The sequence below is a fragment of the Shewanella mangrovi genome (assembly GCF_000753795.1).
Lineage (GTDB): Bacteria > Pseudomonadota > Gammaproteobacteria > Enterobacterales > Shewanellaceae > Shewanella > Shewanella mangrovi.
Genome location: NZ_JPEO01000004.1, coordinates 115,344 through 230,686 on the forward strand (window position 1 = coordinate 115,344; position 115,343 = coordinate 230,686).

Annotated in this window: 104 protein-coding genes (2 of these 104 cut by a window edge); 81 read left to right on the forward strand and 23 right to left on the reverse strand. The window is 50.3% G+C overall.

Features of this window, described 5'->3' with window-relative positions:
- From HR45_RS07955 to HR45_RS08060, 22 genes are all read left to right on the forward strand, one after another.
- Positions 1 to 585 carry the final stretch of a GspE/PulE family protein gene (locus HR45_RS07955; RefSeq protein ID WP_037441681.1) on the forward strand. 1,164 nt of this gene lie to the left of the window's left edge, so the window shows 585 of its 1,749 coding nt (coding positions 1,165–1,749); its start codon lies off the left edge, out of view; it ends in the stop codon at positions 583 to 585.
- Positions 586 to 587: 2 nt separating this feature from the next.
- Positions 588 to 1,808, forward strand: coding sequence for a type II secretion system F family protein (locus tag HR45_RS07960; RefSeq protein WP_037441683.1), 1,221 nt, complete (start codon positions 588 to 590; stop codon positions 1,806 to 1,808).
- The gene (locus HR45_RS07965; protein ID WP_037441685.1) at positions 1,808 to 2,299 is read left to right on the forward strand and encodes a hypothetical protein; all 492 of its coding nucleotides are present in this window, start codon (positions 1,808 to 1,810) and stop codon (positions 2,297 to 2,299) included. Before HR45_RS07960 ends, HR45_RS07965 begins: the two co-directional genes overlap by 1 nt.
- Before the next feature lie 62 nt (positions 2,300 to 2,361).
- Positions 2,362 to 2,964: a pilus assembly FimT family protein gene (locus HR45_RS07970; RefSeq protein ID WP_037441687.1), complete on the forward strand. Its 603-nt coding sequence runs from the start codon at positions 2,362 to 2,364 to the stop codon at positions 2,962 to 2,964.
- Positions 2,965 to 3,001: 37 nt separating this feature from the next.
- Positions 3,002 to 3,505 carry a prepilin-type N-terminal cleavage/methylation domain-containing protein gene (locus HR45_RS07975; RefSeq protein ID WP_037441689.1) on the forward strand — a complete coding sequence of 168 codons (504 nt, stop codon included), beginning with the start codon at positions 3,002 to 3,004 and terminating at the stop codon, positions 3,503 to 3,505.
- Positions 3,506 to 3,547: 42 nt separating this feature from the next.
- Entirely contained in the window at positions 3,548 to 4,012 is a 465-nt protein-coding gene (locus tag HR45_RS07980) for a pilus assembly FimT family protein (RefSeq protein ID WP_037441691.1), read from the forward strand.
- Positions 4,002 to 4,493 carry a type IV pilus modification PilV family protein gene (locus HR45_RS07985; RefSeq protein ID WP_052074598.1) on the forward strand — a complete coding sequence of 164 codons (492 nt, stop codon included), beginning with the start codon at positions 4,002 to 4,004 and terminating at the stop codon, positions 4,491 to 4,493. Before HR45_RS07980 ends, HR45_RS07985 begins: the two co-directional genes overlap by 11 nt.
- Complete coding sequence (locus HR45_RS07990; protein ID WP_037441697.1) at positions 4,493 to 5,275, forward strand: PilW family protein; 783 nt, start codon at positions 4,493 to 4,495, stop codon at positions 5,273 to 5,275. Before HR45_RS07985 ends, HR45_RS07990 begins: the two co-directional genes overlap by 1 nt.
- Entirely contained in the window at positions 5,265 to 5,729 is a 465-nt protein-coding gene (locus tag HR45_RS07995; RefSeq protein ID WP_037441698.1) for a pilus assembly PilX family protein, read from the forward strand. Before HR45_RS07990 ends, HR45_RS07995 begins: the two co-directional genes overlap by 11 nt.
- Positions 5,722 to 9,108: a DUF6701 domain-containing protein gene (locus HR45_RS19025; protein ID WP_052074599.1), complete on the forward strand. Its 3,387-nt coding sequence runs from the start codon at positions 5,722 to 5,724 to the stop codon at positions 9,106 to 9,108. The genes HR45_RS07995 and HR45_RS19025 overlap by 8 nt, the downstream gene beginning before the upstream one ends.
- Positions 9,109 to 9,319: 211 nt before the next feature.
- The gene (locus HR45_RS08005) at positions 9,320 to 10,369 is read left to right on the forward strand and encodes a rod shape-determining protein (RefSeq protein WP_037441700.1); all 1,050 of its coding nucleotides are present in this window, start codon (positions 9,320 to 9,322) and stop codon (positions 10,367 to 10,369) included.
- Between the two features lie 48 nt (positions 10,370 to 10,417).
- The gene (mreC, locus tag HR45_RS08010) at positions 10,418 to 11,302 is read left to right on the forward strand and encodes a rod shape-determining protein MreC (RefSeq protein ID WP_037441702.1); all 885 of its coding nucleotides are present in this window, start codon (positions 10,418 to 10,420) and stop codon (positions 11,300 to 11,302) included.
- Positions 11,299 to 11,787, forward strand: coding sequence for a rod shape-determining protein MreD (gene mreD / locus HR45_RS08015; protein WP_037441705.1), 489 nt, complete (start codon positions 11,299 to 11,301; stop codon positions 11,785 to 11,787). The genes mreC and mreD overlap by 4 nt, the downstream gene beginning before the upstream one ends.
- A 1-nt stretch (position 11,788) precedes the next feature.
- The gene (locus HR45_RS08020) at positions 11,789 to 12,370 is read left to right on the forward strand and encodes a Maf family protein (protein WP_037441708.1); all 582 of its coding nucleotides are present in this window, start codon (positions 11,789 to 11,791) and stop codon (positions 12,368 to 12,370) included.
- Positions 12,371 to 12,460: 90 nt separating this feature from the next.
- A complete protein-coding gene (rng, locus tag HR45_RS08025) occupies positions 12,461 to 13,972 on the forward strand; it encodes a ribonuclease G (protein ID WP_037441710.1) in 1,512 nt (503 codons plus the stop codon).
- Positions 13,972 to 18,132 (forward strand): YhdP family protein, encoded by a 4,161-nt coding sequence (locus HR45_RS08030; RefSeq protein WP_037441712.1) that lies wholly within the window; start codon positions 13,972 to 13,974, stop codon positions 18,130 to 18,132. Before rng ends, HR45_RS08030 begins: the two co-directional genes overlap by 1 nt.
- A complete protein-coding gene (locus HR45_RS08035; RefSeq protein WP_037441715.1) occupies positions 18,086 to 18,931 on the forward strand; it encodes a carbon-nitrogen hydrolase family protein in 846 nt (281 codons plus the stop codon). The genes HR45_RS08030 and HR45_RS08035 overlap by 47 nt, the downstream gene beginning before the upstream one ends.
- Positions 18,932 to 18,969: 38 nt before the next feature.
- Positions 18,970 to 20,418 carry a metalloprotease TldD gene (tldD, locus tag HR45_RS08040; RefSeq protein ID WP_037441718.1) on the forward strand — a complete coding sequence of 483 codons (1,449 nt, stop codon included), beginning with the start codon at positions 18,970 to 18,972 and terminating at the stop codon, positions 20,416 to 20,418.
- Positions 20,419 to 20,515: 97 nt separating this feature from the next.
- Positions 20,516 to 21,913 (forward strand): TolC family protein, encoded by a 1,398-nt coding sequence (locus HR45_RS08045; protein WP_037441720.1) that lies wholly within the window; start codon positions 20,516 to 20,518, stop codon positions 21,911 to 21,913.
- Positions 21,903 to 22,880 carry an HlyD family secretion protein gene (locus HR45_RS08050; protein ID WP_037441722.1) on the forward strand — a complete coding sequence of 326 codons (978 nt, stop codon included), beginning with the start codon at positions 21,903 to 21,905 and terminating at the stop codon, positions 22,878 to 22,880. Before HR45_RS08045 ends, HR45_RS08050 begins: the two co-directional genes overlap by 11 nt.
- Positions 22,880 to 24,031: an ABC transporter permease gene (locus HR45_RS08055; protein WP_037441725.1), complete on the forward strand. Its 1,152-nt coding sequence runs from the start codon at positions 22,880 to 22,882 to the stop codon at positions 24,029 to 24,031. The genes HR45_RS08050 and HR45_RS08055 overlap by 1 nt, the downstream gene beginning before the upstream one ends.
- Entirely contained in the window at positions 24,028 to 25,170 is a 1,143-nt protein-coding gene (locus HR45_RS08060; protein WP_037441727.1) for an ABC transporter permease, read from the forward strand. The genes HR45_RS08055 and HR45_RS08060 overlap by 4 nt, the downstream gene beginning before the upstream one ends.
- A gap of 53 nt (positions 25,171 to 25,223) precedes the next feature.
- Here the strand turns inward: HR45_RS08060 and yjgA are convergent, their stop codons facing one another.
- Positions 25,224 to 25,763, reverse strand: a complete 540-nt coding sequence (gene yjgA / locus HR45_RS08065) for a ribosome biogenesis factor YjgA (RefSeq protein ID WP_037441729.1) — start codon at positions 25,761 to 25,763, stop codon at positions 25,224 to 25,226.
- Between the two features lie 159 nt (positions 25,764 to 25,922).
- Between yjgA and pmbA the strand changes: the two genes are divergently transcribed.
- Positions 25,923 to 27,266, forward strand: coding sequence for a metalloprotease PmbA (pmbA, locus tag HR45_RS08070; RefSeq protein WP_037441730.1), 1,344 nt, complete (start codon positions 25,923 to 25,925; stop codon positions 27,264 to 27,266).
- Between the two features lie 52 nt (positions 27,267 to 27,318).
- On the opposite strand, the gene HR45_RS08075 is transcribed toward pmbA, so the two are convergent.
- Positions 27,319 to 27,957 (reverse strand): hypothetical protein, encoded by a 639-nt coding sequence (locus HR45_RS08075; protein WP_037441731.1) that lies wholly within the window; start codon positions 27,955 to 27,957, stop codon positions 27,319 to 27,321.
- A gap of 234 nt (positions 27,958 to 28,191) precedes the next feature.
- On the opposite strand from HR45_RS08075, the gene HR45_RS08080 reads away from it, so the two are divergent.
- The gene (locus HR45_RS08080; protein ID WP_037441734.1) at positions 28,192 to 28,419 is read left to right on the forward strand and encodes a ribosome alternative rescue factor ArfA; all 228 of its coding nucleotides are present in this window, start codon (positions 28,192 to 28,194) and stop codon (positions 28,417 to 28,419) included.
- 42 nt (positions 28,420 to 28,461) lie between these two features.
- Here the strand turns inward: HR45_RS08080 and rimO are convergent, their stop codons facing one another.
- Positions 28,462 to 29,904 (reverse strand): 30S ribosomal protein S12 methylthiotransferase RimO, encoded by a 1,443-nt coding sequence (gene rimO, locus HR45_RS08085; protein ID WP_037441736.1) that lies wholly within the window; start codon positions 29,902 to 29,904, stop codon positions 28,462 to 28,464.
- 205 nt (positions 29,905 to 30,109) lie between these two features.
- Between rimO and HR45_RS08090 the strand changes: the two genes are divergently transcribed.
- Entirely contained in the window at positions 30,110 to 30,811 is a 702-nt protein-coding gene (locus tag HR45_RS08090; RefSeq protein ID WP_037441738.1) for an oxidative stress defense protein, read from the forward strand.
- Here HR45_RS08090 and HR45_RS08095 read toward each other — a convergent pair whose 3' ends face one another.
- Both HR45_RS08095 and HR45_RS08100 read right to left on the reverse strand, forming a co-directional pair.
- The gene (locus HR45_RS08095; RefSeq protein ID WP_037441741.1) at positions 30,812 to 31,333 is read right to left on the reverse strand and encodes a GNAT family N-acetyltransferase; all 522 of its coding nucleotides are present in this window, start codon (positions 31,331 to 31,333) and stop codon (positions 30,812 to 30,814) included. It abuts the gene before it with no gap.
- Between the two features lie 52 nt (positions 31,334 to 31,385).
- Positions 31,386 to 32,876: a GGDEF domain-containing protein gene (locus tag HR45_RS08100; protein WP_156104038.1), complete on the reverse strand. Its 1,491-nt coding sequence runs from the start codon at positions 32,874 to 32,876 to the stop codon at positions 31,386 to 31,388.
- Positions 32,877 to 33,117: 241 nt separating this feature from the next.
- On the opposite strand from HR45_RS08100, the gene HR45_RS08105 reads away from it, so the two are divergent.
- On the forward strand, positions 33,118 to 33,633 hold the full coding sequence (locus tag HR45_RS08105; RefSeq protein ID WP_037441743.1) for a GNAT family N-acetyltransferase: 516 nt from the start codon (positions 33,118 to 33,120) through the stop codon (positions 33,631 to 33,633).
- Between the two features lie 48 nt (positions 33,634 to 33,681).
- On the opposite strand, the gene HR45_RS08110 is transcribed toward HR45_RS08105, so the two are convergent.
- A complete protein-coding gene (locus HR45_RS08110; RefSeq protein ID WP_187327375.1) occupies positions 33,682 to 35,841 on the reverse strand; it encodes a methyl-accepting chemotaxis protein in 2,160 nt (719 codons plus the stop codon).
- A gap of 339 nt (positions 35,842 to 36,180) precedes the next feature.
- Here HR45_RS08110 and HR45_RS08115 point away from each other — a divergent pair, with 339 nt between their 5' ends.
- Positions 36,181 to 36,807 carry a nicotinamidase gene (locus tag HR45_RS08115; RefSeq protein ID WP_037441745.1) on the forward strand — a complete coding sequence of 209 codons (627 nt, stop codon included), beginning with the start codon at positions 36,181 to 36,183 and terminating at the stop codon, positions 36,805 to 36,807.
- A gap of 11 nt (positions 36,808 to 36,818) precedes the next feature.
- A complete protein-coding gene (gene pncB, locus HR45_RS08120) occupies positions 36,819 to 38,084 on the forward strand; it encodes a nicotinate phosphoribosyltransferase (RefSeq protein ID WP_052074601.1) in 1,266 nt (421 codons plus the stop codon).
- Between the two features lie 62 nt (positions 38,085 to 38,146).
- Here pncB and fre read toward each other — a convergent pair whose 3' ends face one another.
- A complete protein-coding gene (gene fre, locus HR45_RS08125; RefSeq protein ID WP_037441747.1) occupies positions 38,147 to 38,845 on the reverse strand; it encodes an NAD(P)H-flavin reductase in 699 nt (232 codons plus the stop codon).
- 56 nt (positions 38,846 to 38,901) lie between these two features.
- Positions 38,902 to 40,383, reverse strand: a complete 1,482-nt coding sequence (gene ubiD / locus HR45_RS08130; protein WP_037441750.1) for a 4-hydroxy-3-polyprenylbenzoate decarboxylase — start codon at positions 40,381 to 40,383, stop codon at positions 38,902 to 38,904.
- Positions 40,384 to 40,563: 180 nt separating this feature from the next.
- Between ubiD and HR45_RS08135 the strand changes: the two genes are divergently transcribed.
- Positions 40,564 to 41,121, forward strand: a complete 558-nt coding sequence (locus HR45_RS08135; protein WP_037441752.1) for a hypothetical protein — start codon at positions 40,564 to 40,566, stop codon at positions 41,119 to 41,121.
- 36 nt (positions 41,122 to 41,157) lie between these two features.
- On the opposite strand, the gene aroQ is transcribed toward HR45_RS08135, so the two are convergent.
- On the reverse strand, positions 41,158 to 41,604 hold the full coding sequence (aroQ, locus tag HR45_RS08140; RefSeq protein WP_037441969.1) for a type II 3-dehydroquinate dehydratase: 447 nt from the start codon (positions 41,602 to 41,604) through the stop codon (positions 41,158 to 41,160).
- A 68-nt stretch (positions 41,605 to 41,672) separates the two neighbouring features.
- Positions 41,673 to 42,089: an alternative ribosome rescue aminoacyl-tRNA hydrolase ArfB gene (gene arfB, locus HR45_RS08145; RefSeq protein WP_037441971.1), complete on the reverse strand. Its 417-nt coding sequence runs from the start codon at positions 42,087 to 42,089 to the stop codon at positions 41,673 to 41,675.
- A 126-nt stretch (positions 42,090 to 42,215) separates the two neighbouring features.
- On the opposite strand from arfB, the gene HR45_RS08150 reads away from it, so the two are divergent.
- The 11 genes from HR45_RS08150 to HR45_RS08200 all read left to right on the forward strand — a co-directional run bounded on the left by HR45_RS08150 (position 42,216) and on the right by HR45_RS08200 (position 54,172).
- Positions 42,216 to 42,584, forward strand: coding sequence for a SpoIIAA family protein (locus HR45_RS08150; protein ID WP_037441754.1), 369 nt, complete (start codon positions 42,216 to 42,218; stop codon positions 42,582 to 42,584).
- A 32-nt stretch (positions 42,585 to 42,616) separates the two neighbouring features.
- Positions 42,617 to 42,787, forward strand: a complete 171-nt coding sequence (locus HR45_RS19240; RefSeq protein WP_037441757.1) for a DUF3012 domain-containing protein — start codon at positions 42,617 to 42,619, stop codon at positions 42,785 to 42,787.
- A gap of 10 nt (positions 42,788 to 42,797) precedes the next feature.
- Positions 42,798 to 43,211: a hypothetical protein gene (locus tag HR45_RS08160; protein WP_037441759.1), complete on the forward strand. Its 414-nt coding sequence runs from the start codon at positions 42,798 to 42,800 to the stop codon at positions 43,209 to 43,211.
- Between the two features lie 189 nt (positions 43,212 to 43,400).
- Positions 43,401 to 44,573, forward strand: coding sequence for an efflux RND transporter periplasmic adaptor subunit (locus tag HR45_RS08165; protein WP_052074602.1), 1,173 nt, complete (start codon positions 43,401 to 43,403; stop codon positions 44,571 to 44,573).
- A gap of 9 nt (positions 44,574 to 44,582) precedes the next feature.
- The gene (locus HR45_RS08170; RefSeq protein ID WP_037441761.1) at positions 44,583 to 47,702 is read left to right on the forward strand and encodes an efflux RND transporter permease subunit; all 3,120 of its coding nucleotides are present in this window, start codon (positions 44,583 to 44,585) and stop codon (positions 47,700 to 47,702) included.
- Positions 47,703 to 47,801: 99 nt separating this feature from the next.
- Positions 47,802 to 48,536: a nicotinamide riboside transporter PnuC gene (pnuC, locus tag HR45_RS08175; protein ID WP_037441764.1), complete on the forward strand. Its 735-nt coding sequence runs from the start codon at positions 47,802 to 47,804 to the stop codon at positions 48,534 to 48,536.
- Positions 48,536 to 49,270 (forward strand): nucleoside phosphorylase, encoded by a 735-nt coding sequence (locus HR45_RS08180; protein WP_037441766.1) that lies wholly within the window; start codon positions 48,536 to 48,538, stop codon positions 49,268 to 49,270. The genes pnuC and HR45_RS08180 overlap by 1 nt, the downstream gene beginning before the upstream one ends.
- Before the next feature lie 587 nt (positions 49,271 to 49,857).
- On the forward strand, positions 49,858 to 50,982 hold the full coding sequence (locus tag HR45_RS08185; protein WP_037441768.1) for an NAD(P)-dependent alcohol dehydrogenase: 1,125 nt from the start codon (positions 49,858 to 49,860) through the stop codon (positions 50,980 to 50,982).
- A gap of 205 nt (positions 50,983 to 51,187) precedes the next feature.
- Positions 51,188 to 51,697: a NifB/NifX family molybdenum-iron cluster-binding protein gene (locus HR45_RS19030; RefSeq protein ID WP_052074603.1), complete on the forward strand. Its 510-nt coding sequence runs from the start codon at positions 51,188 to 51,190 to the stop codon at positions 51,695 to 51,697.
- Positions 51,698 to 51,929: 232 nt separating this feature from the next.
- Positions 51,930 to 53,633: an FAD-dependent oxidoreductase gene (locus tag HR45_RS08195; RefSeq protein ID WP_037441771.1), complete on the forward strand. Its 1,704-nt coding sequence runs from the start codon at positions 51,930 to 51,932 to the stop codon at positions 53,631 to 53,633.
- A gap of 62 nt (positions 53,634 to 53,695) precedes the next feature.
- Positions 53,696 to 54,172, forward strand: coding sequence for a PaaI family thioesterase (locus HR45_RS08200; RefSeq protein ID WP_052074604.1), 477 nt, complete (start codon positions 53,696 to 53,698; stop codon positions 54,170 to 54,172).
- Here HR45_RS08200 and HR45_RS08205 read toward each other — a convergent pair.
- Positions 54,169 to 54,975, reverse strand: a complete 807-nt coding sequence (locus tag HR45_RS08205; protein ID WP_037441773.1) for a class I SAM-dependent methyltransferase — start codon at positions 54,973 to 54,975, stop codon at positions 54,169 to 54,171. The genes HR45_RS08200 and HR45_RS08205 overlap by 4 nt on opposite strands.
- A 394-nt stretch (positions 54,976 to 55,369) precedes the next feature.
- Between HR45_RS08205 and HR45_RS19035 the strand changes: the two genes are divergently transcribed.
- The 3 genes from HR45_RS19035 to HR45_RS08220 all read left to right on the forward strand — a co-directional run bounded on the left by HR45_RS19035 (position 55,370) and on the right by HR45_RS08220 (position 61,221).
- A complete protein-coding gene (locus HR45_RS19035) occupies positions 55,370 to 58,468 on the forward strand; it encodes a putative bifunctional diguanylate cyclase/phosphodiesterase (protein WP_162180647.1) in 3,099 nt (1,032 codons plus the stop codon).
- Between the two features lie 133 nt (positions 58,469 to 58,601).
- Complete coding sequence (locus HR45_RS08215) at positions 58,602 to 58,967, forward strand: response regulator (protein ID WP_037441775.1); 366 nt, start codon at positions 58,602 to 58,604, stop codon at positions 58,965 to 58,967.
- Between the two features lie 157 nt (positions 58,968 to 59,124).
- Positions 59,125 to 61,221: a TonB-dependent siderophore receptor gene (locus HR45_RS08220; protein WP_037441778.1), complete on the forward strand. Its 2,097-nt coding sequence runs from the start codon at positions 59,125 to 59,127 to the stop codon at positions 61,219 to 61,221.
- A 98-nt stretch (positions 61,222 to 61,319) separates the two neighbouring features.
- On the opposite strand, the gene HR45_RS08225 is transcribed toward HR45_RS08220, so the two are convergent.
- The 3 genes from HR45_RS08225 to HR45_RS08235 form a co-directional block, all read right to left on the reverse strand.
- A complete protein-coding gene (locus HR45_RS08225; RefSeq protein WP_037441780.1) occupies positions 61,320 to 62,093 on the reverse strand; it encodes a hypothetical protein in 774 nt (257 codons plus the stop codon).
- An 84-nt stretch (positions 62,094 to 62,177) separates the two neighbouring features.
- Positions 62,178 to 63,800, reverse strand: a complete 1,623-nt coding sequence (locus HR45_RS08230) for an alkaline phosphatase (RefSeq protein ID WP_037441982.1) — start codon at positions 63,798 to 63,800, stop codon at positions 62,178 to 62,180.
- A gap of 19 nt (positions 63,801 to 63,819) precedes the next feature.
- Complete coding sequence (locus HR45_RS08235) at positions 63,820 to 65,343, reverse strand: alkaline phosphatase (protein ID WP_037441783.1); 1,524 nt, start codon at positions 65,341 to 65,343, stop codon at positions 63,820 to 63,822.
- Between the two features lie 487 nt (positions 65,344 to 65,830).
- Here HR45_RS08235 and HR45_RS08240 point away from each other — a divergent pair, with 487 nt between their 5' ends.
- Both HR45_RS08240 and poxB read left to right on the forward strand, forming a co-directional pair.
- Positions 65,831 to 66,484, forward strand: coding sequence for a YitT family protein (locus HR45_RS08240; RefSeq protein ID WP_241461081.1), 654 nt, complete (start codon positions 65,831 to 65,833; stop codon positions 66,482 to 66,484).
- A gap of 262 nt (positions 66,485 to 66,746) precedes the next feature.
- On the forward strand, positions 66,747 to 68,471 hold the full coding sequence (gene poxB, locus HR45_RS08245) for a ubiquinone-dependent pyruvate dehydrogenase (RefSeq protein WP_037441784.1): 1,725 nt from the start codon (positions 66,747 to 66,749) through the stop codon (positions 68,469 to 68,471).
- Between the two features lie 53 nt (positions 68,472 to 68,524).
- On the opposite strand, the gene HR45_RS08250 is transcribed toward poxB, so the two are convergent.
- Positions 68,525 to 69,124 (reverse strand): NAD(P)H-dependent oxidoreductase, encoded by a 600-nt coding sequence (locus tag HR45_RS08250; RefSeq protein WP_037441786.1) that lies wholly within the window; start codon positions 69,122 to 69,124, stop codon positions 68,525 to 68,527.
- A gap of 291 nt (positions 69,125 to 69,415) precedes the next feature.
- On the opposite strand from HR45_RS08250, the gene HR45_RS08255 reads away from it, so the two are divergent.
- Positions 69,416 to 69,667 carry a DUF2999 family protein gene (locus HR45_RS08255; RefSeq protein WP_037441985.1) on the forward strand — a complete coding sequence of 84 codons (252 nt, stop codon included), beginning with the start codon at positions 69,416 to 69,418 and terminating at the stop codon, positions 69,665 to 69,667.
- 156 nt (positions 69,668 to 69,823) lie between these two features.
- Complete coding sequence (locus HR45_RS08260) at positions 69,824 to 70,042, forward strand: hypothetical protein (RefSeq protein WP_037441787.1); 219 nt, start codon at positions 69,824 to 69,826, stop codon at positions 70,040 to 70,042.
- Between the two features lie 65 nt (positions 70,043 to 70,107).
- Here the strand turns inward: HR45_RS08260 and HR45_RS08265 are convergent, their stop codons facing one another.
- Complete coding sequence (locus tag HR45_RS08265; RefSeq protein WP_037441987.1) at positions 70,108 to 70,704, reverse strand: class I SAM-dependent methyltransferase; 597 nt, start codon at positions 70,702 to 70,704, stop codon at positions 70,108 to 70,110.
- 203 nt (positions 70,705 to 70,907) lie between these two features.
- Between HR45_RS08265 and HR45_RS08270 the strand changes: the two genes are divergently transcribed.
- From HR45_RS08270 to fdxB, 15 genes are all read left to right on the forward strand, one after another.
- Positions 70,908 to 71,216: a hypothetical protein gene (locus HR45_RS08270; protein WP_037441789.1), complete on the forward strand. Its 309-nt coding sequence runs from the start codon at positions 70,908 to 70,910 to the stop codon at positions 71,214 to 71,216.
- 550 nt (positions 71,217 to 71,766) lie between these two features.
- Positions 71,767 to 72,939, forward strand: coding sequence for a hypothetical protein (locus tag HR45_RS08275; RefSeq protein ID WP_037441792.1), 1,173 nt, complete (start codon positions 71,767 to 71,769; stop codon positions 72,937 to 72,939).
- Complete coding sequence (locus tag HR45_RS08280; RefSeq protein WP_037441793.1) at positions 72,926 to 73,288, forward strand: STAS-like domain-containing protein; 363 nt, start codon at positions 72,926 to 72,928, stop codon at positions 73,286 to 73,288. Before HR45_RS08275 ends, HR45_RS08280 begins: the two co-directional genes overlap by 14 nt.
- Complete coding sequence (locus HR45_RS08285) at positions 73,281 to 73,787, forward strand: hypothetical protein (RefSeq protein ID WP_037441795.1); 507 nt, start codon at positions 73,281 to 73,283, stop codon at positions 73,785 to 73,787. Before HR45_RS08280 ends, HR45_RS08285 begins: the two co-directional genes overlap by 8 nt.
- Positions 73,788 to 73,953: 166 nt before the next feature.
- The gene (locus HR45_RS08290) at positions 73,954 to 74,427 is read left to right on the forward strand and encodes a GNAT family N-acetyltransferase (protein ID WP_037441797.1); all 474 of its coding nucleotides are present in this window, start codon (positions 73,954 to 73,956) and stop codon (positions 74,425 to 74,427) included.
- Positions 74,428 to 75,048: 621 nt separating this feature from the next.
- Positions 75,049 to 75,924 carry a nitrogenase iron protein gene (nifH, locus tag HR45_RS08295; protein WP_037441799.1) on the forward strand — a complete coding sequence of 292 codons (876 nt, stop codon included), beginning with the start codon at positions 75,049 to 75,051 and terminating at the stop codon, positions 75,922 to 75,924.
- A gap of 48 nt (positions 75,925 to 75,972) precedes the next feature.
- Positions 75,973 to 77,439 carry a nitrogenase molybdenum-iron protein alpha chain gene (gene nifD, locus HR45_RS08300; protein WP_037441801.1) on the forward strand — a complete coding sequence of 489 codons (1,467 nt, stop codon included), beginning with the start codon at positions 75,973 to 75,975 and terminating at the stop codon, positions 77,437 to 77,439.
- 74 nt (positions 77,440 to 77,513) lie between these two features.
- Positions 77,514 to 79,085 (forward strand): nitrogenase molybdenum-iron protein subunit beta, encoded by a 1,572-nt coding sequence (nifK, locus tag HR45_RS08305; protein ID WP_037441804.1) that lies wholly within the window; start codon positions 77,514 to 77,516, stop codon positions 79,083 to 79,085.
- A gap of 69 nt (positions 79,086 to 79,154) precedes the next feature.
- A complete protein-coding gene (nifT, locus tag HR45_RS08310) occupies positions 79,155 to 79,376 on the forward strand; it encodes a putative nitrogen fixation protein NifT (RefSeq protein ID WP_037441806.1) in 222 nt (73 codons plus the stop codon).
- Positions 79,377 to 79,388: 12 nt separating this feature from the next.
- On the forward strand, positions 79,389 to 80,078 hold the full coding sequence (locus tag HR45_RS08315) for a NifB/NifX family molybdenum-iron cluster-binding protein (RefSeq protein ID WP_052074606.1): 690 nt from the start codon (positions 79,389 to 79,391) through the stop codon (positions 80,076 to 80,078).
- A gap of 1 nt (position 80,079) precedes the next feature.
- Entirely contained in the window at positions 80,080 to 80,355 is a 276-nt protein-coding gene (locus HR45_RS08320) for a DUF6129 family protein (RefSeq protein ID WP_037441809.1), read from the forward strand.
- A gap of 228 nt (positions 80,356 to 80,583) precedes the next feature.
- Positions 80,584 to 82,038 (forward strand): nitrogenase iron-molybdenum cofactor biosynthesis protein NifE, encoded by a 1,455-nt coding sequence (gene nifE, locus HR45_RS08325; RefSeq protein WP_037441811.1) that lies wholly within the window; start codon positions 80,584 to 80,586, stop codon positions 82,036 to 82,038.
- Between the two features lie 10 nt (positions 82,039 to 82,048).
- Positions 82,049 to 83,428 (forward strand): nitrogenase iron-molybdenum cofactor biosynthesis protein NifN, encoded by a 1,380-nt coding sequence (nifN, locus tag HR45_RS08330; protein WP_037441814.1) that lies wholly within the window; start codon positions 82,049 to 82,051, stop codon positions 83,426 to 83,428.
- On the forward strand, positions 83,425 to 83,916 hold the full coding sequence (locus HR45_RS08335) for a NifB/NifX family molybdenum-iron cluster-binding protein (protein ID WP_037441816.1): 492 nt from the start codon (positions 83,425 to 83,427) through the stop codon (positions 83,914 to 83,916). The genes nifN and HR45_RS08335 overlap by 4 nt, the downstream gene beginning before the upstream one ends.
- A 78-nt stretch (positions 83,917 to 83,994) precedes the next feature.
- Positions 83,995 to 84,279 (forward strand): ferredoxin III, nif-specific, encoded by a 285-nt coding sequence (fdxB, locus tag HR45_RS08340; RefSeq protein WP_037441818.1) that lies wholly within the window; start codon positions 83,995 to 83,997, stop codon positions 84,277 to 84,279.
- A 417-nt stretch (positions 84,280 to 84,696) separates the two neighbouring features.
- On the opposite strand, the gene HR45_RS08345 is transcribed toward fdxB, so the two are convergent.
- From HR45_RS08345 to HR45_RS08355, 3 genes are all read right to left on the reverse strand, one after another.
- Positions 84,697 to 84,942, reverse strand: a complete 246-nt coding sequence (locus HR45_RS08345) for a DUF6868 family protein (protein ID WP_037441820.1) — start codon at positions 84,940 to 84,942, stop codon at positions 84,697 to 84,699.
- 431 nt (positions 84,943 to 85,373) lie between these two features.
- Positions 85,374 to 86,897 carry a carboxylesterase/lipase family protein gene (locus tag HR45_RS08350; protein ID WP_052074607.1) on the reverse strand — a complete coding sequence of 508 codons (1,524 nt, stop codon included), beginning with the start codon at positions 86,895 to 86,897 and terminating at the stop codon, positions 85,374 to 85,376.
- A 216-nt stretch (positions 86,898 to 87,113) separates the two neighbouring features.
- Complete coding sequence (locus HR45_RS08355; protein ID WP_037441825.1) at positions 87,114 to 89,540, reverse strand: glycoside hydrolase family 3 C-terminal domain-containing protein; 2,427 nt, start codon at positions 89,538 to 89,540, stop codon at positions 87,114 to 87,116.
- Between the two features lie 701 nt (positions 89,541 to 90,241).
- On the opposite strand from HR45_RS08355, the gene HR45_RS08360 reads away from it, so the two are divergent.
- The 19 genes from HR45_RS08360 (at position 90,242) to HR45_RS08445 (ending at position 111,656) form a co-directional block, all read left to right on the forward strand.
- Positions 90,242 to 90,652, forward strand: coding sequence for a hypothetical protein (locus HR45_RS08360; RefSeq protein ID WP_037441826.1), 411 nt, complete (start codon positions 90,242 to 90,244; stop codon positions 90,650 to 90,652).
- A 485-nt stretch (positions 90,653 to 91,137) separates the two neighbouring features.
- A complete protein-coding gene (locus HR45_RS19535) occupies positions 91,138 to 91,296 on the forward strand; it encodes a hypothetical protein (protein WP_187327376.1) in 159 nt (52 codons plus the stop codon).
- The gene (locus HR45_RS08365) at positions 91,286 to 91,885 is read left to right on the forward strand and encodes a Fic/DOC family protein (protein WP_037441829.1); all 600 of its coding nucleotides are present in this window, start codon (positions 91,286 to 91,288) and stop codon (positions 91,883 to 91,885) included. The genes HR45_RS19535 and HR45_RS08365 overlap by 11 nt, the downstream gene beginning before the upstream one ends.
- A gap of 191 nt (positions 91,886 to 92,076) precedes the next feature.
- Positions 92,077 to 92,514 (forward strand): hypothetical protein, encoded by a 438-nt coding sequence (locus HR45_RS08370; protein ID WP_037441831.1) that lies wholly within the window; start codon positions 92,077 to 92,079, stop codon positions 92,512 to 92,514.
- A 498-nt stretch (positions 92,515 to 93,012) separates the two neighbouring features.
- Positions 93,013 to 93,984 (forward strand): Fe-S cluster assembly protein NifU, encoded by a 972-nt coding sequence (nifU, locus tag HR45_RS08375; RefSeq protein ID WP_037441834.1) that lies wholly within the window; start codon positions 93,013 to 93,015, stop codon positions 93,982 to 93,984.
- Positions 93,974 to 95,212, forward strand: a complete 1,239-nt coding sequence (gene nifS, locus HR45_RS08380; RefSeq protein WP_037441835.1) for a cysteine desulfurase NifS — start codon at positions 93,974 to 93,976, stop codon at positions 95,210 to 95,212. Before nifU ends, nifS begins: the two co-directional genes overlap by 11 nt.
- Positions 95,213 to 95,251: 39 nt before the next feature.
- The gene (gene nifV, locus HR45_RS08385; RefSeq protein WP_052074609.1) at positions 95,252 to 96,430 is read left to right on the forward strand and encodes a homocitrate synthase; all 1,179 of its coding nucleotides are present in this window, start codon (positions 95,252 to 95,254) and stop codon (positions 96,428 to 96,430) included.
- A complete protein-coding gene (locus tag HR45_RS08390; RefSeq protein ID WP_037441837.1) occupies positions 96,417 to 96,692 on the forward strand; it encodes a nitrogenase-stabilizing/protective protein NifW in 276 nt (91 codons plus the stop codon). The genes nifV and HR45_RS08390 overlap by 14 nt, the downstream gene beginning before the upstream one ends.
- 18 nt (positions 96,693 to 96,710) lie before the next feature.
- Positions 96,711 to 97,217: a nitrogen fixation protein NifZ gene (locus HR45_RS08395; RefSeq protein ID WP_052074610.1), complete on the forward strand. Its 507-nt coding sequence runs from the start codon at positions 96,711 to 96,713 to the stop codon at positions 97,215 to 97,217.
- Positions 97,190 to 98,020, forward strand: coding sequence for a peptidylprolyl isomerase (locus HR45_RS08400; protein WP_037441841.1), 831 nt, complete (start codon positions 97,190 to 97,192; stop codon positions 98,018 to 98,020). Before HR45_RS08395 ends, HR45_RS08400 begins: the two co-directional genes overlap by 28 nt.
- 102 nt (positions 98,021 to 98,122) lie before the next feature.
- Positions 98,123 to 98,443: a hypothetical protein gene (locus HR45_RS08405; protein WP_037441843.1), complete on the forward strand. Its 321-nt coding sequence runs from the start codon at positions 98,123 to 98,125 to the stop codon at positions 98,441 to 98,443.
- Between the two features lie 178 nt (positions 98,444 to 98,621).
- A complete protein-coding gene (locus HR45_RS08410) occupies positions 98,622 to 99,569 on the forward strand; it encodes a ketopantoate reductase family protein (protein ID WP_037441845.1) in 948 nt (315 codons plus the stop codon).
- A gap of 158 nt (positions 99,570 to 99,727) precedes the next feature.
- Positions 99,728 to 101,719, forward strand: coding sequence for an alpha/beta hydrolase family protein (locus HR45_RS08415; protein ID WP_037441848.1), 1,992 nt, complete (start codon positions 99,728 to 99,730; stop codon positions 101,717 to 101,719).
- Positions 101,720 to 102,008: 289 nt separating this feature from the next.
- Positions 102,009 to 103,166 (forward strand): hypothetical protein, encoded by a 1,158-nt coding sequence (locus HR45_RS08420; protein WP_037441850.1) that lies wholly within the window; start codon positions 102,009 to 102,011, stop codon positions 103,164 to 103,166.
- On the forward strand, positions 103,166 to 103,603 hold the full coding sequence (locus HR45_RS08425; RefSeq protein WP_037441853.1) for a type 2 periplasmic-binding domain-containing protein: 438 nt from the start codon (positions 103,166 to 103,168) through the stop codon (positions 103,601 to 103,603). Before HR45_RS08420 ends, HR45_RS08425 begins: the two co-directional genes overlap by 1 nt.
- The gene (locus HR45_RS08430) at positions 103,560 to 105,167 is read left to right on the forward strand and encodes a GGDEF domain-containing protein (RefSeq protein ID WP_081933427.1); all 1,608 of its coding nucleotides are present in this window, start codon (positions 103,560 to 103,562) and stop codon (positions 105,165 to 105,167) included. The genes HR45_RS08425 and HR45_RS08430 overlap by 44 nt, the downstream gene beginning before the upstream one ends.
- A gap of 227 nt (positions 105,168 to 105,394) precedes the next feature.
- Entirely contained in the window at positions 105,395 to 105,712 is a 318-nt protein-coding gene (gene ppnP, locus HR45_RS08435; protein WP_037441859.1) for a pyrimidine/purine nucleoside phosphorylase, read from the forward strand.
- Between the two features lie 492 nt (positions 105,713 to 106,204).
- Positions 106,205 to 110,710, forward strand: coding sequence for a hybrid sensor histidine kinase/response regulator (locus HR45_RS08440; RefSeq protein ID WP_037441861.1), 4,506 nt, complete (start codon positions 106,205 to 106,207; stop codon positions 110,708 to 110,710).
- Positions 110,700 to 111,656, forward strand: coding sequence for a diguanylate cyclase domain-containing protein (locus tag HR45_RS08445; protein WP_052074611.1), 957 nt, complete (start codon positions 110,700 to 110,702; stop codon positions 111,654 to 111,656). Before HR45_RS08440 ends, HR45_RS08445 begins: the two co-directional genes overlap by 11 nt.
- 31 nt (positions 111,657 to 111,687) lie before the next feature.
- Here the strand turns inward: HR45_RS08445 and HR45_RS08450 are convergent, their stop codons facing one another.
- From HR45_RS08450 to nifA, 4 genes are all read right to left on the reverse strand, one after another.
- The gene (locus tag HR45_RS08450) at positions 111,688 to 112,248 is read right to left on the reverse strand and encodes a nitrogen fixation protein NifQ (RefSeq protein WP_037441863.1); all 561 of its coding nucleotides are present in this window, start codon (positions 112,246 to 112,248) and stop codon (positions 111,688 to 111,690) included.
- The gene (locus HR45_RS08455; protein ID WP_037441867.1) at positions 112,248 to 112,508 is read right to left on the reverse strand and encodes a 4Fe-4S dicluster domain-containing protein; all 261 of its coding nucleotides are present in this window, start codon (positions 112,506 to 112,508) and stop codon (positions 112,248 to 112,250) included. The genes HR45_RS08450 and HR45_RS08455 overlap by 1 nt, the downstream gene beginning before the upstream one ends.
- Complete coding sequence (gene nifB, locus HR45_RS08460; protein ID WP_037441997.1) at positions 112,489 to 113,841, reverse strand: nitrogenase cofactor biosynthesis protein NifB; 1,353 nt, start codon at positions 113,839 to 113,841, stop codon at positions 112,489 to 112,491. The genes HR45_RS08455 and nifB overlap by 20 nt, the downstream gene beginning before the upstream one ends.
- Positions 113,842 to 114,000: 159 nt before the next feature.
- Positions 114,001 to 115,343: the 3' portion of a nif-specific transcriptional activator NifA gene (nifA, locus tag HR45_RS08465; protein WP_037441871.1), read on the reverse strand. The gene runs 238 nt beyond the window's last position; 1,343 of the gene's 1,581 nt are visible here — the last part of the coding sequence; its start codon lies off the right edge, out of view; the stop codon is at positions 114,001 to 114,003.

The window sequence follows — 115,343 nt, forward strand, 5'->3', positions numbered from 1 at the left end:
GTAATTATGGTGGGGGAGATGCGTGACCGGGAAACGGTAGAAATCGGGCTGCGGGGCGCATTGACTGGTCACCTTGTGCTATCAACATTACACACCAATGATGCCATTACCAGTGCGCTGCGTTTGATTGACATGGGCGCCGCCAGCTATCTGGTTGCCAGTGCATTGCGCGTGATTATTTCGCAGCGACTTATCCGTCGCGTGTGTGAGCATTGCGCCGAAGAATACCACCCAAATACGCAAGAGTTAGCCTGGTTATCGAGCGTCGCCAATATGAATTTTGCGCAGGCGCAGCTGCGTAAAGGCAGTGGCTGTCAAAGTTGTTCCGGCACAGGGTATCGTGGTCGTGTCGGCGTATTTGAAATCCTTGAACTGGATGAGCCGATGATCGATGCCATGCGTGCTGGTGATCCCGAGCGCTTTGCGCACGTTGCCAAGCAGTCGTCGCTGTTTAAGCCGTTATTACAATCGGCGCTTGAGTATTTGCATAGTGGTGTCACCACATTAGAAGAAGTCGCAAATCTGGTAGAAGATGTGTCCGATGCGCAAATTCCGATGACGGAATTGCTCAGTGATGGAGCCTAATTATGCCCATCTACGAATATCGCGGACGTAACTCAGCTGGACAAGCCGTAAATGGTCAGGTGGAAGCCACCAATGCCAATGCGGCCGCTGATCAGCTGATGTCGCGCGCGGTCATTCCGCTGGAGCTGCGTGAAGCGAAAGTCAGGCAAAAAGTTGACCTCGCCGTGCTGTTTCGGCGACGGCTCAGCTTGGATGAGTTGCAGATCTTCACACGGCAGATGTATTCGCTTACTCGCAGTGGCATTCCTATTTTGCGCGCCATTTCTGGCTTGGCCGAGTCATCACACTCTAAGCGTTTACAAAATGCACTACATCAGGTGGCTGAGCAGTTGACCTCAGGTTTCTCTTTGTCGTCTGCAATGAATCAACATCCTGATATTTTTGATCCGCTGTTTATCTCAATGGTACACGTTGGGGAAAACACCGGCCGTCTTGAAGACACCTTTTTGCAACTGTCGCAATATATCGAGCGCGAACAGGAAACGCGGCGGCGGATTAAGGCGGCGGTGCGCTACCCCATTTTTGTGCTGATGGCGGTTGCGATTGCGTTAGTGGTGCTGAATATCTTTGTCATCCCCAAGTTTGCCGACATGTTCAGTCGTTTTCATGCCGAGTTGCCGTGGGCGACTAAGCTGCTTATCGGCACTTCCAGTCTGTTTGTGCATTACTGGCCGCTGATGATAGTGGCACTTATCGCTGGCTTTTTCGGGTTACGTTACTGGGTCAATACCGACAAAGGGGAACGGCAGTGGGACAAAATGAAGCTGCAGATCCCTGTGGTGGGATCCATTATCGAGCGTTCTACACTAGCCCGATACTGCCGCAGCTTTGCCATGATGCTGGGCGCAGGAGTACCGATGACCAGCGCGCTGAGCTTGGTTGCTGATGCGGTCGATAATAGCTATATGCATGATCGCATTGTGAATATGCGTCATGGTATCGAGGCGGGTGAGTCAATGCTGCGGGTATCGCGCAATAGTGGCCTGTTTACCCCCTTGGTACTGCAGATGGTGGCAGTTGGTGAAGAAACCGGACAGATTGAACAACTGCTCAACGATGCGGCGGATTTTTATGAAGGGGAAGTCGACTTTGACTTGAAGAACCTCACCGCCAAACTTGAGCCGATTTTGATCGCGATTGTGGCTGTTATTGTGTTGATCTTGGCATTGGGGATCTACCTACCTATGTGGGACATGCTCAATGTGGTCAAGGGCGGCCACTAATGCAACCGCAGGAGCAGCAAGACCTCAAGTCCATCAGTCTGTTCCGGCAGCTTATTGCGCTGGTGGTGTTTTTGATTTTGCTGGCAACCATTGCCGAGCGTTATTTTGGTGGTATCAATACTGTCTCTGCTAATAGTCTCGCGCTGGAACATAATCGATTATTAAATGTGCTGGCGATGGTGCGCTCGCAATGGCAAAGTTTAGGTAAGCCTCAGAGAATGACGGCAGATTGGTTATTGTTTGAAAATGGACAAGCAACTAACACCTTGGTGATGGATCGCGGCGGTTGGCCGACCATTGACACCTTTGATGCTCAGGGATGTGAGCAGCTTTGGTTTGAATTGTTGGGCGTAACAGCGCAGCAAGCCGATGTTGCCACTGAGTTTGATGGACAGCAGCAAATTTGCCATTTTCGCACCGAGAGTGGTCAGAGTATTAGTTACCAAATTAGCAGCGGACAAGTTGCCTATTCCGGTGATGTCGCAAATTAAGTTATTACATTAGATTTTAAATGGTTAACTGCTAGAATCGAATCAGTTCAAAGGAGAGCAGTATGCAACGTAAAGTACAGGGTTTTTCGCTTATTGAGCTGGTGATCGTCATCATGATCTTGGGGTTGTTAGCCGCGACCGCCATTCCGCGTTTTCTCAACGTGGCCGATGATGCCGAAAATGCCAGTGTGGAAGGCGTCGCGGGTGGTTTATCTACAGCGGTGAGCTTTGTGCGTTCTCAATGGGAAGTGGATGGTCGCCGTAATACCTCGGTGATTTTAGACGGTACGCAGATTTCGCTCGATACCCGATTTGGTTTTCCAACCGGGCTGACCAATACCTCTGCTTCTTCTATGACAGATGCGACTTGTCAGCAAGTATTTGAAAATGTGTTACAAAGCGCACCAAAGAATGTAATTTATACTGCAGACGCACGTGACCAGCGTTACACTGTTCGCGTGTTAGATGGTGCCGGTGGCAATGTCACAACACTGGCAGGCACGGCAGTGAGCGGTATTGATTTATGTGTATACCATCAGGTTGCCTCGTTAGCCTTAGATCAGAACTCTGGCATTGCGACGCCAGCACCAACGCTGACCACAACAGACGCTAATGGCATTGTGTATAACCCGGCGACTGGTCAGGTTTTGAGTTTTACCAACTAAGAATGTTTTGTTAAAAAACGCTTGAAGGAAAAGTGATATGCAAAAACAACAAGGTTTTACCCTAATTGAGTTAGTCGTCGTTATCATTATTTTGGGGATCCTTGCCGTCGTCGCAGCACCAAAATTTATCAACCTGCAAAGTGACGCCAGATACTCTACATTACAGGGCTTACAAGCATCACTTCAAGGTGCAAACTCTCTGGTATATTCAAAGGCAGCTATAGCTGGTAGTGATAAACAATCATCAGCAACCACTGTAAATTTAGATGCCAGTACCGCAGTATCTACTGTCTATGGTTATTTAGATGCGACTGAAGCCAATTTTGCAAAAGCATTAGAGATTTCTGCTCAGACTACTGACACTGATGTAACCACTGGCAATGCATCTTCTACTGGTGACTGGCTAATATATTCTGATGACTCCACTGTTAAGTTTTGGCAAAACGGTGCTCCTGCAGCATGTGCTTTGACGTATACACCAGCCACTTCTAGTTCGCTGCCACAGTATGCTTTGCCTGCTAATGGCTCCAACGATTGTTAATCAGAGGAGTGAGCTAATTTTCTGTATCGGACTGAACAATTTATGGGAATTCGAGTACGGAAGCATATCTTAGCGTTCACCCTCATCGAACTGGTCGTCACCATTATGCTGCTGGCGATCCTTTCGGTCGTAGTATTGCCCCGTTTTTTCGGGGCTTCTTCTTATAGTGCATTCGCACTTAGGCAAGAGATCATTGCTGAATTGCGGCGTGATCAGATGCTGGCTTTTAATAATCCTGACCGTTGTTTTCGGCTGCATGTGGATGCTGCTGGTTATCAGCTATCCCATCTGCAAGCCGACTGCAGCAGTGAGATCTTCGCAGAAGCTCGACAAAACTTTCCTAACAGTGCCAAGCTGACGCTGATGGATGGTCAAGACTCATTCACCCTTGGTTTTGATAGCGCAGGCCGCCCGACCATAGCCTGTGCCGGAGCTTGTTTGCTGACGGTCGCGGATGAAGCGTTACCGATAGCGATTGAGTCGCAGGGGTATATCCATGAAGGCTAATAAGGGATTTACCTTAATCGAGCTGATTGTCGGCATGATAGTGTTCAGCATCGCGGTCGTGCTGTTGAGCAGTGTTCTCCTACCTCAAAGTGACCATGCGGCAAATACTCTGCAACGAGTGCGCGCCACGGAATTAGCGCAGAGTGTGTTGAATGAAATATGGGGTAAAGGCTTTGATGACAATACACCAATTAACGGTGTGCCTGCCTGTGGTTCGCCCGCAGGCGTTGCCTGCGGCAGTAACATAGGACCCGATAGCGGCGAGTCGCGTAACGACTTCGATGACGTCGATGATTATGACGGGCTTAATCAAGACTCTTTGATGCTCAACAGCACAGTAACCTACGCAAGTAATTATCCTAATTATCAGTTTCTTGTCAGTGTGAGTTATATCGATGCCAATCATAAATTGATTGCCGTGGTAGTAACGACTCCCGCGGGAGAGCCCATCGCCTTCAATGCGGTCAGGAGTAACTACTGATGCGGCGTAGTCGTGGTTTTACCTTAGTGGAACTGGTTACAGTGATGATGTTGCTGGGGATTCTAGCGATTGGCGTCAGCAGTTTTTTGATCTTTGGTACGCGTATCTTCGTTGATTCTTCGGCGGTCGACCGCATTATCGGTAGTAGTCGATATGCCATGGAGCGTATGACTCGAGAGCTACGTAGCTCTGTGCCTGCCAGTTTGCGCCTGCGGGATGATACTCATGTGCAGTGCTTAGAGTTTGTACCGATTGAGACGAGCGGTCGTTATCTCGATATGCCATTTGATACGCCCGCACTGAGCGGCCGCGTATTTTCGCCCACAACAGCATTACAGCCCGGTTGGCAGTTATTTGTCTATCCGTTGGTAAGTGATGATATCTACAACGCTAGTCACAATAAGCGTCAACAGATCGCTAGCGTCAGTGTCAGTGGTGACACGACTCGGGTGAATTTTGTCGCCAGTGTTCGCTTTAGTGAAACTTCTCCCGCCGAGCGTTTTTATGCCGCATCATCACCTGTGAGTTATTGCTTTTTCGCCAGCGGCCAAATTTATCGCTATCAGGATTATGGCTATACGCAAAACCAAACATTACCACCCGCTAGTACGCCAGTATTAATGGCGGAAAATTTGAATAATGATTTCAGTCAGCAGTTGCCTGTCACGATTGCACCCGCCAGTTTGACTAATAATGCCATTGTGCAGTTGTCTCCCAGTTTTGAGGTGGCGGGTGAATCTTTTACTTATCAGCACCAGGTGCAGGTGTTTAATGTCCCTTAAACGTCATAAGCGAATGTTGTCTCGTCAGTCACAACGTGGCAGTGCGTTGATGATTGCGCTATTCATTATTGTGGTGATGGCGCTGTTGGCTGCGAGCCTAATGCGTATCGGTGCGGACGCTGATGAAGGGGTGAATATTGAAGTCTGGAGTCTACGTGCTTTTAGTGCCGCCAATAGTGGCGCTGATGCTGCATTGTCGCAGCTCTTTCCGCTGGGTGGCGGTTCGGTGAGCTGTAGCAATGTCGCCAGCAGTTGGACTCCGCCCGATGTGGTTGGGTTTCACGGTTGTGGCAATATTGCGCTGAGTTGCCAAGAGTTACGAGATGGCACTGATGTCATGTACCGTATTACGAGCAATGCCACGTGTCAGACGGGGGATTGCGAAACTGGCAGCAATGATAATCGCCAATGTCTGAGAGTTAACCGCAGTGTGGAGGTTGAAGCCCGTGAATAAATATTGGTTGCTGCTTTGGCTATGCCTGTCTTTTTCCGCATCAGCGTTTGAGCAGATCAGCGACGCACAACTCTTTCCTGCGGTTGTGCAGGGGCATCATGGCGTTGGCAGTGTTTGTAGCAGCAATTCAGCGTTAACTATTTATACCGGGCAGATTATTGGTACGGGTGGCGAAGCATTAAATTTCTGTAGCAGTAATAACCAAAACAGTATGGAGAGTGACACCTGTGATGACGGTTTAGGGAATACCGAAAAATGCAGCGTCAGCGGCAGTGATGTTCAGGGCTTAGACCTCAATAGTGTCCAAAATCAGTTTCAGGCAACGAGTGGTGGTGCTTCAATCAACTGGGGTGAATGCAATGCTGACAGAGTGCTTGGGCAACATGGTGAGACAGATTTTGGTAGCGTCGTGCTCGATGGTGATGCTTGTCACGCTTCATTTTCTACAGACAATAGCACCTTTCATTTTGCTAGTTTGTTACTTAACGGTCGGGCTGAAATCACCTTCCATAGCGGTGACTATTGGATTGATAGCTTAACCCTGAACGATGGCACTCCGGTGGTACACATTGATGGCAATGTGCGTTTGTTCGTCAACAACTTTAAAGTGAACGACGCTGCGCAGCTTAATCCAGAGCGCAGCGGTAAGTTAACCGTTATCGCGTATAACACCATTACGGTGGCGGGAAATAACGCCGAGCTGAACGGCAATTTCTACGCTGAAAACAGTATGACGATCCACGGTTTTAATATCGTGAATGGCCATATCACGGCCCGCACATTGGATATCAGTCTCAATGGCATCGTTAATGGTGCGGCGCTCCCAAACTGCCGTGATATTTTTACCTATCCGCCGACTGATCAACACGCGCCTGATCGTTTTGTGCCGCCGCTCAATCTGGAGCCAAGTCGAGGCGATCTTAGTTGTTCTAATGGTTCTCCCTGTAGCTTTGGGCCGGGTGACTACAACTTCACTAACGGTACTATTACTGAGCATGGTCAGGGCGCTAATGCTCTGACAACCTCAGGCAAGACCACAAGGTTATATTTCGACTCACTGACGATTGATAAGGCGGCGCTTAACCTGCAGCAGGGCTCTAACAGTGGTGATGCTGCTAATCTATTGATCTATGTGAGAAATCAATTGGTGCTAAATGGCCGGGTTGATATGAATGGCATTCTTTATCTTGCCAAAGATGCCACCATAACCGGCAGCTTCAAACTCTATGGTGCGATTGCGGGGGGGCAGATTCTGTCTTTTGCCGACGCGCCAAGAGAGGGGGATACCAATGGCGGGAGTATTCATATCGATTTATCCGTCGTCGATGAAGCCGACTTTGGCGGCATGTGTTCCAATACCACGGTAGCGACCGATACTATCGATCACTTTCAGTTGGATTTTTCCGCGAATCCCAATGTGTGTGCACCCGCAAGTATCACGGTATTGGCCTGTGAAAATAGTGATTGCACGAGTCTGTACAGTGGCAATATCAGCGTCACGATGAGTCCTGCAACTGTCTCAAATGGCCAATGGCTTGGTGGCAATACCCTGCAGTTTTCACAAGGTACTGCCACTATTGCGCTACAGAAAAATGATGCGCTGCCTATTACCATCGGTATCGAGGATTCCACGCCAATCGCAACCAATGGCTATGTCTGTAATGATGCCAATAATTCCAACTGTACGTTAAGTTTTTCCGAAGCTGGCTTTATCTTTGATGTACCGGACAAAGTCGCCGGACGCGCGGCCGAAGTGCTGATTAAAGCCGTTAAAAAAGATGAGCAAACTCAGCAATGTGTTAGTGCATTTGCCTCGGTCAGCAAACCGATAAAACTATGGTCGTCGGTGGTATCTCGTCCAATGATAGAGGGGTACGTTCCGCCTGCGGTGCAGGTCAATGCCTTGTCAATTTCTGATGATGCGGCCGCGCCGTCATTGCAAACGCTCAGCTTTGATGCATCAGGGCAGGCCAGCGTGCAGCTTGACTACCATGATGCTGGTAAGTTAACGCTCAATGCGCAATATACAGGTAGTGGAGATGATGCAGGCTTGGTCGTCGCCGGTAGTGATAGCTTCGTGAGTTTCCCCGCGGGGTTATGTGTGGCGGCGGTGGATAGTGACGCTCAATGTCCCAGCGCTGATGCCAGCTGCTCTGGCTATCGTGCCGCAGGTGATGTGTTTGCGGTCAATATCAGGGCTAAACAGTGGCGCGATGATGGCAATATATGTGCAGCCGCTGATACGCCGTCATTTGCGATGGCAGATGTGGCGATGTCGCAGCAGTTAATTGCTCCCGCAGCTGGTCAGCCCGGTGAGCTTGCCAGCCATGATTATGACCAATTGGCCTCGGTCAGTGGCACTACCATTAATCAATCGATCTCTGAAGTTGGCGTATTTGCGTTAGCTGCCAGCAGTCAGCAAGCTTATCTTGGCAGCAGCGCTTTTACACTAGCACCGTTTTATTCCGATCCCATTGGCCGTTTTTACCCGGCAAGTTTTATCGCTGATGGTATAAGTGTGCCGCCGAGCTGTGATGGTTTCAGTTACATGACTCAGCCGCTGTCGCTGAGCATGACCTTAAAAGCGTTGAACCGCGCAGGCCAGTTAACGCAAAACTATACTGGCACTTTCGCTAATGGCAGCGCGCAATTATTAGCCGAGAATAATAACAACGGTATTGACCTTTCGTCGCGCCTAAGTGCCGTGAGCGGAAGTTGGCTCAATGGGCAAATGCAGTTTACCCAAGTGCCATTTAGTTTTGCTCGTGCGGCCGCACCACTCGCCGACGGGCCATTTAGCGCTTTAGCACTGGGGGTTGAGGTTACGGACCCCGATAGTGTGCCTATGTCCTTAGCGAATATGTTGGTCACATCTGCCAATGACTGTGCTGCTGACAGCAATTGCAGCGCTCAACAACTCACCACGCTCGATATTCGTCTGGGGCGTGCCTTATTGGCGAATACCTATGGCCCGGAAAACCATCCGGTATTGATGGCGGGAAGTGCTCAATACTGGAATGGTAGCCAGTGGCAATCAAACCCCGATGATAGCTGCTCTGTGGTCAGTCCCGCGATGTTGTCGCAAACGACGAATGCCACATTGGGATATCTGTTTGAACCGGCACTGGCAAGTGGACAAGCAATATCCCGAACTGGTGCCCCTGCCGCCTTATCTAATGGCGATTATAGTGTGCGCTGGCTGTCATCTGGCACCTATCGTGGCAAAGTGACAGCGCCTGTGGGCGTGCCGGAATGGTTGCAATGGTATTGGGGTTTTGACGGTGCGGGTAATACTGTGTTGTTGGACCCCCGTGCGAGTGCTTACTTCGGCCGTTACCGCGGTAACGACCGTGTGATCAATTGGCGTGAGCAGCATTAGCCTTGTGCTGGAAGACTAAAAAATCATCATTATTGGCTTAGTTTCGGCGCCAATTGAATGACATGCGCCAGAACTTAATTAATCGTCCGAAAAAAATGCCACTCGTCAGCGTTTGTTAGGCTTATCAGTCTTGTAGAACTGGGGTGGCATTGATAAAGTTAGCTAATTTCCAAATTCTCTTCTCCGACTCCACAGAATACAGGCTAGTTAAATGTTGAAAAAGCTGCGTGGCATTTTTTCCAATGATCTTTCGATCGACTTAGGTACCGCCAACACCTTAATTTATGTCAGAAATGAAGGCATTGTGCTCAATGAACCTTCTGTTGTTGCCATTCGTGTGGACCGTAACAACGGCGCGCAGCGATCGATCGCTGCTGTCGGTATGGAAGCAAAACAGATGTTGGGGCGTACGCCTGGCAACATTCAAGCGATTCGTCCAATGAAAGATGGCGTGATTGCAGACTTCCACGTTACTGAAAAAATGCTGCAGTACTTTATTAAACAAGTACATAACAACAGTTTCTTACGTCCTAGCCCTCGCGTGTTGGTGTGTGTACCTGTGGGTGCTACGCAAGTTGAACGCCGCGCAATTAAAGAATCAGCGATGGGCGCCGGCGCGCGAGAAGTGTATTTGATTGAAGAACCAATGGCGGCCGCAATCGGCGCTGGTTTGCCTGTGTCTGAAGCGACTGGCTCTATGGTCGTGGATATCGGTGGTGGTACGACTGAAGTTGCCATTATCTCGTTGAACGGTGTGGTTTACTCTTCATCTGTGCGTATCGGTGGTGACAAGTTTGATGAAGCCATCATCAACTATGTACGCCGTAACTACGGCAGCCTGATTGGTGAAGCAACGGCAGAACGCATCAAGCACACTATTGGCACCGCTTATCCTGGCGATGAAGTGCTGGAGATTGAAGTGCGCGGTCGCAACTTGGCGGAAGGTGTACCAAGAAGCTTTACCCTGAACAGCAATGAGATCCTCGAAGCCTTGCAAGAGCCATTGTCTGGTATTGTCAGTGCGGTGATGGCGGCATTGGAGCAGTCACCTCCAGAATTGGCGTCTGATATCTCTGAGCGCGGTATGGTGCTCACTGGCGGTGGCGCATTACTGCGTGACCTTGATCGTCTGCTGATGCAAGAAACTGGTATTCCAGTGATGCTGGCAGAAGATCCGCTAACCTGTGTGGCCCGTGGCGGCGGCAAAGCGTTAGAAATGATCGACATGCACGGTGGCGATCTGTTCTCTGAAGAGAACTAATCTCGGGATTAACTCGATATGGCGGTGTAATGCCGCCTTATTTATTCTATGCAGCCTATTTTTGCCCGCGGTGTTTCCGTTCAATTTCGTCTGACACTGGCAGTTCTTCTGTCGGTGGCATTGTTATTTGCGAATAAAAAATTAGAGCCAGTGCGTGAGTCATTGGCGTCGCTGTTAAGCCCTGTGCAATATTTGGCGACCGCGCCCGGTGAATTGTTTGACTGGGGTGCCGAAAATCTCGCTTCACTCAGTATGCTGAAAAAGCAAAATCAGGAGTTGTTGCGCCAGCAACTGATGATGAGTGAACGTCTGCAACGCTTTGAACATCTGCGTCAGGAAAACGAACGCTTGCGAGCTTTGCTGGGGTCTCCCTTGCATATGGACGCACGCAAAATGGTGGCGGAAGTCATTGAAGTTGCAAGCGATCCTTTCCATCAATATGTGGTGATCAATCACGGCAGTAACAACGGTGTGTTCGTCGGCCAGCCTGTAGTCGATGCACAAGGGGTTGTTGGGCAAGTGGTGGAAGTCAATGCGTTGACCTCGCGAGTATTGCTGATTTCCGATCCTAAGCAAGGCATTCCAGTGCGGATTACGCGTAATGACGTGCGGGTGATTGCGAACGGCAATGGTGAACTCGACCAACTCGACTTGCGTTATGTGGCCAAGAGTACGGATATCAAAGTCGGCGATTTATTGGTGACGTCTGGATTAGGCAACCGTTTTCCTGAAGGATATCCGGTAGCACGAGTAATCAATATCAATCGTGATGACGGCCAAAATTATCTGAAAGTGACCGCGCAGCCAATGGCCGCGCTAGATCGTATTCGCTATCTGTTGTTGATTTGGCCTGAGCAGCAAGCGAGCGAAAAGGCTGCTGTGACTGAAGACGCGACTAAGGTTAATGACAAGCAAGAGGAGCCCAAGTCATGACGATGGATCATGCACACGGACGCCTCATCGTCTGGTTTTCATTGCTGGTAGGCTTGCTGTTTGAGTTGATGCCGGTGCCTGATATTGTGCTGCCGTTTCGGCCGGATTGGTTGCTGCTGATCTTAATCTATTGGTCGATGGCACTGCCGCATCGCTACAACATTCTGACTGCGTTTGTGATGGGGACGCTGCTCGATGTGTTGTTGGGGGCGCATCTCGGTATTCGTTCGCTGGCATATTCGTTAGCTATCTATCTGATAGTGCTTAATTTCCAGCGGTTAAGAACCTATTCGTTTTTACAGCAAACGGTGCTGGTCGGCATTGTGCTGTGTATTTATCACCTGATTGTGTTCTGGCTGCAATTTTTGTTAGAGCACGCAACCTTTTCTGCTGAACTGTTGTGGCCGACCGTGTCCAGCATGATTTTGTGGCGTTGGGTGTTCTGGGTTTTGCGACGTATTCGGCGTCGTTACAAGGTACGTTAATATGAAATTAGTGCTGGCGTCGGCGTCGCCACGTCGTCGTGAATTATTGGCACAGTTGGGATTAGCCGTCGCTGATTTCTCTTTTGCAGTGTTAGCGACAGATATTGATGAGTCAGCGCGCCAAGGTGAAGCCGCGACCGATTTCGTGAGTCGCTTAGCGTTGGAAAAAGCGCAGGCAGGGCTGGCGTTGTGTGGTGATACACAAGCGGTCGTGCTTGGCTCCGATACCATAGTAGTGGCTGGTGATACGGTACTTGGTAAACCACAGGATGCTACTGATGCGTTCGCGATGCTGCGCCGACTGAGTGGTGCCAGCCATCGTGTCATGACCGCCGTTGCCTTAGTCTCTGCGACTAAAACGGTGTCGACTCTGGTGACAACCCAAGTTACCTTCACCGCAATGAGCGATGCGCAGATCCACGCTTATATCGCCAGTGGTGAGCCGATGGATAAAGCTGGAGCTTACGGTATTCAGGGATTGGGTGGCAGTTTTGTTGAGCGTATTGATGGCAGCTACTCTGCAGTCGTGGGCTTGCCGTTGGTGGAAACTCGGAGTTTGCTGCAGCAAATGCAGTTGATTTAAATATTAATTTGGCATAAATCCACATTTTCGGCAGATTTCAACGCTAGCAACCGATAGAATCAAACGATCAGCATTCAGCAGGGGTACATTGTGAGTTCCAGTGGTTTCTTCAATAGCAAGACAGCGCCGCGTAAGGCCGGCTCTGAGCTGTTGATCAACGTGACTCCCACAGAAGCTAGAGTTGCTTTGATCGAACATGGTGTGTTGCAAGAGGTGCATATTGAACGCCGCATGAAACGCGGCATCGTCGGCAACATCTACAAAGGTAAAATCAGCCGTGTGCTGCCTGGCATGCAGGCGGCGTTTGTCGACATCGGCCTAGAAAAAGCCGCCTTTCTGCACGCTTCTGATATTTTTCCTCATACCGAATGTGTTGCCGATATTGAGAAAGGCAACTTCGTCGTGCGTGACATTGCCGAGCTAGTGCGCCAAGGGCAAGACATTATGGTGCAAGTGGTGAAAGATCCGCTCGGCACCAAAGGTGCGCGTCTCACCACCGATATTACTCTACCATCGCGTTATTTAGTTTTTATGCCGGGCTCCAGTCATATTGGGGTATCGCAGCGGATTGAGTCGGAAGAGGAGCGGGTTCGCCTCAAAGACATTACCGTGCCGTTTGTCGATGAAGATGGTGGCTTTATTATTCGTACCGCTGCCGAAGGCGCCGGTGAAGAGGAACTCAGACAAGATGCGGCATTCTTGCGCCGCGTATGGGCTAAAGTCAGCGAACGGCGAAAACGCCCGGGCACTATGTTGCTGTATCAAGATTTAGCCTTGCCAGTGCGGGTCGTGCGTGACTTTGTTGGTTTGGAGCTGGATAGCATTCAGGTCGACGCCAGCAGCACTGTCGAAGAATTGCAGTTGTTTGCGCAAGAGTTTATGCCGGATGTGGCTGGTAAGATTGAGCATTATGCCGGGCCGTCCCCTCTGTTTGATCTTTATGATGTTGAAAACGAAATTCAGCGTGCTTTAGAGCGTAAGGTTGAGTTGAAGTCGGGTGGCTATCTGATCATCGATCAGACCGAAGCCATGACCACGGTCGATATCAACACCGGTGGCTTTGTCGGCCATCGTAATCTTGAAGAAACCATCTTTAACACCAATATGGAAGCGACGCTGGCGATTGCACGACAGCTACGTTTGCGTAATCTCGGTGGCATTATCATTATCGACTTTATCGACATGACCAACGAGGAACATAAAGAGCGGGTGTTGAACAGTCTCGCCAATGCCTTGTCCAAAGATAGAGTCAAAACCAATATTTCCGGCTTTAGCGGCTTAGGGCTAGTAGAGATGACCCGCAAGCGTACGCGCGAAAGTTTGGAGCATGTATTGTGTGGCGAGTGTCCTGCTTGTCGCGGTGCAGGCTCAATGAAGACGGTGGAAACCGTCTCCTATGAAGTCTTCCGTGAGATTATTCGCCTCGATCGTACTTATAAAGCCGATGAGTTTTTAATTTATTGCGCGCCAGCGGTGTATGAAACCCTTGCAGCCGATGAGGCCCACTCGCTGGCGGAACTAGAAGTCTATATCGGTAAACGAGTTCGCTTGCAGTGTGAACCCATGTATGTACAAAGCAAATTTGATGTGGTGATGGTTTAGTGAAGCTACGTCTTTGTCCTTATAAGATTGGTCGTATTTGTTGGCAAGTTTTAGCACTGATATTGGTGTTATTCGCGCTGATGGTCAGTCTTATTCGCGGCTTACTGCCACAACTTGATGAACTGCGCCTTGAGCAGTACGTTGAACAGCAGTATGGCGTTAAAGTGCAACTCGGGCAGCTGTCAGCTAAGTGGCAAGCTTACGGGCCATCGGTGAGTGTGGCCTCGGTTGAGTTACCGCAGCAGGATGAGCTACCACTGACGTTGTCGGTGCAGAATGTTCAGATCAAACTCGATTTCTGGCAAACCCTGCTGACGCTAAAACCTCAAGTGGAAAACGTCAATTTCGGCCATGTTTTTCTCTCGCTAGATCTCGATAAACTCGCAGCGCCTGCCAGTAGCAACGACAGCAAACAAGCTAGCACGAGCAATATGGACTGGCTTTATGCCTTACTGCTGGAGCAACTGGAACAATATGCGATTGACGATGCGACGGTGCAGTTGTTGTCGACGTCACATCAGTATCAACCTATCCACTTACGTCAATTACGCTGGCTGAATCATGGCACGCGCCATCGTGCCAGTGGTGCCTTGTATCTTGATGATACACCTGCGGGCGGTGAGCATCTTAGTCTGAACGTGGATCTATCCGGTGATGGTTATGACCCCGACAGCATCAATGGTCAGCTCTATCTGGCGGCTAACCAATTAAACCTCGGCGCTTGGGCATCGGATCGCAGTAAGGCACGTAATGAGCCGTTGTCGGTTCCGGTGCAGGGCGTGGTCAATCTGCAAGCATGGTTTGACGTGAATCATCGTGCTGTGGGCAGCGGTTTAATCAGGTTAGGGCATTCAGCGTTAGACTGGCAGCAGGATAACGAGCAACAGAGTTTTGTCATTAATGGTGGCGATTTCCTCTGGCAAACTACGGCTGATGGATGGCAACTCAGCAGTCAACGACTAGCGTTTAGCAGTAATCAGCAGCCGTGGCAGGATTTTACCGTGCAAGCGCAGCAGCGTGGCACACAATTTTTTGGTCATATTGGCAAGATAGAGCTAATGGCATTGCGGCCTCTGATCCCATTAATCCCCGGTGTCAGCCCTGCCACAACCCAGCAGTTACTGGCGTTAAATGCCAAGGGCGAGATTGCAGAGGTCAACCTCTATCAAGGCCCAGATAATAAGTTTCAACTCAATGCACCAATAAAGGCCGCCAGTTGGCAAGCTTCCGGCGCAATTCCTGGCAGTGGCACTATCGACGCAACGCTGTCGCTGCATGGTGATTTCTTAAGTGCTCGTTTGCCTAAACAGCAATATCAGCTCGACTTTGCTAAACAGTTTAGTGCGCCGTTGCGGTTTGAGAGTGACGCCATTACTGGAGGCTTTGATGTGGCAGGTCAGCGCCTGATTGTGCCTGAGTTACAGCTGCACAATGATGATTTAAGTCTCGCGGCCAGCGCCGCATTGGACTTCAGCGACGATACGACGCTGAGTTTATCGGCAGCGCTGCAGCTACATGATTTAGCCCATGCGCATCGCTATTTTCCGCTACAGGCGATGGGGGAAAGTCTTAGCGATTATCTCACCAGTGCGATTAAAGCAGGCCATAGCGACGATGCCGCCGTTGTGTGGCGTGGTGCGTTAACAGATTTTCCATATAACGAACATCAAGGGATATTCCAAGCCGGCTTTACCCTGCAGCAGGGCACCTACGCGTTTCAACCAGATTGGCCAGCCGCGGATAAATTGCAACTTGATGCACTATTTGAAAATGCCGCGATGCGGTTGCATGTTCAGCAAGGGATGTTGCGTCAGGTCGATATCAGTGGAGCGGATATCGTAATTCCGAGCATGGAGGCGCATAGCGAACTGCATGTCGATGCTAAGTTGCACGCCTTCGGTCCAGCCGTGACTGACGTGATGAACTTGTCACCGCTTACCAGTGTCAGTTCTACACTCAACATAGTGCAGATCCGTGATGCCATCGATGGCGAATTACATCTCAATATTCCGCTTTATGTTGGCGGCGTTGCCGACGTCAAAGCCAAGGTGGCACTTAATAATACGCCGGTTTATCTCAGCAAGCCAGGCGTGCTGCTCGATAAACTTAACGGTGAAGTGAGCATTGATAACGAATTAATCTCCACTGAAAAGCTCAGTGGACTGATGTACCAACAGCCTATTCAGCTGAGTTTTGATACTGGTAGGGTAAATGAGCACTTTGGTGTGAATGTGAAGCTGAATAGTCAGTGGGATCTCAACCGTTTGCCGGCGGAGCTTAATAATCCGCTGACATCTTTTTATGCGGGTAAGATGTCGTGGAAAGGGAATTTACGGCTGATTTTTGATGAATCAGGTTTTCGCGTGCAAGCGAATGCTGATGCCGATCTCACCGACAGCAGTTTGCTTATGCCTGCGCCGTTTAATAAAGCGGTTGGGCAACCGCTCACCGCTACGGCCGAGTTGTTAGGCGATGATAAACAGGCCTCACTTGATATTCGAATGGCTAATCTGGCGGAATTCTGGGGCAGCTTTGATGTCGATGCCGACAATCTTAAAAGTTACGATGTCATGCTCGGGCGCCCGTTCCGCAGTGGCGATAAGCTGACCAAGCAAGACGGTAAACTTTGGCTGGCATTAGGCGATACCCAGTTTGATGCGTGGCAGCCAGTGATAGAAGCGTTTGTGAATGACACGCAATCTGCGACCCAAGCGGCGACTGTACCCACCAGTGTTACAGCGGTTAGCGAACCGGCGGCGCCTGCTACGAAAGTGCGTGGCTTCTTCCCGCCACTGAAAGGGATCGGCGGTAGCGTCCAGCAGTTATCGATGCTGGGACATCAGTTCACTAATGTAAATCTCGATGCGCATGACACAGAGCAGTCATGGATGTTTAACATTGATGCGCCGGAGTTCGCTGGCAACGTGGATATTTTCCCGGACTGGTGGAACCAAGGCTTAAAAGTCGTTGCGAATCATCTTTATCTTATTCCTTTGGCGCCAACGACTACCACCACTGACAGCAGCGCGACTCAGCCATCGCAACTGCCGCCGCTGGCAGTGGATATTAATGATTTCAGCTATCAAGGCCGGGCCTTAGGGCACTTGGCATTGCAGGGCGCGCCGTCTGACAATGGTTACCATATTCAAACTTTTTCGCTGAGTTCTCCGCAGGGGGAATTGCAGGGGCAGGGTGACTGGTTAACGAAAGATGGTGAAAACCTGACCAAAGTGAACTTTACGGTGGACTCGGCGAACTTTGAGCAGCTTGCCGCGATCTTTGATGCGAATCCCGGTGTAAAAGATTCCTCGTTAAAACTCAACGCGAATCTGGACTGGCACGGTAGCCCCACAGCCTTTAACTTGCCAAGTTTAAATGGTGATGTGCGTTTTGATCTCGGCAAAGGGCACATGGAACAGCTTAGCGACAAGGGCGCGCGTATTTTCTCGCTGTTTAGTTTGGATTCTTTGCTGCGTAAGTTGTCGCTCGACTTCTCCGATGTATTTGGTAAAGGGCTGTATTTCAATACCTTTGGTGGTGATTTACATCTGGATAACGGCATGCTCAAAACCACCAACACCGAAATGGATGCGGTGGCCGGTAATATGAAAGTACGCGGCTACACAGACCTCGTCAGTCAGAGCCTTAACTATGATATTCGTTTTGCCCCCAAACTAGCCTCCAGTGTGCCGACTGTAGTGCTGCTCAGTACCAGTGCCTGGACGATGGGGATTGGCGCCTTTGCCTTGACCAAAGTATTGGAGCCTGTGATTGAGGTGATCTCTGAAATCCGTTTCCGTCTGACTGGCACTATGGAGAATCCTAAGCTTGAAGAGCTGGAGCGTAAGAGCAAAGAAATTGAGATTCCAAAGAGCATTTTGCCGGAAGATAAACGTGGCGATGGTAAAGATGCAGAAGGTGAAGCGCCAGCAACAGAAGCAACGCCTAGCAGCGGTAATGACACGCTAACCCCAGCAGCAGAAAAAACGCCTGCTCCCCAGCAAGCTGCTCCAACCAATGTGGTGCCATTGCCAACTGCTAATCCAACGCCTGCAACCAGTACGCCGAAATCAACGCCTAAGCCGCCAGCAACAGAGACCGAGGAACAGCCCAATGCAAGTCAGTCTGTTACAGTGCCAAAGCAGCCGCAAGCCGCCTGAAAATCTCGCCTTTATCGCACAGCAGCTTGCACAATTACCGCGAGCTGCCGATGAACCACAACTGGTGGTATTACCTGAATGCAGTTTGTTATTCGGTGGCCATGAAGGTGAACAACTGGCATTGTCCTCCACTGAGGGGGCCGATTCGCTGTTTGCGCACTTAGCCGCGCTAGCCAAGAAATACCATGTCTATCTGGCGGGAGGCACCATTCCTGTTACCAGTGGCGATGGCCGGGTGTACAGCCGTAGCATTTTGTTTGATGATCAAGGTAGCGAGCTGGGCAGCTACGACAAGCTACATCTGTTTGATGTCGATGTGAGTGATAACACTGGCGCTTATCGGGAAAGTGATACCTTTTGCGCTGGTGAGCGTATCTCCGTAGTGCCAACCCCTTTTGGCCATTTGGGCATGACAGTATGTTACGATTTGCGCTTTGCCGATCTGTTTCGAGCACTACGTTTGCAAGGTGCTGAGCTGATTATTGTGCCAGCGGCCTTTACCAAGGTCACTGGCGCCGCGCATTGGGAAGTATTGTTGCGTGCTAGGGCTATTGAAACGCAATGCTATATTTTAGCGGCCGCACAATGGGGCGCGCATAACGAAGGTGGACGACAAACCTGGGGACAATCGATGATTGTCGATCCGTGGGGAAAAATCGTCGCGCAACTGCCCGAAGGTACGGGCTGGGTGCAAGCCAAGTTGGATAAACAGCTACTTGCTAAAGTTCGTCAAGATATGCCAGTCTGCCAGCATAATCGATTTGCAGCGCCACAATTGCTGGCGACGCCGAGAAAATAATTATCAACCAGAACCCAAGTTCTAGTGAGAGTGTATTCATGCCATTTTTAACTCAAGTTGGCGACAGCCTGTTACAGCAAGGACTCGATCTCGAAGATCTGCAGGGCTATCTAAAACATATCCATCAGCACCAAGTTGATTTTGCCGATCTCTATTTTCAGGGCAGTCGTCATGAGTCTTGGGTGCTGGAAGACGGCATTATTAAAGAAGGCAGTTTTCATATCGAGCGTGGTGTGGGGGTGCGTGCTAACAGCGGTGAAAAAACCGGGTTTGCTTACGCAGATGAAATCACCCCCAATGCATTGACTGCTGCAGCCGAAGCTGCGCGTGGCATTGCCGTCAGCGGCGGTCAGCACAAGGTACAGGCATGGAAACGTCGTGGCGTAAAACCTCTGTATCAGGAACAAGATCCGATTGCGGCACTTAACGAGGCCAGCAAGATCGCCCTGTTAAAAGAGGCTGATGCCTATATTCGCAGTCTCGATAGCCGCATTATTCAAGTTGTGGTGAGCCTTGCCGGTGTTTATGAAGAGATTTTGGTGGCGGCCAGTGATGGCACGCTGGCGGCTGATATTCGTCCGTTAGTACGCTTTAACTGCTCGGTGATTATTGAAGACAATGGCCGTCGTGAACGCGGTGGCGCTGGTGGCGGTGGTCGTCACGACTATAGCGTGCTGATGGCCAATGCCGATGATGGGTTGCCAATGTGTTTCGCGTTTGCTCGTGAAGCGGTACGCCAAGCGCAAGTTAACCTCACCGCTGTTGATGCTCCTGCTGGTGAAATGCCAGTGGTGCTGGGTGCGGGCTGGCCAGGTGTGTTGCTCCATGAGGCGGTTGGTCATGGCTTGGAAGGTGACTTTAACCGCAAGGGCAGCAGTGCCTTTAGTGGTCGCATTGGTCAACAGGTCGCGTCTGAGTTAGTAACTGTGGTGGATGACGGTACGCTGCCAAATCGCCGTGGATCACTGAGTATTGATGATGAAGGTACACCAACGCATCACACTGTGCTGATTGAAAACGGCGTGCTCAAAGGCTATATGCAAGATAAGCTCAATGCCCGCTTGATGGGGCAAGCACCTACCGGCAATGGTCGTCGCGAATCCTATGCGCATCTGCCGATGCCACGTATGACCAACACGTATATGCTGGCAGGTAAAAGTGATCCTAAAGATATTATCGCCTCGGTTGAGAAAGGCATCTATGCGCCGAACTTTGGTGGCGGTCAGGTGGATATCACCTCCGGCAAGTTTGTTTTCTCTGCCTCAGAAGCTTATTTGATCGAAAACGGCGAGATTACCCAAGCGGTGAAAGGTGCCACCTTAATCGGTAACGGCCCTGAAGCGATGAGCATGATCTCAATGGTCGGTAATGATTTGGCACTGGATAAAGGTGTGGGCGTGTGTGGTAAGGATGGCCAGAGCGTTCCCGTAGGTGTGGGACAACCCACGCTAAAACTAGACCGTATGACGGTTGGCGGTACTGCCTGATCACAGCTTATCGTTGACCCTTGTTGGCTCGCTGGCATCTATCAGGTGCCAGTGATATTATCTACACGGAGTTAGAGTAAATACTCTAGAGGTATGGATGAAGCGCAACAAAATAGTGAGTATGCTGGCCCTGTTATGGCTGCCGTTGGCACAGGCTGCGCCCGTCAGTCTGGCGGATGCTTGGCAGCAACTGCTACAGGTTAGTGATAAGTTAGCGGCCGATGGTCAGCAAGTCACCGCTGCCGAAGCTCAGCAGCAAGCGGCTAAAGATCTCTATTTACCCTCATTAACTCTCAACGGTAGCTATACTCGACTGGAAAAGCCGCTGGAGTTAGATCTCACCAAACTCAATCCGTTGGCGTCGATGGACCTGTCCTCGCTACCAGCACAATTTGCCGCGATTTTTGCGGCGATTCCTCATTCAATGTTTGTCACTCCCTTTACCGAGCAAGAGGTGTTTAACTCCAGCTTACAGGCGATGTGGCCCATTTATACCGGCGGCCAGATCAGTGCGGCGCAGGCGATTCGTAAAGCGCAATTGCAGGAGAAGCAAGAGCAGCAGGAACTGACTCGGCGCGAGTTGTTCACCACACTGGTTGACCGGTACTACGCGGTCACCGTGAGCCAATCTCTGGTCGTGACGCAACAGCAGTTGGTCGACTCACTGACGACGCACTATCAGCATGCGTTAAAAATGGAGCAACAGGGGCAGATAGCGAAAGTTGAGCGACTCAACGCTGAAGTGGCTCTGGACGATGCCAAAGTCACGCTTGGCAGTGCACAACGCCAGTGTGAAATGGCGGAGATAGCGCTGCGACGTCTGTTACATGCGCCTGAAGCGGAGACCAGTACGCCCATGTTTGTGTTGCGTACTCCACCGTCTTTGCCACAAGTGACAGAGCTGACACTGGCTCAGCACCCTGCGCTTAAGTTGCTGAATGCCAAAGAGCAGCAGGCCAAGGGATTGATCGATATGGAATACGGCAAATACAAACCTACGGTATATCTTTACGGTAACTACACCCTCTATGAAGACGATAGCCTACTGTCGGAGATGACCCCTGACTGGATGGTGGGCGTTGGGGTGCGAGTGCCTTTGATCAGTCGCGATGGTCGTAGCGGCAAAGTGCTGGCGGCCAAGAGTGCATTACTTCAGGCGCGCTATACCAAGGCACAAACTACTCAGGATTTAAGTTTGCTGGTAGATCAGAGCTATCGGCAGATGCAGCAAGCGGCAGAAGAGATCCATTCGCTGGACACTTCACGTCAGTTAGCCGAAGAAAACCTGCGACTACGTGAGCTCGCCTTTAATCAGGGGCTGGCGACGTCGGTTGAGCGAGTCGACGCTGAGCTGAAACTAAGCGCCGTTAATACCAAACAATTGGCGGCCAAATACCGCTATCTACAAAGCTATGCACATTTGATGGCTGTAAGTGGTCAACTGGATGATTTTATTGGACATAGTAAACAGCAGGAGATGATGGATGCGCGCTAATCCACTACTGGCAACCGTTGCATTAGGTGGCATTGCCGCCGCGCTGATTTATGGATTGGTGCTTGCTTATACACCAACGTCACAGCCGCTGCAGGGGCAGATTGAAGCCCGTGAATACAATGTGTCCTCCAAAGTTGCTGGCCGAGTTGACCAAGTGATGGTTCGTCGTGGTGATGCGGTCAATGCTGGCGACCTGCTGTTTTCTATCGACAGTCCTGAACTGAATGCCAAGCTGGTGCAAGCCAGCGGGGCTTTGCAGTCGGCGCAGGCTATTCAGCAAGAAGCCGATAACGGTGCTCGTAAACAGCAAATTGCCGCAGCGCGCGAGCAATGGCTAAAAGCCAAGGCTGCCGCCGAGCTGGCAAAAACCACTTATGATCGCGTGGAAAACCTCTATCAGAATGGCGTCGTCGCGCGGCAAAAACGTGATGAAGCCTACACTCAGTGGCAAGCGGCTAAATACACAGAGCAAGCCGCCAAGGCGATGTTTGATATGGCACAAGAGGGCGCCCGCAGCGAACAGAAAGTGGCGGCGGCTGGCAATGCTAAGCGAGCAGAAGGTGCGGTACAAGAGGTCAATGCTGTACTGGCCGATAGCCAGATGCGCGCGCCTAAAACCGGTGAAATTACCGAAGTGTTACTACAACCGGGTGAATTAGCTGGTAGTGGTTTTCCGGTGGTCACCCTGATTGATATGCAGGATAGCTGGGCGATATTTCAGGTCCGTGAAGATGCGCTTAAGCAGTTCCACCAAGGCGATACCAAACAGTTACGTATTCCGGCGCTGGGTAAATCCTTTGAGTTTAAGGTGAGTTATATCAGTGCCCTAGGCGATTTCGCGACGTGGCGCGCCACCGAAAGTGGCCATGATTTTGATATGCGCACCTTTGAGGTGGAACTGCGTCCTAGCGCCCCCATCGCCGATCTGCGTGCTGGTATGACAGTGCTGTTGGACGGAGCCGAGTAATGCGCGCTTTGCTGCGGCGCGAGCTTCGCTTGCTAAAGCAGGACAACTGGCAACTGGCGTTGATTAGCTATATTCCACTGCTCGGTTTTATGCTGTTGTGGTGGTTGTTCTCTGCTGGCTTGCCAAGGCAACTCCCTGTTGCCGTCGTGGATCAAGATCATTCCAGTGTCAGTCGTATGCTGGAGCGCTCACTGGATGCGAGCCCGGTGAATCAGGTGATTAGTTTTACCAGCCAAAGCGAGGCAATCGCGGCGATGCGCCAGGGTGACGTGTTTGCCATGGTCACTTTCCCGTACGGCTTACGTCGCGAGTTGTTGCTCGGGCAACAGCCGCAAATCGACATTCGTTACAATGGTCAGTTTTTGTTGGTGGGGAAACTCCTGTCGTCACAGCTGAGTCTGTCGTTAGCGGATGGACTGCGCAAATTATCGCGGCAATCGCTGATTGCTCATGGTGTACCTGCAAAATTAGTTGCCCCCCATATTGAACCGATGACCACGCAAACCACTGCGTTATTTAACCGCAATACCAATTACGTCGGCTTCTTAGTGCCGCCGATCTTAGTGGCGTTATGGCAGCTGTTGGCGATGCTTATTTTCGCCAATGCTTTGAATAAAGAATTAAAACCTGAGCGTTGGCAACAGAGTTATCAGGTGGGCTGGTGGCCAATTATCGCTGCCAAGTCGTTAATTTATTTGCCTATTTTGTTGTTGCATGGGCAATTTATGTTGGCCTTGCTCTACGGATATTTAGGCTTACCTGCTGCGCAACTCTTGTGGTTGCTACCGGTGCAGTTGTGTCTGCTGTTATCTGTCGGTTTATGGGTGGCCACCATCTTCTTTCTGCTGGCGGACAGTGCCCGAGTTATTAGTTTCTGTACCGCGTTATTTGCGCCAGCATTTGCCTACATGGGGATTACTTTTCCGACAGCTGAGATGCCAGAATTGGCCAAATTGTGGCGTTTGTTGATGCCATCCAGTCACTATATGGAGGCGCAAATTAGCTTAGTTAGCTACGGTAATGTGGCCTTGATGTGGCAACAGTGTGCGGGTATGGCCGGATTTCTTTTGCTGTTGTTACCTGCCATGTTATTGGCGTATAAGCGTCGGCCACAAAACGTCGCTGCAGGTGTGGGAGAGCCCACCTCATGAACTATTGGCGTTGGATTGTCACCGATTTACTGGCCATTGTGCGTGATAAGGCGATTGCCTTGACCTTGTTTGGGGGCGTGTTGTTTTACTCTGTTCTCTATCCGTTGCCTTATATTCATCAGGTCGCGACGGAGCAAGCGGTGGTCGTGGTGGATCTCGACAACTCTTCATTATCAAGACAGATGATCCGCTATGCTGATGCGAATGCTCAGGTTGCGATCGTCGCGCGCGCCAACTCGGTCACTGAGGCCAAGGCCATGATTGATCGTGATGAAGCCAAAGGCATACTGCTGATCCCAGAAGGCTTTCGCCGCGATCTGCTGCGTGGTAAGCAAGTTACGCTCGGGTTTGCCGGTGACGCCAGTTATTTTCTCATCTACTCCGCGGTTGTGCGTGGCTTAACCACTGCAGGTCTTGATGTGAGTGGCCAAATTCAACTGCAGGGGCTGCTTGCCCATGGCGTATTGCCAGCTGCTGCGGCCAAACAAGTCGCGCCGATAGCGCTGAATGATGTGCCCGTGTTTAACCAAGGCTTAGGCTATCCGGGCTATGTGGTTCCAGGGTTGTTTTTGCTGATTTTGCACCAAACACTGTTTATCGGTATGGGAATTCTGGGTGCGGGGCAGTGGCGCCAAACGGGCTATTGGCAACAGTTTTCGCCGCTGACGACAGTTTGTTTACGCGTGGCCTCGTTTACCTTGTTGTATGCCTTTTTCAGCGCCTTTTACATTGGCTGGTGTTTTTACGCCTATGATGTCGGGCGGCAAGCTTCGCTCAGTCAAGTGCTGCTATTAATGCTGCCTTATCTATTAGCAACGGCGGCCGCGGGGATGGCGTTCAGCACGTTGTTCAATCGACGAGATCTGCCCACCCAAGTGATGCTTCTGACATCAATGCCGATTTTGTTTGTTGGTGGTTTTGTGTGGCCGTTAACCCTGATCCCTGAACCATTGATTTGGCTATCTCAATTAGTCCCGGCGATTCCCGGTATGATGGCAATGTTGGAGCTGAATCAGATGGGCGCCGATTGGCAACAGATCATGCCACAGTGGCTGCAGCTCTGGGGCTTGTGTGTTGGCTACTTATTGCTGGCTGTGTGGGGCGTACGTCGTCGACAACAGGCGTTGTCGGCGACCTGAAAATAAAAAGCGCCAGCCAATGGCTAGCGCTTCAAATGTGCTGAACGCCGAAATCACTCGGCGGTTTCTGCTAACAGATACTTAAACAAGGTGACCGCAGCAGCGGATTCATTCTGTTCACTCTTGCTCAGTTCTTTATTGGCCTGACGCACCAACTGCCGTAGCTTTTGGCGATCCAGTGTTGGATATTGCTGCAGCAGCTCTTGGACGCCCGCATCACCTTCAGCCAGCAATTTATCACGTAGTTTTTCGGTGATTTGTGCTTGTGCGGCAACTTGGTTTTTACGGTTGAGCACTTTGTCCAACGCAGCTTTTATCGGCTCTAAATCGATATTACGCATTAAGCGCCCGATATATTGCACCTGACGGCGATGAGCATCAGTGTTGGGTTTAATTTTTTTCGCCAGCGCCAATGCATCCAGCAGTGAATCATCCAACGGGATGCGTTCTAGCTGGCCTTTGCCCAATGCCAGCAACTGGGCACCGAGCTCCTGAGCCGCCGTACTTTCGCGTTTCATTGCGGATTTACTGACGTACTCATCATCATGGTCAAAGGGTTGTTTTAACAGTTCGGAATCGTCGACGATTTTCATAGCTCTGCTTTCCAGTGAAATCGCGCTGATTGTAGCATTTGAAAGAAATTTCGTCTGCACTGACGCCGATTTTCCTGCGCTTTCGTCAGTTTTGTATATGAGAACGCGGCATGGGTTTGCTATGCTAACGACCACTATTTTCTAGAGTTGAGTTGCACAGTGTCAGTTCCATTCATCGATTCCGAGCTGTCGGCACTGCAAGATGCGGTGGCCACAGCACTAGAATATGCCCGTAGTCTGGGCAGCAGTGCCGCTGAAGTGGCCATCAGTAAACAGCAAGGCTTAAGTGTTTCCAGCCGTTTGAAAGAGGTGGAAACCGTTGAGTTCAATAAGGATGGCGCATTAGGCATTACGGTTTATCGTGATGGGCATAAAGGCAACTCTTCTACATCAGATCTGTCGTCTGAAGCGATTCGCCAAGCGGTGCAGGCTGCCGACGGTATTGCCCGTTACACCAGTGAAGATCCTGCTGCGGGATTGGCAGACGCTGAACTGATGGCTACAGCGTTTCCAGAGTTGGATCTTTATCATCCACGCCACAGTACCGCCGAAGAGCTAGCTGAGTTGGCGATTGCTGCCGAAGCGGCTGGGTTAGCGTTTGATCCGCGGGTGACCAATTCCGATGGTGCGACCGCCAACTCCCATAGCAGCATTAAAGTTTATGGTAATAGCCATGGCTTTTTACATGGTTACTGTAGCAGCCGCTATAGTTTGAGCTGTGTCGTGATTGGCAGTGATGAACAGGGCGACATGCAACGCGATTATGATTACGCCATTGCTCGTCGCTATGCGGATTTATTATCACCGGAAGAGATTGGTCGTAGCGCGGCTAAAAAGACGGTTAGTCGTCTTGGCGCCCGCAAGCTGCCAACGGGTAAACTGCCCGTCATTTTTGCTCCCGAGTTAGCGGCTGGTCTGCTAGGTCACTTTATTGGTGCCATCAGCGGTTCTAGTTTGTATCGTAAATCGAGTTTCTTACAGGATTCTCTGCAGCAACAGCTTTTCCCCGATTGGTTTGCGATTCAGGAACAACCGCATCTGCGCGGCGGTCTCGCCAGCGCAATGTACGACAGTGAAGGGGTTGCTACGCAAGATCGTGCCATTGTGACCGACGGTGTGCTGCAAACCTATCTGCTAACCAGTTACTCAGCGCGTAAACTCGGTATGAAAAATACTGGCCATGCGGGCGGCATTTACAACTGGACGGTGACCGACAGCGGTAAGACGCTTGAGCAGTTGCTGAAACAGATGGGAACAGGTTTGTTGGTCACCGAAGTCATGGGGCAGGGTGTGAATGCGGTTACCGGAGACTACTCTCGAGGTGCTGCTGGTTTCTATGTGGAAAATGGTGAAATCCAATATCCGGTTGAAGAGATTACTATCGCCAGTAATCTAAAAGATATGTATCGCAATATGGTGGCGGTGAGTAGTGATCGCGAGATGCGTTCTTCGATTCGTACTGGTGCGATTTTACTGGACGAGATGAAGATCGCGGGTAATTAATCTTGCGCTGATTCTTTGACATATTGGAAAAAGGCGCCTGATGGCGCCTTTTTTAATAGGGGGATACCTGTCCTTGTTGCGCCAGTGGCAGCAGTTGGCGAGTGTAATGCTCGTTCACTAGGCTAAACGGCGTCTTATCACTACGGTACCAGAGTGCCTGATGTTGCAGCACGAAAGTGGGTAATGCGCCAGAATCCGGCCACATAGGTTTGTTACTGATGCTTTGGCGGTAAAAACCGGCACGACGTAATTCTCGCCCCAAACTGACGCTATCCTGCAATAATAGTTGTTTGACTTTTGCTGGCAGTAGTTGCGGCAAATACCAATGTTCAAACACTGCAATCACTTTGTGGTGACATTGATAATTGAGCTTTAGATACTGCACTGGCGTAGCGGCATCAACCCCCAGTAGTTTTCTGATCTCATCACTGGCAGCTGGATGAGCATCATCACTCTTGCTTACCTCGACGCCATGCTCATCTGCAAGAATACCTTTGCACCAATAGTTGAGGGTCGCCGGGGCGTTTTTAGTCAGAATAAGTTGCTGATTAAGTTGCACTAACATCTCGGGTGCCGTCATTAATGGGGGAATGCTCAGTGACACTGCATGTGCAGAAAAACCGACTTGTGCAGCCAGTAAAGAAAATGATATCCAGCTTAAGCGAATGAATCCTTTTGCGCCAACAGCCATGAAAACTCTGTCTCTATTGTTATTTTAATGGTGATGAACTGCCTGTGATGACAGTTAACTCATAGCGCTCAATGTATAGCATTGTGGCGGGTAAATACAATTGAAAATCACTGGACTTTGGCCGCACTTGGCGTACTATTGCGGCCGATTTTTGAACAACTGCGCTCAGCAGTGGTCAAACAGATGTCGTGAATGACAGCAATATCGGTATTAGCACAATTTATAGGAGTTGCTATGGCAAAACGTAAACAGCGGCCGCTGCCGCAACATGAACTTGGGCGTGGAGAGATTATGGATAACGCGCTCAAAGCGGCAGTGACCAGTCCGCTATTTCGGACCCGCACAGAATCTGCTCGCAAAGGTAAAGGTGCATTTCAACGTAAACAACGCAACCAAAAGGGGCAAGCACACAAGGGCTTTGCCCCTTTTGATTTTCTGCTGCCCAGTATTTTAGCAGCATAAAAAAAGCGTACTCAGTAGCACGCTTTTTTTGCTCGATGGCGGTTAGCCAATCTCAGTTTCGTCCGGCATATCTACCAGTTCTGCCCACATATCGTGTTCATCTGAGTGAGTAATCACGGCTCGCACTAAATTTCCCGGCGCTAACTCAGTTTCACCATTAATAAACACCATGCCATCAATCTCAGGTGCATCCGCGTAGCAACGGCCAATAGCGCCTTCTTCGTCGACGTCATCAATCAGGACATCCAGTTCGCGGCCCACTAAGCGCGCTAAACGTTCAGCACTGATCTCTGCTTGGACTTCCATAAAGCGCATATAGCGATCTTCTTTTACCTCTTCGCTGATCATCGCTTCACCCAGTGAGTTGGCAGCAGCGCCTTCCACTTCCGAGTACTTAAAGCAACCAACGCGATCCAGACGTGCTTCTTTGAGGAAGTCGAGCAGGATTTGGAAGTCTTCTTCGGTTTCACCCGGGAAACCGACGATAAAGGTAGAACGGATCACTAAGTCCGGGCAGATTTCACGCCATTTACGGATCGACTCTAGCTGACGGTCAATACGGCCTGGGCGTTTCATCAATTTGAGCACCCGTGGGCTGGCATGCTGCAGCGGCAGATCCAGATAAGGTAACACTAAACCTTCTGCCATCAGCGGGATTAACTCATCTACCCAAGGGTATGGATAAACGTAGTGTAAGCGCACCCACGCGCCCATTTGTCCCAGATGGCGAGCGAGTTCAGTGATATTTTGTTTCACTGGCATGCCGTTCCAAAAACCGGTGCGGCCACCTTGGTCTTTGCCATAAGCTGAGGTGTCCTGGCTCACGACCAAAATTTCTTGAACGCCGCTTTCCACCAGACGCTTAGCTTCATCTAACACGCTACCCACTTCACGGCTGTCGAGATCGCCGCGCAATGATGGAATGATGCAGAAGGTACAGCGGTTATCACAACCCTCAGAAATCTTCAGATAGGCGTAATGCTTGGGCGTTAATTTCACGCCAGTTTGCGGTACCAGTGAAGTGAATGGATCATGGTCTGGCTTTGGCACATATTTGTGTACGTGCTCAAGCACCGCTTCATAGCTGTGCGGACCGGTGATTTCCAGTACGTCAGGGTGCACTTCGCGGATTTGGTTTTCCTTCGCACCTAAACAGCCAGTCACTAACACTTTACCGTTTTCTTCCAGCGCTTCACGGATAGCGTCTAATGATTCTTCAACTGCTGCGTCGATAAAACCGCAGGTATTTACAATCACTAAATCGGCATCGTTATAGGTGTTTGTCACCTCATAACCATCAATACGCAGTTGCGTCAGAATGCGTTCTGAATCCACTAAATTCTTTGGACAACCAAGGCTGACAAAACCGATACGGTTACCATTGGTCACAGTGTCTGCAGTACCAGAGGTTTGCGCGAGGGTTTTCTGCGCTGTTTCCAGCGTGGTGGTCTGTTTTGGGTCAAAAGTCTCGACTGAATTTTTCAAGATAGGCGTTCCGCGATGCTATTAATTGGCTGAGCCAATGGCCCAGAAAAATAAGGCGGCGATTATACCGCAGCCAGTTAAAAGGTACAGCGTGAGTGCTTAAAAATCATCCTGAAGCGCGACTGAACAAAAGCTGAGTAACACTTGCCAAATTGACGACCTTCTCCTAGCGTAAACCAAGTCATAATGGTTCAAGGAACATTGCATGAAATTGAATGGTGTAAAAGTAGCGTTAATCTGTGGTTTACCGACATTGTTTAGCGCCTATGCCAGCGTTGCGGCCGATATTCCCTTGTTAGAAACCGTAGGCGTCAGCCAAATTGAAGCTGAGCCGGATCTGGCCGAAGTCACTGTTGCCGTAGTCGCTAAAGGCGATAGTGCTTCAGCTGCCAAGCAACAGGCGGATAAAGCGGTGTCGTTGTTTGTTGAGCGTCTGCTTAAGTCTGGTGTCGCTAAGCAGGATATTAGCAGCGCCAATCTCAATCTGGCTCCAGAGTATCGTTACCCTAAAGATGAACAACCGGTATTGGTCGGTTATCGTGCCAGCCGTGATGTGACTTTACAGCTCAAGTTGCCACAGCTAAATGAAGTGCTTGATAAAGCGTTAGCCGAAGGACTTAACAGCGTGCGCCAGATTAACCTGAAATCGAGCAAAGAGACGCAGTTACGCCTACAAGCCCGAGATGCTGCGATTGCAGATGCTAAACAGAAAGCCAAAGCCTTGGCAAAAGGCTTTGATAGCAAGCTTGATGGTGTATGGTCGATTCGCTACTTCGAGCAAACACCTGTGGCGCAGCTAAGATTTAGTACGGCGGAGATGAAGCAAGCATCGAGCGATCAGAGTTACCAATATGGTACGGTTAAGTTCAATGATCGCGTCGAAGTCAGCTATAAACTGAAACCGTAATCAGCCATCAATCGGTTGTGAGGGGGGTGGCAGAATACGCTGGTAAAACGCTAGGTCCAGCCAACGCCCGAATTTAAATGCGACTTGTGGCAGGGTGCCAGTATGTTGAAAACCGAGGCTTTCATGCAACTTGATACTGGCTTGGTTGCTGGCATCAATAGCACCCACCATCACATGTAGTTGTTGTGCAATAGCCCGCTCAATTAAGACTTGCATCAGTGCGTTGGCCACCCCTTGTCCACGGTGTTCACTCGCGACGTACACTGAGTGTTCCACCGAATATTTGTTGGCCGGATAACCGCGAAAGGGACCATAACTGGCAAACCCCATCAGCTCCCCCGCACTATTTTCCATGCCGATAACTGGAAACTGTTGCTCAGCTTTGCTGGCAAACCATTGTGCAATACGCGCCTCATCCCTTGGTTGGTATTCATAAAGCGCGGTTGTGTTAGCAATGGCATCGTTGAAAATCGTCAGAATGGCCTGTCCATGTCGGCTCGGACTGCAGTCAATAATTTGCATGGGGGAAACAGCAACAAAAGGTTAATTAACCCCAGTATGCCACACTAATTTGTTAGAGCGAATGCACGTTTGGTGGTGAGCTATCGTCGGTGTCATTTGCGGCAATGATCTTATCCCTGCCCAGTTTTTTTGCTTCGAGCAGCAGGCAATCAGCACGCTCAAACGCCTTCAAAACGGTATCTTCAGCCGCAATTTCAGTTACGCCCGCGCTGCACTTTAACTGGATGTCCAGATGTTCTAACTTCAGCGCTTGTACTTTTTTGCGCATGACTTGCAGCAGTTGCTGTGCTTGCTGCAAATCGTAGCCGGGCAATAGCAGCATAAATTCATCACCGCCAAAGCGACCAAACAGATCGGCCGGTCCTAACTGGGCCATTACTGTTTGGCTTAACTGTTTCAGCGCAATATCACCCACCGTATGGCCATAGGTATCATTGATATTTTTGAAGTGATCAATATCAAACACCACCAAGCAGATAGGTTGTTGATAATAACGTGCGCGTTGTAGCTCGCGATTGGCAGATTGAAAAAAATACTGTCTGGCAAGCACTTTGGTCAACGCATCTTTGCGGGTAATTTCTTGCAGACGTTCGTTATTGGATGCTAATACCGGAATGAGCAACCCAAAGTAGGTACTAGCGGCTAACACGCTGATAGAAAACTGATAAATCAGCGCATCATCGCCTAAGCTCAACAGTTTAACTAAGATCGCAGTCACACAGCTAAGCAGCGCGATACTGATTGCACTACGTAGTGGCGTTTCGGTATAGACAATCCACATCTGGACCACACCAATAAAGAAGATGCCGAAGGCGAGCTCCCGCACCTGAAAATGTGCGGCGGAAAACATGATGATACTGGATAACAATGCGGCGAAACTGAGTTTGCCAATAAAGGGCCACAAAGGGCCTGGCGACTGACGTAGGCCGATTTCACTGAGCCAAATACCACTATTGGGGAAAATGCGACTGATTAAGCCAATCGACAGCGGTGTGAGCACCATAATGCCAATCAGGTCGCCAATCCATAATGGTAGCCACAGGAAACTGGCATCTTCGTTAGCGGAGATAGCACCGCCCAGCATCAAGGAAATTTGAATGCAGTAACTGGCGCTCAACGAAGCTAAGGGGCCGATAATCAGAAAGGCCAACATCAACCGTGGTAGCTTCTGTTCATCGTTGTGAATGAACACTCTCAGTAAACTTGCGCTGGCGTAGTAAGGCAGCATATGCGCTAAGGAAAATAGACTCCCGATGGTTAATAGCTGCGACGCTGTCATGTCCGTTTGGTAGAGATAACCTTCCCAAAAGGTGACCAGTACACAACTGATTGCAATACTGGGAATAGCCCTTAATCCGAGCAATAGAAAGGCGGCAAAACTCGCGCCTGCCGGGGGAAACCAGATGCTGGCATGTGGCGCATATTCCATCAACGCAGCAACACGCCAAAGTACCAGCCACAAAATAATCAGTAGCAAATCACTTAGCATTGGCACCCGCATGAGTTGGCGACTAAACCACAACGGAATGCTTAGTTTATTCAACGTGTTATCTTGAGGTGCTAATTCTGGCAAGTTGCCTCTCAAATTCCCGCTAGGCGGAGAATCGTTATGGATATGTTATGGTAACCAACCTAATGCTTGATTTTAGTCTGACAGCGCTCAATTTTGCTAGCTAAAACCCAGATTATTCGACTATTCCACAAGGTGTTTGGTGATAATTTCGCTGGTTTTTGCATGCTTCAACAGGCTAATAAACAGATAAAAAATGACAAGGGTGAGCACAATGCAGCTGATTGAACCAAATGTGCAGTTAAAAGCGGCGTTTAATCGTTTTTATCAAGATTTCTTGCGCTGGGAGCCCGCTAACGCAGGTTATTATGCGAAAGGGAGTGACGACTTCAGCGGTTATATTCAGCAGTTAGCCGCCGAGGCTAAAGGTGAACGGCTGCAGCCAGAGCAGGTGCCATGTAACCATTATTGGTTGGTAGACCAGGAAAATATTGTTGGTGCTATTCGACTGCGACATCACATAGATACACCTTACCTGAACTGGGAAGGCGGCCATATTGGCTATGACGTCGCGCCTTCGCAGCGAAACCAAGGCTATGCCACCGCTATGTTGCGTTTGGTGCTTGAGCAGGCAAAAGTGAAGGGTTTTGAACGCGTGTTGCTGGTGGCCGAGGAGCGTAATACCGCATCCTGTAAAGTCATAGAAGCCAATGGTGGCAAGCTCGAAGCTGTGATTGTTGGGCGTGATGATCCGGAACCGCTGGTCCGTTATTGGATTTCGTTGATCTAATCAAATCCGCATCGCAACACGCAGTTGGCGATGCGGATTTACCTCCTGTTAGTTCACTCTAAAGCGGGCCACTAACTCTTTGAGTTGAGTGGATTGCCGCAGCAACTCTCCAGCAGATTCGTTACAGGCGTTAGCGTTTTCACTATTGCGCTGTGTCACGCCATCGACCTGATTCAGACCCGCAGTGGTTTCATTGATACCTTGTACCTGTTCTTCTGACGCCACGGCAATATTGGCGACTAATGCCGACACCTCTTCGGTTGAGGCGCGAATTTGTGTCAGCGCTTCAGCGGTGCGCTGTGAAATCGCAATTCCCGACTGAGTATTACTCGAGCTTTCATCAATCAACTTGGCGGCATCACTGGCCGCATCAGCACTGCGTTGTGCTAACTGTCTGACTTCGTCGGCTACCACCGCAAAGCCGCGGCCAGCATCACCAGCACGTGCGGCTTCAATCGCGGCGTTCAAGGCCAGCAGATTGGTTTGTGACGTGATTTCATCAATTGCATTAATAATCTGATGAATGCGTTCTCCAGAATCATGGATTGCCTTCATGGCTGCCACCATCTCTTCCATATGGCTGGCGCCTTTTTCGGCGGCAGCTCGTGACTCATTGGAGAAACGGTTGGCTTTGTCGGCGTTCTCTGCGTTGGCCGATGTTTGGCTGGATATCTCCACCATGGCCGCGCCCATCTGGGTAATCGAGGAGGCCGACTGCATAGCGCCGTCAGACAAAACTTCACTCAGGTTAGACACTTGGGTGGAGTTATCGGCGATACTGTCGGAGGTTTGCTGAATCTGTCGCACCAGTTGGCTAAGATGCGCCACCATCTCTCGCAACGCTTGTCCCAATTGATCGCTGCTGGAGGCCAGTTCAACATTGACGGTGAGATCGCCTTCACTGATACGTTTCGCGAGCGCCGCACGGTCATTCAAACTGCTGCACATTTCGTTGAGTGCTTCTGCTAACTGGCCCACTTCATCGCCGGACTGGTGCTGCATACGTTTGGAGAAATCGCCCAGACGAATGGTACGGGCAACATTGGCTGCCTCGCGAATTGGGCGGGCGATAGTGCCTGCAGAAAGCCACAACGCAATTAACGCGGCAATCGTCACGGCGATACCAACGGCGAACTGCCAGACGACCGCGCTACGACCATTTTCGGCTAACTCATTGCCGAGCGCCATCGCCTCGGCTAACACTTCGGCTTTCGGCACATCAATCATAATCGCCCAAGGCTTACCGGTTTTGCCCATAATAATCGGCGCGACGACTTTCATTGTTTGTGTCTGCTTGTCGTCATTCAATACCGCTTTACCCTGCTGAATGCGTTCAATGGCTTGCTGTGCGGCATCATTACCCAGTACCTGCGCAAGTGGTTGACCAATCTTGTCGGGTTGCTGACTACTGGCGACCACTAATCCTTGATAGCTGACGATAGTGACTTCTGAAGTGCCGTTGTATAACTCTTTTTGGAGTTTGGTGGTCAGTTGCTGCACAAAGTTGAGGTCGTAATCGACACCCACCACACCATAAAATTCGCCGTTTTCGACAATCGGCGAGGAGATGGTTGCCAGCCATACCTGCTTCCCCTGCACAACGTAAGGAATCGGGTCTAACACACTTGGTTGTAAGGTTGCCTTAGGGCCGCTATACCAGCCGCCTTTCAGCACCCCATTGGGATGTTTGGCGTCGGTGTCGTATTCCACCAAGGCTTGCACAGCGATATTACCGGCAGCATTACGTGTCCAGTAAGGGGTAAAGCGTCCAGTTTCAGTATGGCTACCGTCAGTGCCGCCAGTAAAATCGGCATCGCGCCCATCGAGCGCATTGGGCTCCCAGCAGGAATACGTCCCGTTGAGATCTTTATACTGAGTCAACACGTTGTAGAGGATATGGTTAACTTCATCGCGGCTCATATCCACGTGGCGCGCATTGGAATGGACTAAATCAAAGCTGCTGGCGAGGGTTTGGGTGATATCCAGTGCGTGTTCAAATTCGGTGGCAATAATTCCCGCACGTTCTTGTGCAAGTGTAAGCAGGCTGTCGCTGGCTTGTTTTTCAACCAAGGTACCGACGCGGTCAGAGACTAATTGTTCATTTTGGTTGGCACTGTAGAGCGCATAGCCAATGAGTGTTACTGCTGAAATTAGAAGGCATATCCCTGCCACAGCGGCAATTTTCCCTTGAATTGATGCAATTTTCATTAATGAATTTCCTTGCACAAAGTATCTAAGTCGAGGGGGTGTTATGTCTTAAAAAAGTCTGGCTGATTTTGAGTCATTTGCCACTTTCCACTTAAAAAATCTAATAAATTTCTACGAATTGAGCGGGCTTGGAAGAGGGCTGATGTGGCAACTCATCGCCAATAATGTGGCTTGTTACCTCGGCGTTTTGTGCGTGAGCAAGTAGCTGTCTGCACAGCGGCCAAGTTATGTCGCACGGTTTAAAAACGACGCATAAGGCAGTTTTTACTTAGAGCAATACGCCAGCTTTGCTATAGTGCGCGTACAGGAAGATATTATCTGTTCCGAAGGAATGAGCTTATGATTGCTTCGTTTGACGTTGATGCTCAGCGTACCTTTACACCACTTTGCCCCAATGAACTACCGGTCAGCGGTGGTGATGAAATAGCGGCCGAATTGAATGCCCAAGCGGCACTGGCTGATTTCCGTATTGCCTCAAAAGACGCGCATAGCGCTACCGCGAAATGGGTGGTCGATGCCCCAGAAAAAATGCTGCAGCCGCTGGACTATGCTGATGCAGATTTAACTTGGGTGCGTCATGCCGAGCCGGGTACCGAAGGCTTTGAATTAATTCCCGGCTTACCAGCACCTGCCGAGTATGACTTTTTGGTCTACAAAGGTGTGGAAGCCGCAATGCATCCCTATGGTGCTTGCTACCATGATTTGGCGAACCGTATCTCCACCGGTGTGATTGAATGGTTGCAGCAAAAAGAGGTGAACACCGTTATTGTCGGTGGGCTAGCGTTAGATTTTTGCGTGAAAACGACCGCATTGCAGCTGGCTGAAGCGGGTTTCCGTGTGTATCTCAACCTCGCTGCGTGTCGTGCTATCAGCGAAGAGGGCGCACAACAGGCTTGTAACGAGATGCAGGCCGCTGGGATTATTCTCACTCAAGATGCGGCTGTGTTGTCCGCCATGCTCGGCTAAGGAGAGCCTTTATGTTTCAATCGCTTGCAGTTCAAAGCCTGTTGGACACCGATTTTTATAAACTCACCATGCAACAGGCTTATCTGCATCAGCAACCCCATACCAAATCCCGTTGGACCTTCCGCTGCCGCAGCAATGAAGATCTAAGTATGTATGTTAATCCGCTGCGTGAGCAATTTGATCGCATGGCGGAACTCAGCGCTAGCGATGCGCAGTTGGCACATCTGGCACAGTATCCCTTCTTAAAAAGCGATTATCTGGAATTTTTGCGACTGTTTCGCTTTAACCCGAAATTTATTGATGTGAGTGCAGAAGACGGCCAGTTGGTGATTGAAGCAAATGGTCCACTATTGCACGTATCGCCGATGGAAATTCCGGTATTGGCAACCGTCTCGGAAATTCGCAATCGCTATCGTTATCCTGAGATCGATTGCGACAAAATCTATGCTGCGACTCAGCAGAAAATTGAAATTCTCGAACGTCTGGGCGACAAAGTGGATTTAAGCGATTTTCTGTTCACGGACTTTGGTACCCGTCGTCGTTTTAGTTTTAATGCGCAAAAGCAGGTGCTGACACAGTTAAAAGATGCCTTACCGAACCATTTTGCAGGAACGTCTAATCCACATTTGGCGATGGAGCTGAATCTGCGCTGCCAAGGCACCATGGCGCATGAATGGCTGCAGAGTCACCAGGCGTTGAACTATCGCTTGGTGGATAGCCAGAAAATGGCGTTGGAAAACTGGGTTAAAGAGTATCGTGGTGACTTAGGCGTGGCGTTAACTGATGTGATTGGGGTGGATGCCTTCTGTCGCGACCTCGACCGCTATCTGGCAAAACTCTACGACGGTTTCCGCCATGACAGTGGTGACCCCATCGTCTGGGGCGAGAAAATTATTAAACGCCTAGAAGTGCTGGATGTCGATCCGACCTACAAACGTTTAGTGTTCTCCGATGCGCTCGATTTTGAACGTGCGGTGCATATCTACAAACATTTCCGCGGCCGTATTAATACGTCATTTGGTATCGGCACCTGGCTGATGGGCGATATGTTTGAAAATGATCCGATCAATATTGTGATGAAGTTGACCAAGCTCAACGGCATGCCAGTGGCGAAAATCTCGGATACGCCAGGCAAAACCATGTGTGATGACGAGAACTTCCTACGGTATCTGATGCAGGTATTTCAGGTTGAGGACAGTGCCCAGCAAAAAGTGCTACAGCAGTTTTTTGATCGCGATAAGTTGATTGATGATCGCGACCCTGTGTACACAGGTTGAGCCTAACCTCAGTGACGAAAAGCCCGCTTGCAGCGGGCTTTTTAATGAATAATCACCATGGATTATTTGATAAAGGCAAAGGCATCACCGTAAAGATGCTGCTCTTCAACACCCATTTCACGGAATAACTCGCGGGCTGCGCCTACCATAGGGAAGCGTCCGGCAATATAGATGTCATAGCCGCTGATACTGACAAAGTCTTGTTTGATCTGATCGAGCAAGCGATTCGTGCGCCCGTTCCAGTCGGCAGGTGCTTCTTCCACTACTGGCACAAAGTGCAACCATGGGTAGGCATCATGCCACTGACGAGCGATGGATTCGTAATACATTGCAGAAGGTGTACGGCAGCCCCAATAGAGCGTGGTTTCCACATTCTGCGCTAATGCAATTTGTTGCTCGACAATGCTTTTGATGTATGAAAAGCCTGTACCACCGGCAATCAGGATTCGCGGACGATGGCTTTCATGACGCAGAAATGCATTCCCTGCGGGCGCTTCAATCAGCACTTCGCCTTGCTCTCGCAGCAACTCAACCACCTGCATCGGATAGCTTTCACTGACCGCAGCGCCAATGTGCAGCTCCAGCAGTTCGCTTCCCGGTGCCGATGCAATTGAAAATGGACGCTTATCTTTTTCACCCATCACAATGCTGAGATACTGGCCTGCTGCAAACTCAAACGGGCGCTCTGGGCGCAACGTCACTTGATATACGGCATCATTAAATGGCGCTAGTTGTTCTACTTTGCAGCGAATGCTGTTCATGCGGTTTCCTCATCAACTCTGTTTGCTGACAACGGTGTTCAGCAACAAACGATAGCTTAAAGCGTTGGTGCATCATCAATGCCGAGCTTATCCCAAATATGGTCAACTTTCTGTTTGACGGCATCGTCCATCTTAATCGGTGTGCCCCATTCACGTTGGGTTTCACCCGGCCATTTATTGGTGGCATCAAGCCCCATCTTGGAGCCAAGTCCTGCGACTGGTGACGCAAAATCCAGATAGTCGATCGGTGTATTATCCATCAGTACCGTATCGCGAATAGGGTCCATACGGGTCGTGATCGCCCAGATCACGTCTTCCCAGTTGCGGCAGTTCACATCGTCATCAACCACGACAATAAATTTAGTGTACATAAACTGACGCAGGAACGACCACGCGCCCATCATCACCCGCTTGGCGTGCCCAGCATATTGCTTACGTATGGAGATGACTGCCATACGGTAAGAGCAGCCTTCAGGCGGCAGATAGAAGTCGACAATCTCTGGATACTGTTTACGTAAAATCGGCACAAACACTTCGTTTAACGCCAAGCCCAACATCGCTGGCTCATCCGGTGGACGGCCGGTGTAGGTGCTGTGGTAAATGGCATCTTTACGATGGCTGATATGAGTGACAGTAAATACGGGAAACTTATCCGTCTCATTGTAGTAACCTGTATGGTCGCCGTACGGGCCTTCAACCGCCATTTCATCTGGATCAATATAGCCTTCCAGAATGATTTCACTGGTGGCTGGCACTTCGAGATCGCAGGTCAGCGACTTGGTGACTTCGGTGCGCTCACCACGCAGCAGTCCGGCAAAGGCATATTCACTCATACCGTCGGGTACTGGCGTTACCGCGCCTAAGATGGTCACAGGATCGCTGCCCAGTGCCACCACGACCGGATATTTTTCACCGGGAAATTTCTCTTTGAAATCTTGGAAGTCGAGTGCACCGCCGCGATGGGAAAGCCAGCGCATGATCAGCTTATTCTTACCCAGCAGCTGTTGGCGATAGATACCAATATTTTGTCGTTTCTGCCGTGGCCCTTTGGTGATGGTTAAGCCCCAGGTAACTAAGGGCGCAGCATCGCCCGGCCAGCAATGTTGCACTGGCAATTGGGTGAGATCGACGTCATCACCGCTAATGATCACTTCCTGGCACGGTGCCTTACGCACCGATTTCGGCGGCATATTTAACGCTTGTTTAAAAAGTGGCAGTTTTTCGATGGCATCTTTAAAGCCGCGTGGTGGCTCAGGCTCTTTGAGGAATGATAGCAATTCGCCCACTTCTCGCAGCGCCAACGGATCTTCCTTGCCGAGTGCCATTGCAACCCTTTTTGGCGTGCCAAACAGGTTTAGGAGTACTGGCATCGACTTGCCAATCGGGTTTTCAAACAGCAGAGCTGGACCACCGTTACGCAACACGCGATCGCCAATTTCTGTCATTTCCAGATGTGGATCGACAGGGTGGCTGATGCGTTTTAACTCTCCCTGACTTTCTAGGTGCGCTAGAAAGCTGCGTAAGTCCTTAAAACTCATGTGGATACCAGTTGAATGACAAAAGTGTGATGGCGCGCACTATACCATTTTTCTGCTGAGCGGTTAACCATTTGCAGCAGCAAATCCTCAAAGCACCAATGTAAGTTTGTGCAAGCATCTATGCGTTCAATTATTCGCCGAGGTAGAATAAAGCAAAGGGCACGTTGAAGGAGGCCTAACATGAGACATTATGTGAAAACTTGGCTGTTGTGCTTGGCGCTAATAACCCTAGTTGTATCGCCTGCCTATGCCGGCCATCGTGGCGGTTATTATCATCCTAGTCATCACCATTATCGCCATCATCATAACGATTGGGGCTGGTATCTTGGTTTATCGACGTTGGTGTTGTTGCCGGAGATTATTCGTCAAACGCAGCCGAGAATGCCTGAGCCTTATCCATACTATGCTCCGTATGCCCCCGCAGTGACAGTAACTCCCTTGAGTCCTTATGCGCAGGATTATGACGCTAGCTATGGCAATGACGATGCACTACCGCAGAATGACTCGGCATATGCTAAAAGTGATGCCGCAACTGATCTGGAGAGCGGCGCAGATATGGTGACTACTTCTAGAAATGCAGCGCGCAGTTACGAGCGACCAACACTGCAATCGGGTGTGCGTTCACTCCCCGCCAATGCGCGTGTGATTCAAACGGCACATGGCACCGAATATGAGTGGCTGGGACAACGCTATCATTACGATTGGCAAACAGAACTTTATATGCCATTGAGCCGCTAACGGATTAGCACTCAACGGCATGCGGAGGTGGGCGAATTAGCCCACTTTTTTTAGGTGCCGCATGGCGGCAGTGAGCGCAAACTCGTAGCCTTGGGCGCCTAAGCCAGCAATAACACCAACGGCTTTATCAGACAGGTATGAGTGATGTCGGAATGGCTCTCTGGCGTGAATGTTCGACAAGTGCACTTCAATAAAGGCCAAGTCTACGCCTAAAAATGCATCCCGCAGCGCCACGCTGGTGTGGGTTAAACCGCCTGGATTGATAATCGCAAAGCCGGCATCACTGGCGTGAATGGCTTCAATCAATTCATATTCGGCATTGGATTGCAGATGGTCTAGTTGATAACCACCGCCAGACGCTTGGGCATGCAGTACGCCTACGATGTCATCCAATGTCTGACTGCCATAAATTTCTGGCTCACGTCGCCCGAGCAAGTTGAGGTTCGGTCCGTTAAGCAGCAGAATTTTTCCTTTATTACGCATCATAACTTTGCCTTAGCACTGTGGCTGGTGCTGTTGATTTCAGCACTTTGAAAATGCTTTGTCGATGATCAACCAATAAATTTTTGTTGCCGCAGCGCCTTAGTATTGCCACGTTTTTTCTTGCTATCCATACGGCGTTGCTGGCTGCCATAGGTCGCTTTAGTGGCAATGCGCTTCTTGGTCACTATAGTGACAGAGCGCAGCAGTTCAATAAATTGCGCCAGCGCTTGTTGGCGATTGTCGTCTTGGCTGCGGCTTTGTTGGCACTTGATGATCACTTTGCCACTTTGGGTGATGCGGTGATCACTCAAAGTGAGCAGTTTTTGTTGATAGAACTCAGGCAAGCTGGAGGCGCGAATATCAAAAATGAGCTGCACCGCCGTGGAGACTTTGTTCACATGTTGACCGCCTGCGCCGCTGGCACGAATAAACTGCCATTCGATTTCATTTTCTGAAACTTGCACACGGTTTGATATATTAATCATTGGCAAACTACCGCCAGTTGAAGTCATTCAGTTGTACATCGGCAATCGAACGATGTTGTTAGCAAGTGCAGTCTAACACTGTTATCATTCGCCCGGTCGCGTTTCCGGGTTTTGGAGCCAATCTATATGTTGTGTCAGATCCCTGATATCTCCAAAGGGATTATCAGTTTATTTGCCAGTGGACGTATCTCGGCACTGGATTATCGCACCAAACTACAGCCAGCGATTAAAGGCTATCGTCAGGATTGGGGGCAAGTCTGCCTCTATATCGAAGCTGACGTATTGCTTGAAGGGTGGGAGACCCACTCGCTCTCAGGTGTTGGCGAAGTGCAATTGCCGGAGTTTGATGCCTTGGTATTTGTGGGCGGCCCCGACTGGGTCGGTAACGCAGTGCGCCTATTAGGGCCATTTGTCAGTGGTGAAATTGCCTGGTATCCGCTGGAGCGCAAGCAAGAGGCTATCAATTGGATTTGTAAGCGCTCTCATATTGAGTGATTACAAGTAGACTTTTACAAGGAATCTACGTCATGAAAAAATTCGCAATGCTGATGCTTAGCCTGTGTGCGGTAACTTGGCTGAGTGCCTGTGCGCCTGAAGTCGGCAGTGACGCTTGGTGCAAGCAGATGAAAGAAAAAGACAGCGGTGATTGGACCGCAAATGAAGCCAAAGATTACGCCAAACACTGCGTATTCAAATAAGCGAGATTTGATGCTGTTCAAGCGAAGCAACCGTTATTTGTTGGCGATGATGCTAGTGCTGATCCAAGCTGTGTTACCAGCGGTAGCACAGCATCAGTTGCATGCGGGAAATCGTTATGAAGAGTCGCTGCAGCATCAACATATCACCTTTACTCAGCCAGTGATGGCAGTGGATGATTGTGCACTGCATGACTGCGATCCCGAGCACTCAAGCGCTGAACAACATCATTATCCTCATCAAGATCAGCAGTTAGTTGATCTTTGTTTAGATTGCCCGTGTCACGGCAGTCATCTTTCGTTACCTCAACTTAATCTTCCTCAACTGCCCGTTGGCGCTACGCCATTGGTGACTGCGGCTGAGCTGCATTATGTCACTCAAGCGCTTGAGCCTGCCTACCGACCTCCAATTACTGCGGTTGTCTGAAACTTTTTATTAGCAAATTAACAGGTCAATTTTCGCTGCGTTTAGCGCGAAGTGGCTGCCGTGATTTGCTGTTTTATTTCAGATGACTTGGTGAATTTGCCACACGCTCGATTGCGATTGCGATTGCGATTGCGATTGCATTTGCGATGGCGTGATGCATGGCATTCACCAATGCCGGAGTGAATTTCTGTGTCAAATAATTCTATCCTATGGCAGCCCGCGGGCCTGCTGAGCTTTATTACGCTATTTTCATTGAGTGCCAGCGCGCTCGCCTTTCAACTTGATAGCGATGTCGCGCCGCAGCATCAATCAGCACCAGCCGCGGAACATGCACATGCCTCTGCCGCTGCGCTGCACGACGAGCCACAACCTTTGCAGCTGACTGCTGAGCAAAAGCAGCTCGCCAACATCGAACTTGGCCAAGCGCAGCAAGGTTTTAATCCCTCCTTTACCACGGTGGCGGTGCTCGATGTCGACCGTGACCGCAGCTATACCTTAGTGCCGCAACTCGATGTGCGAGTGCTCAAGCGGCATATTTCGCCGGGGCAATTAGTGCAGCAAGGCCAAGCGTTACTCACTCTGGGTGGCGTGGCGGTGGCCGAAGCACAAGCGGCGTTTATTAATGCCGACAGCGATTGGCAACGGATCAGCGCTATGAGCAGCAGTGCCATCAGCGATAGCGACCGCGCCGCGGCGCAAGTGGCGGTCGAGCAAGCGCGTGCGGTGCTGCAAGCCTTACCTATGACACCAGTGCAAATCGCCCAGTTGCGTAACAACCCTAAGCTGATTGGGCAGTTTGAGTTGTTGGCACCGATTTCTGGGCGAGTACAGCAGGACCAAAGCCGTCTAGGCCAACTGCAACAGGCGGGGCAAGTGTTGCTGCAGTTGACCGACGAATCGTCGTTGTGGGTGGCAGCAGAGCTCACGCCGACCCAAGCATCGCAACTGGCCGATGCAACACAAATCCTAGTACGCATTGATGAGCAACTACTGCCCGCAGCGGTGATTGGCCGCACCCATCAGTTAAACAATGCTACCCGTACCGAGCGCTTATTGGCGCGGCTTGATAACCGCCAAACTCGTTGGCATGCGGGGCAATTTGCCGAAGTGATGTTGCCACAGCCAAGCCTTGAGGGCGTGCTGTTACCTGATAGTGCCTTAACGCGCAGTAGCGATGGTGACTGGCAGGTATTTATCGCGACTGAACAGGGATTTATCGCGCAAGAGGTGGACATTCTGCGTTCGCAGCGCGGTTGGCATTTAGTGGCGGGCGTGAGTAGTGACAGCCAGTTAGTGCTGCGCGGCGCCTTCTTTCTTGCAGCTGAGCTAGCGAAGTCTGGCTTTGATGTGCATAACCACTAAGGAGGCCGCATGTTAGCAAATTTGATTGCGTTGGCGCAGCGGCAACGTTTGGTATTACTGCTGCTGTTATTGGCTCTTATCGGGTTAAGTGTGTGGGCGCTGCCCAAGCTGGATTTAGATGCCTTTCCTGATGTCACTAATGTGCAGGTGACCATCAATACCGAAGCAGAAGGGCTGGCGGCAGAAGAGGTCGAACAGCTGATCAGTTATCCGGTGGAATCCAGCATGTACTCCTTGCCGGGGGTTACCGAAGTGCGCTCGCTGTCGCGTACCGGGTTATCGGTGGTAACTGTGGTGTTTGCCGAAGGCACCGATATCTACTTTGCGCGGCAGCAGGTGTTTAGCCAACTGAGTGAAGCGCAAACCATGATCCCCGCTGGTGTGGGCACGCCGGAAATTGGCCCCAATACGTCGGGTTTAGGGCAGATTTATCAATACACGCTGCAAGCGACGCCGGAGAGCGGGATTGATGCTGCCGAGCTGCGCAGCCTCAACGATTATCTGCTGAAGCTGTTACTGATGCCGGTCGCTGGCGTGACCGATGTGTTGTCGTTCGGTGGTGAAGTGCGCCAATACCAAGTACGGGTCGATCCCAATAAATTACGTGCTTACGCAGTGAGTTTGTCGCTGTTAGAAGAGGCACTTGCGGCCAATAATCGCAACGCCGGTGGCTGGTATATGCAGCGCGGCGAAGCGCAGTTGGTAGTGCGTGGCTACGGCTTTTTACCGGCAGGCCAAGCGGGATTAGCCGCGATTGCTGAAATACCGATAACGGAAGTCGACGGTGTACCGATCCGGGTGGCAGATGTGGCTGAAGTGGGCTTTGGCGGCGAGATCCGCGTCGGTGCGGTTACTATGACTAAACGGGATGCTAACGGTGCGGCGCAGACCGTGGGTGAAGTGGTCGCCGGAGTGGTGTTAAAACGGATTGGCGCGAACACCAAAGCCACTATTGATGATATCAAAGCTCGCGAGGCCATGATCAAACAAGCTTTGCCGAAAGGCGTCAGCTTTGAAGTGTTTTACGACCAAGCCAGTTTAGTCAGCAAAGCAGTCACCACGGTACGCGATGCGCTGCTGTTTGCCTTTGGCTTAATTGTGCTGATTTTGGCGCTGTTTTTGGTCAATCTGCGTGCCACGCTGTTGGTGCTGCTGTCGATCCCGCTAGCGATCATGATCGCGTTACTGCTGATGAGTTACTGGGGCGTTTCAGCCAACTTGATGTCGCTTGGTGGCTTGGCAATCGCCATTGGTATGTTGGTGGATGGCTCGGTGGTGATGGTGGAAAACATCTTCAGCAAGTTGTCTAGCAAGGTGGCCGAGAGTGAAACTGAACTCAGTTTCGCCCAGCGAATTTTATTGGCGGCCAACGAAGTGGCGCGGCCGATATTTTTCGCCACCGCCATCATCATTATTGTGTTTGCGCCGCTGTTCACGCTGCAAGGGGTTGAAGGCAAGCTGTTTCAGCCGATGGCGCTGAGCATTATTTTGGCAATGCTTGCCGCGTTGCTGGTGGCGTTGCTGGTGGTGCCAGCATTGGCGACCTATCTGTTTAAACAGCCGATTACCGCGCGCCAAAGCCCGGTGCTGCGTTGGTTATTGCCAAGTTATCAACGGCTGCTGCGGCAGGTGATGGCGTGGCCGAAACTGACGTTGGCATTCGCGCTCAGCGCCTTGCTATTGAGTTTGCTATTGCTACCGCGGCTCGGCACTGAGTTTGTGCCAGAGCTGGAAGAGGGCACCATCAATTTACGGGTAACGTTAGCGCCAGACGCCAGTTTGGATACTGCGCTGATGGTCGCGCCCAAGCTGGAAAAGATGTTGTTGCAATTCCCTGAGGTGGACTACGCGCTGTCACGGATTGGTGCGCCGGAGCTGGGCGGCGATCCGGAGCCAGTGAGCAATATCGAAATCTATATCGGCCTCAAACCGCAAGCAGAGTGGCAAACCGCCAACACTCGGCCTGAGTTACAGCGGCTGATGGCGCAACAGCTCAATCAATTTCCGGGCTTGTTGCTGACCTTTTCACAGCCGATTGCCACGCGGGTGGATGAGTTACTGTCTGGCGTGAAAGCGCAATTGGCGATCAAACTGTTTGGCCCGGATCTGAATGTGCTGGCCGAGAAAGGTGCGGTGCTGGCGGAACTCGTCAAGCAAGTGCCAGGCGCGGTGGATGTGGCGCTGGAGCAAGTGGCTGGCGAAGCGCAGCTGGTGGTGCGGCCCCAACGGGCTTTGATGGCACGCTATGGTATTAGTGTCGATCAACTGATGGATATCGTCAGCACTGGCATTGGTGGGAGCAATGTGGGGCAGATCATCGATGGCAACGCCCGCTATGACATCAACTTACGTTTGGCACCGCAGTTTCGGGCGGGCGCCGATAGTCTCGCTGATCTGCAATTTACTGCTGCGAACGGGGCGCTGGTGCGCTTGGGCGAAATTGCCGATATTGCCGAAGAAGCCGCGCCGCCAAATATTCGCCGCGATGATGTGCAGCGCCGGGTGGTGGTGCAAGCCAATGTCGCGGGGCGCGATATGGGCTCGGTGGTGAACGACATCTACGCGCTAGTGGATAAAGCACAGTTGCCAGCCGGTTACTCAGTGGTGGTTGGTGGGCAATATGAGAATCAGCAACGGGCGCAACAACGGCTATTGCTGGTGGTGCCGATCTCGATTTTGTTGATTGCGTTATTGCTATATTTCTCATTTGGCTCGCTGAAACAGGTGCTGTTGATCATGGCCAATGTGCCGCTGGCCTTGATTGGCGGCGTGGTGGCGTTGTGGCTTAGCAATACTTATCTGTCGGTGCCGAGTGCCATTGGCTTTATTACGCTGTTTGGGGTGGCGGTGCTCAATGGCGTAGTGCTGGTGGATGCGATTAATCAGCGGCGCCAACAGGGGCAATCGGTGGCCGATGCCAGTTACTGGGGCGCGGTAGGTCGCTTACGGCCGGTGTTGATGACGGCGCTGACTTCTGCGCTCGGGCTGATCCCGATTTTGCTGTCACACGGGGTTGGTAGTGAAATCCAGCAGCCGTTGGCGGTGGTGGTGCTCGGCGGCTTGGTGAGTAGCACGGCATTGACGTTGTTGGTACTGCCTAGCTTGTATCGGCTGTCGCACCGGGAATAGTTAGCGCACCGCGAATAGCGAAAGGGAGCGACGCCTGCATAGCCAAGGATGGCATTCCGTGAAAAAATAGCGGCTTAACTGCAGTAGAAAGGACTACAGATGGACATTGTCAGTTGGTTTGATATCAACAATACGCTGGTGACAATCCCGCTCGGTGGCGGTTATGCCATGTCATGGATTGAAGCGGTCGGCACGGTATTTGGCTTGCTATGTATCTGGCTCGCCAGCCAAGAAAAAACCATTAACTATCCGTTTGGGTTAGTCAACGTCACTTTGTTTGCGGTGATTTTCTTTCAAATTCAACTGTATGGTTTGCTATTACTGCAGCTGTTTTTCTTCTGCGCCAATGTGTATGGCTGGTATGCCTGGACCCATCCGAGCGACGGCGGCAAACCGCTGCAAGTGCGTTGGTTATCGCGTCAGCGCTTATTGCTGACTGTGGGCATCGCCATTGCCGCGGTAGGCTTGCTCACCCGTTATATCGATCCCGTGTTTGCCACGCTAGCCACTTGTACTGTTGATACGCTCAACCTGCTCGGTGCCAATATCGCCATGCCTGATTTGAAGCCTGATGAATTCCCGCTATGGGATGCGATGATCACAGTGTTGTCGCTGATTGCCCAAGTGCTGATGACCCGCAAATATGTGGAAAACTGGTGGCTGTGGGTGCTGGTTAACTTGATCAGCATCGGTGTTTATGCCGCGCAAGGCGTCTATGCCATGGCGATTGAATACACGATTTTGCTATTTATTGCTGGCAATGGCGCCCGTGAATGGATGGCGACGGCTAAACAAAATGGTAGCCGTGCCGCTCACACCACAGGAGGCTGCTAATGATGGTACAACCGCATATTTTGTTAACCCCTGAGCAAGTCAGCGAACGGGTGATTTTGTGTGGCGATCCGGCGCGGGTAAACCGCATTGCGGTGTTACTCAGCGATGTAAAACCGTTAGCGAGCAATCGTGAGTTCACCAGTGTGACCGGCGAACTGCATGGTAAACGCATTACCGTTTGCAGCACTGGCATTGGTGCGCCGTCGGCGATTATCGCCTTAGAAGAGCTGGTCAAATGTGGCGCGAAATACATTGTGCGGGTGGGGTCGGCAGGCGCCTATCAATCACATATCGCGCTGGGGGATTTGATCATTGCCGAGGCGGCGGTGCGCGATGATGGCGGCAGCGCCAGTTATGTGCCGAGCAATTTCCCGGCGTTAGCGAATCGTCAGTTAGTCAATGGCCTGTGTGACTTCATGCATCACCAAGCAGAAAATTATCATTGTGGTCTGGTGCGTTCCCATGACAGTTTTTACATCGATAACGAGTTAGATGTGTGCCGCAAATGGCATCATCTCGGCGTGCTTGGCGCCGATATGGAAACCGCTGCGCTGCTGACGGTTGGGCGGCTACGCCATGTGGCCGTGGCTTCGGTGCTCAACAACGTGGTGCTTTATGGTGAAGATGTTGCGCAGGGCATTAATGATTATGTCAGCGCCGAAAAAGCCATGATGCATGGTGAATTGTTGGCGGCCAGAGCTGCGCTGGCAGCATTAGTAAATCACTGCAGCTGATTATTCGAAATAAGCGAATTTTTTTGTTGGATAGCCACTTTCCTTGCTGCCATTCGCATTATGTTATTATAGGTATAATACCAAAAACTAATTGACAATTTATTTTCATTTTATGTTGATTTAGCTGCGACTGATTTTCGTTAAGTAGATTTTTGTGTTTTCTAGTTCGTTAATTTAAAAGTTATTTTTGTGTTGATGCTGATTTTTATTTGTAAAAGTGCATCAAGTTCAGTCTTATCTCTGCTCATTGCAATTGTTCGCTCTTGATAAGCTTTGCCTGCTGATGGCGGATATTCTGGATGCGATAAACAGGTTTAATCTTTCTATAAAATAGAAAGATAACATGTAAAAAACGCAATATTATTTTGACCATAGCAGCGCTATTTTTGTGATCAAGTTAACAAAACGCGCTGCTTGTGGTGAATACTCCTGTCAAGGTATAGCTTCTGTGGCGCGTTCTCTCAGCTTGCCGCTTGGCGAAGGGTGCAAGCATTCAGCACACCTACTCAATATGCTGGCCACAAAGGCTGGCCCCAAGCACTAGCAAGCCTATCTTTTATCCTTTTGCAGTCAAGGAAGGTGCCATCATGAGTTCTCAAGCTTTTTATGATATCCGCGCAGCCGTTACTCGCGAACAGAGTGCGCCATTTGTTATTGAAGACGCGCGTATTCGTGCGCCCAAGAATGACGAAGTTTTGGTAAAAATCCTCGCTACCGGTATGTGCCATACCGATATGATCGTACGTGATCAATACTATCCCGTACCATTGCCTGCTGTGCTTGGTCACGAAGGTGCAGGGATTGTTGAAGCGGTGGGCCCTAACGTAAAAGACATCCAAGTGGGTGACCACGTCGTCCTGACCTATGGCTATTGCAGCCACTGTCATCAGTGTTCAGATGGTCATGCGGCTTACTGCGATGAGTTTTATCCGCGTAACTTCCAAGGTACTGGCATGGATGGCGAAACCGCATTGCAAGACGCCAAAGGTGAACCTTTGCATGATCACTTTTTCGCGCAGTCGTCTTTTGCAACTTACGCTTTGAGTCTGGAAAACAACGCCGTTAAAGTCCCTGCGGATGCACCACTGGAACTGCTTGGCCCATTGGGTTGCGGTATTCAAACCGGTGCTGGTGCAGTGATTAACTCGTTGAAAGTCACTCCGGGCAGCAGCTTTGTATCTTTTGGTGCCGGTGCGGTCGGCTTGTCAGCCGTACTCGCGGCTCGCGTTGCTGGTGCAACCACCATTATCGCGGTAGACGTAGTGCCATCACGCCTTGAACTGGCGTTAGAACTGGGCGCTACTCACGTGATCAACAGTAAAGATGAAGATCCAGTCGCGCGCATTAAAGAGATCACCAATGGTGGTACTAAGTTTGCGCTGGAATCTACCGGCCGCCCACAAGTATTGCGTCAAGGTATTGATTCACTTGGTTTGTTGGGGGCTATCGGTGTGGTTGGTGCGCCTAAACTGGGTACTGATTCAACCTTTGATGTCAACGATGTATTGCTTGGCGGTAAAACCATTCGCGGTATTGTGGAAGGTGACTCCAACCCTAAACAATTCATTCCACTGCTGGTTGAACTGTATCAACAAGGTCGTTTCCCATTCGATAAGTTGGTGAAATTCTACGACTTCGACCAAATCAACGAAGCTGCAGCGGACAGTGAAAGAGGGGTAACACTGAAGCCGATTGTGCGCATCAGTCAATAATCCGCAGCAATAGCGTTAGCAAAGGAAGCCAGCAGGCTTCCTTTTTTATGCGCTGGTTTTTGTGAGCTTGTTAGAAATTCAGCAGTGACAATCAAAAAAATAATTGGCATATGCTATTAATTGCAATATATATGGCATATGCAAATAATTATCGGTGGCTGGGATAGCAATAGGCGTAATCTCAGCGCATCGTTAAGGAGCCAAGATGATCACTGCTATACCCATGTCGGGCGACAAGATTGCCGGCCATTTCAGCAAGGCTGAAACTTTCCTGTTTATCAATGAACAAGGTACGGCACTCGCTCAAGAAGTTAATCCAGGTCTGAGTGACGGATGCGCAGGCAAAGCACAGATTTTGGCACTCCTGCAGCAACAACAGGTGACACGCGTGATCGTGCGGAATATCGGTGAACGCCTGCTATCCCGTCTGCTGGATGCCCAATTTAAAGTGTTTCAAATCGGCTCCAGTCGTTGGGATAGCGCCGAATTTCTTGCAGATGCACCGCGCTATCTATTACCGCTTACTGACGCATCACAAGGACGTCCTTCGGTTAACTATCAACGTAAGCAGGCAGAAGGTGGCTGTGGCTGTGAGCATGATGATCAGCATGCTTGTTGCCAACAGCAAGCTCATCACGCTGCCAGCGAACAAGGTCACGTTCCATGCTGCCAACGACGTTCAGCTGCAGCTCGGCAACACTGCTGTCAGCATTAGATTCCCTGTGCTTTGCACGCTTGTGCGGTCATTCCTTCGGTGGCCGCACTTTTTTCGTTATCGCTATTTTAGTTATTCATAAAATAAATCTAATGTAGAAAATTCTTTTGGAATCTGCCAACATCAAGCCTTTAGCAATATGCTGCTCCAGTAATTTTATTGTGGTTCTCGCTGGCCAAAATGTCGCCAGCCCTTCAGCTGGAACAGCATCAATCATTAAACAGGAGTGTGTATGACTCGAATCGTGATTATTGGAGGCGTCGCCGGTGGTGCTTCAGCCGCCGCCCGTGCCCGTCGTATGGATGAACACGCTGAGATTATTATGTTAGAGCGTGGCGAATTTGTGTCATTTGCAAACTGTGGCTTGCCGTATCACATTGGTGGCGAAATCGAGTCGCGTAATGCCCTGTTGTTGCAAACGCCTGATAGCTTTAAGCAGCGTTTTAATGTGGATGTGCGCGTGTTTAGTGAAGTGGTTGCGATTGATCGGTTCGACAAGACGGTCACGGTTAAACCGATGAACGGTGAATCGTATACGTTAACTTACGACAAGTTACTCTTAAGCCCGGGCGCCGCCCCCGTCAAACCTCCGATTAGCGGTATCGACAATCCGCATGTATTCACGCTGCGCAATATTGCCGATATGGACGCTATTTTAGCGGTTATGGCCACGCAAAAGCCGCGACATGCCACGGTCGTTGGCGGCGGATTTATCGGATTGGAGATGGCCGAAGCGCTGAAACATCGGGGCCTAAATGTGGCATTGGTGGAGCTGTCAGCGCAAGTGATGGCGCCTGTCGATCCTGAAATGGCCAATATGCTGCACCAAAAATTGGTGAGTCATGGCATTGAGTTACACCTTAATACTGGGCTGGAGGCGGTAACGCCCATTGAACAGCATGCGGTCGAAGCTGAGGCGATGGATCAATATGACGTTGCTGAACCTGCACAACATGCGCTCAAGCTCACGCTATCACGTGGACAACTGCAAACCGACGTAGTGATTTTAGCGATCGGAGTACGTCCTGAAACCCTGCTGGTCAGTGCTGCTGGCATCGCCTTGGGCGAACGCGGAGGCATCAAGGTCAATAGCAGTATGCAGACCTCGGATCCCGATATCTACGCGGTCGGTGACGCGGTGGAAACCGCAGATTTTGTCACTGGTGATGCTGCCTTAGTGCCATTGGCTGGGCCTGCTAACCGACAAGGCCGTATCGCGGCCGACAATATGCTTGGCGGCGATAAACATTACCAAGGTACCCAAGGTACTGCCATTTGTAAGCTGTTCGATATGGCGATAGCTAGCACCGGGCACAACGAAAAAAGCTTGAAACGTTTGGGCATTAACTATGAAAAGGTCTATGTGCATGCCGCAAGTCATGCCAGCTATTATCCCGGCGCCCATCCAGTGACCTTAAAACTGCTGTTTGCACCTGTAAGTGGCAAGATTTTGGGCGCTCAGGCGGCGGGAATAGACGGTATCGATAAGCGCATTGATGTGCTGGCAGTGGCACAACGCGCCGGACTGAGTGTGCGTGAGCTACAAGATCTCGAACTCACCTATGCACCGCCGTTTGGGTCTGCACGGGATGTGATCAATCAGGCGGGCATGGTTGCCACCAACGTGCTCGACGGCGTCGATCCTGTGTGTCAGGTCGAAGATGTGTTGGCCATGACCGACGAGCAGTTGTTGCTTGATGTCCGTAATCCACCAGAACTGACCAAGATCGGCGCGTTTCCAAACGCCATCAATATTCCATTGGATCAGTTACGCCAACGTCTGGACGAGTTACCTAAGGATAAAGAGATTTTGGTGACCTGTATGGTGGGACTGCGCGGACACGTGGCCAGCCGCATGCTGCAACAACATGGTTTTACAGTGAAAAATCTTACCGGTGGCTATAAAACTTACCAGATGAGTACTGCTCAATACTGAGGTGAGAAGCCAGCAATACCACAGCTACTCGCTTGAGTGGCTGTTTTTTTAAGGAGAGGGGAATGAAACGCCAACGCGCCGAAAGCCATCGTCATTGCGTGGTATGTGCTGCACCAGAGCAAAATCCTGCATCGCTGAATGTGGTGTTTAAACAACTGCAGCCGCAGCAGGTTCAGGCACGTTTTACGGTGGAGGCGCAGTATCAGGGCTATCAAGGGGTGTTACATGGGGGGATTGCCGCAACCTTGCTGGATGCGGCAATGACTCAATGTTTATTACAGCAAGGGGTAGAAGCCATGACCGCCAGTATGGAGGTGCGTTATCACCAGCCGATCGCCGTGGGTAGCCGATTGACTGTGATTGGCCGACAACTGGCGCGTAAGCGGTCACTCTATCTGATGGAGGCTGAAATCGTCACCAACGGTCAATGTTATGCCAGCGCTCATGGCAAATTTATGTTACCCGCGGCGCAGGATGGTCAGCGCAATACCCCCTTAGCTCAATGTGCACCTGAGGGGGTTAGCTTCGACGCGGCTTAAAACTGCACCACATCCCAATAAACCAGTGCCCAGTCTTTGGTTGGCGTTACCAGCACATCACCCTGACGTTTCTTTTGTTGGTAATAATCGAACAGACGTTGCTGTTCATCGGCCGATAACCCGCTCAATGACCAACTGACGCTTTCTGCAAAGGCTTCATAGCTATCGGTTTGATTGCGACAGTTGGGGCCGCGAATAAAATCGACCTTGGCGTAAATGCCCAATTGATAAAGAATATTCAGCGCAAAAATATAGTTGGGCAGTTCGACAACCGGACGACCAATAGCACGTTGAATGGCAACATCAACAAAGGATGTGGCGACGGTGTGGGTGGTATAGACCCGCTGCTTAGCCTGATTGTTGAGTTTGAGTAAGGCGGTTTTTAAGTCAGCCACTAAGGTCGAACGAGACGCCACCGCGATATCGCATTTGGGAATATCGCTCCAATCATCTTCCCAAGCGCGCCGCACAAATTTCACGTTACTAAGCTGTTGTTGGTCGGCGTAGCGATTTGCAACCTCCAGCATGCCTTGACTGTAATCAACGCCGTATACTTGGCTGAGCTTATCGGCCACATTCAAGCTGACGGTGCCTGGGCCACAGCCCATATCTAACAGCGTTTCTGCCCCCGTTAGATCGATTTTGGCCAATAACTGCAACAGATAAGGGTCTTGTTTATTGGCACAAAACTCCGCCATCTTCTCAGCGCGACTGTCCCAATGTTCCGGTGCCTTTGTAGTGCGGCCCGCAAGCTGCATCTGTTGTTGGTACAGCGCAGCAAAATCCAGCTCATCAATTAGCATGCAACAACTCTCCTTGGTTACTCCCCATTGCTAAGGTTTAGTGTGCGCTTTTTGGTGAGCATTTCCTAGCAGTGCCATTTTGCGGCTGATGGAAAAGATGCGCACCAATGCAGGGCAAGCATCGAAATTTTGCATTAGCGTGGCGCTAACTTCGTGATCTCAATTGCAATTCAACAATTTGTCCTGTCTATTAATTGAGCCTTAACTAAATATCCCATAGCATCAAAAACTCTGCCTGTTTATTAGCAGCAATCTGTTTTAAACAGTCGTCGCAGACATCGTCCTTTTGAAGGAATATTCGCCAAGGACAATTACTCATCTAGTGAATGGAGCCAGTCATCAACTCTCAGTCAACTGAGAGTGGGTAACCTAGTGATGGAATATGGGAAATAGCGTGGATAAGCTCACGGCGCAAATGAATGAGTTGCTGCAGCAACATCGTTCTCCTTGGATATTGCTTTACGGGGTAATATCGCTGCTGCTGGCCAGCTTTTTTGCTCAACCCGGTGCGGTGACGGTTATCGATCCTGCCGGTGCGTTGTTAATGTCTGTGCTGATCATGATGCCACGCCCGGTGGTCAAAGATGTGCCCTTTGTGTTGGGGATATTCGTCATCAGTCTGTTGGTGAATACGCTGTTCTATCAGCATCCGTTAGCCGATGCCGTATTACTGTCGCTCAGCTATTGGTTACAAGGCACTATTGGTTTCTTTCTATTCCGTATTTTTACCCTGCGCAGTAATAACTTTGAACGGCTGGAAGTTGCCTTTAACTTTCTATTTTTAGGTTGTTTACTGCCAAGTGCCTTTACCGCAATACTGCCCGCATTTGTACTCGGTGCCGAACATATCAGTTTTCCATTGCGCTGGGGCTACTGGACCAGCAATTTGGCCCTTTCGTCGGTGTTGTTCTGCTCCATCATCCTGCTCATGAAAAGCCACAATCGCAAACCTAAAGTGCCAGATTGGTTAAATCTGCTGGCGTGGTGCATTGCGATGAGTTTAGTGTTTGCCGTGTTTAATCCTGCCTGGATTAAAGATCATGGTGTGCCGCCGGAGAGTTTTATCTTTGTCCCGTTATTTGCCTTTTTTGCGGTGCAGTTTTCGTTGCGCTTTAACGCTTGGGTGCTGGTGAGTACGTCGTTGTTAGCGCTCTATCTGTTCCAGCAGGTGCAATTGAAATTACCGTTTGCGCTGGCGATACAGAACTTTTTGTTATTGGCGCTGTTAATTTTGTCGGTGCACAGCCTTAAGCTGTTAATCTCGTCGCTATTGAGCGAGCGCTATCGCACGCTGGGACGCATGCGCCGCAGCAAGCGCATGTATGAAGCCTTAAGCGCCATCAACCAAGAGATGGTGGGCGATAACTACTCAGAAGCGGAAGTGTTTGAAAAAGTCTGCCGTATCGTCACCCATAAAATTGGTATTGAGCAGACCAGTATTGCAGTGTGTAACTTTGATACTGAGGTCGAAGGCGAACAGCGTCAGGCTGAGGTATCGCAGCTTTATATCTACCCTGCCAATCAATGTCTGGAAACCGGTCTATCGCTGCTTATCGACGCTAGCCGTATCCATGAAACTTCGGGTTTCCGCAGTTTTAACAAGGCGCAAATCTGTCGCCAATGTCATCACAGCTGTTCTTATAATCAGATTTTCGCCTACCCGATTTACAAACGCGGCAAGCTGTATGCGGTGTTGACCGTGTTTGATTCGAAAAACTATATGTTTGATGAAGCGGTACAAATACTGTTTGAAAAGCTGGTGAAAAACATCAGTTTTGCGCTCAATGCCTTGGAAGGGCGGCAGCAGCTCAAGCTGATCAATGAAGTGTTTGAGTACGGTCAGGAATCGATTCTGATCACCGATACTCAGGGGAAGATCATCAAGGTCAATCCGTCATTCAGTCGTATCACAGGTTACTCGCCCGAGGAAGTGATTGGCCAGAATCCGCGTATTCTGCGTTCCGGTCGACAAAACGACAGTTTCTACAGAACCTTGTGGGTGAATTTGCTAAAGCAGGGACATTGGTCGGGAGAGTTTTGGAATAAAAAGAAGAGCGGCGAGTTGTATATTCAGCGCGGCACTATCTCCGTGGTTCGGGATACGCATGGCCAGCCCGAACACTTTATTGCGGTGATGGAGGATATCACCGCGCAGTGGCATGCAACTGAAAATGCCAGACGCTTGGCCAATTTTGACACGCTCACCGGACTGGCAAATCGTCATAGCCTGAAGTTGCAATTTGTTGATGTCGTCGAGCAGGTGCATCAGCGTGGTCGCCAGTTGGCAGTATTGTTTATCGACTTGGATGATTTTAAGCACGTCAATGATGCCATGGGACATCAGTTCGGTGATGAACTGTTAAAAGCCGTTGGTTTGCGATTGCAACGCTTGCTCACGCCGAATGAATGGTTGTTCCGCTTCAGTGGTGATGAGTTTTTGCTGCTGGCGCAATATGACTCGGTGGCCACGGTGGAACAAGCTGAGCGCTTGAATATGGCCATCAGCAGTCCGTTCAGTATTGGTCAGCAAACGGTGAATATCGGCTGCAGTATTGGGATTGCGATTTCTGGAACCGACGGCGCTACCCTCGATCAGCTTGTCGGCAACGCCGATGCCGCCATGTACCGGGCAAAATCGGCCGGGCGCAGTACGTATGCGTTTTTCTCCGCCGACATGCAAACTGAAGCCTTGGCGAAATTTACTCTGAAACATGAATTGGCAAATGCCATCGATAACGATGAGTTTGTGTTGCACTACCAGCCTAAGGTGCGCATTTTTGACAACGTGGTGGTCGGGGCTGAGGCCTTAGTGCGTTGGCATCATCCACAACGTGGTAATGTGTCTCCGGGCGAGTTTATTCCGTTGGCGGAAGAGTCAGGACAGATTGTGCAGATTGACCGCTGGGTACTGCATGCCGTTGTCAGCCAAATTGGGGAGTGGCGTAAGCAGGGCTATCAGGTCAAACCGATTGCGCTCAATATGTCGCTGCCGATGTTCCAGCGGCCGCAGTTTGTCGACGAACTGCAATATCTGCTGCAAAGCTATCAAGTGCCAGCATCGCTGGTGGAACTGGAGATCACCGAGCGCGTGGCCATGGGTGACTTGGAATATACCGTTTCCACATTGCGGGCGCTCAAGGCGCTTGGGGTCAGCATCGCCATTGACGACTTTGGTACCGGCTATTCAAGTATGTCTTACTTGTTCGATTTTCCAATTAATACGCTCAAAATTGATCGTGCGTTTGTGACCGATATCGACCGCGATTCGAAAAAGCAGGGCATAGTGAATGCGGTGATTTCATTAGCAAATACCATGGAGCTCACCACGGTTGCGGAAGGAATTGAGTCGGAAGCAGAAAAGCAGTTCCTGCTGATGTTGGGCTGCGATTTTTACCAAGGTTTCCACTTCTCGCGGCCGATTGAAGCCGAATTGTTTGCTGAGCGTTATTTTCCGTCTAATGGCTTTTCCAATGTTGTCGGCAACGTCAGTTAATCATCATTAACTCATTAAAATTCAAAACAATAGCAAAAGGTATAAGGTTGGAAGTTTTGACAACCTGATTACCGGCGAGAATACTTCTTACTATGGTCAGCAGGTTTCATTCCATGAGTCAGAAGGAGATGTTATGCCGGTGCCTATCACCATTGCTGATGATTCGGCCTTCTCACGAAAGACGGTTATTCAAGCACTTCCGCCCGAGTGGGACGTGCTGGTGTATGAGGCGGAGAATGGTCAGGAGGCGATTGATGCGGTCAAGGCCGGGTTGGCTGACGTGCTGTTCCTCGATTTAACCATGCCTGAAGTCGATGGTTTTCAAGTGCTGCATTATCTTAATCAGCACCATAACAAGACGGTGGTGATCGTGATCAGCACCGATATGCGACCCGATTCGATAGCGCAGGTGAGCGAGCTTGGTGCTTATCGCTGCTTGAAAAAGCCGCTATCCGCGAATGAATTGCATCAACTCTTATACGAAGTTGGGCTGATATAACGGCTCGCGCGCTTCATCCACACGATTCCCTTAGTTACGGCGGTGAGCATCGATTTAGTTAACAAAGGCGTCTTTACGTTTTACTTATATTGAAATGATAATTACTATCATTTACACTCGCGTCAAAATTTGACAACCTTTAAGAAAGGGCGAGTTGATGAAAGCAGCAGTTGTGCCGTTATCTTTGGCGGTATTCAGTGCAATCTATGGGGCGGCGGCCGTTGCCGATGAGCAAAACTCAGCGCAAGATATTGAGCGCATTACGGTCACAGGCAGAGCACAATCTCTGTACCGCGTGAATGATGGCTCGTTGGCGATGAAAACCAACACACCCATTGAACGTACTCCGCAAGCGGTACAAATTCTGCCGCTATCGCTGATTGAAGATCAGGCCGCCACTGAAGTGACTGAACTGTATCGCTCTATCAGTGGCGTTAGCCAATACAACTATGCCTCGGTTACCTTTCGTGGTTTTCGGCAAAACGATGTGCGCTATGACGGCGTGCGCGGCGATCCATATGGCGATGTCTCTACGCCACATCTGTTTAATATCGAACAAGTACAAGTGCTAAAAGGCCCAAGTGGCGCACTCTATGGTGCTGGCGATCCCGGTGGCTTGATCAACTATGTCACTAAAAAGCCATCATATCAGCGTGACAATAAGCTGAAGTTATCTGCAGGTTCAGATGATTTTGTCAGTGGTAGTATCGAGTTGTCTGGGCCGCTATTGGATTACGATAACCAGCGCTATCGCGTTGGTATCTATCAGGAGCATGAGAACCCTTATCGGCGTAATACCGACAAACGTAACCGAACCATCGATTTGGGCTACGCCTTTGATATTGGCCAAGACTCTTCGTTAACCCTGCAATACACCAACGTGATGCAACATAACGGCGGCGAACGTCTGCGCGGTCTGCCGGCAGATGAAAACGGCAACTTTCTGGTGGACCGTCGCTTTAATTTCAACGAAACGTCGGATTTTCTCGATCTGGACGCCAACGTGTTTCAGGCAACCTTGGAGCATAACTTTAATGCGTGGTTGTCGGGCAGTGTGAACCTGCGTTATTTCAACGACACCGAGCGGCAGAAATATCACGAGCCTCGCAGTGCCACCGATACCGATGGTGACGGTGTGGCAGACTACGCTGAGCGTGAATATCGTGACCAAGACCGACACACCAAAAACGCCTCAATGGCGGCAAACTTAGTGGCTGAATTGGGTGACCATACCCTGTTGTTTGGCGGTGATTTATCGCGTCAGCAGGAAGACTTCTATTATCTGCGCGCCCGCACCGCCGATGGCGTTATCGGGATTAGTTACCAAGATCCACAATATGGAATCACAGATCCAAGCAGCTACAATATGCGCTTGGCGGGCGATAACAACACCGAAGCGCTGCGCTATGGCATTTACCTGCAAGACCAATGGCGTATCACTGAAGCTTGGGATGTCACCGGTAGTGTCAGTGTCGATGGTTTTAACGATGAAGCGCATGATCATCGTGATGACTCGACCGAGAAGTTCAACGATCAGGGCTTTTCCTACCGTATTGGCAGCACCTACAAGATCAATCAGCACTTCCATCCCTACGTCAGTTGGGCGACCGGTTTTACGCCGCAGAGCGTGTCGAGCCAGTTAGCGGAAAACGGCGGCCCGTTCGATCCGGAAGAGAGCAAACAAGCGGAAATCGGCTTACGCACCTTCTGGTTTGACGATGCGATTAACATCAACTTTGCCGGCTATCACATCGTGCGCGAGAACATTCTGCAAACCGACCCTGATGATACCGACAAGCAAGTGGCAATTGGTAAAGTACGCGCCCGCGGTTTTGAAGTGGATCTGATGGGCGATCTCACCGACAACTGGGTGATCAACGCTAACTATGCTTACAACGATACCGTCGTGAAGGATGCGACCAGCGGCATTAGTCGTGCGGTTGGCGATCGTTTTGCTAATGCGCCGCGGCATCAGTTTGGCTTATGGAGCCGTTACGATCTGAGCGCCATTAACTCCTCTATCGCCTTTGGTGCGGATTATGTCTCAGAGCAGTTTGACCAAGACGGTGGCAAGATTAAACCTTACACCGTCTTTGACCTGTCTTGGCAGAGTCAATGGCAGGCGTGGCAGTTCCAGCTCAACGTGAAAAACCTGTTTGATAAAGAGTATGCGGTTAGCGGCTTGCTCAACCGGACAGGCTTGTATCCGGGCGAACATCGCCGGGTTTATGCCTCGGTGACTTACGCGTTTTAATCCGCGGTGCGGCAGCCGCACAGCGAAATATATGCGCAACAAAAACGCCGGATGCTACTCCAGTAGCTCCGGCGTTTTTTATGCTTAGCAGAGCAAGATTAGTGAATATGCTGGCCCGACATCGGCTGGCCGTTACTGTTATAAACGGCGTGTTCGCTGTGCTCAATAAAGCCTTGGTTGATCATCTGCGCCAGAAACGGATCCGTTTCGTTATCGCCAATATCGGCATAATCCGTATCGGCAAACTGCTGCCAACGACTCAGCAGCATATCAACTTCTCTGGCAGGCATGATTTTGCTCGCTTGCCATTGCTTGATTTGGCCTTTGTGCTCTGTGGTTAACTGCAGCGGCAATTGCAGGCTATCACTCCACAGCAAACGATAATGCACCTGCTGATAGTCGCCCTCATACACTTGGCTGTCAGCGCAGCTGCCCGCGCCTTTATGACGCAACTGGCTACGCAGATGCGCTGCCGCAAAGCTTTCAATTTCGGGCTGCGATACATGGATATTGAGTGTGCGCAGATCGCCCATGTAGTAATCGATACGGCGTTGCTGCTTGGCAAACACGCGAATAAAGCTTGGATGCTCGGCCACCGAGAAATTCCACCACTCGCCAACCCCATTGCCAGGATTGAAATAAGCGGTTTGTGCCTGACGCCGCAGCAGTTGCAATGTGCCGTGCTGCGCGCCGGAGAGTTGATATTGCACGCCAAAATGCTGACTGCCGTTGAGTGTTGCGGCGGGGCAAATCGGGCTATCTGCCTTGGCAGCAACAGCAGCAAAGGCGTTGGCACTGAACAAGCCAAACAGCGCGCCCGCTTTAAATAAAGTGGCTAAGTTTCGCCACGTATGTGCAGGGGATAATGTCATAAAAACTCCAAAGGCGCTGGCCGGTTGGCGACTGACGGCACAACTGCATGTTGCCTCAATCGCCAGCGACCACCGCCTGCTTGCTTAGTTTTGGTTAGCTTCGGCGCGTGCGGCCAAATCGGCAGCGTAGTTCATCACATGGAACAACATGTTTTGTTCTACTGAGCCAGTGACTAACTGCGCGCCCGGACCTCGGGCGTACACTGCCACGTCTTCACCGGCGTGGGTTTCACTGCCCATCGGCACAGTGGCTTCCTGACGATAGTCAACATCAGTCACGTCGTACAGGTTCAGATCTGGACGATAGCTGTCGGTATTCATCGGATCGTTACCAAAGCCAAATCCTGGACCGTTGGCATATCCCAGTGTGGTGTACGGCATACCGTTGCTGTCCGTGGTGTAAGTTGCCGCGGCTTCACCGCTGCCATCAACACCGCGCACTAAGCCCAGAATTGGGTTACCACGCACTGGATAACCAGCAATGGTAAACACGTGGCTGTGGTCAGCGGTCACTAGGATCAGGGTGTCGCTATCTGCTTTTTCCATCGCTACGCGCACTGCTTCAGACAGGGCAACGGTATCTTGCAACGCACGTGAAGCATTACCTGCGTGGTGGGCATGGTCGATACGACCCGCTTCAACCATCAGGAAGTAACCCTTGTCGTTTTGCTTCAGCACGTCCAGCGCGCGGCTGGTCATCTCTGCCAGCGACGGTTCACCCGCGCCATCATCGGCGCGATCTGCCTCGTACTGCATATGTGAGTTTTCAAACAAGCCCAGCAGATGGTGGGTGCTGGAGGTGTCTACCGCTAAAAACTGCTCGCGGTTCCACACATAAGCGCCATCGGTGTATTTGCTGGTCCACTCTGCGGTTAAGTCGCGACCATCGTTACGACGTCCCGCGCGACCATATTCTGGGTCAGTTTCGCTGCTTGGCATAAAGTAGCTACGACCACCACCCAACGCCACTTCGATGCCGTTGCCGTAAGGGAAATCAATCAGCTGTGAGGCGATATCGTGACAACCCGCATCCAGTGCCGCTTGTGGCATATTGCTGTCTGCTTCCCAGTTACGTTCCACTGAATGTGAGTAAGTCGCGGCAGGCGTGGCGTGCGTCAAACGTGCCGTTGAGACCACACCGGTACTCATGCCGGCGATTTCAGCCAGCTCCAGCGCCGTCATCACTTCGTGGCCTTGACCGCTAGTACAGGTACCGCGCACGGCGTCATCACTGACGGAGACAATGCCGTCTTTGGTTTTCACCCCTGACATAATCGCCGACATGGTCGGCGCTGAGTCAGGTGTTTGTTGGTTCGACGAATAGGTCTTTACCAAACCAGAGTAGGGGAAGGTTTCAAAGCTGAGGCGGTTTTCTTCACCGCTTTCGCCGCGTTGTTGGCCTTGATAGATACGTGCCGCCGTCAGCGTTGATACGCCCATGCCATCGCCAACAAACAGAATGATGTTTTTGGCACGCCCTTTAGGATCACTCACTGAGGTTTCGCTGGCGTTGGCTACTGTCGCTTGGCCCGCGGTATACCACTGATTAACCGCAGTATAATCACGGCCATCAGCACCATTTTGACCGTCTGCGCCGTTCTGACCCGCAGTGCCTGTCGCACCTGTGTCGCCGTCGTCACCACAGCCTGTGAGCGCTAACGCCGCCAGTGCGGTGGTCATCGCCAGTACAATTGCTTTCAATTTCATTTTTTGCATCCCTCAAAAATCAGTACTTGGTGCCGCCCAGAGCTGCTGCCTGGTTCATCACATGGAAAATTACGTTCTGTTCAACTGAGCCTTGGAACAGATACGCGCCGGGGCCAGTGGCATAAATCGCCACATCTTCAGCGGCGTGGGTTTCACTGCTCAGCGGCACTTGTGCTTGCTGCAGGAATTCCACATCAGTGGTGTCAACCGCGCTCAAATCTGCACGTGCACCGTTTTTAGCGCCGGGGCCGTTGGCATAACCGAGAGTGGTGTACGGCAGACCGTCGTTTGCCAGCGTTGGGTCTTGAGCAATGGTGGTATCTTCAGGCGCATGTACTAAGCCGAGGATAGGATTACCGCGGGCTGGATAACCGGCGATAGTAAAGGTGTGGCTGTGGTCAGCAGTAACAATGATCAGCGTGTCGCTTAAATCCACTTTGTCCATTGCCGCTTTTACGGCATCAGACAGCGCGACTGTGTCTTGCAGAGCGCGTGAAGCATTACCCGCGTGGTGGGCGTGGTCGATACGGCCACCTTCCACCATCAGAAAGTAACCCTGATCGTTTTTCGCCAGCAGATCGATGGCCTTGCTGGTCATCTCCGCCAGTGATGGCTCGCCACCGACATCATCGGCGCGGTCAGCTTCATATTGCATGTGTGAGCTTTGGAACAAGCCCAGCAAGTGATCTGTGGTCGTGGTATCGACCGCATCAAACTGCTCCTGATTCCAGACATAGGCGGCATTGCTGTAGTTTTCGGTCCAGGCAGCCGTCAGGTCATTGCCATCAGCGCGGCGACCCGTGGCGCCTTCACCGTCAGTGACAGTGTTCGGCAGAAAATAGCTACGACCACCACCAAGGGCAACTTCTAAGCCATTGCCCGGTGCGTCCATCACCAATTGATAGGCAATATCGTGACAACCGTTGTTAATCGCTTCGGTGGTCATGTTGCTGTCGGCTTCCCAGTTACGCTCTGGTGTGTGCGCGTAAGTTGCTGCTGGGGTAGCGTGTGTCAGGCGCGCAGTAGAGATAATACCGGTCGATTTGCCTAAGTCTTCCGCCAGTTCCAGCGCGGTCTTCAGCTCATTGCCTTTGCTGGATAAGCAGTTGCCACGAATCGAGTCAGACGACACTGACAGCATGCCATCTTCGGTTTTAACGCCAGTCACCATCGCGGTCATCGTTGGCGCGGAGTCCGGCGTTTGTTGGTTGACTGAATAGGTTTTTGATAAAGCACTGTAGGGAAATGTCTCAAAGCTGAGGCGGTTCTCTTCACCAGTATGACCCGCCGCCTGACCTTGATAGATACGCGCTGCGGTCAGCGTGGATACGCCCATACCATCGCCGACAAATAGAATGACGTTCTTGGTGCTGCCAGTGTTGCGCGCTTGCGCGACTTTGGCGGCAACGGCATCGGCGCCAGCGGTAAACCAGCTGCTTTGGGTTTGGTAATCGGGTAACACAGCGGCATTGGCGGTTTGACTCACCAACGCAGCCGCCACAGCCGCGGTCAGCGCAGCCAGAACGTGGGGTAGGGTTTTCATTGCTTTCCTCGCGTTATTATTCCTGTAGGGATGACCGATGGCGTGTCATCGGTTGGCGAAGATTGTGGCGACATTAGGTGACACTAATGTTTCTGAAAGGTTAATTTTTGTGAACAGGGTCACTTTCACTTGAGAGCGGGCAAAGTGCACCGGCGGTTGCTGAAATTTGCGGCACTGGATTTCATTGATTTCGAGTGAATAAAAAAACATCAGCGGGCTGTATCATAAAATTTACACCCTCTTTTGGGGTAACTGGAATGTAAAAAATGTTGCGCAACTAGCGTTGTCAATTGAACTTTTTTCTAATTAGCCGCAGTCACTATCACAGTAAAACGCTTAAGTGTTTACTAAAGATTCCAGATTTTTGCACTTTCTAAGCACAATATTTATGCATGATGAATTGACTAATGTGCGTAAAAAGGCGCATTTAGTGAGAAGAAAAACAAAAAATAACACTCCCCCATTAACTTTGTACTGGTAATTGACTATGAAGGCTGAACAAACATTAAAAGCAGAAGCGCCGATGGAGACCGAACAGAAGATGGAAAAGAAAGCCGGTCACTCATTGGTTGAAGATCTCACAGGGCTGTTCGTTGGCTGCTGTTTTGTCGCACTGGGCGTATTTCTTTTACGCCAATCCGGATTGCTTACGGGTGGCACCGCTGGCGCAGCCTTGTTGCTGACCCATCTGTGCAGCTTAAGCTTCGGTACCCTGTTCGTGCTGTTAAACCTGCCGTTCTTTTGGTTGGCGTGGACACGCATGGGCAAAGATTTCACCATCAAAACCTTTGTCTGTATTGTGGCAGTTGGCGCAATGACCGATGCCTTAGGTTTGATGATCCACTTTGATTACATCAACGTGATTTATGCGTCAGTGATGGGCTCCCTGCTGCTGGGAAGTGGCTTGCTGATCCTGTTCCGTCATAAGTCCAGCCTCGGCGGTTTCAATATCTTTGCTCTGTATGTGCAAGATCGTTTCAATATCCGCGCCGGTAACATTCAGATGTTGCTCGACTCTGCCATTGTAGTGGCGTCGTTCTTTATCATTTCACCTTGGTTGCTGGCCTTGTCAGTTTTGGGTGCGGTGATCACTAACATCGTGCTGACCTTCTACCACAAGCCAGGTCGTTACACTGCCTAACGGTGTAAGCTCAACATTGGTGCATGCCTAAAAGTTATGAAGGTCATTCATATGAATGACCTTTTTTATTCCTTTTTAGAATCGCTCACTCATATCTTATGAAAACATCAGCTAACTAAAGTCGAAATTTGATATTGATCACAAAAATACCTAGTAGGATAATTTGTATTAAGCGCTTAAAAGGTATTTTATTGGTCGGTATATCGAGTTATTTCGAAATAAATAGCTGCATATACTGGCTCCAGACAGTGGAGTATGTTGTATGAGTCAGAGCGTCGCACATTTTATTGCAGAAACCCTCTCACAAGCTGGTGTTAAACGGATGTGGGGAGTCACCGGAGATTCCCTCAACGGCATCAGTGATAGTCTTCGCAAACTGGGTACCATCGAATGGATGGGCACTCGCCATGAAGAAGCCGCTGCCTTTGCTGCCGGTGCTGATGCACAAATTTCCGGTGGGTTATCTGTGTGTGCTGGTTCTTGTGGCCCAGGTAATATGCACTTAATCAACGGCTTGTTTGATTGTCACCGTAACCGTGTTCCTGTGCTCGCCATTGCCGCCCACATTCCTTCCGCCGAAATCGGCACTAACTATTTTCAGGAAACTCACCCGCAAGAGTTGTTTAAAGAATGCAGCGTCTTTTGTGAGTTACTCTCCAGCCCAGAGCAGATGCCCTACATGCTGGAAACCGCCATGCGCCAAGCGATTTTACATCGCGATGTCGCCGTGATTGTGCTGCCGGGTGACGTGGCTTTGAAGGCGATGCCAGAAGGCGTTAGCCCCAAATGGAGCCTGCCTGCACCGGCAATCTACACCCCAGCAGCGGCAGATATCGAAGCCTTAGCGCGTGAACTCAATGGCAGCAGTAAAGTGACGATTCTGGCGGGGGCGGGTTGCGCTGGTGCGCACGACCAAGTGGTGGCGCTGGCGTCGAAACTGCAAGCGCCGATTGTGCATGCGCTGCGCGGTAAAGAATATGTCGAATACGACAACCCTTATGATGTGGGCATGACCGGACTGATCGGCTTTGCCTCGGGTTATCACGCCATGCGTCAGGCCGATACTGTGTTACTACTGGGCACGAGTTTCCCTTATCGCGCTTTCTATCCAGAGAAAGCCAAAATTCTGCAGGTGGATAACAACCCGGCAGCGTTGGGGCGGCATGTGCAGATTGACCAAGGCGTGCTGGGCGATATTGCCGCGACTTTGGATGAATTGGTGCCGCAAATTGATGATGGCCGTTCACGGGCGCACTTAGATCAGTGCCTGAAGAACTACCATGAGGCGCGCAAAGATCTGGACGATCTGGCCGATGGCAAAACCTCACATAACCTGATCCACCCGCAGTATTTAGCGCGCTTGATCAGTGAAAAAGCCGCTGAAGATGCCGTATTTACCTGCGACGTCGGCACGCCAACGGTGTGGGCTGCCCGTTATCTGCAAATGAACGGCAAACGCCGCTTAATTGGTTCCTTTAACCACGGTTCTATGGCGAATGCCTTATCTCAGGCAATGGGCGCGCAGGCGGTTGACCGCAAACGCCAAATCGTTGCCATGTGTGGTGATGGTGGCTTCTCGATGCTGATGGGCGATTTGTTGTCGCTAAAGCAGCTCAATCTGCCGTTGAAAATTGTGGTGTTTAACAACCGCTCTTTAGGCTTTGTCGCAATGGAGATGAAAGCGTCCGGCTACCTCTCCAGCGATACCGATTTGGATAACCCTAGCTTTGCCGCGATTGCGCAAGCGTGTGGCCTGAAAGGTATTCATGTCAGTAAACCCGATCGTTTAGATGCGGCAATGACTGAAGCCTTTGATTATCCGGGCCCAGTGGTGATTGAGGTTGATACTGCGAAACAAGAGCTGGCAATGCCACCGCAAATCAAGTTTGAACATGCCAAAGGCTTTAGCTTGTATATGATGAAAGCCATCATCAATGGCCGAGGCGATGAGCTGGTGGAACTGAGTAAAACTAACTGGTTCCGTTAGATCTTAGAGACCATAAAAAAGCAGCCGCTGATGTGCGGCTGTTTTTGTTGGCATCATTGCTGTAAACGTTCAATTAAGGCCTGTTGATATTCCGCCAATTTGCTGCCGGAAATGCTCTGAAACGTCAACGGTTCCAGATAAGTCATGCCCGCATGAATCGCGCTGGCTTTCATCGGCCAAAATACATCGGCGAGGCTGATCCTCAGACGGCCATTTTCGCCATAGGTTGAGCTGCCGCCAGCGGCGGTGGTGACAATCATCATCTCTTTGCCCTGCCATAATCCCGGACCGACATTGCCCCAAACATCGTTCATGTAGGCCTTCATCATCGGCGTAATGTTGAACCAATGGGTCGGAAATATAAACACAATGCGCTGATGTTGCCGAGTCAGTTCACGCTCTTTGGCGGCATCAATCGCGCGGGTATCAAAGCCATACAAGGTTTCCAGATTGCGCACAGTGACACCTGCAACGCGCTCCGCCGCCTGTTGCATACCTTTGGTCATTCGTGAACGCTCGGGGTAGGGGTGAGACACAATCACCAGCGTACTGACTGCCGCCTTGTAAGCCTTATCGGCAGCGAAGGCCGACAGTGAACAACAGAGACTGAGCGCCAGTAACAGCATCAGGTTAATGGGGGAGGTTCGAGACATAACAGCTCCTTTGCAGTTGATTTCCTTATTTGGGGACTCGCTGCTAGCCGTGGTTCAACGGCGATAGCAGTGCATCGACCCTAAAAGGGCAAAATGAAATTTGCCTGAAAATCATCAGTGTTGCCGCTGTAATTGGCGCTATAGGCAAGATATCGGCAAATTCAGGCAATCGCGGCTTACTGTTGATTGCCTCAGTTTGTCGTTGGCGATATCACACCACGCTACACCTGCGTTTGGCGCAATGCTAAACTGGGGCCTATTTCGTTAAATGCGTACACAAAAGGTGATGTTGTGAACCCCATTATTGCGCTGTTAAAAGAGAACAATATTAGCAACGAGCAGATTGGCGAGTTGTTTCAAACCCTCACGCAAAACCCACTGGCGGCGATGGCGATTATTGGCCAACTCGGTCTGCCGCCTGAAAAGCTGCAACTGTTGATGGGGCAGGTGATGCAAAACCCTGCGCTGCTCAAAGAAGCGGTAGAAGAGCTGGGATTGGACTTCTCTAAAGTAGAAGCGGCCAAGGAACAGATGAAGAAGTAAGTTGTCACTTACTTTTCAGCACTAAAAAGGCCATTACGCGCATGCGAATGGCCTTTTTGTTTTAGTAAAAATCTATTAACATCATTGAGTTGTGATGGTATAGATATGCAACTTACTCATACACCTATTGCAAATAACTAAAGGAATAGTGAGCAGATGAAAGCGATTAAAGGATTAATGCTGTTGGCGTACATCGCAATTGTGGTGGGTTGTTACCTTCACTTTACTGCCTCCGCTGTGAACACCGAACAGCGAAGCGAGCTTGAACAACAGCTTGCCCAAGCATTTGAAGAGCAGGGTTATATCGTGAACTATGTCTCCGCTAAAGTTTGTTACGGTGTCACGCCATTGCGCTATTGTACCAAGATGGATTGATATCCAACGCGCTTGGTTTAATGCTTGAATTTACCGCGCGGCTTGGTAGCGAAGCACACCGAAAATCACTTGCATGCATCGCGTTTCGCCATCAGTTGTACCACAGCACCGGTGCCGGTGTGTTTGTCGCCTTCGATAATATCGCGTTCGACTTCGGCGAGATGCAGGATTTGCGCATCAGCAAAATCACTAGCGAGGGCTTCGGGCTCCAGCAGCAGATCGAGCATTTTCGGGCCGCCGGTGCCAAAGGCCAGTTGCCGTGGGGTGTAGCCTTCCAGCAAAAAGACTCCATTCTTCTTTAACCCTTGTAGCGCGCGTTGGTGCACTTGTTGTCTGAGGCTGCTCGGTAAATGGCAGAACACCGACACAATGCCATCCCATTGTTCTGTGCCAAATTCAAACTCGGCCAGATCCGCATGAATATACTCGACGGATACCTCTTGGCTAGCGGCCAGTTTGGCGGCTTTGGCTAACCCGACTTGAGATAGATCGACCGCGGTCACCTGATAGCCTTGTTTGGCAAGAAACACTGAGTTGCGGCCTTCGCCATCGGCCAAACACAGCACTTTACCTTGCGGCAGTTGCTGCACGTTCTCGGCTAAAAACTGATTTGGCTCAGTACCATAGACATAACTGTCGCTGTTATAAACGTCATCCCACATAAATAAGTTTTCCTTTCTAGCGCAAAGCGCATGCGCTGCTGCGCGCATATTATGAATATTTTCTAATATATCATTCTGCGCCAAGTTTGCGATGGTTTCATCATGCATTGGATTTTTACGCGACATCAGCCGATATCACGGTAAAATGTGCGCCTTATACGCGCTGCGCCGCAAGTTAGGCTTCAACCATTAGGCTGCAAACCATGAAAAAGCTCTCTAAAGTACAACTCAAACAACAAGCCATAGTGCATGCGGTGGCGGATGCCCTTGAAGCGCAAGCCCGTGAAGAAATCCCCGGCATGCTGCAATGCTGGTTCAATATGGAATATCAGCTATTCCCCGGTTCGCTGCTACTGCGATTCCAGTTCGACAATGAGCAAGCGTTAGCCGCCGCCGAACCCGAGTTACCCAAGTGGCAAAAGCGCCTCAGCGTTGCGATGCTGAAAAAGGGCATTGTGCTCAAGGATATGCGGAAGAATCTGGTGTTTACCCTAGCGGGTCCTGAGGATTAGGCTGTTTGGATGCGCGAAACGGTTTTCGCGCTTTTGTTGTTGGTGTTGCTTGCAGCTGCGGTGTTTTGTCTGCTGACAACTAAGTTGCCTGTTCGTTTTGTCGTAGTAAATCGCCTGCAGCGGGCTTATGCACAGACGATCCAGTGACACGCTGTGAACCCATCCATGGGCGCTCGATCCTCGGCGTCCTGCCTCGGACGGTCACTGGTTCATCTGTGCTTGGAATTCACGGAGTATACCCGCCGACATTCATGTTGTTTTCGATTTCATCATGGCGCTTCTGGTTTGCCATCCTCGCAAATCACCCATTCCTTACTATCCCTTCGAGCCATCAACGTACAGGATGTACTAATGCCGTCGAGCACACGGATGTGCACAAATGCTGAATATTGTTTGTAGGTTTTGAATGTTGATATCTAAAAATATACATGGCAATACTTGAAAAAATCGAAGTCACCCATATTAAAAAGTTATATAGATAAATAATGCAAAATATTTTAGAATAAATTTAAGTGTTTTTGGATATGTTGTTCATGGAAGTTTACGCGTAATGAAAAAACAATTACAGATAAATGACAGGGATCAATCAAAACGTTATTTCAACATAGAGCGAAAGAAACATAAAGGCAATCATCGTTCAAAAGAATATGATAATGTTATTTTGCAAAACTTAGATAGTATTGAAACTATTTTTGGTACGCCTGTTTTACTTGTTCCAGAAATTTTTGATTTATCTAAAAAGGATTTAAATGATGAATTGTCACATTTCTTTTTTATTTTGAATGAGTTGCTTCAAAAGTATCATCATATATATATATCTTTTAAAGAGACCCGTCTAGTCCGATTGCCAATGTTTTTGATGATGGTAGCTATAAAAGATAAATATGCATCAAAAATATCTATTATTTGGTCGAAGGATTATAAAGAGGTAAATAGATTGGTTAGTAGTGCTGGTCTGCATTTATCAAAATCAGAGAGAAGAAAGATGATGTTTGATGAAAAATGTCATCAATTACCCGTAATAAGTGGGAGTAACTTTGAGTTTACAACTCTTTCGGACGATCTCATGGATGCTATTAACGATAAATATTATGATGGTAAAATTTCTCCAAATACTGAGCAAAAGATTTCACAAGCTATTATTGAAACCTTAGAAAATGTCGGACGTCACGCTTATCCAAATGAAGTGTTAGAGGAAAATAAAAAATGGTGGTTAATTTGTTCTATTGGCTATAATGATAACTTAGATGACAAATATATGTATCTTGCCATCTATGATCGCGGAAGAGGAATTCCTCTGTCATTTGAAGATAGTAAAGTATTTCAAAAGAGAGTAAGGATGCATTACCCTGTAGAGTATACTGCGCTAGTGAGAGATGGTATCAGTGATAATGAAAACAAAAATGGGCGGTTAAGACAGTTAGCTCGAAGTATGAAAGCTTTTGTAAGTCCTTTAAGAGAGATCGTAGGTGACTCAGGAATGATTTATGCCTCTATGATGCATGATATTACTAGAATTGAAGATGAAAACCATGGACAAGGAAGTGTCTCTATTAAGGATTTGGTAACAGAAGATGAAGATAGTAATTTGTTGATATTTAGTTCTAAAGGCTGTTATCAGTACAACAAAGGTGATAATGAGGAGCACGTTAGGGTTGAGATGACCAACGAGTTTCAAGGTACGTTGTTACAATGGAGTATAAAATTAGATGAACTCTGTTAATAATGTAATAAATATATCTGTTGTGAAGGATTTTCACAATAAACCGAAAGGAAGATATGCGGATGATGCTCCAGGTTGTGAGAAAACAGCCGGAGAAGTATTTCGTAAAAATATATTATTAGATGCTATTAATAATTATGAGAAAGTTATTGTTGATTTATCTGGTTACAATCGTTACGGTCGCTCATTCTTAGATGAGGCTTTTGCTGGGTTGATATCTAGGGAGGGTTTGACCAAGGATGTATTAGACTCCAAGTTAGAGGTGAAACATGATTCGGTTCCTAAGTTTTTAGAAATAATTAATGAAAGGATTGAGGCAGCAGAAAATAAGCGGTTAAATCATGAGTGATATTTTTACTTTTCAATGGATATTTGTAAGTTGGATTATCACTTTAATAATCCATCATCATACTCTTAAGCGCGCTGCTATTTCTGATAGTAAGGATGGGCTAATAGATCTATTAAATAATTTATCTATGTTAGACTGGCTAAAAGATGAAAATTTTTCTTTATTAACTGAGGAGAAATTCAATACAAAAATATCTAGAATAAGATGGAGAATCAAACAGTTAAATGAACTTTCATCGTGTATCATTTTGAGTGAGGATTCTATAGATCCACTTCTTGATTTTGATGTTGAAAAATTTCTTTCTGATGATATTTCTACTAATGAAAAGAAAGACTTTAAATTTCAACTGCAAAATCATTGTGATGATCTCATCGATTTGTTGGAAGAAAATTACTTCAACAAAGTTCTTAAGTGTAAAACATTTATTTTTAAATCTTCTCGGAGTTCATGGATAGGGTTAGTTCTATTGATTTTGTTGGTTGTTCTGATTTCTGCTTGATATTATATTTTAGAGATATCTTTGGCAATTATCAAAAATTGATTTTTAACTTTTTTGAAAGTGGAGAGTGAAATATGAATCGGTTTAATTGTCAAAGCCAAACCAACTTTTGACTAACCTCACCCATCCCTTATATAAAGAATGCTCAAACCACTTGGAGCATTCGATGCAAATCACTATCGACCCGTTGACCTCTGCCGACATCATCGGCCTGCTGCAACAACACTTGGATGACATGTACGCCACATCTCCCGCCGAAAGCGTGCACGCGCTGGATTTGGATAAACTGCGCCAGCCGGATATCACCTTTTGGAGTGCCAGAAAAGACGGCGAACTGCTGGGATGTTTAGCATTGAAAGTGCTCGATAGCGACCACGCGGAATTGAAATCGATGCGCACCGCACCCGCCGCCCGCGGTAAAGGCGTCGCGTCAGCTTTGCTCCAACATGCACTGGTACAAGCCGCCGAGCGTGGCATTCGCCAAGTGAGTTTAGAAACCGGCACCATGGACTACTTCGCCGCCGCCCGCAGCCTCTACCGCAAATTCGGCTTCGTTAGTTGCGAGCCATTCGCTGATTACACCCTCGATCCCAACAGCGCATTTATGACGCTGCATTTACAGCAACTTGTCACTGAGTAAACAAGACTGCTTTTAACAGGAATTAAACCCAACGACCAATTCAGCGGTTGTACTTCGAAATTCCCAGCACAGTTGAACCAGTGACCGTCCGAGTTATGGCCTTCCTCGCACATCCATGTGCTCAACGGCATTACTGCATCCATCCACGTCGATGCTGGCAGGTGTACTCCGAAATTCCTAGCACATGCGGACTTGTGGCCGTCGCCAGCATGGATGCTGGCGTCGAGCTTACACGGATGTACTTGCAGCGTGCCACAAGGATGCGTGTGCATAAGCCCGCTGCAAGCGATTAACCACATTAAAACTATCAGGCATCGTCAGTGCCACATGGAATAAACCAACTCCCAAACACCACCAGAGCGAAGCTCAGGATGACACCGGTCATCCATCAACCAACCCTCAACAACCAAAGCAAATTACAACAACTTGCTAACAAACAAACTTGTTTCAAACACGACAAACACACAGTTGTTTGTTCGAGTGTTACTCCCATTGTTCGCCATGCGACAATAAAAATATTCAATAAAAACATGCCGATATCATGTTTTCCCCGCCTTGGCGCAGTTTTCGCACACACCCCTTCGAATTGTTTATTCAAAACATCCTGAGGAGGGAATCATTATGGCAATTCGTCAATGTGCGATTTACGGCAAAGGGGGTATTGGTAAATCTACCACTACTCAGAACCTAGTAGCGGCACTGGCCGAAGCGGGTAAGAAAGTGATGATCATCGGTTGTGACCCTAAAGCGGACTCAACCCGTCTGATCCTGCACTCAAAAGCGCAAAACACCATCATGGAAACCGCAGCAGAAGCTGGTTCAGTGGAAGATATCGAACTGGAAGATGTACTGAAAGTCGGTTACGGCGATGTACGTTGCGTTGAGTCAGGTGGTCCAGAGCCAGGTGTGGGTTGTGCTGGCCGTGGTGTTATCACTGCGATCAACTTCTTGGAAGAAGAAGGCGCTTATGAAGAAGACCTCGACTTCGTATTCTACGACGTATTGGGTGACGTGGTGTGTGGTGGTTTTGCGATGCCAATTCGTGAAAACAAAGCACAAGAAATCTACATCGTTTGCTCTGGCGAAATGATGGCGATGTACGCGGCAAACAACATCTCTAAAGGTATCTGTAAGTATGCGGCATCTGGCAGCGTACGTTTGGCAGGCCTTATCTGTAACTCACGTAACACTGACCGTGAAGATGAATTGATCATGGCATTGGCGGCGAAAATCGGCACGCAAATGATCCACTTCGTACCACGTGACAACATCGTACAACGCGCTGAAATCCGTCGTATGACGGTTATCGAATACGACCCTAAGTGTAAGCAAGCTGACGAATATCGCGCGCTGGCACAGAAAATCATCAACAACACCATGTTCGTGGTACCTGAGCCTTGCACCATGGATGAACTGGAAGATCTGTTGATGGAATTCGGCATCATGGAAGTCGAAGACGAGTCAATCATCGGTAAGACAGCAGAAGAGCTGGCTTAATCGCGAAGGTGATTTCTTTTTCTAGCATAAACCCAAGAGGAACATGCGATGGAGATGAATAAAGAACAAACCCAGGCCTTGATTGACGAGGTGCTGGAAGTCTATCCGGAGGCGGCCCGCAAAGATCGTGCTAAGCATATGGCGGTGAACGATCCTGCAAACCCTGGCAGCAAATGCATTACCTCCAACCGTAAATCTCAACCTGGTGTGATGACCATTCGTGGTTGTGCTTACGCAGGTTCTAAAGGTGTGGTTTGGGGCCCGGTGAAAGATATGATCCATATCTCTCATGGTCCTATCGGCTGTGGTCAGTACTCACGCGCTGGTCGTCGTAACTACTATACCGGTGTGACTGGTGTAAACGCGTTCGGCACACTGAACATCACCACTGACTTCCAAGAACGTGACATTGTGTTCGGCGGTGACAAGAAGTTGGAAGCGGCTATTGATGAACTGGAACAACTGTTCCCACTGACCAAAGGCTTGTCTATTCAATCTGAATGTCCAGTCGGTCTGATCGGTGATGACATTGAAGCGGTTGCCAAGAAAAAAGGCGCTGAGCTGGGTAAAACCATTGTGCCGGTGCGTTGTGAAGGTTTCCGCGGTGTGTCTCAGTCGCTGGGTCACCACATTGCTAACGATACCATTCGCGACCACGTATTGGCGCCAAACGAAGGCAAAGAGTTTGAAACCACAGAGTATGACGTGGCCATTATTGGTGACTACAACATCGGTGGTGACGCTTGGTCGTCTCGTATCATCCTTGAAGACATGGGCCTCCGCGTTGTGGCGCAATGGTCTGGCGACGGTACGTTGGCCGAAATGGAAAACACCCCTAAGGTCAAATTGAACCTGGTGCACTGTTATCGTTCTATGAACTACATCGTACGTTACATGGAAGAGAAGAACGGTATACCTTGGGTTGAGTACAACCTGTTTGGCCCGACCAAGATTGAAGAATCTATGCGCAAAATCGCCGGTTTTTTTGATGACAAGATCAAAGCGCAAACCGAAGAAGTGATTAAACGCTATCGCGCCCAGTGGGAACAAGTCGTCGCTAAATATCGTCCGCGTCTGGAAGGTAAATCAGTGATGTTGTATGTCGGCGGTCTGCGTCCACGTCACATCATCGGTGCCTACGAAGACTTAGGCATGGAAATCTGTGGTGCCGGCTATGAGTTCGCGCATAACGATGACTACGTCAAAACCACCCCTGAAATGAAAGATGCGACCTTGCTGTTCGATGACGCCAGCGCTTACGAACTCGAAGAGTTCGTCAAGAAGCTGAAGCCAGATCTGATTGGCTCAGGCGTTAAAGAAAAGTACGTGTTCCAAAAAATGGGATTCCCATTCCGCCAAATGCACAGCTGGGATTACTCAGGCCCTTACCACGGTGTTGATGGATTCGCCATCTTTGCCCGCGATATGGATCTGACCCTGAACAACCCATGCTGGAAGAACATGCAGGCGCCTTGGACCAAAAGCGACGCCGCGGAACTGGCCAAAACTGCGTAATGGCAGTGTGAAGCAGTAACGATTGATAACCCGAGCCGGAGTTCACGGATTAGTGGCACGGTAGGAGAATAGTCATGACGCAAAAAGTTGAAGATATCAAAACTGGTTATGCGTTATTTAAGCAACCAGAATATCAGGAGCTGTTCGCTGGCAAACACGCGACTTTTGAAGAAGCCGTAGAAGAAGCCAAAGTCAAAGAAGTCTTTGACTGGACAACCACCAAAGAATACCAAGAGATTAACTTTAATCGTAAGCACGTCACCATTGACCCTGCGAAAGCCTGTCAGCCATTAGGCGCAGTGCTGTGTGCGCTGGGTTTTGAAAAGACCTTGCCCTATGTGCACGGTTCACAAGGTTGCGTGGCTTACTTCAGAACCTATTTTAACCGTCACTTCAAAGAGCCTGTTGCCTGTGTATCAGACTCGATGACTGAAGATGCAGCGGTATTTGGCGGCCAGAAAAACATGTTTGCTGGTCTGCAAAACGCCTATGCACTCTATAAGCCTGAAGTGATTGCCGTTTCAACCACCTGTATGGCAGAAGTTATCGGTGACGACTTGAATGCGTTTATCGGTAACGCCAAAAAAGAAGGTTACCTGCCAGAAAGTGTGCCAACCCCGTTTGCGCACACCCCAAGTTTCGTGGGCAGCCACGTGACCGGTTGGGACAACATGTTTGAAGGTATTCTGCGCTATTTCACTCTGAACGAGATGGACAGCAAGGAAGTGGGCAGTAATGGCAAGATTAACATCGTGCCTGGCTTTGAAACTTACCTTGGCAACTATCGCGTGATCCAGCGAATGCTCAAAGAGATGGACGTCGATTATTCCTTCCTCTGTGATCCATCCGAAGTGTTGGATACACCGGCAGACGGTGAATATCGTATGTACGCGGGTGGTACTAAAGTGGACGAGGTGAAAGACGCCCCGAACGCGATTGCGACCATCATGCTGCAACCTGATCAAATGACCAAGTCTACCAAGTTCGTCAAAGACACCTGGAATCAAGAGGTCCCCGCACTCAACATCCCAATGGGCTTAGAGTGGACCGATGATTTCCTGATGAAGGTGTCTGAACTGACCGGTAAGCCAATCCCTGCATCGCTCACCAAGGAACGTGGTCGTTTGGTCGACATGATGACCGACTCACACACTTGGTTGCATGGGGTCACTATCTCTATTTTCGGCGACCCTGATTACCTGCTGGGTATGTGCAAACTGCTGACCGAACTCGGCTGCGAAATCAAGCACGTACTGTGTCACAACGGTAACAAGCGCTGGCGCAAGAAGATGGAAGCACAACTGGCAGAAACGCCATATGGTGCTGATGCGCAAGTGTTTGTGGGTAAAGACCTGTGGCACTTCCGTTCACTGATGTTTACCGAGAAGCCAGATCTGATGATTGGTAACTCTTACGGTAAGTTCATTGAGCGTGACACCAAGGCCAAAGGTGCCGAGTTTGAAGTGCCATTGGTACGTATCGGTTTCCCAATCTTTGACCGTCACCATCTGCATCGCAGCGCCACGTTGGGCTACGAAGGCGCCATGTACGTGCTCACTACGGTAGTGAACGAAGTGCTGGCCAAGCTGGATCGTGAAACTTCGGACTTAGGCAAAACCGACTACGCGTTTGACTTAGTTCGCTAAGCCACAAGCCAGCAGTCCTTGGGCTGCTGGCTTATGTTTTATGGCAGCAACCCAAATAAAGGAATCACCATGGCAAATGTAATGATTCAGTACAACGAGCAGGGGCAATTTTGTCTCTATCTGCCCAAGAAAGATTTGGAAGAGGCCATTACCCATTTTGAGTTTGACGAGGATGAGCGCTGGGGTGGTGAAGTCCATCTGGCGGATGGGGCGATCTACTACATAGATCCGATGCCGTCCCGGCCTAAATTGCCGATAACGGTGCGCGCCAAAAGGTTACAGGCAGCCTAAGGAGGAAGGGCAATGGCACGATTTATTTCTGATGAAGCAGCGTTGCGGGTCGCCATGGCCAGCCGTAATCTGCCCGACATTGAACTGGTTTCGCTGTTAGGCCTGCTAGTGCAGCACCTTGGCGAACCTTTGACTGAAGATAAGCTGGCAGCACTGTCACCTAAGGCGTTTCGGCTGATGGTGAACTCGCTGTCGGAAACGCCGACCCGCAAAGATGTCAACGAAGCCTTGGCGACCTTGACCAACAGCGAAGTGGCGGCAGTTGATGCACCTGAAATTATCGATGTACCGCCGTTGCCCGGCCCTAAGCTGACCGTGGCGATTACCTCTAACCAAGGCGAAATGATCAACGGCCATTATGGCTCCTGCCTGCGAGTGTTGATCTACGAAGTGAATCACGCTGAACACCAGCTGGTGGATATTCGTCAGGTCGAATCAGGGCTTTCCGGTGAAGCCCGCGCCGAACATATGCTGACGCTGTTGAAGGGCTGTCAGATGTTGTTCACCCTGTCGATTGGCGGCCCTGCTGCCGCGCGAGTGACCCGTGCCAACATCCATCCAGTGAAAAAGCCGGTACCGGAAGAAGCCGCCGTTGCTATGCAAAGCCTGAGTGCAGTGATTGCTGGTAATCCACCACCGTGGATCCGTAAATTACTGGGCTTACCAGACGTCGTTCCGGCGATGGCGTTGGAGGAGGACTAGCATGTTGTCTGCGGCACAAGAGCGTATTTCCGCTATCGGCGACCGAATCGCGGCTCACTCAGTCATCAACGAACAGGTGTTGATTGATATGCGCAGTGAATTCCCCACACTGAAATTTACTCTGTGTTTCGAGGATGATCTGGGTGAGCGCGAGCCTTACATCAGTTACCCAAGTTTTGATCTGCATTTAATGCAGTTGCGTCCCGGCAGTTGCGCCGGATTAACCTTTTCGCCCGAAGAATGCTCCGGCATTGTGGTGGCGTTGCATTTGGATTGAGCATCTTGATTGAGCCAATTGTTTGAAGATAGCCACTATCGGATAACGTCGCTTGCGGCTTTGTCGTCTTTCCGACAAAGCCGCCTTTTTTTGTGTCAGTTGTAAAACTGACAATCTATCAAAAACAATAGCTTAACTCTTGGCGTTCTATTTGCACCTTCTTGCACACACTGCCACTCACATTGTCCATACCTATGTGAGTGACGCCCGATGTAAGGAGTGAGTGCCATGAAACCATCAGAGATCCGCCTACTTCAGGATGAGCCTGCCTGCGAACATAACAAAGGCAGTAAAAGCGGCTGTGCACGGCCCAAGCCTGGCGCCACCGCCGGCGGCTGTAGTTTTGATGGGGCGCAGATCAGCCTGCTGCCGATTGCCGATGTCGGCCATATCGTCCACGGGCCAATCGCCTGCGCGGGCAACAGCTGGAACAATCGCGGCACCCGCGCCGTCGGCTCGAACCTATTCCGCCTCGGCTTTACCACAGATTTAAACGAGCAAGATGTGATTATGGGCCGCGCTGAAAAGCGCTTGCTGCATGCCATCAAGCAGTTGATTGAAGAACACAATCCACCGGCAGTGTTCGTTTACATGACCTGTGTGCCCGCGTTGGAAGGCAACGACATTGAATCGATTTGCAAACTGGCGGCAGAGCGCTGGCATAAACCGGTGATCCCGGTTGATGCCGCCGGCTTTTATGGCAACAAAAACCTTGGTAACCGCATTGCGGGCAGTGTGATGGTCAAGCATGTGGTCGGCACCGCCGAGCCGCCAGCAAAGCCGCTGATGAAGCACGACCCTTCGCGCAAAGTGCATGACATTGTGTTGATTGGTGAATACAACATTGCCGGAGAGTTTTGGCATGTGTCACCGCTGTTTGAAGAGGTGGGGCTGCGGGTACTGTGCTGTATGGCGGGCGATACCCAGTTTCATCAAATTCAAACCATGCACCGCGCCGATGCGGCGATGGTGGTCTGTTCACGGGCGCAGATTAACGTGGCGCGTTTATTAGAAGAGCAGTGGGGCGTACCTTGGTTTGAAGGCAGTTTTTACGGCATTGACGACACTTCAGCGGCGTTGCGTGGTTTCGCCAAACTGCTCAATGACGACAAGCTGACCGCGCATGTTGAGCAGGTGATTGCCCGTGAAGAAAGCCGGGTGCGTGAGGCGCTCAAGCCGTTTCGCGAGCAGCTGCAAGGTAAACGGGCACTGCTCTATACCGGCGGGGTGAAGTCATGGTCGGTGGTCTCAGCGCTGGGCGAACTCGGCATTGAAGTGGTTGCCACTGGCACCAAAAAATCCACCCAATCTGACAAGCAACGCATTATCGACATTATGGGCGAAAACGCTTTGATGCTGGATGAAGGCGGTGCGCGACAACTGATCAGCACCTGTCGTCAGCACAATGCCGACTTAATGATTGCTGGTGGCCGCAACATGTACACCGCCCTGAAAGCCAAGCTGCCGTTTCTAGATATTAACCAAGAACGTCACCACGCCTATGCCGGATATCAAGGGATGATCACCCTTGCCGAAGAGCTCGTGCGCACGCTGAATAGCCCGATTTGGGGCGCGGTCAGAAGTGCCTCGCCGTGGGACGCTAGCGCCGATAACTCGGCGGCACTCACCTCATTAACGCCTGATCTGAGTGCGGATCTGGCGGCAACAGATTTCAATGCATAAGGAGCAGCGCATGGCGACCATTACTAAACAAAATACGCCGCTGGTGACCCAGCCGCTGAAAACCAGTCCCGCGACCGGCGCGACTTTGGCCAGTCTCGGCATCAACCGCTGTATTCCGCTGTTGCACGGTTCGCAGGGCTGTGGCGCTTTTGCCAAAGTGTATCTGATCCAGCATTTGCGCGAGCCGATTCCGCTGCAAAACACCGCCATTGACCAAGTAGCGGCGGTTATGGGCGGCGATGACAACCTGTTTGAAGCCTTAAAAACCCTTTGCAGCAAAGAAGCGCCTGAGATTATCGCGGTAATGACTTCTGGCTTGACCGAAATGCAGGGCACGGATACTTACCGCGTGATCGCCGATTTTAAACTGCGTCACCCAGAATTTGCCGCCACGCGCATTATCAACATGGCCACGCCGGACTTTAACGGCTGCATGCAAACTGGCTTTGCCGCCTGTGTCGATGCTTTGGTGCGTCAGCTAGTGCAGCCGCCATCAGGCAGGCAGCGGGCACGCAAACAGCTCAATGTGCTCTGTTCAGTGGGCATGACCAGCGCCGATATTGAAACCCTGAAACGCTACCTCGATGCCTTTGAACTGGATGCGGTGATGGTGCCGGATCTGTCGCTGTCACTCGATGGTCATCTGGGCGATGACGATTTCTCGCCGACCTCGACCGGTGGCACCTCGGTGCTCGAAATCGAGCAGATGGCGGACAGCGCCGCCACCTTAGTGCTGGGCGGCTCGTTGATGAACACCGCCAACTGGCTCAAGCAACGGTTTGATATTCCAGTGATTAGCTGCGACATGGGTATGGGCATGAAAGCGATGGACAGCTTAGTGATGCAATTGGCCAAGCTCAGCGGTAAGCCGGTTCCCAGCTGGCTCAGCCGGGCGCGGCGCCGTTTGCAAGATGCCATGCTCGACTGCCATTTTGTGCTGAGTAATGAGTCAGTCGGCATCGCCTTGGAGCCTGATCTTGCCATCGGTTATTCGACCTTACTCAGCGAAATGGGCATCAAGCAACCGCGAATCGTCACCACGGTGGATATGGCGGGACTGGCCGATTTGGATGCGGCGGAAGTGATCATTGGCGATATCGCTAGGCTTGGCCAAGTGGCGCCGCAACTCAAGTTGGTGATCAGTAATAGCCACGCCGCTGCCTTGTTTGAACCCGAAACTCCTGTGCTGCGCGCCGGTTATCCGTGCCATGACCAGTTCGGCAATATGGATCTGCGCCAGTTTGGTTACGAAGGCAGCCGTGAGCGTTTATTCGCGCTGGCTAATCTTGTGTTGCAGCATCATCAAGATGAAGTGACACCCCATATCAGCAGCTATCGTTTTGGCGCCGAGCATGTGATGCCGGTGGCCACGGCTAAGGAGCGCGCATGAGCACTTTTCACGGCCACTCAGAACGTAAATTACACATTGAACCGCAGCCGCGCGAAGGCAAATTTCCGCTAAAAGTCGCCTTTGCCACCGGTAATCGTCGCCAAGTGGAGCAACATTTTGGTAGCGCCCGCGGCATGTTGATTTATGGCGTGGATAAAAACGAATGGCGCATTTTGGAGGCGATCGAATATGCCGAAGGCGAGCAGCGCGCCCATGATCGATTGCCAGCGCGGATCGCCGATCTTGCTGAGTGTGCCGCGGTATTTTGTAACGCCTGTGGCGCGTCGGCGATTCGGCAACTACTAGAGCGCGGCATTCATCCGGTCAAAGTGGCTGAAGGCGTGGAAATTCACTCTTTGCTGCAAGAGTTACAACAGGAGTTACAGGGCAAACCGATGGGCTGGCTGGCGCGTTCGCTCAAGCAAGTGCAGCGCGCGCCAAGCGGTGAGGCCGAACGTTTACAGGCATTGATGGATGAAGAGTGGTAAGGCGCCGAAAAGGGCGCATACAGATTTTGATTCACAGTTTTTATAAGAAAGTCGCAACATAAAAAGGGAGCAACAAAAATGAGTAATGTCGTGGGTTATACCCGTGGGGGCGCCGAGTGGGAACCGCAGTATATCGAGGCAATTAACCAAGATAGCTGCATCGGCTGTGGTCGCTGCTTTAAGGTCTGTTCACGTAATGTGTTTGATTTGGTTGAAAAAGAAGATGCCGATGAAGACGATCTTTACGATGAAGAAGTGATGATGGTAATGGAAATTGCCGATGCCGATGATTGTATCGGTTGCCAAGCTTGTTCAAAGGTGTGCCCAAAAGGGTGTCATAGTTTTGCGGCAAAAGCTGCGTAGCGGATTTGGTTGCTAAGCTATCGTTTAGCTTTTGGTGTATGGCTGGCGCCATACAAAGCTGCGCTTTGGAAAGTCGTGGAACTACTCGTTCCACACCAGAGCCAAGGGGCGATGCTCGTCCCTCGCCCCTTGGAACCCCGACGACGCCCCACGTCGCGAATCGCTCCGGCGCTTCTGGTTTGTCATCTGCGCAAATCGCCGCCAACTCGGAATCCATTCCTCGGCGCGGCTTCGAGGCATCGACGTACAGGATGTTCTAATGCCGTGGAGCACATGGATGTGCAATAACGGTGAATGCCCCGATTGCTTGATGCCTGCCCAACGCACCTTCGCCGCGCCAAGGGGGAGTGGTGTTGCCTGATCGTGCTTAATACACCTGTCGAATATGAGTTATTGGAGCGTAGTTAAAGATCTGCCTCAGTTTGAAATGATGAGCATGGCGAGATAGGGCACTAAGTTGAAGACAAAAATCAGCAATTTATATGTGCCGAGGAAGCCGTATAACACCAACGAAATTTGCTCTGGTGCTAAGCCAAACATCTGTCCATGGAAGCGGAAAATCAGCGATTTGAAACTGCTGACCATCAGCGCTGAAAACATCAATAACCCGACGTTTATCAGCGTCATCCATTGAAAGAAATCAACCAGTTGAGTCAGTGACATAAGCCGACAACTCCTTCGCGAAAGCATAAGGAAATTATAGTTGTTATTCTGGTTTGCAGGCTGTATCTCGTAATCTAATGAACTTCGAATCCTCGGTAATTTGTACAATGCGCACTAACTTTGCGGGCGTACTCCGAGAATTTCCAAGCACATGTAGACTGGTGGCCGTCGCCAGCATTCGCCGTTCTCGCACATCCATGTGCTCCACGGCATTAGTACATCCATGCGCTTCGATGCTGGCGTCGAGCTTACACGGATGTACTTGCAGCGTGCCACAAGGATGCGTGTGCATGCGCCCACCGCAGGTGATTTAGAACCTTGAACATTCAAACACTATTACAACTTCAAGAAACTTCAAAGTTCGCGGCAACCCCATTTATCGCGGCGCGATAAATCCAATAAGCGACGGTGAAAACCGTCGCAATCCTCAACTATCCCCGGGCATGTTGAAAAAACAGATCAATTGCTTCGAGTTGCTCAAGGTTAGCTACTGCGCCAACGGTGGGCTCTGGGGTGAAGTGCAACACTTGTGGGGCGGCGTTATCCCATGCTGGCCATTCAGGCAAACCGGCACTATTGGGATTGCCGGTTTTGGCAAAGTTCACCCAATAGCTCGACATGGTATCGGCCAGTTGTTGGTCTGCCGCTGTCCATGCTCGTGGCGGCGTGAGCAGATCAAACACGTATGACATTTCCGCCGCATGGGTTGGGCCAAAGCTTGGCATGTTAGGAAACGCTGGCGGGGTGTGGTTGAAGTAGTAGCTGTACACCGCGCCGGTGCCGGTTTTGCTTTGCAGTTTGGCCCAAGTCCAGCTGTGCCACGCAAAGGCGAGATCGCGGAACAGGTTTTGTTGCGCGGTTAACGCTTCTGCGTCGTTACTGGCGGGATACGCCTTAAAGCCGATGTCGCTGTCAGCGCCGAATTGCGCTTTCAGCAGTTGTTGGAATTGTGCCAGCGTAGTTTGTTGAAAGAACAGCGAACCTTCGGCGGCATTGGTACCAATCAGAATCGGCGTGTCGTTTTGTTGGCCGTTTTCGTACAAAGTGATCGGATCGTCGGCAATCACATAGCCATCAAACACCGGCCAAGAGGATTCCAGCACCAGCTCGCTTTGGCGCGGGACTTTTTCAAGTAGTTCTTCGGCGGGCAGGGCGCGCAGCTCTGCCAGCGATAATCCCGCCGATTGGCTAAATTGTTGGCCCATAGCTTCGGCGGTGGCGAGTGGTTTCACGCTTTGGGCGATATTGCCGTTGGCGACGGCATTGGCAAATGAGGCGCCACTTTCGGCAATCGCTTTATGGAACAGGCCGTGTGCCAGCGGTGATGCAGCAAGTAAGCTGACTGAAATAGCCCCGGCGGATTCGCCCATAATGGTGACGTTGTCAGCCGAGCCGCCAAAGTGATGAATGTTTTGCTGCACCCATTTAAGCGCGGCAACTTGATCTTGCAGGCCATAGTTGCCAGAAACGCCGTGGGCGTTTTCGGCCGATAATTCAGGATGGGCAAAAAAGCCAAGCGGCCCCAAACGGTAGGCGATGCTGACGAATACCACGCCTTTTTTAGCGAGGTTTTCACCATTGAAAATCGGTTGTGCGGTGGAGCCAAACGAGTAGCCGCCGCCGTGGATCCAAACGATCACCGGCAGATCTTTATTATCATCGCTGGCAGGCGACCAGATGTTTAAGTAGAGGCAATCTTCATTGCGCGCTTGGCCGGGCACATCGGTAAAGGCGCTGGAAAGTTGCGGGCAGGCGGGCGCAAATTCGACCGCAGCTTTGATGCCTTGCCAAGCTTCAGCTGGTTGCGGCGCGCGCCAGCGGCGTTCACCCACCGGCGGCGCGGCGTAAGGGATGCCTTTAAAGATTGCGAGTTGATCTTGGCGGGTTCCGGCGATTTGCCCAGTGTGAGTATTGGCAACAGGTTGCTGGCGATCATTAACTGAAAACAGCGGCATAAATGGCATCCTTTCGATATGAACATTCACGAAATATACCGCGTTATCAAACTGATGTATCAGATGATGAACAGCTTTTAATGATCCGCTTGCTGAAAAAACTGCATCTAGCTAAACCGTAACAGCGCTGACGTATGGCAATAAAAAAGAGCAACCTGTGTTGCTCTTTTGGTTTGCCAATTAGGGACTATTTTCCCAATTCGTGATTATGTTGCATCACTTCACCATGGCTAAGGCGCCATGGGTGGTGTGCGAAACCACAATCTCTTTATCCACATGGATTGTTAGCGGTTTGACCTTGCTGACATCAGCTGATGGCGCCACGTACAGCTGATAATCTCCGGCTTCAACAATCCACTCGTCGCGGCTTGGATCAAAGCTGGCTAGCAGTTGCGATGTGACCTTGAGTTGCACGGTTTCACTTTTACCGGCTGGCAACAACGCGGTTTTGCTAAAGGCTTTTAGCTCATACGCCGGTTTAGCGAGTTTGGTTTGCGGCGCGGCCACGTACAGTTCAACCACTTCTTTACCGGCCACTTTGCCGCTGTTGGCGATGGTGGCGCTGACGCTCAGCTCGCCGGCCGCACCTTGTTGGTTAAGGCTGTTGTGGCTGACTTTGATATCGCCGTAGCTAAATTGGGTGTACGACAAACCAAAACCAAACGGATACGCCACCGGTTGTTTTTTAGTGCTGTAATAGCGATAACCGACCAACAAGCCGTCGTCGTAATTGACGATGTTCATGTCAGGATTGTGTTTATCCGGTTGGCCGGGAAAGCCTTTCGCTGATGGCACATCTTGGTATTGCACCGGAATGGTCTGCGCCAATTTGCCGCTTGGGTTGACCTTGCCTGAGAGCAGATCCGCCACCGCATAACCGGTTTGTTGGCCGCCCATGTAGGCCAGCAAAATGCCGTCTACTTTATCCTGCCATTCATGCGTATCGACCAAGCCGTTGATATTGAGCACCACAGTGACGGTTTTGCCCTGTGCGTGGAATGCTTTAGATACCGCATCAATCAATGCTAACTCGTGTTCGCTCAGCAGGTAATCGCCACGGCTGTTGGTGCGGTCTTCGCCTTCGCCTGCTTGGCGGCCGATGGTAAAGATGGCGGCATCATCGGTTTTAGCGGCATTGGCGATCAGCTGTTGTAGCTCGCTGTTGCCGGCCACGGCAGGTTCTTCCGCCATCGGGAATTTGCTCAGCAAGCCTTGTTGGTCGTGCTTGTTTTGCTGCCAGTAACTTTGATAGTAGGCGCTCACTTGTGGATTGACTTTAAACTGCTCTGCCAAGCCTTCAGCGATGGTGGTGGCTTGGGCTGAGTTCACTTCACCGCTGCCGGTGCCGCCTTTGAGGGTATTAATTTGTACGGTACCGAACGAGGCCAGTTTGCTGCCCGCAGCATACGGCAATGCGTGGGCGGCGTTTTTCAGCAACACCATGCCATCCGCCGCCGCTTGGCGCGCCAGTTTGGCATGGGCGTCTAAGTCTGGATTGTTGTCATACGGCAAATGTTTAAATGAAGGCGTTTTTTGAATTTGGGTCAAAATCGCCAGCGCGCTGCGGTCGATGTCGGCATCGGTCAGCTCGCCACTTTTGTAGGACGCTTGCAGATCGTCTTTTAAGCCGCCTGGCTCAATCAAATCGTTACCAGCTTTGATCTGCATGGCAGCGGAGTGATGGTCGGCATCAGTGATATAACGTTTAAAGTCAGTGGCTAAGCCGTAGACGTTGCTGGCGAACCAGTCTGACATCACTAAGCCGTTAAAGCCCCATTCGTTGCGTAGTACGTCGGTGAGTAAGTCCTTACGTTGGCCGGTGTATTTGCCGTTAAGCAGGTTGTAAGAGCTCATCACCGCCCAAGGTTGCGCTTCTGTCACCGCGATTTGAAAGCCGCGCAGATAGAGTTCGCGCAGCACCCGTGGCTCAACAATTGAGTCACTGAAGAAACGGTTGGTTTCGGCGTTGTTGGCGGCAAAGTGTTTGATGGTGGCGCCAACGCCGTTAGATTGCACCCCGCGCACTAACGCGGCGGCCATTTTACCGGCGATGACGGGATCTTCTGAATAGTATTCAAAGTTGCGGCCAAGTAGCGGGTTGCGCTGAATGTTCATCCCCGGTGCCAGCAGAAAATCGACGCCGTAGCGTTTCACTTCATCGCCTTCGGCTTTGCCCACGGCTTCAACCATGTCGGTATCCCAGCTTGATGCTAGCAGTGAACCAATCGGCCAGCTGGTGGCGTAAAAGGTTTGCTCGGTGCCGTCTCGGGTCGGTTTGATGCGCAGGCCAGCAGGGCCATCGGCCAGTTTGATAGCGGGAATATCAATATGATTGTTCTTCACACCATTGATATAACCGGCTACGCCTTCAACCGCGAGTTTTGGATCGAGATTTTTGGCGGGATTACCGGCGTAGGTGGTGAGATCCATACCCGGGCCTGCGAGCAGATCGAGTTTTTCATCCAGCGACATCTTGGCCAGTAACGCCTTGGCTTGTTGGCGGTAGGCGTTTTCAGTCTGCTGATATTGGCTGCTTTGTGGTTGTGTTGTAGGGGCTGTGTCCGTTTCCATACAAAAACCTGTTTGGCTTGCCATACCCAGCGCGACCGCAGCGCAGGTAAGGCTCTTCTTAAATTGAGACAAGTTACACTCCATTTGCTGATGGGATCAGCTACATCGTTAATGAAGTCGGCAATGTAATTATTATGGTAATTGCCGAAGTGCGAATGGTATTGCGACATCATCAATATCAATGATTGATGATGTAGTGCCACTGTAGCACGTTATTTTGGTGAGCAGGCCAATCCAATAAACAGTTACAAATTCCTACGGTAACAATTGCCATTTTGTTTCAAAGCGCGCTATTTACTGCTGCACTTGGCTATAGATTGGCACTGACGGAGGCAAAATCATGGGATAAAGTGATGCAGTAATTCAAATTCAACTCGCTGAATATCTAGAGTTTTTGTCCTAATTTTTATCGACGCACTTCACGTCATTCTAATATTCGCTATTCCGTTCACAATTTTTTAATAAAACTCCTCCCTGTGTATTAGCCATTGGTCTAGAAGTGACCCATTTCGCGGTTTGGCTTTGGAAAAAGGCGCCTAATGCAGCCACACTTGAGGTGGCAGATAAGTGCGCATCTAAGTTATTGATGCGATATGGCATTTGTATCGATTTACGCCGTTTAAACGGTACGAGATGACAGGATTTTCCGAACAAAGGGCGAGTGAAATGCCATGTTGCCACAATGTCTGTGCCGTGGGGGCGCAGACAAACTCACAAAACGGGCAATATTTCTTATGTTCTTAAGCCAATTGGGGTTGGCATTCGGAGGATATATGACATTAGGTAAAGTTCTGGTTGCAGTTTCACCATTAGTTGTAGCGATGGCGCTTACCGGCTGTGGTAATCAAGTTCAAAACAAGTTTTCTGCAGCCGACATCTGCAGAGCAAGTATGGCGACAGCCCTGCAACAAGATATTTCTACCATTGATGTGGTCGATAAAAGTGGCAAGTTAATCTATGTGTCTTACACCAATCACGATGATTGGAGTCGCGATCTGTATCGCTGCAAGTTGGATGGCAACCACGTGTTGTGGGCGCCAAACAAAGGCGATTGGCAGAACCAAAACCAAGGCCAAATCTCTTTTGCGTCTGCAGTTAACCAGCTGACCATCACTGAAGCAAGTGATAAAGGTGAGCTGACCAATCAATATAAATTATCAGAAATCAGGGGTTCTCAATCTTAATGATTGACGGCCCATGCGCAGATAGATGACGTGTTAAAGGTGCACTTATGAGTGCACCTTTAATTTTTTGCGCGCGCGAAGTTAGCGCCGTCTGCGAATTACGTTTGCTGGTGGGCAGCAATCGATTCGGTCAATGCTTTCACCTGAGCCTCGCATTGCGCCTTTTTTGTCCCCTTTCATTGTCCGGACAACGCTTAGCAGCAGGATTTTCGTCAACAGCAAATCTAGCGGAATAGGCGGCGATAGTGACCGTAGTACTGACGACACACGCTTGTCCTTCACAGGCGGTTGGCCTGATCATCTCCCGGCAGTCGCTAAGGGTGACAACTACCAGCGCTAAAAGGCGTCATCGTTCCACGATGTTTCGCCGTTTCCTTGGCGGTGCTGGCATCGTGGCAGTTATTGCTCGGCCTGTCTTTGTACCGTTCGCCTGATGACAAAACCCCGCTTTATTGCGTATAATTTAGGCTGTTTCGGGAGGACATATGACATCGAACGCTATGGCAAAAACACCACAAGATAAGCCAAAATTTACGCCGAAGATGGAAAACTATAAAACGAGTCTGACGTATGAAGGGTTAGCGCTTAAAAAGGCCGATGAAAACCTATCAATCGCGGAGCTAAAGCGGAAATATGCGAGATAAGTACGGGGTAGCTCAAGACAAATATTGTTATCCCGGTACTGATGTACTGATCAATCTGCTGCATATTCGTGACGCGGAAGTTCTCGCCGAAGCGGAGGCGGCATTCACCGCCGAGCGTTACCGTTGCTACCAAGCGCCAGAACGCCATATCAATGACTTTACCTTTCACCATTTACGCGAACTGCACCGCTATCTGTTTCAGGATATCTATCTGTGGGCGGGTGAGATCCGCGACGTCGATATCGCCAAAGGCAGTACCCGTTTTTGTCACTGCGACCGCATTCAGCCGGAAGCGGAAAAGTTGTTTGCACAAATCCCGTCGTTGACCACGCTTAGCTATTCTTCAACCCTGTTTGAAGCTGTGGCCGATCTCTATTGTGAGATCAATTTGCTGCACCCGTTTCGTGAGGGTAACGGCCGCGCCCAGCGCTTCTTTTTTGAAGAGTTGTTGTTTTGTTTGGGCTTCGACGTGCATTGGCCGCACATCACCAAAGAGCAGTGGGTGGAGGCGAATATTGCTGGGGTACATCTGGACCTTGGGCCGCTGATTGATATTTTTGAGCAGAGCATTACCCCACTCGATAACTAGCCTTCTATTAAAAATAATTTAAATTCAATATGTTATTTATTTTGTCTGTAACATTAACAAAAATGCATGTTGTGATGGTTTATTTTTTATCCTTGAAGGCACACACTGAAACCTCGTTTTATTTTCTGCAGTGAAGTTGTCTGCCCCCATTATCCATTAAGCGCTTCATTGCTGTAGCTAGTGGAGGATGCATGGCTATTCGAACTTCAGTATTAACTCTCTCACCCGTTTTATTCACCATGTTGTTGGCAGGATGCGGCGACAGTGTGAAAGGACAATTCACCGATGCGGAAATCTGCCGCGCCAGTGTCGCAACGGCACTGAATAAAGCCCCTAAGCTGTTTAATGTGGAAGATGTGAATGGCAAGGTGGTGTATTTAACCCACTATGAGAACGATGATTGGCAGCGCGATATTTACCGCTGCAAATTAGAGGGAACAAAAGTGTTGTGGGCCACCGAAAAAGGCCCGTGGAAAAATACCCCCGCGGACAACACCCTGACATTCGCGGCCAATGACGACAAACTTACCATTATGAACACTGACGCCGATGGTCAGCAGACGGATAAACATTTTAAATTTGACCAGTTAAAAGTCGATACACCGACCATTCAGGGGTTAAAAGGCTAACCCGGCGCAGAGTTATCACGGCTGATTTAGCACTCAGCGTGCTAAGTCGCTGTGGTGGCAAAATGGATTTTGTCAGTTATTGTCTCCAAAAACGGAATCTCGTGATTGGCGCAAATCTCTCGTTCAATCTCCAGTAAACCTTCGCATTTGCTTAATAGTCATCAATGCACATCCCTTCTCGTTAGCGATTTTTAAATGAGTGACTGCTGATGCTTCTTGCTGGCTAAAGCAGATTGTTGGGTGTCCGACAAAGTGACAACCAACAAAATTGTCTGCTTTGGTACAAAATCGCGACAAGCATGATTTATCGCGCAATTCCTTCATTGGCATAGGCCAAAAACTTTGACGAATATCGCATTTATTCAATCAGTTATCAAAATGTAAATAAATTACAGCGGCTGGTGCGCCATTTGCACTGACCCCTAGACCAATGACAAATCGGCACAGCTTGTCAGCGACAAGCGTATAGCACCGTCAAACAGGTTAGGGAGTCAACATATGTGGGATTATTCAGAGAAAGTGAAGCAGCATTTCTTCAATCCGAAGAACGCTAAATTGGTGAGCGACGCCAACGCACGCGGCGATGTGGGCTCCATCAGTTGCGGTGATGCACTCAGCCTGAGCCTCAAAGTGAACCCTGATACTGAAATCATCGAAGATGCCGGTTTTCAAACGTTCGGTTGTGGCAGTGCCATCGCTTCATCATCAGCACTGACCGAAATCATTATCGGTAAGACGATCGATGATGCCCTGAAAGTCACCAACCAAGAGATCGCCGATTACCTCGACGGCCTGCCTCCAGAAAAAATGCACTGTTCCGTGATGGGCATGGAAGCATTGCACGCTGCGGTGGCTAACTATCGCGGTGAAGTGCTGGAAGACGACCATGAAGAGGGTGAGCTGATCTGTAAATGCTTTGCCATCGATGACTTGATGATCAAACGCGTCGTCAAAGCCAACGGCCTGCAAAGTCTCGAAGAAGTGGTCAACTACACCAAAGCGGGTGGGGCTTGTACCTCCTGTCACGAAAAAATCGAGTGGGTGCTGGATGAAGCGCTCGCAGAGATGGCGGAAGCTGGCATTGATGTTGCGGCTGTCGCCAAAGCTAAGGCTAAAGTGGCTGCTCCACAACCTGAGATTGCAGCCAGCAGTAAGCCTCAGGCGGTCACTGAGAGCAGCAGCGAAGATGATGCTGAGCTGGCGAAGCGCAAGGCGATTATTGAGCAAGTGATTGATGAAGTGCGCCCAGCGGTTCACGCCGATGGCGGCGATATTCATCTGGTGGATGTGGAAGATCATCTGGTGTTTGTCAGCATGTCGGGTAACTGCTCTGGCTGTGGTCTCTCCGGTCTGACGTTGGCCAATCTCGAAATCAAAATTTCTGATGCATTGGGCGAAACCGTCACCGTCTTTCCGCTGCAACCAAGCTATGACGAAGCTGAGAAAAAGGAGGCCACTTATGATCTATGAAGCCGTGAAAACTGAGTCGCTGCCGAAAACCGTTTATTTGGACAACAACGCCACCACTCGGATTGACCCGCAAGTGCTGGAAACCATGTTGCCATTTCTCAGCGACTACTATGGCAATCCGTCATCGATTCATCAGCTAGGCGCCACCGTCGGCCACGCAATGGCGAAGGCGCGTGAACAAGTACAGCTGTTGATGGGCGCAGAGCATGCGTCGGAAGTGGTGTTTACCTCCTGTGCGACAGAGGCAACCGCGACGGCGATTATGTCGGCGGTGGAAGCCATGCCCGATCGCAAAGAGATCATTACCTCAGTGGTCGAGCATCCCGCCACACTGCAGTTGTGTCAGCACTTGGAGCGTAAAGGCTATAAGGTGCACTGGATTGGCGTTGATAATAAAGGTCGTTTGGACATTGATGCGTTTCGCGCAGCGCTCAGCGAGCAAGTCGCGGTGGTGTCAATCATGTGGGCCAACAACGAAACTGGCACGCTGTTTCCGGTGGAAAAACTGGCCAAACTGGCGAAATCTGTCGGCGCCCAGATGCATGTCGACGCCGTGCAGGTGGCCGGGAAATACCCTATTAATGTGCAGCACACCGATATCGACATGATGTCGATTTCTGGCCATAAGTTTCATGCGCCGAAAGGTGTCGGTGCTTTGTATCTGCGCCGTGGTACGCGTTTTCGGCCACTGCTACGCGGTGGTCATCAGGAACGCGGACGCCGCGCCGGTACCGAAAATGCGGCGTCGATTATCGGGCTCGGTATGGCATCGGAAATTGCCTATCACGCAATGGCTGGTGAAACTGCGCGGCAATCTATGATGCGTGATCGGCTGGAACAAGGTTTGTTGGCGCGTATTCCCAGCTGTTTTGTTACGGGCAATCCACAAGAACGCGTAGCGAACACCACTAACATTGCCTTTGAATATATCGAAGGTGAGGCGCTGCTGCTGATGCTTAACCAAGTCGGCGTTGCCTGTTCATCGGGGTCAGCCTGTACCTCGGGCTCGCTCGAACCTTCACACGTGATGAAGGCGATGAACATTCCGTTCACTGCGGCCCACGGTACGCTGCGCTTCTCGCTGTCACGCTTTACGACCGATGATGATATTGATGCGGTACTGGCCGAACTGCCCGCTATTGTGGCGCGGCTGCGTATGTTATCGCCATATTGGGATAACGACGCCAACTGCGGTTCCAGCGAAATGTTTGCCCCGGCCTACGCCTAGGCGGCCAATGATTCAGGTAGCAAGAAAGAGGTGGCCGGCATGAATAAGCGACCCTTTGTCCGCGTTAACGACACGACACTACGCGATGGTGAGCAAACCCCCGGCGTGGCGTTTACCACCGAGGAAAAAGTGCGGTTGGCGTTGATGATGCAAGCTGCGGGCGTCCCCGAGCTGGAAATCGGTATTCCGGCAATGGGTGCGCAAGAGCAGCATAGCATACAGGCGATTACCGCCGCGCTGCGTGCTAGTCAGCTCAATAGCACGGAGACGATGGCGTGGTGCCGCATGACTGAGTTCGATATCAGTCAGGCGCTCAACCTCGGTCTAGATTGGGTGGATTTGTCCACACCTGTGTCGCGGCAACAGATCCGCAGCAAACTCAACAGCACGCCCGAACACGTATTAGCCCGTACCGACCGCTTGGTGAAACAAGCGCTCGATTTTGGTTTTAAGGTCTGCGTCGGCATGGAAGATGCGTCCCGTGCCGATATGGATCTCTTGTTGTCTGTGGCCGAGGTGGCCGAGCGTGCAGGGGCTAGCCGTATTCGTTTTGCCGATACGCTCGGCATTCTGGAGCCATTTAAAACGCAACAGATGATCGGCGAGCTGCGTCGTCATAGCGAGCTCGAGATTGAGATGCATGCCCACAATGATCTGGGGCTGGCAACCGCTAACACCTTAGCCGCAATTGATGCTGGCGCTACCTCCATTAATACCACCGCCAATGGCCTTGGCGAGCGTGCGGGCAATGCACCGCTGGAAGAAGTGGTGGTCGCACTCAATGTGCTTAGCAAAGCGGACACTGGCATTGATTTGCTGCAACTGCCACTGATTTGTCAATACGCGCTGCAAGCCTCCGGACGTCAAGTGTCGCTGCAAAAAGCGATTATCGGTGCCGGCGTCTTTACCCATGAATCTGGCATCCATATCGACGGCTTACTCAAAGACATCAATAACTACCAAGGCTTTTCGCCGTCGTTAGTGGGACGCGAGCATACGCTGGTGTTGGGCAAACATTCAGGTATCAGCGCCATCAGCACTGTGTATCGCAACCTCGGTATCGAACTCGATGAACAGCAATGCCAACTGCTGCGCGCAACATTGCGGCAGTGGTCGGAAACACACAAATGTAGTCCGGATGAGGTCGCGCTGCGGGCACTAGCGCAATCGGTCGCCATCATCAATTGCCCAGTAGGAGAAGATTATGGAAGCAACTGATACAGACGTACTGCCGGAGCATCTGCAAACCGCAGAAGATTTTCTCGACTTCTTTAAGGTGAAGTATGACCCGGAAGTGGTGCAAACCAAACGGGTGCAGCTGCTGCGCTTATATCACGGTGTATTGGAGCGTTACGATCCACCGTTGACGCTAGAGCATTATCGGAAAGCGGTGCGGATTGCCTATGGCAGCATCAAGCTTGGCCAGGAATTGGCGTTTGCCGATATGGGGTGTGGCACGTGTAGCGGTTGTGATGTGTAGTTAACGCGAGGCACGCAGATGGATGAGCTTATGTTCAACGAAGATGTCCGTTTTGCACCCGGTGCAGAAGTGCGGGTGGTGCGCAATGTGCGCAACGATGGCAGCTTTTTCGGCATCGAAAAAGGTGAGCTGATTGTTGCTGAAGGTGACATTGGCATTGTGCGTAAACATGGTTGGTTTCTGCAAGACCAGATCATCTATGACGTGTTTTTTCCGGAAACCGGCCAGTTGGTGGGCTTGCGCGATGCCGAAGTGATTGATGCCAGTTTACCGTTCACCCCTTGTCGTTTCCGTATGTTGGATTTTGCGCAATTAACCCTGTCGTTGGCCAGCCAAGGTGAGCTGCTGGCGCGCAAAGGCGACCGGGTGCAGGTGACCTGGATTGATCGCGATCTTACTAGCGGTGAGTTGAGTTTCACCATCAAGGTTGCCGACAACGAAGTACAAGTGCCTGCTCGGGCGCTGGAAGATGTTCCACCAGAAGAAGAGGGAAGTCGATGGAGACGCAAAAGCGCCGCTATTTGACGGCAAAAGTCGCCACAGAGATGTTTAAGCTCAATCCTGAGTTTTTAGATGCTGAGCAACAACGCCAAGTGACACAACAGGTCGAGCGCTTGCTGCACCTGCAACAGGCGATTATCCACAGCCAGGAAGCGGCGGGTGTGACCGTGTCTGCCACGCAACTGAGTCAGGCATGGGATAACTGTTTAGCTCAGTTCGATTGTGAGAGCAGCTTTTTAGCATCGCTGGAAAATCAGGGGCTGCATCGTGATGGGCTGCGCTCAGCACTTTACGATGAACTCCTGTGTGAATTAGTGATGGAACGGGTGAGCTGTGATGTGCCGCCGTTAGCCATTGAGCAAGCGCGGGCGTATTTTGACAGCCATCGACAAGAATTCTCGCGGGCAGCGATTTGGCAACTCAGCCAAATCCTCATTACCGTCAACAATGACTACCCGGAAAACCGCCGTAAAGCAGTGCTAAAACGTATTTGTCAGGTGCGCCATCTGGCTCAGACACAAGATTTTGCCAAACTGGCACTGCAATATTCAGAATGTCCAAGTGCAATGGAGCAAGGCTTTCTCGGTTGGTGTGAGCAGAATAAACTCTACCCCGAAATTGCCGCGGCATTGCCAAGCTTAGCGGCGGAGCAACTCAGCGAGCCGATAGAAACAGCACTGGGTTTTCACTTGGTGCGTTGGCATCAATACAAACCGGCCAAAGCTGCCAGCTTTGAAGAGGTGTTGCCACTACTAGAGCAGCGCCATAGTGAGCGCGCCAGAACCTATCTGCAAAAGCAGTGGCTGAATAGTTTGCTGGCACACTAGCGCCGTCACTCCTTGGCTATTGGTATCGAAAACCGCTCGTGCTAGGCTGCGCATCTCGTAACTTGTCATAGTTGGCAGAGCGTTGTAGTAGGAGTGGTGAGTTTGAAGTATTGGACCGAAGCGCCGTTTTGGTATCTGTTGTTGTTCGGGCTATTGATCCCAATTGGGTTACCGCTTTGGTTAAATCAATTCGCCCTGAGTTATTGGCAGCTGATCGCGCTGAATGCACTGCCGTTACTGCTTTATCTGCTATTGGCGGTGAGTTACCGCCCCCTCAAACACAATCGCCTGCTGGCATGGCTGGATGATCCTTTTAAACAGCAAACGGACGCGAAAAAAGCGGGAATGGGCATTGCCATTGCGCTGACGCTTGGTATTGGCGCGCAGTCTATATCCGTTATCGCACTGATGCTATTTTGCTGATGTAAACGTCTTAACACTCTCGTTCTCAGTTGCTGTGCTTCCCTAATGGGTTTGTTGCTTTTCATCGAGATAACAACAAGCTGCACCAAGTAAAAGATGGCATAAATGCGGTACGCCATGGCAAAACTGCACAAAAATAGTGCTATGGTGTCGCAGTGAGCATTCAAGGAGCGAGACGATGAGATTTGTGGTGTTAGGTGCTGGTGGCATTGGCTGTTATTACGCTGCGAGATTATTGGCGGCAGGGCACAGAGTGTTACTGGTGGCGCGCGGTGAACATCTGTTGGCGCTGCAGCAACAGGGACTCAATGTGGAACATCCACAATTCTCCTTTCAGCAAGCGGTGGAAGCGACCGATATTCAGGGATTAATCAGTGATTATCGCGCCAGTGATTTTGACTGGTTGTTGCTGGCAGCGAAGAGCAGTGCCACCTTGCCGATGATGCAGCAGTTACAGGCGTGGCTCAGCGCTAATCCTGCGTTGCCAGTGTTATCGCTGCAAAATGGCGTCGATAACGAAGCCCATATTGCCGAAGTGATTGGTAAAGCGCGCACCGTTGGCGGCTTAGCGGTGAAGATTGGCGCGCATATTCTTGCGCCGGGACGCGTGGAAGCAACCGGTATCGCTCATGTGGATTTTGGCGCCTGGCCAAATACACAGGAAAATCCTGCGCTGCAAACCGAACTCGGGCTGTTATCGCAGATATTCACCGAAGCCAATATTCCTAACGCACTCTACGATGACGTCAGTTATGCGCTGTGGCGCAAGCTAGTGATCAATAATGGTGTAAATCCGCTGACGGCACTGACATTACTGAATACGCAAGAGGTGACGCAACATCCGGTATTTACTCAAACGGTGAAAAGCATGATGCAAGAAACCGGGCGGGCAGCGAATGCGGCGGGGGTTCACCTCACTGAACAGGATATTGACGAGATGTACCAACTCATCTGCGGCTTTGATGCGATTAAGACCTCGATGTTGGTCGATCGGCTGAAAGGACGGGCGATGGAGATTGATGACATCTGTGGACCGGTGATCCGTGAATGCAAAGCCGCAGGCCAACCCGCGCTGACCACTGAGCTGATCCAAAGTTTGCTGCTTAATGCGGTTGCGCCACATTAGCCGTTCATCCATCGCGCTGGTGATTTTGTAAATCTTGCACAGAACTGTTTGAACTATTAGGCATTTTCCAGTTTGTGAGTTGCTAGCGCTAGGCGCTTAGGTCATAGTAGTTGCGAACACTTTCATGTTGCGCAGCGACTGCGCGAAAAGGACTTTTCATGAACTTGGCAGGACTACTACGTCTGGTAACACTCTCTTTGTTGTTGCAGACCTTTTTTGTTGCCGCAAGCGACGTTCCCACCATTAAAGACTTTATTACTCCACAAGATCATCTTGATGCCGCCATCTCGCCTGATGGGCATTACTTAGCGCAGCTCTGGTATCGCGACAGCGATAAGGCTCGGTTTGTCACGGTACGTGATATGACGCAGCCAAAATGGCCAGTAGTGGGGCGCCTTGGCAGTAATATTGAGCGCCCCATCGGCATTAAATGGGGCAATAAGTCGCGGTTGCTGATCAATATGCGGGTGCCGTTTACAATCAGCAGCGTCAAGGAGGCCGCCACTAAGGCCGATTTCAATCCTGATGAGTTTTATAGTTTCGATCGCTTAGTGGCGATCGACCCCGATCTTAAAAATCCTACGGTATTGATGGGCGACACTAAGCTGTCATTCAATCGCAGCGTGACGAACATTCGCAACTTACTGCGCGAAGATCCCAAGCATCTGATGATGACCGCTTATTCCCATAACACCTTATGTCTGTATAAGGTAAATATCTACGACGGCAGTGCCGAAAAGGTCGCCAAGGGAACGCGGTTTACCTATGCCTTCATGTCCGATCACAATGGTGACCCTTTCTTCAGAGTCGACTATCTGCCCGTCGCGAAAGAAATCCAGCTGTTTGAATATGTCGATAAAGATTGGCAGGAAAAACTCACGATTGATCTCGATGAAGAAGACAACAGCGATCTCGATGATTTAGTGGGGAACTACGAAGGTTTGTTTGTCTATCGCAAGCGTAACCCTGAAACAGGTTTCTATCAGCTCACCGCGTTTGATCCCGACTTAAATAAAGAAGTGGTACTTGCCGAGGATCCACAACACGACATTCTGGCGCCGGTGTTTGATAACGGCAGTTATGAGATTAATGGTTACATCATTGATGACGATACGCCCGTCGTGAAATTGTTTGATCCTGTGGCGCAGCAACGGCGAGACGCACTGACAGCACAGTTACCCAATCTGGATTTGCGTTTTACATCGGTGACCGATGATGGTGCCTTGATGGTGTTAGCGGTTTCCAATACCGAAACGCCTCCGATGTATTACCTCTACGACCAACTGAAAAAGCAACTGCGCTTGATCAACTACGGTTTTTCCAAGCAATCGACCAAGGCGCTCGGGTTTTCCGCCACCTTTGATTACCTCAGCCGCGATCAGCAAAAAATTCACTCGTTGTTATTGCTGCCACCAGACTATCAACAACAACAGCAATATCCACTGATCATGCTGCCGCACAGTGGGCCGCAAAGTAACATTGGCCTGCAATACAACATGTTTGCGCAGATGTTGGCGACTCGTGGTTATATCGTAATGTTGCCCAATTATCGTGGCTCTACAGGTTATGGCTTGCCGTTTGAGCAAGCCGGTTATCGTCAGTGGGGACAGTTGATGCAGCAAGACCTCGACGATGGCGTGCAAGCACTATTACGCCAAGGCATTGTACGCAAAGGACAAGCGTGTATTGTCGGTTGGGATTACGGTGGTTACGCGGCATTAATGGGCGTGATTGAATCGCCTGATTTGTACCGTTGTGCCGTGAGTTTTTCCGGTATTACCGATCTGGCGGATTATATCGACCAGCAGGAAGATTACTACGATAGCGACAAGCTGCGGCAGAAATTTATTTATGATCGTATTGGCGATCCTGACAAAGATGAGCAGATGTTGAAGCGCTACTCTCCGATCAACTTAGTCAATAAAGTCGATGGCGCAGTAATGCTGATTGGCAGCCGCCAAGGTGACCGTAAGCGTTATGGGCAACTGGACGATTTTGCTGATGAATTGCAGGATTTACATAAGCCCGTCACGCTGATTAATGTCGATGAGTTAGATAAGCAGCCGGATAGTTTACTGATTTTATATCAAAGTGTTATCGATTTTCTGGCCCAGCAGTTAAACGCGCCGATGGTGCAAAGCACCCATTAAACGGGGCTGCGTGCGCTAGTTGCGCTAAGCGAAACATACCAAAAGATAAAGTGTTAACAGTAGGCAAAAATTATGCTGAAAAATTTGCTTACTGTTACGCTTTTTTTTATGCATTTTCTATAATAGGGAAACCAAAACGATTCTCTTAAAATTCAATAAAGTCAGCTTATTAGTTTTATAAAAAGAGAGTTTATGCTGATAAAGGGTGATGATGCAGATAACGCAGCTTTTTCGGACTCATTGGTTGACTGGGATATTGCTTGGCAATGTGTGCTGCATTGCGCCTGCAATGGCTGCGACCATAGATAATGTCCAATTTCGCGGTTTTGGTACGCTGAGTAGCGCCTACTCCGACTCCGATATTCTGGGTTTTCGTCGTGATCTGACGCAACGGGGCAAGATGCAGCAGTGGCAACTGGGCACTGACTCGGTACTCGGATTGCAGGCGGATATGCAGTTGAGTGAGCGGCTGAAGGCAACAGTACAATTAGTTGGTAAAGACCGGGTTGATAACGGTCTGGGGGAGTCGGTTGAGTGGGCGTATTTAAGTTATGAGCCCGACAATCACTGGCGTATCAGGCTGGGGCGGGTTGGCAGCGACTTAACCATGATTGGCGATGTCGGCAATGTGGGGTATGCCTACGATTGGGTGCGTCCGCCAGTCGAATTTTATGGTGCGATTCCCTTTTATCATTTTGATGGTGTCGAAGTTAACTACCGTTCGCAGGTTGCGGATGGCTACCTCAGTACGAAAGTGTTTTTTGGCAAATCAGATAGTCACTTTGTTTATTCCACCTCTGACAGTGATTTTGACCTTTCCCCATTTTGGGGCGCGGCGGTTCACTTTGAAAAAGGCGGATTAACGTTTAAAGCAGCCTACCTCTATACCAAACTCTCCCATGTCGGCAATGCCAGAATGGGGCAGTTGCGTGATGCGTTGTCGCTTTACGCTGCTTATCCTGCAGTCGCTGAAACTATTGAGGCGCTCAAAATAGATAATGCGACTCAGTATTACACCTCTGGCATTAGCTATCGTCTAGCGCAATGGACATGGCTGGCAGAAGCATCGTTGCTGGACAGTCAGGAGCACCTCTTACCTAAGACAATGGCGGCCTATACCGGCGTTGTGAGACGTTTTGACCATCTATCAGCTTTTGGGTTGCTCGGGCATATTCGCACGCTGTCGGCAAACTATCAGGTGAATCCGCTGGTACCTGAACCCTTGTTCAGCTATTCCCAGGCTGCCTTTAATAGCGTCGATATTCGTCAGAGCACCGCATCTTTAGGGGTTAGGTGGGACGTCGCCAGTAACACTGCGTTGAAATTGCAGTGGGATCACAGTTGGGTGACCGAAGGTAAAGCCATGTTATGGACCGTAAATGACGGAACATCAACGCCGGATGAACAGGTCAACACCGTGACCCTCAGTGTGAGTTTTGTGTTCTGATGAGAAAATTAATCACTATTTTGGGGTGTTGTCTGGCGTTGTTGGCGTTGCCGTCGGCGGCGAGCCAAGACTTGTATGTGGTGGTGAATAAACAGAACCCACTCAAAGCGTTAACCAAACAACAGCTGACAGATCTGTTTATGGGACGCTCACCCTATTTTCCGTCGGGGGCCGCAGTTCTGAAACTAGATGCACCGGGGAGTTCTACACTGCGGCAGCAGTTTTACCACGCCTTGGTGAACATGAGTTTGCCGGAAGTTAATGCCTATTGGGCACGTTTGATGTTTAGTGGTCGCGCCACTCCGCCAATGCAGGTCGCAAGTGAAAACGATATGCTGCAACTTATTTCGCAGAATCCGAATGCTATCGGCTATATACCAGCGGGAGCAATGAATGAAGAGGTTAAAGTTCTTTTCGTTATCTCAATGGCTAACTAGTCGGGTTGATTTTAAGGTGATGCTGGCCATCTTAGTGGTGGCCGCAGTGTTTATTCCGATTACCAGCTTTATCAGCTATCGCCATGTATTAAACGAAGTGCAACAAGCGGCAGAGTTACGGGTCGAACGGCTAGTTAAACTGATCGAAAAACCGGCCTCTACGGCTGCTTATCTCAATGATAAAGATCTGGCGCAAGAGATCATGAGCGATCTTAAAAATGCGCCAGTCATTGCGTACGTGCAGCTCACCTTATCTTCGGGCGAAAGCTTACATCTCGGCGAGCCTAGCAATGACGCCGCGACATCATTCATACTGCCCAGCCATTTTAGTGACGAAGCCGTTGGCAAGATTGACATTGTGCTGAATCAAAATGTGATTGCACAACAGGCGCGTTCTGATGGCCTGTTTTTAGTGGCATGGCAACTCGGATTGCTGCTGATCATCTTGCTGTGCATGTTGTTTATCTTTAGATGGTTTGTGGTGCAAAGGCTACGGACGCTGATGAACCAGATACAACAGGTTAAGTTGGGCAACGATATGCCGGAGCAGGTGATACAGGTTTCCGGTAACGATGAGATTGCATTTTTAGCCAATCATACCAATCAACTCATTCAGAAAATCCATGGCCTTTATTGTGATGAAGCGGCGAAGAACCTGAAAATTGCCACGCTGGAACGGCAATTTCGCATGATTTTTGAAAACTCAAATGCGGGTATCGCATTAATCAACCGCAACAATCAGGTGTTCCTGTCCAACGCGGCATTTGAGCGGCTATTTGTGGTCGCAGACGCTGACAAAATTTCAGGGCAGTTTTATCTGCCTGAGTTATTTGCCGATCCATATGAACTGGAAGATATGTTGAATCAGGTGCGGGTTGACCAAGCGAGTGTGTTCAAAGACTTCTGTTTGCAACGTGGCAAGGATATTTGGGTGCGGGTGCTGTGTTCGCTGGTGGAAGAGCAACATGGCAACTTAAATCGCTTCATCGAATTGGTGGCGTACGACATATCGGATCGCGCCAAACAAGAAAAAGTGTTCGCCTACAATGCTACCCATGATGCGCTGACCGGCCTGTATAACCGCCGCGGCGCCGAGCAACGTTTTAAAGAACAACTGAACTACGCTAAGCAACATGGACGTCATTTCATTCTGGCGTTGTTGGATCTCAATGATTTTAAACCGGTTAACGATCAGCACGGGCATGATGCTGGCGATGTGGTGTTAAAGGTGATTGGTTCTCGGCTGCTGAGCGTATTGCGTGCTGATGACATCATTGCCCGTTGGGGCGGCGATGAGTTTGTGGTGGCGTTTGTGCTCGATGATCTGGCGCGGCTGAGCATCATTCTTGACGATATTCAGCGGCTGTTTACTATTCCCATTGAAATCAGCAGCGACATTAAAGTGAGTGTTGGTGCCAGTATCGGCGTGAGTCAATCCAGTGTGGATGGCTATGAGTTAATGCAGCTGATTGAGAGTGCTGATGCTGCAATGTACAAGGTCAAACATGCTGGTAAAGGCGATTACCATATCGCGGAAAAGCAGCCGACGGACAGCATAGTGTAAGTGAGCCGTTGGCTTTGTGCCGGTGATACTTAGAGATGGGCTGATGCTGATACATGGCCTAAGATAAATAGTGGATGTGTTGATATATCATCATTTTTTTTGTCTTTAGTGTATGCAATCAATATTTATAGTTGCGATATGTTGAAAATTTATTGGTTTTTAAATAAAAACATTGCACACTCTGCGACGACAATTTTTCTTTTATCTTAGTGTTTGCAGGGGGCAGCATGTCGCAGTTTGAGAACGTTTCTATCACGAAAAAAGCCAATGTCTATTTTGATGGCAAGGTGACCAGCCGTAAGGTGACCTTTGCCGATGGTAGTGTCAAAACTTTGGGGATTATGTTGCCGGGCGAATATGAGTTTGCCACTGATGCGGCGGAGCTGATGGAGATCGCTGCTGGGGACTTAGAGATTCTGCTACCGGGCAGCGACAGCTGGCAAAAAGTGGTCGGTGGAGAAAGCTTTAATGTGCCAGCCAATGCCAGTTTTAAACTGAAAATCTACCAAGTTACCGATTACTGTTGTTCCTATCTGGCGGCCTAATTGCTGGCATTCAGTGGCGTGGCCCAATGTTTGACGGACCATTGCACAGACTGATGCAAGTTTATTGGCCGATATCTGCTGTCTCTTTAATCGATTTTGCATGGTTAAAGAGACGTTCTGGCGTCTGTTATCGTGGCTGCCTAACCTAAATGACTTTCCCATAGCGTTATTGCCAGTAACTGGCGGGCTCAACAATATTTCCTGTGCTATAACTTCTTAATCGGCTTTGATTTTTGCTGAAGCATCTGGCGATCAGCCGGCTGGCTTTGGAGTGGTGAGCAGTCCGACAGGCATGGTTACATCGAGAATGAATAATATCGATGTTAAACAATATGTTGAGCAGTAACGCCAGCCTCTACTCAGTAAATTTTAATGACCACAACAGGTTATCCGTCCTCTAGCAGGTTAATACTGTGGCGTGACGCGATTCATCAGTGTTGAAGGCTGCTTAACATCAGCCATAGTGCCTTGGTAACTCTGGGACGGTAATGCATGGTAGATAAGTCAGTGGCTTCAACGCGCAAACGTCTTCCGTTACTGCAGCAAAAATGGGGGTTCATCATTCTATTGTTGGGCGGGATACTGACGATTCTTGCCTGTAAAACAGTTGATAAAACCAATCATCAACAAATCGAAAATTCGATCCACGAAAACGTTCTGCCATTATTTAAACGCGTTGCTGAGCGTTTCTCTCTCTATGTCTATGGCGTGCAGGAAGCGCGTACCGCGGTGTTGGTTGGTGGTGGTCGCTACGTGACCCATGAAGACTTCTATCGTTTTGGGCTTACCCTTGACCTCGAACAAGGATTTCCCGGCAGTCGTGGCTTTGGCTTTGTGCGGCGAGTGCCACAGCAGGATGTGGCTGCATTTCTTGACGATGCACGTGCCGATAGAAATGATGACTTTACCCTTCAGGAGTTTGCCGCCAACCCGCAAGAACGCTTTATTTTGCAATACATGGAGCCTTATCAAATCAGCACGAACCATGCCGTAGTGGGGTTAGATCTTGGCTCTGAACCAAGGCGCCGCGCCGCCGCGATTGATGCCATGCTGAGCGGTGAAGCGCGCATGACGGTGCCGATAGAACTCAAGCTTGACCAAACGAAGGCGCAAAACTCGTTTGTTATCTTTTTGGCTGTGTATCGTGGCGGGCAAATTCCGGTAACTGAGGAAGCACGTGCTGCGGCCTGCTTTGGCTGGTTGATTGCGCCATTGGAGCTCCATGATGTTCTAGGTGATATCGCCCCAGACCCAAGTTTATTGGACTTTCAAATCAGCGATTTGGCTAATAACCCTCAACCGTTTTACCACATAGGTAACTCTGACGGACTGTTTCCCATTGAGCGGGATATCGCCATTTTGGGACGTAACTGGCGCTTCCATGCTGGGGTTACGCCAAAATATCTCAGTCGCCTGCAGCTTATTTCAGTTCCGATGACGGCGGCCTTAGGCATTATCTTCACCGCCTTGGGAATGCTGGCCATCCTGCTATTTAATGTGTATTCAACCAGTCGACGCAGTTTAGCCCAAGAACAGACAAAGCTACGCGCCATTGTTGAGAGTTCGGCTGACGCCATTATTGGCAAGACGATAGACGGCATGGTGATGAGCTGGAATAGTGGCGCGGAAAAAATCTTTGGTTACAGCGCTCAAGAGGCGATTGGCCGACCGTTGAAACAGCTGATTTTGCCTAAGCGCTTGTATGCCGAGGAAGAGAGCATTCTGACCAAGCTCCGTCAGGGAGAAACGGTCGAGATTTTAGAGAGTGTGCGGCACCATAAGGATGGTCATGAAATTCCCGTGTCATGCACACTGTCGCCGATTTTTACCGAAGACGCTCAGGTGGTTGGCGTGTCGAAAACCATGCGCGACATTTCAAAGCAAAAAGCCGCTGACGCCAAGATTCGTGAGCTTAACAGCAACCTAGAGCAGCAAGTCGCACAGCGTACCGCCGAATTAGCCGAATTGAATCTGCTGTTTGAAACCGTCATTTCCGCCGCCTCTGAATTTTCCATCATCGCGACCGATACCGAAGGTGTGATTCGGCTGTTTAGTCATGGTGCCGAGCGGATGTTGGGCTACCGTGCGGTCGACATTGTCGATGTCGAAACCCCGATCATCTTTCACGTTGCTGAAGAGGTGAATGCGCGTGCTGAAGTGCTAAGTGCTGAGTTTGGTCAACCTATTGCGGGCTTCGATGTGTTTGTTTTTAAAGCGAGGAACTTGGCGAGCGATCAAGCGGAGTATCAGGAGTGGACTTACATTGCCAAAGATGGCCACACTTTCCCGATTCGTCTAGTGGTTAATGCTATGCGTGACGAACAGCAGCGCATTATTGGTTATCTTGGTATCGCATCTGACGTGACCAAAGAAAAAGCCGCTAAGGCCGCGTTGAATGCGGCGAACGATAAACTGTGGGCAACCACCCAAACTCTGATCACCGCCTCACGCACCGCAGGCTTGGGTATCTGGCAAATCGAATACGGTGACTACTCGGTCGTTTGGAACGACAAGATGTATGAGATATACCATCTGCAAGCGACAGACGAGCCGATGACATTTGAACGTTGGGCGGCAATGTTGCACCCGGATGATGTCGAACATGTGCTCGAAGTCGTGAATACCGCGTCAGAGGAGAATGTGGAATATGACGTGGCGTTTCGCGCGTGTTTAGAAGACGGTGCCGAGCGCTATATTCAAGGGGCGGCGACCATTGAATGTGATGCCGAGGGGCAACCACTCAGAATGATCGGTATCAATATCGACATCACTGAGCAACGTCTGCTCAACCAACGTTTGATTGAAGCAAAAGATAGCGCCGATGCCGCCAATGCCGCAAAATCGATGTTTCTTGCCAATGTTAGCCATGAAATTCGCACGCCGATGAATGCGGTACTTGGTATGTTGCAACTGCTGCTGAAAACACCGTTACAGCAGAAACAGCACGATTTTGTCACCAAGGCACGCATTGCAGCTACCTCGTTACTTGAGCTGCTTAACGATATCTTAGACTACTCAAAAATTGAATCAGGCAAACTGGAATTAGACCCTCATCCATTTGATTTTAATGCTTTAATGCAACATTTGGCGGTGGTGATGAGCAGCAGTTTGCGCGACAAGCCAATAGAGCTGTTATTTGATTTTGATGAGCGCTTACCGCCGCATTTAATGGGGGACGAACTGAGGTTGCAGCAGGTAATGATTAATCTGCTGAGCAATGCCATTAAGTTTACCGAGCAGGGTGAAGTGGTCGTCCGGCTTAAGGTCAAGCAGCTGACAGCAAAGCAGGTGACGTTTGAGTTGAGTGTCACCGACAGCGGCATCGGCATCAGCCCAGAACAGCAACAGCGTATTTTTGAGGGCTTTATTCAGGCAGAGGCGTCAACCACCCGCCGCTTTGGTGGTACAGGTTTGGGTCTGGTGATCAGCAAGCGTTTAATTGCGCTGATGGGCGGTGAGCTGCAGCTGAAAAGTGCTTTGGGAGAAGGCAGCTGTTTCTATTTCGACTTAACCTTAGCCATCAACCATGAGATTGACTGGCAACCCCAGCAACTGGGAGGGCAGCCAAAAGTGCTGGTGGTGGATGACAACGATATGGCGCGGGCGTTAGCGACGGCGTCACTCGAACGGTTACATGCCCGCGTGGATGCGGTGGCTGATGGTGAGGCGGCTTTGCATCAGCTACGTCAGGCCGAAATGGCCGGTGAGCCCTATGATTGTGTGCTGCTCGATTGGCTAATGCCGAAGATGGACGGATTAGCCGTGGCTGAAAGTGCTTTCGAGCAATTGGCGCCAAGTGCTTTACCTAAGTTTATTTTGATCAGCGCCGCCAACCATGAAGACCTCCCGAGTTTGAGTGAAAGCTGCCCCATTGATTTAGTGCTGTCGAAACCCGTGACCAGTGCTCAATTGGCGCAAGCGGTGACCGATGTGCTTTATGGCATTAACCCTAAGCCATTAGCGCTCGTGGAAGATCACTGGGGCGAGGGATTAACGGGATTGAACATTCTGCTGGTGGAAGACAACAGCTTTAATCAAGCGGTGGCGATGGAACTGTTGAGTGGCGAAGGCGCAAAAGTGACGCTGGCGGTAGACGGTCTGGAGGGGTTACATCAGGTGCGTGAATACGGTGAAGATTTTGATGTGGTGCTGATGGATATGCAGATGCCGAAGATGGATGGCCTCAGCGCCACCCGCTTAATACGACAGGATGAACGCTTCAAACAGCTGCCTATTGTGGCGATGACGGCCAATGTCAGCCAACAGGATCGTGATAGCTGTTTAGCCGCAGGCATTAACGCGCATCTCGCTAAACCACTGGATTTTCCCGAAGTTGTGGCGACAATTCAGCGGCTAACAAGCTGCCAGCGCGCAGACAAAAAGCCGACGATTAAGCGGCAGGAACATGACCGGCTGACACAGATATTGCAGCGCTTTGGCGGTAACCAACGACTCTACGCTAAGTTACTTGAGAGTTTTAAGCGTTCATTTGAACAGCTTCTGCAGGCGTTGCAGGTCGCATCTGAACAGCATCAGTGGGCGTTAGTGCAAACCACATTGCACACGATGAAAGGCAGTGCTGGTACCGCGGGATTAACGGAGCTTTATGATGCGATTCTGGCCAAAGAAAGCGCGCTCAAACATGCTGCCGAGCAAGACAAAGCCAGCTTGTTAGGTGGCGCTGTTGCTGCATTTGCACTGCTCGCCCAGCAAGAGTACCAAGATCTACACGAGTTAATGCAAGCACATCAGTCCAACAAGGAGGTTAATGATGAGCAGGCAGCGACGTCTCCGCCGCTCAAGGTGTTAGTGGCAGAATTACGCAGTTGTCTGCAAGCCGGCAATATGAAAGCCATTGAGCTGGTCGAGCAATTAGCGGAACGATTAGACGGGGCGTTGGCGCCACAATTATCACAATTGCAGCAGTTGACCGAAAACTTGGAGTTTGAGCAGGCGTTGCTGTGCTTGGCTGAACTTTGGAGTGCATATGAAGCGTGACACATTGGTTAAGCAGTATTTTCGCGATGGATTACGCCCCGTATTGTTGGTCGTCGATGACCAGCCTATCAATATTCGTGCATTGAATGAGGTCTTTAAAGATGACTTTGAAGTCTTGATGGCAACCAATGGCGCCAGTGCGATTAAAAAGGCCAAGGAATACCGTCCGGATGTGATTTTACTCGACATCGTGATGCCCGACTTAGATGGTTATCAAGTGTGTAAGGCGTTAACGAATGATGAAGCAACTCAAGATATCCCGGTGATTTTTGTGACCGCAGAGGATGATTCAAAAGTTGAGGCAAAAGGGTTTGCGGTGGGCGCGGTTGACTTTATTACCAAGCCATTTCATCCGTTAATTGTCAAAGCACGGGTGATGACCCATCTGACCTTAAAGCTGCAGATGGACTGGATGCGCAATATGGCATTGCGCGATGGCTTAACCGGATTATTTAATCGCCGCCGCTTTGATGAGGCACTCGAGAACCTCTGGCGCTTATGTCAGCGCGAGCAGCGACCTTTGTCATTGTTGATGATCGATGTCGATTTCTTTAAGCGCTTCAATGATAACTATGGCCATATCGTTGGCGATGATTGTCTAAAACAGGTAGCGCAAGCGTTGCTGCAAGCGTGTAAACGTCCGGGAGATCTCTGTTGTCGCTATGGCGGCGAGGAGTTTGCGTGCTTATTGCCGTTCACCGATTCGGAAGGCGCGCAAGCATGTGCCGATGAAGTGCTGAGGCAGGTACAACAGCTACAAATTCCCCATGAAACATCGGACGCGGCCAAGGTGGTCACGGTCAGTATCGGGATCAGCAGCATAGACGCCAGTGCGCCCAATAGCCCATCTCAGCTGCTGTTACATGCGGATGAGGCCTTGTATCAAAGTAAGCAAAACGGTCGTCATCGCGCTAGCCTATATCGTGCAGAAGCCGCGGCAGAATAAGCTGCCAAGTTGCGCGTTAACCGCCACGAGGCTAAATTTCGGGGCCAAAGCATTCCTGATAGGTATTACATTGATCGCAACTCGGCGCACGACACACATAATCGCCGCCAGTCTCACATAACTGTTTGTATAAAAAGCGCTTCCAGCGCATATTCCGGTCATTACCAGCAAACAACGGCGGAAAATACCAAGCAAAAATCTGACTCAGTCGTGGCCGCTCCGGCAACCCCAGATCTTTCCAAAGATGGCGATTACCTAAGCAGCCACTGGCAATAATCACCGCGGCAAAGCGAGCATAGCAAGCGTTCGGATTGGCGTTTTCCATCAGCAGGGTGATCAGCTCTTGCTGCTCTTTATTACGTAGGTTAACGATATCCTGCCGCACTTGCCGAATCGGGGTTTTATGTTGGCCGAGCGGCACCGTTACCTCAATATCGCTGGCGGCGAAGTCGGCACATAAAGCGCCAAAGCCCGCTTCTGCTAGCCCAAGAAATGGCGGTAGTACTGTTTCGCCGCTAGCAAAACTGTCGACAATCGGTTGCCAGAAGCGTTCCAGTTCCTGCGCTCGTGTCAGTTCAATCGGAATCTGCATCAACACTCCCTCCGTAGTTCTATGCCAGTCAGGCTACCAAGTGGATTAACCGCCATTGCTGACTCGTTCACGATCGCTTCTTCTACGGGACAGATGCTGGCACATTGCGGATCGGCAAACTTGTCTTCACAGCCAGTACAGCGTCGTGGATGGATCATAAACTGCTTGGGATTATCGGGATCGGCAAACACAGCATTGCTGGGGCACACCAACAAACAGGCATGGCAACCAACGCATTTATCAGTAATGGCATACTTCATCGTTGCTCTCCTTATGGCTGTCGGCCTTTGGCGCTAGCTGAGTTTTAGCAAGGGTGGCGAGTGCTTCATCGATAGGCGCAAAGGCGTGATCCACATTTGGGGTAATGCCCATCTGCTCTAGCGTGCGCCATGGGGCTATGCCAATGCGAGAGCACAGCACCATGCGGCAGTCTTCGATTGCTTTAAACATCGCTTGTTTGTCGGCTTCTTCCTCTGGGCACTCGCTGGCGCCGTTACAGTATTGCGCGACCTGACGCCGCTCTAAGAAGTGAAACTCAGTGGTGGCGCTATCAAGCTGATAAATCTCAAACTGCTGCGCATGACCAAAATGGGTGTTGATTAACGGCCCGCCATTGGTGGCGACCGCGATCTTTATGGGTTGGCTCGTCTCGCTTGCAGCTTCAGTTCCACAGCCACCGCCTAGGGTGCCAACTGCATCGGCACGGCATTGTTGGCAATGGGTCATCTGCGGCATAAATTGCCCAGACGCGTCGCGGGCGCTGCTCAGCTCGGCCTCTGTTGGGCCGCGTTGGCCAGTGACGCCAAAATAAGTGCCGTGTTCAGCGGCGGAAATCAGCGGCATGATGTTGTGCATCAATGCGCCGCGCGCCTTCACCGCGGCAGACAGTGTGGCAATCTGCTGATCATTAATGCCGGGGATAAGTACGGTATTGACCTTCACCAACATGCCGAGTTTTGCTGCTGCTTCTAAGCCCGCAAGCTGATTGGCAATCAATCGCTCAGCGGCTGCTAAACCGCGCAGGCGGCGATGATTGTAATATACCCAGGGATAGATTTTGGCAGCAATGACAGGATCAATGGTGTTGATGGTAATGGTCAGATGGTGCACGCCATGGGCGGCGAGTTCGTCGGCATATTCTGCCAGCATTAAGCCATTGGTTGAGATACATAGCTGAGCAGTTGGATCTTCTTCACGGATAAGCTTTAAGGCACTAAAGGTCGCTTTGGGATTCGCCAGCGCATCTCCAGGACCGGCGATGCCGACGACGGTCAGATTAGGCGCGCGCTTTTTGATGGCGCGAAATTGTTTCAATGCGCCGTGCGGGTCCACCAGATGAGATACTACCCCGGGACGTGACTCGTTGCTGCAATCGTACTTGCGGTTGCAGTAGTTGCACTGAATATTGCAGGCCGGGGCGACGGGCAGGTGCATACGCGCATACTTGTGTGCCTGTTTTGAATAACAGGGATGTCGTGCGATCTGTTGCTGTACATCTTTGGGCAACAAATGGCTGACAGACGCGCCTTCTGCTTGGCTGCTGGAGCAGCCAGTGCTTGCGGCTGACAAACGCTCATCGGTGTGAAGTTCCATAGTGACCTCTGGCATTTAAAACTCAATGATGCAGCGATGTTGCAAACTCTATTCCTGAAAGGGTGTTTATGTGAATCAATAGCTTAGGATGGTTTGTGCTGGCCTCTGTCTGCTTGTCGGGTGACAATTGTCGCAAAGCAGACAAAGGCCGATGTAGGCTTACAGCTCTTTCATTTCGATATTCATAATCTGAATACGATAGGCAATTTGCCGTGGGGTCATATTCAGCAACCGCGCCGCTTTGGCCTTTACCCAGCCGGAGCGTTCTAAGGCATCAATCACCTGTTCACGTTCGTCCATCACACGCTCACGTACCACTGCGCTGCCATTATTGTGATTTGGCATTGCCGCATGGCTGTGGCTACTTGAAGGCGCAATGAATTGCGGTGCATCGATTTGGCTAAAGGTCACCAGATCTGGGCCAATGGTGCCAGATTCGCTCAGTACAGAGGCGCGCTCCAGCGTATTTTCCAGCTCACGCACGTTGCCCGGCCAGCTGTACGCCATCATGGCGCGCACCGCGCTGTCGGTCAGCGACAATTCTCGTGATTGCGCTTGTCCGAGGCGCTTGATCATATGCTCGGCCAGCTCTGGCAGATCTTCCGTTCGCTCCCGCAATGGCGGCAGATACATCGGCATTACATTCAAACGATAGTAGAGATCTTCACGGAAATTGCCCTGACTGACTTCCTCTTCCAGATTACGGTTGGTGGCTGCAATGATGCGCACGTTGACCGAAATGGTTGCGGTGCCGCCAACGCGTTCAAACTCTTTCTCCTGCAATACACGCAGTAATTTCGCCTGAAATGCGGGGCTGGTTTCACCAATTTCATCAAGGAAAATCGTACCGTTGTGAGCCATCTCGAAACGGCCTTTACGCTGCTTAACTGCACCAGTAAAGGCACCTTTTTCATGACCAAACAGTTCTGATTCCAATAAGTTATCCGGCAGGGCGGCACAGTTGAGTTTGACGAATGGGTTGTTGGCGCGCGGCGAGTTGTAGTGAATAGCGTTCGCCACTAACTCTTTACCCGTTCCCGACTCACCCCGCAGTAACACGGTGGAATCCCAACGCGATACCAGACGAATTTGCTCGAAAATCTGCCGCATCGCCTTTGTGTGGCCCACTAAGTTTTTGAAACTGTAGTTGTTGCGCACTTTGCGTCTTAGCCCATCGCGTTCGTCAACGAGCTGTTTCTCTTTGGTTTCCACCTTGTAGGCTAATTGCACGTTCTTGGCGATCAGGTTGGCGATCATCTCCAAAAAGCGTGATAGCGCTGCCAGTTCGTCATCACCACACATCGGTGGTTGCGCCGATAGCGCGCCAATCACCTTATTCGTGCCATCTCGCAGCGGCACACAGATGTAGGGCTTGTCGTAATCATACAGCGCTAATTTGTCGGCAAAGCGGTTATCGTTGCCAATCTGGCGAATCACAATCGCACTGCCATGTTTGAGCACTTCACCGACAATGCCTTCGCCAACTTTGTAGTACACCTGCT

Bases quoted from the DNA above. Each gene is read 5' to 3' on its own strand.
- HR45_RS08290 (WP_037441797.1), top strand. From the start codon at position 73,954: ATGCAAATCACTATCGACCCGTTGACCTCTGCCGACATCATCGGCCTG.
- HR45_RS08045 (WP_037441720.1), top strand. From the start codon at position 20,516: ATGAAGCGCAACAAAATAGTGAGTATGCTGGCCCTGTTATGGCTGCCG.
- HR45_RS08250 (WP_037441786.1), bottom strand. From the start codon at position 69,124: ATGTCTCGAACCTCCCCCATTAACCTGATGCTGTTACTGGCGCTCAGT.
- yjgA (WP_037441729.1), bottom strand. From the start codon at position 25,763: ATGAAAATCGTCGACGATTCCGAACTGTTAAAACAACCCTTTGACCAT.
- HR45_RS08450 (WP_037441863.1), bottom strand. From the start codon at position 112,248: ATGCAGATTCCGATTGAACTGACACGAGCGCAGGAACTGGAACGCTTC.
- HR45_RS08115 (WP_037441745.1), top strand. From the start codon at position 36,181: ATGATTGCTTCGTTTGACGTTGATGCTCAGCGTACCTTTACACCACTT.
- HR45_RS08280 (WP_037441793.1), top strand. From the start codon at position 72,926: ATGAACTCTGTTAATAATGTAATAAATATATCTGTTGTGAAGGATTTT.
- HR45_RS08095 (WP_037441741.1), bottom strand. From the start codon at position 31,333: ATGCAAATTATTGACTGCAGTCCGAGCCGACATGGACAGGCCATTCTG.
- HR45_RS08285 (WP_037441795.1), top strand. From the start codon at position 73,281: ATGAGTGATATTTTTACTTTTCAATGGATATTTGTAAGTTGGATTATC.
- HR45_RS08050 (WP_037441722.1), top strand. From the start codon at position 21,903: ATGCGCGCTAATCCACTACTGGCAACCGTTGCATTAGGTGGCATTGCC.
- HR45_RS08315 (WP_052074606.1), top strand. From the start codon at position 79,389: ATGGCACGATTTATTTCTGATGAAGCAGCGTTGCGGGTCGCCATGGCC.
- nifB (WP_037441997.1), bottom strand. From the start codon at position 113,841: ATGGAACTTCACACCGATGAGCGTTTGTCAGCCGCAAGCACTGGCTGC.
- HR45_RS08195 (WP_037441771.1), top strand. From the start codon at position 51,930: ATGACTCGAATCGTGATTATTGGAGGCGTCGCCGGTGGTGCTTCAGCC.
- HR45_RS08170 (WP_037441761.1), top strand. From the start codon at position 44,583: ATGTTAGCAAATTTGATTGCGTTGGCGCAGCGGCAACGTTTGGTATTA.
- HR45_RS07980 (WP_037441691.1), top strand. From the start codon at position 3,548: ATGGGAATTCGAGTACGGAAGCATATCTTAGCGTTCACCCTCATCGAA.
- HR45_RS08395 (WP_052074610.1), top strand. From the start codon at position 96,711: ATGGATGAGCTTATGTTCAACGAAGATGTCCGTTTTGCACCCGGTGCA.
- HR45_RS08110 (WP_187327375.1), bottom strand. From the start codon at position 35,841: ATGAAAATTGCATCAATTCAAGGGAAAATTGCCGCTGTGGCAGGGATA.
- ubiD (WP_037441750.1), bottom strand. From the start codon at position 40,383: ATGAGTTTTAAGGACTTACGCAGCTTTCTAGCGCACCTAGAAAGTCAG.
- HR45_RS08035 (WP_037441715.1), top strand. From the start codon at position 18,086: ATGCAAGTCAGTCTGTTACAGTGCCAAAGCAGCCGCAAGCCGCCTGAA.
- HR45_RS08345 (WP_037441820.1), bottom strand. From the start codon at position 84,942: ATGTCACTGACTCAACTGGTTGATTTCTTTCAATGGATGACGCTGATA.
- nifV (WP_052074609.1), top strand. From the start codon at position 95,252: ATGAATAAGCGACCCTTTGTCCGCGTTAACGACACGACACTACGCGAT.
- HR45_RS19030 (WP_052074603.1), top strand. From the start codon at position 51,188: ATGATCACTGCTATACCCATGTCGGGCGACAAGATTGCCGGCCATTTC.
- HR45_RS08215 (WP_037441775.1), top strand. From the start codon at position 58,602: ATGCCGGTGCCTATCACCATTGCTGATGATTCGGCCTTCTCACGAAAG.
- poxB (WP_037441784.1), top strand. From the start codon at position 66,747: ATGAGTCAGAGCGTCGCACATTTTATTGCAGAAACCCTCTCACAAGCT.
- pncB (WP_052074601.1), top strand. From the start codon at position 36,819: ATGTTTCAATCGCTTGCAGTTCAAAGCCTGTTGGACACCGATTTTTAT.
- HR45_RS08320 (WP_037441809.1), top strand. From the start codon at position 80,080: ATGTTGTCTGCGGCACAAGAGCGTATTTCCGCTATCGGCGACCGAATC.
- HR45_RS08205 (WP_037441773.1), bottom strand. From the start codon at position 54,975: ATGCTAATTGATGAGCTGGATTTTGCTGCGCTGTACCAACAACAGATG.
- HR45_RS08075 (WP_037441731.1), bottom strand. From the start codon at position 27,957: ATGGCTGTTGGCGCAAAAGGATTCATTCGCTTAAGCTGGATATCATTT.
- nifK (WP_037441804.1), top strand. From the start codon at position 77,514: ATGACGCAAAAAGTTGAAGATATCAAAACTGGTTATGCGTTATTTAAG.
- HR45_RS08365 (WP_037441829.1), top strand. From the start codon at position 91,286: ATGCGAGATAAGTACGGGGTAGCTCAAGACAAATATTGTTATCCCGGT.
- HR45_RS07960 (WP_037441683.1), top strand. From the start codon at position 588: ATGCCCATCTACGAATATCGCGGACGTAACTCAGCTGGACAAGCCGTA.
- HR45_RS08020 (WP_037441708.1), top strand. From the start codon at position 11,789: ATGAAATTAGTGCTGGCGTCGGCGTCGCCACGTCGTCGTGAATTATTG.
- HR45_RS08455 (WP_037441867.1), bottom strand. From the start codon at position 112,508: ATGAAGTATGCCATTACTGATAAATGCGTTGGTTGCCATGCCTGTTTG.
- HR45_RS08135 (WP_037441752.1), top strand. From the start codon at position 40,564: ATGAGACATTATGTGAAAACTTGGCTGTTGTGCTTGGCGCTAATAACC.
- HR45_RS07985 (WP_052074598.1), top strand. From the start codon at position 4,002: ATGAAGGCTAATAAGGGATTTACCTTAATCGAGCTGATTGTCGGCATG.
- HR45_RS08220 (WP_037441778.1), top strand. From the start codon at position 59,125: ATGAAAGCAGCAGTTGTGCCGTTATCTTTGGCGGTATTCAGTGCAATC.
- HR45_RS07995 (WP_037441698.1), top strand. From the start codon at position 5,265: ATGTCCCTTAAACGTCATAAGCGAATGTTGTCTCGTCAGTCACAACGT.
- fre (WP_037441747.1), bottom strand. From the start codon at position 38,845: ATGAACAGCATTCGCTGCAAAGTAGAACAACTAGCGCCATTTAATGAT.
- HR45_RS08185 (WP_037441768.1), top strand. From the start codon at position 49,858: ATGAGTTCTCAAGCTTTTTATGATATCCGCGCAGCCGTTACTCGCGAA.
- HR45_RS08270 (WP_037441789.1), top strand. From the start codon at position 70,908: ATGAAAAAGCTCTCTAAAGTACAACTCAAACAACAAGCCATAGTGCAT.
- HR45_RS08180 (WP_037441766.1), top strand. From the start codon at position 48,536: ATGATGGTACAACCGCATATTTTGTTAACCCCTGAGCAAGTCAGCGAA.
- HR45_RS08390 (WP_037441837.1), top strand. From the start codon at position 96,417: ATGGAAGCAACTGATACAGACGTACTGCCGGAGCATCTGCAAACCGCA.
- fdxB (WP_037441818.1), top strand. From the start codon at position 83,995: ATGAGTAATGTCGTGGGTTATACCCGTGGGGGCGCCGAGTGGGAACCG.
- nifD (WP_037441801.1), top strand. From the start codon at position 75,973: ATGGAGATGAATAAAGAACAAACCCAGGCCTTGATTGACGAGGTGCTG.
- HR45_RS08150 (WP_037441754.1), top strand. From the start codon at position 42,216: ATGTTGTGTCAGATCCCTGATATCTCCAAAGGGATTATCAGTTTATTT.
- ppnP (WP_037441859.1), top strand. From the start codon at position 105,395: ATGTCGCAGTTTGAGAACGTTTCTATCACGAAAAAAGCCAATGTCTAT.
- mreC (WP_037441702.1), top strand. From the start codon at position 10,418: ATGCAGCCTATTTTTGCCCGCGGTGTTTCCGTTCAATTTCGTCTGACA.
- HR45_RS08445 (WP_052074611.1), top strand. From the start codon at position 110,700: ATGAAGCGTGACACATTGGTTAAGCAGTATTTTCGCGATGGATTACGC.
- HR45_RS08360 (WP_037441826.1), top strand. From the start codon at position 90,242: ATGACATTAGGTAAAGTTCTGGTTGCAGTTTCACCATTAGTTGTAGCG.
- HR45_RS08060 (WP_037441727.1), top strand. From the start codon at position 24,028: ATGAACTATTGGCGTTGGATTGTCACCGATTTACTGGCCATTGTGCGT.
- HR45_RS08225 (WP_037441780.1), bottom strand. From the start codon at position 62,093: ATGACATTATCCCCTGCACATACGTGGCGAAACTTAGCCACTTTATTT.
- aroQ (WP_037441969.1), bottom strand. From the start codon at position 41,604: ATGCGTAATAAAGGAAAAATTCTGCTGCTTAACGGACCGAACCTCAAC.
- HR45_RS08430 (WP_081933427.1), top strand. From the start codon at position 103,560: ATGAAGAGGTTAAAGTTCTTTTCGTTATCTCAATGGCTAACTAGTCGG.
- HR45_RS08055 (WP_037441725.1), top strand. From the start codon at position 22,880: ATGCGCGCTTTGCTGCGGCGCGAGCTTCGCTTGCTAAAGCAGGACAAC.
- HR45_RS08410 (WP_037441845.1), top strand. From the start codon at position 98,622: ATGAGATTTGTGGTGTTAGGTGCTGGTGGCATTGGCTGTTATTACGCT.
- HR45_RS08200 (WP_052074604.1), top strand. From the start codon at position 53,696: ATGAAACGCCAACGCGCCGAAAGCCATCGTCATTGCGTGGTATGTGCT.
- HR45_RS08420 (WP_037441850.1), top strand. From the start codon at position 102,009: ATGGCTGCGACCATAGATAATGTCCAATTTCGCGGTTTTGGTACGCTG.
- HR45_RS08400 (WP_037441841.1), top strand. From the start codon at position 97,190: ATGGAGACGCAAAAGCGCCGCTATTTGACGGCAAAAGTCGCCACAGAG.
- pnuC (WP_037441764.1), top strand. From the start codon at position 47,802: ATGGACATTGTCAGTTGGTTTGATATCAACAATACGCTGGTGACAATC.
- HR45_RS08265 (WP_037441987.1), bottom strand. From the start codon at position 70,704: ATGTGGGATGACGTTTATAACAGCGACAGTTATGTCTATGGTACTGAG.
- mreD (WP_037441705.1), top strand. From the start codon at position 11,299: ATGACGATGGATCATGCACACGGACGCCTCATCGTCTGGTTTTCATTG.
- HR45_RS19240 (WP_037441757.1), top strand. From the start codon at position 42,617: ATGAAAAAATTCGCAATGCTGATGCTTAGCCTGTGTGCGGTAACTTGG.
- HR45_RS08105 (WP_037441743.1), top strand. From the start codon at position 33,118: ATGCAGCTGATTGAACCAAATGTGCAGTTAAAAGCGGCGTTTAATCGT.
- nifS (WP_037441835.1), top strand. From the start codon at position 93,974: ATGATCTATGAAGCCGTGAAAACTGAGTCGCTGCCGAAAACCGTTTAT.
- HR45_RS07990 (WP_037441697.1), top strand. From the start codon at position 4,493: ATGCGGCGTAGTCGTGGTTTTACCTTAGTGGAACTGGTTACAGTGATG.
- HR45_RS08235 (WP_037441783.1), bottom strand. From the start codon at position 65,343: ATGAAAACCCTACCCCACGTTCTGGCTGCGCTGACCGCGGCTGTGGCG.
- HR45_RS08415 (WP_037441848.1), top strand. From the start codon at position 99,728: ATGAACTTGGCAGGACTACTACGTCTGGTAACACTCTCTTTGTTGTTG.
- HR45_RS08335 (WP_037441816.1), top strand. From the start codon at position 83,425: ATGAGCACTTTTCACGGCCACTCAGAACGTAAATTACACATTGAACCG.
- HR45_RS08260 (WP_037441787.1), top strand. From the start codon at position 69,824: ATGAAAGCGATTAAAGGATTAATGCTGTTGGCGTACATCGCAATTGTG.
- HR45_RS08275 (WP_037441792.1), top strand. From the start codon at position 71,767: ATGAAAAAACAATTACAGATAAATGACAGGGATCAATCAAAACGTTAT.
- HR45_RS07975 (WP_037441689.1), top strand. From the start codon at position 3,002: ATGCAAAAACAACAAGGTTTTACCCTAATTGAGTTAGTCGTCGTTATC.
- HR45_RS19535 (WP_187327376.1), top strand. From the start codon at position 91,138: ATGACATCGAACGCTATGGCAAAAACACCACAAGATAAGCCAAAATTT.
- arfB (WP_037441971.1), bottom strand. From the start codon at position 42,089: ATGATTAATATATCAAACCGTGTGCAAGTTTCAGAAAATGAAATCGAA.
- HR45_RS07970 (WP_037441687.1), top strand. From the start codon at position 2,362: ATGCAACGTAAAGTACAGGGTTTTTCGCTTATTGAGCTGGTGATCGTC.
- HR45_RS07965 (WP_037441685.1), top strand. From the start codon at position 1,808: ATGCAACCGCAGGAGCAGCAAGACCTCAAGTCCATCAGTCTGTTCCGG.
- HR45_RS08090 (WP_037441738.1), top strand. From the start codon at position 30,110: ATGAAATTGAATGGTGTAAAAGTAGCGTTAATCTGTGGTTTACCGACA.
- nifU (WP_037441834.1), top strand. From the start codon at position 93,013: ATGTGGGATTATTCAGAGAAAGTGAAGCAGCATTTCTTCAATCCGAAG.
- nifT (WP_037441806.1), top strand. From the start codon at position 79,155: ATGGCAAATGTAATGATTCAGTACAACGAGCAGGGGCAATTTTGTCTC.
- HR45_RS08370 (WP_037441831.1), top strand. From the start codon at position 92,077: ATGGCTATTCGAACTTCAGTATTAACTCTCTCACCCGTTTTATTCACC.
- HR45_RS08350 (WP_052074607.1), bottom strand. From the start codon at position 86,897: ATGCCGCTGTTTTCAGTTAATGATCGCCAGCAACCTGTTGCCAATACT.
- nifH (WP_037441799.1), top strand. From the start codon at position 75,049: ATGGCAATTCGTCAATGTGCGATTTACGGCAAAGGGGGTATTGGTAAA.
- HR45_RS08230 (WP_037441982.1), bottom strand. From the start codon at position 63,800: ATGAAATTGAAAGCAATTGTACTGGCGATGACCACCGCACTGGCGGCG.
- HR45_RS08440 (WP_037441861.1), top strand. From the start codon at position 106,205: ATGGTAGATAAGTCAGTGGCTTCAACGCGCAAACGTCTTCCGTTACTG.
- tldD (WP_037441718.1), top strand. From the start codon at position 18,970: ATGCCATTTTTAACTCAAGTTGGCGACAGCCTGTTACAGCAAGGACTC.
- HR45_RS08080 (WP_037441734.1), top strand. From the start codon at position 28,192: ATGGCAAAACGTAAACAGCGGCCGCTGCCGCAACATGAACTTGGGCGT.
- nifE (WP_037441811.1), top strand. From the start codon at position 80,584: ATGAAACCATCAGAGATCCGCCTACTTCAGGATGAGCCTGCCTGCGAA.
- HR45_RS08160 (WP_037441759.1), top strand. From the start codon at position 42,798: ATGCTGTTCAAGCGAAGCAACCGTTATTTGTTGGCGATGATGCTAGTG.
- HR45_RS08240 (WP_241461081.1), top strand. From the start codon at position 65,831: ATGAAGGCTGAACAAACATTAAAAGCAGAAGCGCCGATGGAGACCGAA.
- HR45_RS08425 (WP_037441853.1), top strand. From the start codon at position 103,166: ATGAGAAAATTAATCACTATTTTGGGGTGTTGTCTGGCGTTGTTGGCG.
- HR45_RS08005 (WP_037441700.1), top strand. From the start codon at position 9,320: ATGTTGAAAAAGCTGCGTGGCATTTTTTCCAATGATCTTTCGATCGAC.
- nifN (WP_037441814.1), top strand. From the start codon at position 82,049: ATGGCGACCATTACTAAACAAAATACGCCGCTGGTGACCCAGCCGCTG.